Annotated in this window: 81 protein-coding genes and 2 pseudogenes (2 of these 83 running past the window's edge); 32 read left to right on the top strand and 51 right to left on the bottom strand. The window is 70.0% G+C overall.

Going from position 1 to position 115,343, the window contains the following annotated elements; all coding sequences use genetic code 11:
* From OHS16_RS30230 to sbnA, 5 genes are all read left to right on the top strand, one after another.
* Window positions 1-1,437 carry the 3' portion of a Pls/PosA family non-ribosomal peptide synthetase gene (locus OHS16_RS30230; protein ID WP_328540420.1) on the top strand. 1,089 nt of this gene lie to the left of the window's left edge, so only the last 1,437 of its 2,526 coding nucleotides appear in the window; its start codon lies off the left edge, out of view; it ends in the stop codon at window positions 1,435-1,437.
* A complete protein-coding gene (locus OHS16_RS30225; protein WP_328540419.1) occupies window positions 1,434-4,493 on the top strand; it encodes a non-ribosomal peptide synthetase in 3,060 nt (1,019 codons plus the stop codon). The genes OHS16_RS30230 and OHS16_RS30225 overlap by 4 nt, the downstream gene beginning before the upstream one ends.
* A 13-nt stretch (window positions 4,494-4,506) precedes the next feature.
* Window positions 4,507-5,511, top strand: a complete 1,005-nt coding sequence (locus OHS16_RS30220) for a TauD/TfdA family dioxygenase (protein ID WP_328540418.1) — start codon at window positions 4,507-4,509, stop codon at window positions 5,509-5,511.
* Window positions 5,508-6,575 (top strand): 2,3-diaminopropionate biosynthesis protein SbnB, encoded by a 1,068-nt coding sequence (sbnB, locus tag OHS16_RS30215; protein WP_328540417.1) that lies wholly within the window; start codon window positions 5,508-5,510, stop codon window positions 6,573-6,575. The genes OHS16_RS30220 and sbnB overlap by 4 nt, the downstream gene beginning before the upstream one ends.
* A 197-nt stretch (window positions 6,576-6,772) precedes the next feature.
* A complete protein-coding gene (sbnA, locus tag OHS16_RS30210) occupies window positions 6,773-7,828 on the top strand; it encodes a 2,3-diaminopropionate biosynthesis protein SbnA (protein ID WP_328540416.1) in 1,056 nt (351 codons plus the stop codon).
* 35 nt (window positions 7,829-7,863) lie between these two features.
* On the opposite strand, the gene OHS16_RS30205 is transcribed toward sbnA, so the two are convergent.
* On the bottom strand, window positions 7,864-9,177 hold the full coding sequence (locus tag OHS16_RS30205) for an MFS transporter (protein WP_328540415.1): 1,314 nt from the start codon (window positions 9,175-9,177) through the stop codon (window positions 7,864-7,866).
* Window positions 9,178-9,602: 425 nt separating this feature from the next.
* The gene (locus tag OHS16_RS30200; protein ID WP_328541042.1) at window positions 9,603-10,730 is read right to left on the bottom strand and encodes a PP2C family protein-serine/threonine phosphatase; all 1,128 of its coding nucleotides are present in this window, start codon (window positions 10,728-10,730) and stop codon (window positions 9,603-9,605) included.
* A 422-nt stretch (window positions 10,731-11,152) separates the two neighbouring features.
* Between OHS16_RS30200 and OHS16_RS30195 the strand changes: the two genes are divergently transcribed.
* A complete protein-coding gene (locus OHS16_RS30195; RefSeq protein WP_328540414.1) occupies window positions 11,153-12,010 on the top strand; it encodes a hypothetical protein in 858 nt (285 codons plus the stop codon).
* Window positions 12,007-12,774, top strand: coding sequence for a hypothetical protein (locus OHS16_RS30190; protein WP_328540413.1), 768 nt, complete (start codon window positions 12,007-12,009; stop codon window positions 12,772-12,774). Before OHS16_RS30195 ends, OHS16_RS30190 begins: the two co-directional genes overlap by 4 nt.
* Window positions 12,775-12,800: 26 nt before the next feature.
* Here the strand turns inward: OHS16_RS30190 and OHS16_RS30185 are convergent, their stop codons facing one another.
* The gene (locus OHS16_RS30185) at window positions 12,801-13,736 is read right to left on the bottom strand and encodes a 5'-nucleotidase (RefSeq protein WP_328540412.1); all 936 of its coding nucleotides are present in this window, start codon (window positions 13,734-13,736) and stop codon (window positions 12,801-12,803) included.
* A 195-nt stretch (window positions 13,737-13,931) separates the two neighbouring features.
* On the bottom strand, window positions 13,932-15,065 hold the full coding sequence (locus OHS16_RS30180; RefSeq protein WP_328540411.1) for a PP2C family protein-serine/threonine phosphatase: 1,134 nt from the start codon (window positions 15,063-15,065) through the stop codon (window positions 13,932-13,934).
* Window positions 15,066-15,763: 698 nt separating this feature from the next.
* Between OHS16_RS30180 and OHS16_RS30175 the strand changes: the two genes are divergently transcribed.
* Window positions 15,764-16,690 carry an oxidoreductase gene (locus OHS16_RS30175; RefSeq protein ID WP_328540410.1) on the top strand — a complete coding sequence of 309 codons (927 nt, stop codon included), beginning with the start codon at window positions 15,764-15,766 and terminating at the stop codon, window positions 16,688-16,690.
* A 105-nt stretch (window positions 16,691-16,795) separates the two neighbouring features.
* A complete protein-coding gene (locus OHS16_RS30170; RefSeq protein ID WP_328540409.1) occupies window positions 16,796-18,205 on the top strand; it encodes an MFS transporter in 1,410 nt (469 codons plus the stop codon).
* A gap of 54 nt (window positions 18,206-18,259) precedes the next feature.
* Here OHS16_RS30170 and OHS16_RS30165 read toward each other — a convergent pair whose 3' ends face one another.
* Window positions 18,260-19,618 (bottom strand): chloride channel protein, encoded by a 1,359-nt coding sequence (locus OHS16_RS30165; protein WP_328540408.1) that lies wholly within the window; start codon window positions 19,616-19,618, stop codon window positions 18,260-18,262.
* Between the two features lie 163 nt (window positions 19,619-19,781).
* Window positions 19,782-20,735, bottom strand: coding sequence for a DUF389 domain-containing protein (locus OHS16_RS30160; RefSeq protein WP_328540407.1), 954 nt, complete (start codon window positions 20,733-20,735; stop codon window positions 19,782-19,784).
* Between the two features lie 227 nt (window positions 20,736-20,962).
* Between OHS16_RS30160 and OHS16_RS30155 the strand changes: the two genes are divergently transcribed.
* Window positions 20,963-22,783 carry a glycoside hydrolase family 15 protein gene (locus OHS16_RS30155; protein ID WP_328540406.1) on the top strand — a complete coding sequence of 607 codons (1,821 nt, stop codon included), beginning with the start codon at window positions 20,963-20,965 and terminating at the stop codon, window positions 22,781-22,783.
* Between the two features lie 82 nt (window positions 22,784-22,865).
* On the opposite strand, the gene OHS16_RS30150 is transcribed toward OHS16_RS30155, so the two are convergent.
* The 6 genes from OHS16_RS30150 to OHS16_RS30125 all read right to left on the bottom strand — a co-directional run bounded on the left by OHS16_RS30150 (window position 22,866) and on the right by OHS16_RS30125 (window position 30,204).
* Window positions 22,866-24,632, bottom strand: coding sequence for a cation:proton antiporter (locus OHS16_RS30150; protein ID WP_328540405.1), 1,767 nt, complete (start codon window positions 24,630-24,632; stop codon window positions 22,866-22,868).
* A 113-nt stretch (window positions 24,633-24,745) separates the two neighbouring features.
* A complete protein-coding gene (locus OHS16_RS30145) occupies window positions 24,746-25,765 on the bottom strand; it encodes a cytochrome d ubiquinol oxidase subunit II (RefSeq protein ID WP_328540404.1) in 1,020 nt (339 codons plus the stop codon).
* Window positions 25,762-27,225: a cytochrome ubiquinol oxidase subunit I gene (locus OHS16_RS30140; protein WP_328540403.1), complete on the bottom strand. Its 1,464-nt coding sequence runs from the start codon at window positions 27,223-27,225 to the stop codon at window positions 25,762-25,764. Before OHS16_RS30140 ends, OHS16_RS30145 begins: the two co-directional genes overlap by 4 nt.
* Window positions 27,222-28,595, bottom strand: a complete 1,374-nt coding sequence (locus OHS16_RS30135; RefSeq protein ID WP_328540402.1) for an NAD(P)/FAD-dependent oxidoreductase — start codon at window positions 28,593-28,595, stop codon at window positions 27,222-27,224. Before OHS16_RS30135 ends, OHS16_RS30140 begins: the two co-directional genes overlap by 4 nt.
* Before the next feature lie 7 nt (window positions 28,596-28,602).
* The gene (locus tag OHS16_RS30130) at window positions 28,603-29,397 is read right to left on the bottom strand and encodes an SDR family oxidoreductase (RefSeq protein ID WP_328541041.1); all 795 of its coding nucleotides are present in this window, start codon (window positions 29,395-29,397) and stop codon (window positions 28,603-28,605) included.
* Between the two features lie 375 nt (window positions 29,398-29,772).
* Window positions 29,773-30,204 (bottom strand): DUF7144 family membrane protein, encoded by a 432-nt coding sequence (locus tag OHS16_RS30125; protein ID WP_443042719.1) that lies wholly within the window; start codon window positions 30,202-30,204, stop codon window positions 29,773-29,775.
* 317 nt (window positions 30,205-30,521) lie between these two features.
* Between OHS16_RS30125 and OHS16_RS30120 the strand changes: the two genes are divergently transcribed.
* Both OHS16_RS30120 and OHS16_RS30115 read left to right on the top strand, forming a co-directional pair.
* The gene (locus tag OHS16_RS30120; RefSeq protein WP_328540401.1) at window positions 30,522-30,893 is read left to right on the top strand and encodes a DUF4267 domain-containing protein; all 372 of its coding nucleotides are present in this window, start codon (window positions 30,522-30,524) and stop codon (window positions 30,891-30,893) included.
* Window positions 30,894-31,030: 137 nt separating this feature from the next.
* Window positions 31,031-31,488: pseudogene (locus OHS16_RS30115) on the top strand (cupin domain-containing protein).
* Between the two features lie 84 nt (window positions 31,489-31,572).
* Here the strand turns inward: OHS16_RS30115 and OHS16_RS30110 are convergent.
* The 3 genes from OHS16_RS30110 to OHS16_RS30100 all read right to left on the bottom strand — a co-directional run bounded on the left by OHS16_RS30110 (window position 31,573) and on the right by OHS16_RS30100 (window position 35,666).
* On the bottom strand, window positions 31,573-33,321 hold the full coding sequence (locus OHS16_RS30110; RefSeq protein WP_328540400.1) for a thiamine pyrophosphate-dependent enzyme: 1,749 nt from the start codon (window positions 33,319-33,321) through the stop codon (window positions 31,573-31,575).
* 13 nt (window positions 33,322-33,334) lie between these two features.
* Window positions 33,335-34,918, bottom strand: a complete 1,584-nt coding sequence (locus OHS16_RS30105) for an FMN-binding glutamate synthase family protein (RefSeq protein WP_328541039.1) — start codon at window positions 34,916-34,918, stop codon at window positions 33,335-33,337.
* A 169-nt stretch (window positions 34,919-35,087) separates the two neighbouring features.
* The gene (locus OHS16_RS30100; RefSeq protein WP_328540399.1) at window positions 35,088-35,666 is read right to left on the bottom strand and encodes a TetR/AcrR family transcriptional regulator; all 579 of its coding nucleotides are present in this window, start codon (window positions 35,664-35,666) and stop codon (window positions 35,088-35,090) included.
* Window positions 35,667-35,885: 219 nt separating this feature from the next.
* Here OHS16_RS30100 and OHS16_RS30095 point away from each other — a divergent pair, with 219 nt between their 5' ends.
* The 3 genes from OHS16_RS30095 (at window position 35,886) to OHS16_RS30085 (ending at window position 38,448) form a co-directional block, all read left to right on the top strand.
* Window positions 35,886-36,500 carry a nuclear transport factor 2 family protein gene (locus OHS16_RS30095; RefSeq protein WP_328540398.1) on the top strand — a complete coding sequence of 205 codons (615 nt, stop codon included), beginning with the start codon at window positions 35,886-35,888 and terminating at the stop codon, window positions 36,498-36,500.
* A gap of 442 nt (window positions 36,501-36,942) precedes the next feature.
* Entirely contained in the window at window positions 36,943-37,737 is a 795-nt protein-coding gene (locus OHS16_RS30090; protein ID WP_328540397.1) for a DUF899 domain-containing protein, read from the top strand.
* Between the two features lie 153 nt (window positions 37,738-37,890).
* Window positions 37,891-38,448: a GNAT family N-acetyltransferase gene (locus tag OHS16_RS30085; protein WP_328540396.1), complete on the top strand. Its 558-nt coding sequence runs from the start codon at window positions 37,891-37,893 to the stop codon at window positions 38,446-38,448.
* A gap of 111 nt (window positions 38,449-38,559) precedes the next feature.
* On the opposite strand, the gene OHS16_RS30080 is transcribed toward OHS16_RS30085, so the two are convergent.
* On the bottom strand, window positions 38,560-39,801 hold the full coding sequence (locus OHS16_RS30080; RefSeq protein WP_328540395.1) for an MFS transporter: 1,242 nt from the start codon (window positions 39,799-39,801) through the stop codon (window positions 38,560-38,562).
* A 110-nt stretch (window positions 39,802-39,911) separates the two neighbouring features.
* A complete protein-coding gene (locus OHS16_RS30075) occupies window positions 39,912-41,318 on the bottom strand; it encodes an alkyl sulfatase dimerization domain-containing protein (protein ID WP_328540394.1) in 1,407 nt (468 codons plus the stop codon).
* A gap of 176 nt (window positions 41,319-41,494) precedes the next feature.
* On the opposite strand from OHS16_RS30075, the gene OHS16_RS30070 reads away from it, so the two are divergent.
* From OHS16_RS30070 to OHS16_RS30055, 4 genes are all read left to right on the top strand, one after another.
* Window positions 41,495-42,733 (top strand): PucR family transcriptional regulator, encoded by a 1,239-nt coding sequence (locus OHS16_RS30070; protein ID WP_328540393.1) that lies wholly within the window; start codon window positions 41,495-41,497, stop codon window positions 42,731-42,733.
* 247 nt (window positions 42,734-42,980) lie between these two features.
* On the top strand, window positions 42,981-44,021 hold the full coding sequence (locus OHS16_RS30065; protein WP_328540392.1) for a TrmB family transcriptional regulator: 1,041 nt from the start codon (window positions 42,981-42,983) through the stop codon (window positions 44,019-44,021).
* A 239-nt stretch (window positions 44,022-44,260) separates the two neighbouring features.
* The gene (locus OHS16_RS30060; RefSeq protein WP_328540391.1) at window positions 44,261-48,064 is read left to right on the top strand and encodes a S8 family serine peptidase; all 3,804 of its coding nucleotides are present in this window, start codon (window positions 44,261-44,263) and stop codon (window positions 48,062-48,064) included.
* Between the two features lie 212 nt (window positions 48,065-48,276).
* Window positions 48,277-49,275, top strand: a complete 999-nt coding sequence (locus OHS16_RS30055; RefSeq protein WP_328540390.1) for a PAS domain-containing protein — start codon at window positions 48,277-48,279, stop codon at window positions 49,273-49,275.
* Between the two features lie 12 nt (window positions 49,276-49,287).
* Here the strand turns inward: OHS16_RS30055 and OHS16_RS30050 are convergent, their stop codons facing one another.
* The 4 genes from OHS16_RS30050 to OHS16_RS30035 form a co-directional block, all read right to left on the bottom strand.
* Window positions 49,288-50,568 carry an MFS transporter gene (locus OHS16_RS30050; protein WP_328540389.1) on the bottom strand — a complete coding sequence of 427 codons (1,281 nt, stop codon included), beginning with the start codon at window positions 50,566-50,568 and terminating at the stop codon, window positions 49,288-49,290.
* 102 nt (window positions 50,569-50,670) lie between these two features.
* Window positions 50,671-52,677 carry a PEP/pyruvate-binding domain-containing protein gene (locus OHS16_RS30045; protein ID WP_328540388.1) on the bottom strand — a complete coding sequence of 669 codons (2,007 nt, stop codon included), beginning with the start codon at window positions 52,675-52,677 and terminating at the stop codon, window positions 50,671-50,673.
* Complete coding sequence (locus tag OHS16_RS30040; RefSeq protein ID WP_328540387.1) at window positions 52,674-54,038, bottom strand: ATP-grasp domain-containing protein; 1,365 nt, start codon at window positions 54,036-54,038, stop codon at window positions 52,674-52,676. Before OHS16_RS30040 ends, OHS16_RS30045 begins: the two co-directional genes overlap by 4 nt.
* A 386-nt stretch (window positions 54,039-54,424) precedes the next feature.
* The gene (locus OHS16_RS30035; RefSeq protein ID WP_328540386.1) at window positions 54,425-55,255 is read right to left on the bottom strand and encodes a helix-turn-helix transcriptional regulator; all 831 of its coding nucleotides are present in this window, start codon (window positions 55,253-55,255) and stop codon (window positions 54,425-54,427) included.
* Between the two features lie 101 nt (window positions 55,256-55,356).
* Here OHS16_RS30035 and OHS16_RS30030 point away from each other — a divergent pair, with 101 nt between their 5' ends.
* A complete protein-coding gene (locus OHS16_RS30030) occupies window positions 55,357-56,067 on the top strand; it encodes an SDR family NAD(P)-dependent oxidoreductase (RefSeq protein ID WP_328540385.1) in 711 nt (236 codons plus the stop codon).
* 134 nt (window positions 56,068-56,201) lie between these two features.
* Here the strand turns inward: OHS16_RS30030 and OHS16_RS30025 are convergent, their stop codons facing one another.
* Window positions 56,202-57,578 carry a S53 family peptidase gene (locus OHS16_RS30025; protein ID WP_328540384.1) on the bottom strand — a complete coding sequence of 459 codons (1,377 nt, stop codon included), beginning with the start codon at window positions 57,576-57,578 and terminating at the stop codon, window positions 56,202-56,204.
* Window positions 57,579-58,318: 740 nt separating this feature from the next.
* On the opposite strand from OHS16_RS30025, the gene OHS16_RS30020 reads away from it, so the two are divergent.
* Complete coding sequence (locus tag OHS16_RS30020) at window positions 58,319-58,813, top strand: lamin tail domain-containing protein (protein WP_328540383.1); 495 nt, start codon at window positions 58,319-58,321, stop codon at window positions 58,811-58,813.
* Window positions 58,814-59,135: 322 nt separating this feature from the next.
* Here the strand turns inward: OHS16_RS30020 and OHS16_RS30015 are convergent, their stop codons facing one another.
* Both OHS16_RS30015 and OHS16_RS30010 read right to left on the bottom strand, forming a co-directional pair.
* Window positions 59,136-59,798, bottom strand: a complete 663-nt coding sequence (locus OHS16_RS30015) for a response regulator transcription factor (protein ID WP_328540382.1) — start codon at window positions 59,796-59,798, stop codon at window positions 59,136-59,138.
* Entirely contained in the window at window positions 59,795-60,973 is a 1,179-nt protein-coding gene (locus OHS16_RS30010; RefSeq protein WP_328540381.1) for a sensor histidine kinase, read from the bottom strand. The genes OHS16_RS30015 and OHS16_RS30010 overlap by 4 nt, the downstream gene beginning before the upstream one ends.
* Window positions 60,974-61,181: 208 nt before the next feature.
* Here OHS16_RS30010 and OHS16_RS30005 point away from each other — a divergent pair, with 208 nt between their 5' ends.
* From OHS16_RS30005 to OHS16_RS29980, 5 genes are all read left to right on the top strand, one after another.
* The gene (locus OHS16_RS30005; protein ID WP_328540380.1) at window positions 61,182-62,102 is read left to right on the top strand and encodes an ABC transporter ATP-binding protein; all 921 of its coding nucleotides are present in this window, start codon (window positions 61,182-61,184) and stop codon (window positions 62,100-62,102) included.
* The gene (locus OHS16_RS30000) at window positions 62,099-62,953 is read left to right on the top strand and encodes an ABC transporter permease (protein ID WP_328540379.1); all 855 of its coding nucleotides are present in this window, start codon (window positions 62,099-62,101) and stop codon (window positions 62,951-62,953) included. Before OHS16_RS30005 ends, OHS16_RS30000 begins: the two co-directional genes overlap by 4 nt.
* Window positions 62,954-63,298: 345 nt before the next feature.
* Complete coding sequence (locus OHS16_RS29995; RefSeq protein WP_328540378.1) at window positions 63,299-63,565, top strand: hypothetical protein; 267 nt, start codon at window positions 63,299-63,301, stop codon at window positions 63,563-63,565.
* A 205-nt stretch (window positions 63,566-63,770) separates the two neighbouring features.
* Complete coding sequence (locus OHS16_RS29990) at window positions 63,771-64,274, top strand: MarR family winged helix-turn-helix transcriptional regulator (protein WP_328540377.1); 504 nt, start codon at window positions 63,771-63,773, stop codon at window positions 64,272-64,274.
* Between the two features lie 472 nt (window positions 64,275-64,746).
* On the top strand, window positions 64,747-65,265 hold the full coding sequence (locus OHS16_RS29980; RefSeq protein ID WP_328540376.1) for a PPOX class F420-dependent oxidoreductase: 519 nt from the start codon (window positions 64,747-64,749) through the stop codon (window positions 65,263-65,265).
* 94 nt (window positions 65,266-65,359) lie between these two features.
* Here OHS16_RS29980 and OHS16_RS29975 read toward each other — a convergent pair whose 3' ends face one another.
* The 5 genes from OHS16_RS29975 to OHS16_RS29955 all read right to left on the bottom strand — a co-directional run bounded on the left by OHS16_RS29975 (window position 65,360) and on the right by OHS16_RS29955 (window position 70,464).
* Window positions 65,360-66,301, bottom strand: a complete 942-nt coding sequence (locus tag OHS16_RS29975) for a hypothetical protein (RefSeq protein WP_328540375.1) — start codon at window positions 66,299-66,301, stop codon at window positions 65,360-65,362.
* Window positions 66,291-67,493 (bottom strand): hypothetical protein, encoded by a 1,203-nt coding sequence (locus OHS16_RS29970; RefSeq protein WP_328540374.1) that lies wholly within the window; start codon window positions 67,491-67,493, stop codon window positions 66,291-66,293. The genes OHS16_RS29975 and OHS16_RS29970 overlap by 11 nt, the downstream gene beginning before the upstream one ends.
* A gap of 187 nt (window positions 67,494-67,680) precedes the next feature.
* The gene (locus OHS16_RS29965) at window positions 67,681-68,457 is read right to left on the bottom strand and encodes a class I SAM-dependent methyltransferase (RefSeq protein ID WP_328540373.1); all 777 of its coding nucleotides are present in this window, start codon (window positions 68,455-68,457) and stop codon (window positions 67,681-67,683) included.
* A gap of 61 nt (window positions 68,458-68,518) precedes the next feature.
* Window positions 68,519-68,953: a hypothetical protein gene (locus OHS16_RS29960; protein WP_328540372.1), complete on the bottom strand. Its 435-nt coding sequence runs from the start codon at window positions 68,951-68,953 to the stop codon at window positions 68,519-68,521.
* Between the two features lie 311 nt (window positions 68,954-69,264).
* Window positions 69,265-70,464, bottom strand: a complete 1,200-nt coding sequence (locus OHS16_RS29955) for an MFS transporter (RefSeq protein WP_328540371.1) — start codon at window positions 70,462-70,464, stop codon at window positions 69,265-69,267.
* A gap of 297 nt (window positions 70,465-70,761) precedes the next feature.
* Here OHS16_RS29955 and OHS16_RS29950 point away from each other — a divergent pair, with 297 nt between their 5' ends.
* On the top strand, window positions 70,762-71,430 hold the full coding sequence (locus OHS16_RS29950; protein ID WP_328540370.1) for a formylglycine-generating enzyme family protein: 669 nt from the start codon (window positions 70,762-70,764) through the stop codon (window positions 71,428-71,430).
* 167 nt (window positions 71,431-71,597) lie between these two features.
* Here OHS16_RS29950 and OHS16_RS29945 read toward each other — a convergent pair whose 3' ends face one another.
* From OHS16_RS29945 to OHS16_RS29925, 5 genes are all read right to left on the bottom strand, one after another.
* Entirely contained in the window at window positions 71,598-72,674 is a 1,077-nt protein-coding gene (locus OHS16_RS29945; RefSeq protein WP_328540369.1) for an ABC transporter ATP-binding protein, read from the bottom strand.
* 76 nt (window positions 72,675-72,750) lie between these two features.
* Complete coding sequence (gene modB, locus OHS16_RS29940; RefSeq protein WP_328540368.1) at window positions 72,751-73,608, bottom strand: molybdate ABC transporter permease subunit; 858 nt, start codon at window positions 73,606-73,608, stop codon at window positions 72,751-72,753.
* A complete protein-coding gene (gene modA / locus OHS16_RS29935) occupies window positions 73,605-74,435 on the bottom strand; it encodes a molybdate ABC transporter substrate-binding protein (RefSeq protein ID WP_328540367.1) in 831 nt (276 codons plus the stop codon). The genes modB and modA overlap by 4 nt, the downstream gene beginning before the upstream one ends.
* A 47-nt stretch (window positions 74,436-74,482) precedes the next feature.
* Window positions 74,483-74,884 carry a MerR family transcriptional regulator gene (locus OHS16_RS29930; RefSeq protein ID WP_328540366.1) on the bottom strand — a complete coding sequence of 134 codons (402 nt, stop codon included), beginning with the start codon at window positions 74,882-74,884 and terminating at the stop codon, window positions 74,483-74,485.
* A 430-nt stretch (window positions 74,885-75,314) separates the two neighbouring features.
* Window positions 75,315-75,707 carry a TOBE domain-containing protein gene (locus OHS16_RS29925; RefSeq protein ID WP_328540365.1) on the bottom strand — a complete coding sequence of 131 codons (393 nt, stop codon included), beginning with the start codon at window positions 75,705-75,707 and terminating at the stop codon, window positions 75,315-75,317.
* A 143-nt stretch (window positions 75,708-75,850) separates the two neighbouring features.
* Here OHS16_RS29925 and OHS16_RS29920 point away from each other — a divergent pair.
* Together OHS16_RS29920 and OHS16_RS29915 are read left to right on the top strand one after the other, a co-directional pair.
* A pseudogene (locus OHS16_RS29920) lies at window positions 75,851-76,036 on the top strand (tautomerase family protein); the annotation flags it as partial.
* A gap of 635 nt (window positions 76,037-76,671) precedes the next feature.
* Window positions 76,672-79,887, top strand: coding sequence for an alpha-L-rhamnosidase (locus OHS16_RS29915; protein WP_328540364.1), 3,216 nt, complete (start codon window positions 76,672-76,674; stop codon window positions 79,885-79,887).
* Between the two features lie 177 nt (window positions 79,888-80,064).
* Here OHS16_RS29915 and OHS16_RS29910 read toward each other — a convergent pair whose 3' ends face one another.
* Entirely contained in the window at window positions 80,065-81,399 is a 1,335-nt protein-coding gene (locus OHS16_RS29910; protein WP_328540363.1) for an amidohydrolase, read from the bottom strand.
* A 195-nt stretch (window positions 81,400-81,594) separates the two neighbouring features.
* Between OHS16_RS29910 and OHS16_RS29905 the strand changes: the two genes are divergently transcribed.
* Entirely contained in the window at window positions 81,595-81,768 is a 174-nt protein-coding gene (locus OHS16_RS29905; protein ID WP_089228050.1) for a thiazolylpeptide-type bacteriocin, read from the top strand.
* 69 nt (window positions 81,769-81,837) lie between these two features.
* Here OHS16_RS29905 and OHS16_RS29900 read toward each other — a convergent pair whose 3' ends face one another.
* The 10 genes from OHS16_RS29900 to OHS16_RS29855 all read right to left on the bottom strand — a co-directional run bounded on the left by OHS16_RS29900 (window position 81,838) and on the right by OHS16_RS29855 (window position 99,317).
* Complete coding sequence (locus OHS16_RS29900; protein ID WP_443042718.1) at window positions 81,838-83,745, bottom strand: TOMM precursor leader peptide-binding protein; 1,908 nt, start codon at window positions 83,743-83,745, stop codon at window positions 81,838-81,840.
* Window positions 83,742-84,503, bottom strand: a complete 762-nt coding sequence (locus OHS16_RS29895; protein WP_328540362.1) for an ABC transporter permease — start codon at window positions 84,501-84,503, stop codon at window positions 83,742-83,744. The genes OHS16_RS29900 and OHS16_RS29895 overlap by 4 nt, the downstream gene beginning before the upstream one ends.
* Before the next feature lie 2 nt (window positions 84,504-84,505).
* Window positions 84,506-85,420 (bottom strand): ABC transporter ATP-binding protein, encoded by a 915-nt coding sequence (locus OHS16_RS29890; protein ID WP_328541037.1) that lies wholly within the window; start codon window positions 85,418-85,420, stop codon window positions 84,506-84,508.
* A gap of 1,352 nt (window positions 85,421-86,772) precedes the next feature.
* Complete coding sequence (locus tag OHS16_RS29885) at window positions 86,773-87,855, bottom strand: lantibiotic dehydratase C-terminal domain-containing protein (RefSeq protein ID WP_328540361.1); 1,083 nt, start codon at window positions 87,853-87,855, stop codon at window positions 86,773-86,775.
* Window positions 87,852-90,551 (bottom strand): lantibiotic dehydratase, encoded by a 2,700-nt coding sequence (locus OHS16_RS29880; RefSeq protein ID WP_443042808.1) that lies wholly within the window; start codon window positions 90,549-90,551, stop codon window positions 87,852-87,854. The genes OHS16_RS29885 and OHS16_RS29880 overlap by 4 nt, the downstream gene beginning before the upstream one ends.
* Before the next feature lie 71 nt (window positions 90,552-90,622).
* On the bottom strand, window positions 90,623-92,260 hold the full coding sequence (locus OHS16_RS29875) for a nitroreductase family protein (RefSeq protein WP_328540359.1): 1,638 nt from the start codon (window positions 92,258-92,260) through the stop codon (window positions 90,623-90,625).
* A 39-nt stretch (window positions 92,261-92,299) separates the two neighbouring features.
* Entirely contained in the window at window positions 92,300-94,273 is a 1,974-nt protein-coding gene (locus OHS16_RS29870; RefSeq protein ID WP_443042717.1) for a TOMM precursor leader peptide-binding protein, read from the bottom strand.
* Window positions 94,263-96,497 (bottom strand): TOMM precursor leader peptide-binding protein, encoded by a 2,235-nt coding sequence (locus OHS16_RS29865; protein ID WP_328540358.1) that lies wholly within the window; start codon window positions 96,495-96,497, stop codon window positions 94,263-94,265. Before OHS16_RS29865 ends, OHS16_RS29870 begins: the two co-directional genes overlap by 11 nt.
* 104 nt (window positions 96,498-96,601) lie before the next feature.
* Window positions 96,602-97,702, bottom strand: coding sequence for an AfsR/SARP family transcriptional regulator (locus tag OHS16_RS32180; protein ID WP_443042716.1), 1,101 nt, complete (start codon window positions 97,700-97,702; stop codon window positions 96,602-96,604).
* 391 nt (window positions 97,703-98,093) lie between these two features.
* Complete coding sequence (locus OHS16_RS29855; RefSeq protein ID WP_328540357.1) at window positions 98,094-99,317, bottom strand: GDSL-type esterase/lipase family protein; 1,224 nt, start codon at window positions 99,315-99,317, stop codon at window positions 98,094-98,096.
* 847 nt (window positions 99,318-100,164) lie between these two features.
* Here OHS16_RS29855 and OHS16_RS29850 point away from each other — a divergent pair.
* Entirely contained in the window at window positions 100,165-102,795 is a 2,631-nt protein-coding gene (locus OHS16_RS29850; RefSeq protein WP_328540356.1) for a LuxR C-terminal-related transcriptional regulator, read from the top strand.
* A 108-nt stretch (window positions 102,796-102,903) separates the two neighbouring features.
* On the opposite strand, the gene OHS16_RS29845 is transcribed toward OHS16_RS29850, so the two are convergent.
* Window positions 102,904-103,623 carry a FadR/GntR family transcriptional regulator gene (locus tag OHS16_RS29845; RefSeq protein ID WP_328541035.1) on the bottom strand — a complete coding sequence of 240 codons (720 nt, stop codon included), beginning with the start codon at window positions 103,621-103,623 and terminating at the stop codon, window positions 102,904-102,906.
* A 279-nt stretch (window positions 103,624-103,902) separates the two neighbouring features.
* Here OHS16_RS29845 and OHS16_RS29840 point away from each other — a divergent pair, with 279 nt between their 5' ends.
* The gene (locus OHS16_RS29840; protein WP_328540355.1) at window positions 103,903-106,518 is read left to right on the top strand and encodes a LuxR C-terminal-related transcriptional regulator; all 2,616 of its coding nucleotides are present in this window, start codon (window positions 103,903-103,905) and stop codon (window positions 106,516-106,518) included.
* A 48-nt stretch (window positions 106,519-106,566) separates the two neighbouring features.
* Here OHS16_RS29840 and OHS16_RS29835 read toward each other — a convergent pair whose 3' ends face one another.
* From OHS16_RS29835 to OHS16_RS29815, 5 genes are all read right to left on the bottom strand, one after another.
* Window positions 106,567-109,290, bottom strand: a complete 2,724-nt coding sequence (locus OHS16_RS29835; protein ID WP_328540354.1) for a LuxR C-terminal-related transcriptional regulator — start codon at window positions 109,288-109,290, stop codon at window positions 106,567-106,569.
* A gap of 195 nt (window positions 109,291-109,485) precedes the next feature.
* Entirely contained in the window at window positions 109,486-111,354 is a 1,869-nt protein-coding gene (locus OHS16_RS29830) for a GMC family oxidoreductase (protein WP_328540353.1), read from the bottom strand.
* A complete protein-coding gene (locus tag OHS16_RS29825) occupies window positions 111,351-112,742 on the bottom strand; it encodes a hypothetical protein (RefSeq protein WP_328540352.1) in 1,392 nt (463 codons plus the stop codon). Before OHS16_RS29825 ends, OHS16_RS29830 begins: the two co-directional genes overlap by 4 nt.
* Window positions 112,743-113,317: 575 nt before the next feature.
* Window positions 113,318-114,529 carry a saccharopine dehydrogenase family protein gene (locus OHS16_RS29820; protein ID WP_328540351.1) on the bottom strand — a complete coding sequence of 404 codons (1,212 nt, stop codon included), beginning with the start codon at window positions 114,527-114,529 and terminating at the stop codon, window positions 113,318-113,320.
* A gap of 63 nt (window positions 114,530-114,592) precedes the next feature.
* Window positions 114,593-115,343 carry the final stretch of an APC family permease gene (locus tag OHS16_RS29815; RefSeq protein ID WP_328540350.1) on the bottom strand. It continues 830 nt past the right edge of the window, so 751 of the gene's 1,581 nt are visible here — the last part of the coding sequence; its start codon lies off the right edge, out of view — the gene reads right to left on this strand; it ends in the stop codon at window positions 114,593-114,595.

Raw genomic sequence — 115,343 nt, 5'->3', positions numbered from 1 at the left:
CTGACCGTGCTGCTCCTCTACGTGCCGCTGGCAGTCGGCGGCGTGGGCCTGCTGCTGGCCGAGGCCCCCCAGCTCACCACAGTCCTTCAACCGGGCTCTGCGGCCCTCGCGACCTGGAGCTTCTACGCCGACACCCTCGCGGTGTCCCTGCTCTTCCTGGCCGCCGTACCTGTGGGCCTGCTTCTCGTGGCGAGCGTTCCCCGCCTGCTCAGCCGGACCATCGCGCCGGGCAAGGTGTACCCGCTGTACGGCTTCCACCACGGGGTGCACCGGGTGATCGCGCTCGTGACCAACCGCCGTTTCCTGACGCGCCTTTTCGGTGACAGTTCCGGCATCGTCCACTACCTCCGCTGCCTCGGGTACGACCTGTCCCGGATCGAGCAGACCGGATCGAACTTCGGCACCGAGGTGAAACACGAGACCCCGTACCTGAGTTCCGTCGGGAGCGGCACGATGGTCGCCGACGGGCTGTCGGTCATGAACGCCGACTTTTCGAACACGTCGTTTCGCGTGTCCCGGACGTCGATCGGACCCCGCAACTTCCTCGGGAACAGGATCGCCTATCCCTCACGGGGCAGAACGGGTGACAACTGTCTCCTCGCGACGAAGGTCATGGTCCCCGTCGACGGGGCAGTCCGTGAAAACGTCGGGCTCCTGGGCTCACCCAGCTTCGAAATCCCGCGCTCGGTCCTGCGGGACGGCGCCTTCGACCCGCTGAAGAGCGGCGATCAGTTGAGCGGCCACCTCGCAGCCAAGAACAGGCACAACGCGGCAACCGCGGGGCTCTACCTGCTGGTGCGCTGGTTCTACTTCTTCTGGGTCACGCTGCTCATCGCCGTCGCCGCTGACCTCTACGAAACGCTCGGGGCAGGGGCGATCGCGCTGGGCAATGTCCTGGTCGTTGCGACCGGAACCGTGTTCTTCGTACTGGTCGAACGCGGTGTGACCGTGTTCCATCCCCTGACTCCGCTGTTCTGCTCGATCTACGATCCGCGCTTCTGGAGGCGGGAACGCTTCTGGAAGGTGCCTTCGGAGGCATACCTGCGAATCTTCAACGGCACCCCGTTCAAGAGCATCATCTGGCGGCTGCTGGGCGTCCGGATCGGCAGCAGGGTCTTCGACGACGGCTGCTACCTGACCGAGCGGACGCTGGTAGCCATTGGCGACGGCTGCACTCTCAACGCGGGAAGCGTAGTGCAGACCCATTCCCAGGAAGACGGCACCTTCAAGTCCGACCGCACCACGATCGCCGACGGATGCACGCTCGGGGTCGGGGCCTTCGTGCATTACGGCGTCGCCATGGGTGACGGTGCCGTCCTCGCACCGGATTCCTTCCTGATGAAGGGCGAGGTCGTTCCGCCGCACGTGGAGTGGGGTGGGAACCCGGCCCGGCAGACGATGCGCGGAGATGCCCGTGAGGAAAGGAGGCAGCCATGAACACGTCCCTGAAGGCCAATGGCGACAACCGGCACGGCGTACTCGTCGAGAGCGCCTTCACCAGGATCCCGCGCTGGACCCGTGCCCCGGCGCCCGGTACCGCAGAGCACGAGACGGCTCTGCCCGACCGCGTGCTGGTCACCCTTCGCCGGCTGGCGGACTGGCTTCAGGTTCCCCTGAGTTCGATGCTGCTGACTGCTCACGCCAAGGTGCTTGCCGCGCTGTCCGGGGAGAGCGAGGTCACCACCGGCTACGTCCCTGCGCGAGGCGGCGCGCCGTTGCGTTGCCGGCTGGCGACCGCGTCCGGCTCATGGCGGGCCCTGCTGCTGGACGTGCACCGTGCCGAGGCAGAAGTTCTGGCGCGCCAGGATCTGCCCACCGGCGCCCCCGGGCAGGAGCCGGCGGACGAGTCCCCCGAGACCGTGTGCGATATGGCCGATGACGACCATCGCCCGGGGAACCCGGTACTGCGGGTGGCACTTTCCCCCCGCGGTGTACTGCGACTGCGGTACCGGGCGGATGCGCTCGACGCGGAATGCGCCGCGAGAATCGGTGGCTACTACGTCACAGCGCTGACACTCATCGCCGCCGATCCGGATGCCATGCACGGGCAGCAGACCCTGCTCTCCGCCGAGGAGCTCCGGTACCAGCTCGAAGGAATGGCCGGACCGCACCGGGAACTGCCCGACCGCCGGTTCCACGAGCTGTTCGAACAGCGAGTGCGGGCTCACCCGGACGCCGTCGCGGCCGTCCACGGGGACCGGCAGTGGACGTACCGGGAACTCAATATGCGCGCCAACCGGCTGGCACACGCCCTGCTCGCACGAGGGCTGCGCCGCCAGGACGTCGTCGCGGTCGTCACCGAGCGCAACCTGGAGTGGATGGCCGCGGTCATCGCCGTCCTCAAGGCCGGTGGCGTGTACCTGCCCGTCGAGCCGCATTTCCCCGCCGACCGCATCGCCACCATGCTGGCGCGTGCTGCGTGCCGCACTGTGCTGACCGAACCCGGCAGCACCGCCTGCCTCGACCGGGCCCTCGACTCGGTACCGGGAGCCCGGACGCTCTTCATCGACGCCCTCTGCCGGGAGGACCACCATGACGGCGACCCCGGTCTCGGCGTCGCACCCGACCAGATCGCCTACATCTATTTCACCTCCGGTTCCACGGGTGAGCCCAAGGGCGCGATGTGCGAGCACGCGGGCATGCTCAACCACCTCTACGCCAAGATCGACGACCTCGGGATCCAGGAGGGGCAGGTGGTCGCCCAGACCGCTCCCCAATGCTTCGACATCTCGCTGTGGCAGCTGCTGTCCGCACTGCTTACCGGCGGCCGGACCCTGCTGGTCGAACAGGCTGCGGTGCTGGACGTGCGGCGCTTCCTCGACACCATCACCGATGGCCGGGCCGCCGTGCTCCAGCTGGTCCCGTCCTACCTCGAAGTTTTCGTGTCCTGCCTGGAGCAATCCCCCCGCGAACTGCCGGACCTGCGGCGCGTGTCGGTAACCGGCGAGGCACTGAGCACCGAACTGGCCCGGCGCTGGTTCGCGGTCCAGCCCGGGGTCGGGCTGGTCAACGCCTATGGACTGACCGAGACATCGGACGACACCAACCACGAGGTCATGGACCGGGCACCGGACGCCGGACGGGTTCCGCTCGGCCGGCCCGTCAACAATGTGCACGTCTACGTCGTCGACGAACACCTGACACCGGTGCCGCTCGGCGCCCCCGGGACCATTGTCTTCTCGGGGGTCTGCGTCGGGCGCGGCTACATCAACGATCCCGAGCGCACTCGGCAGTCCTTCCTGCCTGATCCGCACCACCCCGGGCAGCGGCTCTTCCGGGGAGGCGACTACGGACGCTGGCGCCCGGAGGGAAAGCTGGAATACCTCGGCCGTCGGGACGGCCAGGTGAAGATCCGGGGATTCCGCATCGAGACCGGCGAGATCGAAAGCGCCCTGGCGCGCCTGCCCGGAGTCCACGACGGTGCCGTGGTGGTCGACCAGCGGGCGGGGCACAGCACACGTCTGGTCGCCTTCTGCTGCGGCCCTGACCTGCTCGACGGCGATGAACTTCGCTCCCAGCTGGGTGAGTCGCTGCCGGAGTACATGGTCCCTTCGGTCGTCGTCCGGCGGGAGGCGCTTCCGCTCACCGCCAACGGCAAGACCGACAGGAAGGCGCTGGGAGCACTGGCGGCGCGACTCGAAGCGACCGAGGAACGCTACCGCGCACCGCGCACACCCACCGAGCGGCGGCTGGCCGCGGCCTGGTCCGGGGTTCTCGGCGTCCCGCAGGACCGGATAGGCCGTCAGGACGACTTCTTCGGCCTGGGTGGCACCTCGCTGTCAGCCGTCAAGCTCGCGATTGACCTGGGGCGTCTGGTCTCTGTCACGGACGTTGCCCGGCACCCGATCCTCTCCGATCTCGCCGGTCTGATCGACGGTGGGTCCGAGCATCGCTCGGGACTGCTCCGTCCGTTGTCGGAGCCGGGCGGCGCGCAGGCAGGTTCCCTGGTGTGCTTCCCCAGCGGCGAAGGAAACACGGATGACTTCGAAACCCTGGCCAGGGCACTGCACGGCAGCGGGCCCGCACTCTACGCGGTAGTGCTTCCCGGCCCCGGCACGGCCGGGGCGGATGAAACGCCCGCACTCGTCGCCGAACAGATCGCAGAGGAGATCATCGGCCTCGGTCTGACCGGGCTCCGGCTGTGGGGCCAGTCCGCGGGGATGCCGTTCGCTGTGGCAACTGCCAGGCGGCTGGAAGAGCGCGGGGTGGATGTCCGGCGGGTGTTCCTGGGCGCACAGCTGCTCGATGACGCGCTGGACACCCCACTGGCCGTGCAGTTGTCGGCCCCGCTCACCGTGGTCGTCTCGGCCGGTGCCCCACACACAGCGGACTTCCCACGACATCACCACGAGCGGCAGGTGGCGGCGAACAGCGTCGACCTCCACGAACTGGCCGGCGGCGGCCGGTCCTTCCTCCGGAACTGCACCCAGGACGTCGCACAGATCGTGCTGTCCGGCTCCCCATCCGGCAGCTGCCACAGCCACCACCACTGAGAGGAAGAGCACGATGTTGGCCTCACTTCACATCGCAGCAACCGAACTCGATACGGACCACGGCAAACCTCCGGTACTGCGGGTCGGCGCCACCGACGACCCGGCGCGCTGGACGGCCGGTAACCGGGACGCGCTGCGCGCGGCCGTCGCCGAGCACGGGTCGGTCCTGGTCCGCGGCCTCGGGGTGCGTGCTCCGGCGGATGTCGCCGCCGTACTCCGGGAGTTGGGTGTCACTCCAGTGGCCGAGCGGGAGGCCTTCGCCCCCCGGGCGGTCTACTCCGACGGCGTGTACTCCTCGTCGAAGTGGCCTCCGAACCAGCCGATGTGTATGCATCACGAGCTGAGTTACGCGCTGGAGTTTCCCGGCCTCATGCTGTTCGCGTGTCTCGGTGCGCCCACCGAGGGCGGGGCTACCGCAGTGGCCGACTCGACGGCCGTACTCGACGCCCTGCCGCCGCCCCTGACCGAACGGTTCGCGCGGGAGGGCTGGTTGCTGACCCGCAGTTACCACGACGAGATCGGTGCGTCGTTGGATCAGGCCTTCGGGACCAGTGATCCGGAAGCCGTTGAGCGCTACTGCCGTGCCAACGCCATCGAATGTACCTGGAATCCGGTCGGCGGCCTGCGCACCGGACAGCGTCGCAGCGCAGTGGTCCACCATCCGGCCAGTGGCCGGCCCTGCTGGTTCAACCAGATCGCCTTTCTCAACGAGTGGACGATGGATCCCGAGGTGCGGGAGTACCTGATCGACGAGTACGGTCCCGACGGCCTGCCGTTCAATACGCGTTACGGAAACGGCGACCCCCTCACCGAGGACGTCGTGCGCCTGATCAATGAGGCATACGAAGCCAACACCACCCGCCACCCTTGGGAGGCCGGTGACCTTCTGCTGGTCGACAACGTCCGTACCGCGCACAGCAGGGAGCCCTTCGCGGGGCCGCGCGACGTGGTCGTGGCCTTGGCGGATCCGGTGCGGCTGACCGACTGCTCACCCACACGTGAGGTGACATTCTCATGACTACCGCCCCCGCCGCAGCGCGGTCGGCACTGCCCGAACCGCCCGCCGTGCCGTCCTTCGCGGTGATCCCGGGAGTCCAGGTCCGGAAAGCCCTGGACGGAAGGGAAAAGGAGATCGTGGAGGTGGTCGAGGCCACCTATCAGCTCCACGGCTCCGGTGAGTCGGTGAACCCGCCGTCCTCCTTCCTGCGCTTCACCGACCGTCCGTCGTCCCGGATCATCGCGCTGCCCGCCTCGATCGGCGGAACGGCGCAGGTGGACGGAGTGAAGTGGATCTCCAGCTTCCCGCCGAACGTGGCATCCGGCATCCCCAGGGCCTCGGCCGTGCTCATCCTCAACGACCACCTCACCGGCTATCCGTTCGCCTGCCTGGAGAGCTCGATCATCAGCGCCACCAGGACGGCCGCGTCAGCGGCCTCGGCGGCCGACCGGCTCAGTCGTGGCCGCCCTCGCCCGACGCGCGTCGGGTTCTTCGGGGCAGGTCTGATCGCCCGCTACATCCACACGTTCCTGGAAGGCACCGGCTGGTCGTTCGACGAGATCGGCGTGCACGACCTGTCCGCCGAAAGCGCGGCCGGCTTCCGGCTGTACCTGGAACAGTCGGGTGCCGCCGGGCAGATCACCGTGCACGACAGCCCTGAGGAGCTGATCCGCTGCAGTGATCTGGTGGTTTTCGCCACGGTCGCCCCGCAGCCGCATGTCAGTGATGTCTCCTGGTTCGACCACCACCCGGTGGTACTGCATGTATCGCTGCGTGACCTCGCGCCGGAGATTCTGCTCGCCTCGACCAACATCGTCGACGACATCGAGCATTGTCTGCGAGCCGCCACCTCCACCCAGCTGACCGAGCAGCTGACGGGCAGCCGGGAGTTCCTGCACGGAACGCTGGACGATGTGATGGCCGACCGGGTGAGCGTGCCGGCGGACCGTACCGCCGTTTTCTCCCCGTTCGGCCTCGGTGTGCTCGACCTTGCGGTCGGCAAGTACGTCTACGACGAGGTGAACCGATCGGGCGATCTGCGGGTCGTCGACAGCTTCTTCCATGAACTGCGCAGGTACGGGTGAGCGGCTGCGGCCACCGGCTCCCTCCGGCAGGGAGCGCCGGTACCGGCGGCCGGCCGCCACAGTTCAGCGCATCACACCGCACGCCACAACAGAGCATCGCATCCCACCAGTTCGGACCGCCGTCGCGCCCGGAGCCGCGGAGGCCACCGCCACCGCCGGCCAGGCAGTCCGAAGGTGCCGCAGATGAGGAGCCCACCGTGTCAGTCATATCCGTGCCCTACGCTTTCAACGAAGAAGATCTCTATGTCGATCTCCGGTCGGTCATCGGGCACTCCCTCTTCCTCAAGTGCGAGGGCTTCAACTTCGCAGGCTCGATCAAGCTGAAGGCCGCGAGGGAGATGGTGGAGTCCGCCGAACGGGACGGAGAGCTGACCAGGGATTCGGTCCTGATCGAGTCGTCGTCCGGAAACCTCGGCGTGGCTCTCAGCATGATCGCGGCGAGCAAAGGCTACCGATTCCTTTGTGTGACCGACTCCCGCTGCAACCTGGCGACCCGACTGATGATGGAGGCGCTGGGCAGCCAGGTGCACATCGTGGCCGATGACAAGATGCATGGCGGCTTCCTCGGCGCACGGCTCGCCTATGTGCGCAGACTCTGTGCCTCCGACCATCGGTACGTATGGCTCAGCCAGTACACCAACCCGTCCAACTGGAAAGCGCACTACCGCAGTACGGCGCCTGCCATCGCCCGCTCCTTCCCGCAGCTGGACCTGCTGTTCGTCGGGGCGGGTACCACCGGCACTCTGATGGGCTGCGCACGCTATTTCCGGCAGTGGCACCGTGAGGTCCGGGTCATAGCTGTCGACAGCGTCGGGTCGGTGTCATTCGGCGGACCACCCGGACGCAGGATGATCCCCGGCCTGGGCATGAACATCCGGCCGCCGCTCCTGGACGAGTCGTATGTCGACGAAGTGATATGCGTGGAGGAGGCGGACACCATCCGGGCCTGCCGGCGGATGGCCGGACAGGGCTTCCTGTTCGGCGGATCGACCGGCACCGTGGTGAGCGGCGCGGCTGGCTGGCTGGCCCGGCACGACACACGGGGGCTCACGGCGGTCGCCATCGCCCCGGACCTCGGCGAGCGCTACCTCGACACCGTCTACCAGACCAACTGGGTGCAGGACCTCTACGGCGAGGACGCACTCGGCCCCGACCCGCCATCGGGCGCTGATCTCGCAGCGGCAGGCCCCGCATCAGCGGCGCGGTCCCCGGGCGGCCGGTCGCCTCGACGGCATCGGCAGCACGAGGTATGAGATCAGGGCGACGTTGCTCCGCAGCGCCGCGGGCTTCAGTCCGTTGCGTGCCGGGGTGCCTTCGGTGGGATGCAGAAGAGCGCGAGCGCGGCGGCCGTCAGGTACGCCGTCGCCCCAATGGCCATGCTGACCCGCAGTCCGCTGGTGAAGCCTGACGCGGCGGCCAGCAACGAGCCTCCCAGCGCGACGCCTGCGGCACTGCCCACCTGGCGGGTGGTGTTGAACAGGGCGGATGCGGTGCCCGAGTAGTGCTCGGGGGCGGCTGACATCGCGGTGGCGGTTGATCCGGTGAGGGCGAAGGATGTGCCGAACCCCGCCGCCATCATCGGCCCCACGAGCAGCAGATACCCGGGATCCGGCCCGGCGGCGGCCCAGCCGGCCAGCCCCGCCGCTCCCAGGAGCATGCCCGTGACCACGAGCGGGCGGTGTCCGGTGACGCCTGCCAGTCGCCCGGACAGGACGGAGGCGAACATCGTCATGGCAACCGCCGGGAAGAGGGCGATCCCGGTGCGCAGCGCGGACAGACCGCGTTCGTGCTGGAAGTACAGACTCGCGGTGAAGATCATGCCGTAGAAGGCGAAGTTGAACAGCAGGCCGATGGCCGCTCCCCCGCTCATCGCCCGGGAGCGCAGCAGCCGCAGCGGCAGCACGGGTCTGCGGGCCAGATGCTCGCGCAGGACGAAGGCGGCGGCTGCCACCAGACAGAGACCTGCCCCGGCGAGGATGAGAGGGTCCGCCCAGCCACGCCGTCCTGCCTCGTTGAGTACGGCGGTCAGCAGCGCCACCGTCACGATCAGCGCGCACTGGGCCGGCCAGTCCACGGGGCGGCCGGGGCGCCGGGCCGAAGCAGCCACATGGCGCAGCGTGAGCAACAGGCAGACGCATCCGACGGGCAGGTTGATGAAGAACACCCAGCGCCAGCCCACGGTGGTGACCAGGAGGCCGCCCAGCAGAGGGCCGGCGCAGGCGGCCGTGCCCGCGACGGAGCCCCATACCCCGAAGGCCCGGGAGCGTTCGGCGGGTGACGGATACGCCTGCTGGAGGAGGGCGAGGGAACCCGGCACGATCAGTGCCGCCCCGAGGCCTTCCAACAGCCGGGCGGCTACCAGCGCCTCGGTATTCGGGGCCAGTCCACAGCCGGCCGATGCGACGGTGAACACCACCACGCCGGCACAGAAGACCCGGCGGTGTCCCAGCCTGTCGCCCAGCGCCCCACCGGTGAGCAACAGGCCGGCGAATACCAAGGTGTAGCCGTCCGTGATCCACTGAATGCCGGTGAGGGAGGCCGACAGTTCCCGTCCGATCGCTGGAACGGCGACGTTGATGACCGTCACGTCCAGAATGACCATGAAATAGCCCGCACAGACCGCGAGAAGCGGGGTCAGGGGCTGTTTCGGAGCAGCGGGCCCATTCGATCGATCGGCTCGGGGGCTACCGGCGCGCACCATGGCGGCACCGTCTTCCGGCGGAGGCCCCGGTCGACGAGGGCGCGGCGGGCGAGGAGGCCCGTCGAGTCGTCACGGCAGCGTCCCGGGCCTTCGACGGACGGCGGTCGGTCGCTACGACGTCAGCACAGACATCCGGCCCGGTGGATTCCCCTGCGCCCCGGACAGCGCTTCGGTCGGCGGGCGCAGTGCTTCGCCTGCTGGGCCGGCTGCCGGCGCACGGTCGTTTCCAGCCCATCGCCCGAAGTCTCGAAGAGCACGCCGGACGCCGTGCCCCCTGCACGATGCCGGCCGTGACTGGCCCGGCAGAGGGTGACACGATCCGTGCCTCACGTTCCGGGGGTCTGCGCGAGGTCGCCCGGGCACCGCACGGTGAGGGCCGCAATGTCGTCGTCCAACTTTCCGCCGCTGTAGTCGAACAGGTCCCGGTGAAGCCGGTCGAGCAGCTCGCGCGGTGGTGCCGGGCCTTGCCGCCGCATCCATTCCGGCAGCGGGAAGAACTCGCCGGCACGGTCCCGGGTCTCCGTCACCCCGTCGGTGTAGAGCAGCAGCTGGTCGCCGGGGACGAAAGCGAAGGTGTCGACGCAGTAGCGGTCTCCGATCAGCGACGCGAGGTTGAGGGGAGGCGAGGGAGCGGTGGGTTCCAGGACACGGATTTCCGCCCGGTGCGCAAGCAGCGGCGGGGGGTGTCCGCAGTTGAGGAGTCTGACGTGGCCGCTGCCGGGCTGGATCTCGGCGAGAACAGTCGTGGCGAAGCGTTCCAGCAGGTCTTGAGCAGGGACCGCGGCACTGTAGCGGGTTATGCTCGCCTCCAGACGCCGGATGACGCCTGTCAGGTCCGGCTCGTCGAACGCGGCCTCCCTGAAGCAGCTGATCACCGCCGCGGCCGCACCCACCGCTGGCAGGCCCTTGCCGCGTACGTCACCGATGAGCAGCCGCACGCCATGGGGCGTGTCGGCCGCCTCGTAGAAGTCGCCGCCGATCCGGGCCTGCTCCTGGGCCGCCAGATACAGCGACTCGATCTCGATGTTCTGGATGCGGCGCGGCAGCGGACGCAGCAGCACCGTCTGTGCCGCGTCGGCGACGAGCCGGACTCGGATGAGCGTGTCCTCCCGCTGGAGCCGGACATGGCTTGCATATGCGGCCGCCAAGGTGACAGCGACGATCGCGGCCGCCGTGTACGGCGTCCCCAGGTCGGTGTAGACGAGCCCGAGGCTGATCATGATCAGCAGGCAGACCGCCCCCAGCAGGATCGTGGGAAGCACGGTCCACATCGCGGCAGCGAGGGCGGGCGCTGCGGGCAGGAGGCGGCTGAAGGCGATCTCCCTCGGTGTGGGCCACGCCAAGGCGGTGATGAGGATGGTGAGGATCACCGGGGACAGCTGGGCAACGCCCCACCGGCCGCCGTAGGGATGACGGCGACTCAGCAACCGTCGAAAACTGATCACAAAACGCATCATAACTGGACAAAGCATTCCGTTATACACCAGGTGATTCGGGCAGTTGAACTTCGGCCCCGACGACGCACTTCCCAGCCATCCGGTTGGCGCGTCCCCCCGGCCGTACCGCAGGCTCCGGCGCTCCCTCGTGAGTGGGCGGACGGGTGCCTGTGTCTCACCGCTTCGGTGACGCGCCACTGGGCGGACAAGCCGGGGCCGATGTGTCGGGCACCCCGCAGCAGCACGGTCAGCATCAGCCGGCGTCGGTCCGGCCCCGGTGGTCACCGGTCCTGCCGCACCGCTCTCCGGCGAGAGCACCGCTCACCCGCAGACTGCGGACCGGAAGCTGAGCCGGTGCGGGCACTTGAAGGCTGTGCTGTACTGGCCAGGTGGAGCGCAAGCACACACTGGCATGGGTCAGGCACACAAAGCTTCCCGGCGTGACGCCTTCCGGCACGCGCGCCCGGCAGGCCGACGAGGCGCGCAACCGGGTCCGGCTCATGATCGAGATCACGGCGCGGGCAGGCGCCTACCGCAAGGGGCTGATCGCGGCGACCCGACGCCTCAGCCCGGAGGAAGCGGTGATCCTTTCCGATCTGGAACGGCACGGGCTCCAGGTGCCGCAGTTGCACGACGTGCTGTGCGGCGGACATGTGCTGGTGGACGACCCACAGTTGTACGAGGACTGGCGGTTCGACGAGGTCAGCCATCCGCGCCTGTCCAGCCACCACCGGGACATCGACAAGTCGCTCTATCCCGACATCGGGATGCGCGGGGACGTGGTGCGGGAGAAGCTGCACGGACGCACCGCCCAGGGCACCTGGGTGCAGCTGGAGAAGACACCGGCTGCCTTCGGCGGTCGCAAGCTGCCCAGCATGAGCGACCTCCGGCATCTCATGGACTATGTGATCTACCGGCTCACCCGCAGCAACGTCGGCCCCTGGGGACTGTCTCGGATGACCGAGCGGTACCCGATGTACCTGGCGCCCGTACTGGCCGTGTCCACGTCTCTGACACCCGCGGTCGCAGGGTTGCTGACCCAGGCTCTGCGCCGGATCGAGGCGGCCGATGATGTCACCTCCGCCTCCCAGGATCTGGCGGCCAGGTTCCCTCCCCCGGACCGGGCCGACCTGACCGAAGAGCTGGGCCGGTCGCTGACCGGCAGAGCGGGACGTGGGTTGTTCGGCAGTTCCGAGGTGTGGATCACCGAGACGCCGTCACGCAGCGCCGCAGCGGTCTTCCGTGAGAGCCGCGTACCACCGGCGGTCGGCTGGTGGCGGACGGGAGGGCCGACGTGAGCGGCGATCAGCGTGACGTGCCCGCCGCGACTCCGTCCGAACCCGGCGCGGCCGCCGTCCCCGCGGGGCTGGTCTCGGCCGTGGTGGAACTGGTGAACACCGGACCGGTGCTGCTCGGTGCGTACACCGTCGCAGAGCTCACCGCCGTGGACGCGATCGTCGACTTCCTCGAGGCCAGGCCGTCGGACGACGTACTCGCCGAGGCCGTCCGCTCGCTCGCGGCACGCCAGCTGATTCTGGCGGGTTCTACGAGCGAGCAGGTTCAGGTGCAGGGTGACCTGGGCATCGCGGTGGCGTTCCAGCAACGGGCCCGCGAGGTGCTCGATGCCCGCACCACCGGCTCGGCGCCGGGTGAGCCATGGCGGATCCTGCTGCTCCCCCAGCCCGAGCGGATCTGCCTCGTGATCCGCATCGACGCGCTCGGCGTCCACCGGATCGGCCTGTACAAGCTCGACGAGTCCCTGAGAATGCTCACCGACTGGCTGCCGCGGGGCCCGGTGGCGGAGCACGATCCGGAGAGGGACGCCGAGGCCGTGCTCGCTGCCGCGGAGCGTTCCGCTCTGGTCACTGTCACGCACTACACCGCACAGGGATCGGCCGAGATCGCGGGCACCAGCAGTGATCTGATCCTCGCCCGCAGTGGAGGGCGGCTGCACGTCCTTGCCCGGGACCCCAGCGACAGGGACACACTGGTGCCGGACCCGGCGGCAGGCAAGGACGACGTCACCAGCAGGCTCCTCGGAATGCTGACGCGCGAGCCATGACGCGGGGGCCGCCGCCCGCGCTGCACTCAGGCGGGAGCCTCATTCACCTTGCCGAAGGGCACATGAACGCTGGGTGTGGTGTGCGAGGTGCCGGTCAGGTGGCCCACCTGGTCGTCGAAGAAGATGTGCGGCTTCAGGATCCGCATGACCGCACCCTTGTCGATGCCGCCGAGGAAGAACGCGTCGTTGACTGTCACACCCCAGTTCTTCAGGCTGCGCACCGCACGTTCGTGGGCCGGTGCGTTGCGGGCGGTGACGAGCGAGACGTGGACGCGGATCTTGTAGTCCGGATCCCTTGTGCGCTGCTCCTCCTCGTGCCGCTGGACGCGGTTCACACTGGCGAGGAAGTCCCGCAGCGGGCCGGGGTCGTGCGGAGTTGCGGCGTTCACGGTCTCGTGCGAGCGGAACTTCTCTATTCCGTCGGCCTGGTAGACCTGTTCCGAGGCGTCGTCGGCGAGGACCCCGTCGAAGTCGAAGGCGATGCGCAGGTCCTGGTCATCGGCATCGTCGGCAAACGCGGACCCGAGTACGTACCCAGCAGGCAGGCCGAGGGCGACGGCCTCACGGACGTCTGTCTCGTTCGCGGAGAGGAACAGCGACATGTTCAGGGCCGGCATGAAGTGGTACGGCGAGCGCCCCTGCATGAAAATGGCCCGGCTGATCGGCAGGCCGTGGGACTGGATGGACCGCATGACCCGCAGGCCGGTGTCGGGGTCGTTGCGGGACAGGACGATGACCTCTACGAGAGGATCGCCGAGTGGGTGCAGGTTGTTCAGGGACAGCAGTCTGCGGATGAAGGAGAAAGCCACGCCACGGCCGAGGGTGTCGGCCAGGTGGGTCTCCTGGTAAGCGCGGTAGGGTTCCTCGCCCTGGTCGCGGAAGACGGCATCCGCCTCCGCCAGGTCGAACAGAGCGCTGGACGCGACACCGATGACCAGGCGGTTGGTGAGTTCGTAGGGCACGGCTCTCCCTGCATCAATCCAAACGCGTGTCCCAATCATGGCATCGGGAGGCGCGGAAACCGATGCCATCCCCCGCACCCGCGTCCTCGGGACGTGACCTTTCCGAGGGCGCTGCGCGCCGGCCCCCGGCGCGAGGAGCCCGCCGCATGCGTTCACGGGAACTGCCCTCACGCCATTCAGTCGCGCGACACGGCCTCAGCTGATCTGCCGCTCAGGGTCTGCTTCTCCTGTCCGCTGGATCGCGACCATAGCCACGTCATCGCTGAGTCGGGAGGCCGCGTAGTGCTCCAGATCCTCCTGGACGGCCCGCAGCAGTTGGGCCGGAGTTCCGCCGCTCAGACCGGCAAGCCGGTCCGCGAGCGGATAAAAGGCGCCCTTCGCGTTACGGGTCTCGATCACTCCGTCGGTGTAGAGGAGCAGGATGTCCCCCCTGCCCAGCGGGCAGGTGCCGGCCTCCTGCGTGGCCTGCCCGAGGTCGCCCAGGCCAAGGGGCAGAGCCGGCACATCCGAAGTCAGCGCGAGGACCCCGTCCTCACGCAGCAGGAGCGGCGGTGGGTGCCCGCAGCTGACGAAACGCAACATCCGGCCGCCGTCCTGCACGTCGACCAGGACGGCGGTGATGAAGCTCTCCGGGCCGAGCGGGCCTGGCGGAGTCGCCGGCGTGCCGGGTGGTACCGGCGTGGACACAGCGAGGTCCGACATGTCCTCGCGGATTGCTCGGTCGAGGTCCCCGGGCAGCTCTCGCAACGGGACGCGGCGCCTGGCGGCGCGTCGGAAGGCTGCCAGCAGGAAGCCCGCCAGTTCCGTGGCCCCCAGCCCCTTGCCCTGCACGTCGCCCACGATCAGCCTGATCTCCCCGTCGTCCAGGCGGGCCACGGCGTACAGGTCTCCGCCGATGGCCGCTTCGTCGTCGGCGGCCAGATACATCGACGCCAGCGTCAGCGAGCCCAGGCGTGCCGGCAACGGCGGCATGAGCGCCCTCTGGGTCACGGCAGCCACCCACCGAGCCTGGGCGAGCTGGCGCTCGCGCCGCGTTCGGGCGGCGGCCGCCCTCACAGAGGCCACACTGATCAGCACCATAGTGATCAGGACAATGGTGAAGTTCTCGTCACCCAGCTGTCCGTTGCTGGCGCCCGCCACCACGGCGGCTGTCATGGATACGACGGCCACCACCAGGACCGCTGCGGGGCCCAGGAACACCGCGGACAAGGCCGGAACCGCCACCAGCAGGCCGGCAATCCGCACACGTGAGCCGCCCAGCTCATCGAACGCCAGCAGAACAACGACGACCAGCAGCGCCGTCACGAACCGGGCCGTGGGGGATCGCATCACTCGCGGTCCTCGCAGCTGACCCGGCCCCTCACTTGGACCCATAGGACAAAGTTACTCAACTCCCGGCGGAACCGCTCGGCTGTCAGACCCCGCCCACGGCCCCACACCACCGGCCGGGGGGCTGTCACGGGCGGCCGCGGAACTCACGGCGCGCAGCGGGTACAGAACGTACGGATTGCCGGGCCTCGGGTGCCAGGGTCCAGCGCATAGTGGAAAAATATCGAGCGGGTGTGCCGCTCGTCGGTGGCGGCAGGCGGCTATGAAGTCTGCCGCTGAGCCGGCCGGCAGCCGCGCGGCGAGCGGGCGGCGGTCCGCAGATGCGGGCCGCACGACCGGCTGACCGCCGGCTTCGACCAGGCCGTCACCGGGCGCGGAACTCGGTGGAACGGGCGATCAACACGTTGAAGCAGTTCGGAGCGGCCGCCACGCGGTGCGATGTGCGCGCGTACGACGTCTTCAGCCGTCTCACGACTGCCACGCGCCTCATCAGGATCCGTTCCTGACAAGGGAGAGCGCGGGGCCGAGGCATCACCAGTTACAACTCGGACTGCGTGTGCGGGGTTCCCGGTCACCCTGTGACATTCCCCCGATGCTCCGTACCTTCCCGCCAGACATGTCACCCGCCCATACTCCAGGACCGCCGCGTCTCAAGTCGTCGACCGGTGGTGGCCGATCGGATGGAGTTGAGGGAAGAGATGACGTCGCACCCGCTCGTTGCGGACGCTGCCGGCACGTGGCTGCTCGGTGACCTGGAGGTCAACCGGATGGGCTTCGGCGCGATGCGCCTGACAGGCAGCGCAGCTTTCCACCAGGGCACACCCAGCGACCGCGGCCAGGCAATCGGTGTCATCCGCCGTGCGGTCGAACTCGGCATCAACCACATCGACACCGCTGCCTTCTACTTCTCCCGGCTGCGCTCCGCCAACGAACTGATCAACTCGGCGCTGGCGCCTTACGCGGACGACCTCGTCATCGTCACCAAGGTCGGCCCGGCGAGGGATGCCGACGGCGAGTGGGGCACCCCGGCGCGGCCCGACCAACTGCGCGGTCAGGTCGAGGAGAATCTGCGTCAACTCGGCCGCGACCACCTCGACGTGGTCAACCTGCGCCTCATGGGCCAGGATTCCATCAGTGAGCACTTCGGTGCTCTTGCCGAGCTGCGCGGCGCCGGGCTCATCCGGCATCTCGGCATCTCCGGCGCCCGACCGGAGCACGTGGCCCAGGCCCAGGAGATCGCCCCCGTGGTATGCGTCCAGAACCGCTTCGGCATCGACGCGCCCGGCGGAGACGAGATGCTCCGGGCATGCGCGGCTCGCGGCATCGCGTTCGTGCCCTTCTTCGCCATCGCCGGGGAGGGACGCGAGGCCGGAGCCGTCAGGGCCGAGCACGACCAGGTTCACACTGTGGCCCGCGCGCACGGCGTCTCACCCGCGCAGGTCCGTCTGGCATGGATCCTGCGGCAGGGCGACCATGTGTTGGCGATCCCCGGGACCGGCAACCCGGAACACCTCGTCGACAACGTGGCAGCGGGCGCACTCGTGCTGACGGATGAAGAACGGCGGCTACTCGATTCGCTCCGGGACCGGCGCCTCCACCCGGACGGGCCCGCGAACACCTGTTGACCTGACGAGGTGGAGATGCGGCTCCAGCGGGAGGCGGTCTCGGCACGATCCTCTGCCGCCGACGATTCGGCCTGCACCGAACGGTATGTGCGTAACGATGGCGACATGTCCTCATCGCCCGGCACTCCCCTCTCGCATCCAGCACGTACGGCCCCCACCGCCCCGCGCTCAGTGGTCCTGACCGTGATGTGTGCGGGCATGTTCCTCGTCCAGCTGGACGTGACCGTTGTCAACGTGGCTCTGCCCCACATCGGCGATGCGCTCCACACCGACCTGGCGGGACTCCAATGGGTGGTCGACTCCTACACGGTGGTTCTGGCCGCGTTCCTGCTCGGCGCGGGGGTTGCCGGTGACCGGTGGGGGCACCGGAACGTGGCTGTGCTGGGATTCGCTCTCTTCGGGGCGGCCTCGCTGATGTGCGGCCTCGCCCCGGACTCCGCCGCCCTGGTGGCCGCACGCGCCGGCCAGGGCCTGTCGGCCGCACTGTTGCTTCCCAGCACTCTCGCCGTAGTCAATCGCACCTTTCCTGAACGAGCCGAGAAGGCAAAGGCATTGGGCATCTGGGCCGGGATCTCGGCACTGGCGCTGCCCGCCGGGCCGCTCCTGGGCGGAGTCCTGGTCACCGCGGCCGGCGGATGGCGCGCCGTCTTCCTGATCAACCTGCCTGTCGTGGTGGCCGCCCTCGCACTGACCCTGCGCGTCGTGCGCAAGGACGAACCCTCCCGCAGCAGCCACTTCGACCTTCCTGGCGTGCTCGCGTCGGCCGTGGTTCTGACGGCGCTGGTCTACTGCGCGATCAGCGTGGGCCGCGCGGGGGCGCCGGCACGGGCTCTGACCGCTGCCGGGGTCGCGGTGGCCGGCGCGGCCGCCCTGGCGGCGTGGGAACGACGTGCGCCGAACCCGATGCTGCCTCCGGCGCTGCTGCGCAGGCTGGACTTCGTGGGCGCCAACACGGTCGCGGCCGCCATGAACTTCGTCGGCATCGGTACGGTGTTCGTGGTGACGCTGTATCTGCAGCAGGTGCGGGGCCACGACGCGCTGTCCGCCGGCGCCTTGCTGCTGCCGCTGTTTGTCCCGCTCGCGGTGTGCGCGCCCTTCGCCGGACGCCTGGCCGCTCGGTTCGGCCCCCGGCCGCCGATGCTCGCCGGTCTGTTGCTCGGCGCCACGGGCGCCGCGAGTCTGCTGTCCATCGGCCCCGGAAGTTCCTCCCTACGGCTCGTTCCCGCTCTGCTCGGACTGGGGCTCGGGATGGGGCTGCTGACACCCTCCGTGGTCGCCGCCTCCCTCCAGGCCGGCCCCCCGGAACTTCCGGGACTGTCCTCCGGGGTCAACAACACCGCTCGTCAGGCGGGTGGCGCCCTGGGCATCGCGGTCTTCGGAGCGATGGTGCAGGACACCGCCGCCGCCGGGCGGTTCACGGACGGCCTGCACCACATCGGCGTACTCGCCGCCGCCCTCTGGCTGGCCGCCGCAGCTCTGACCCTGCTCGCGGTGCCTCGTGCGAACCGGCAGTGAAGAGCGTGCAGGCGTTCCAGGAACCTGCCCGAACCATCGTGCCCACGGTGGTCTTCACGGGGTTGAGCCGGCCCGGTCCTGCGCCGGTCCGGGCACAGGGGTGAGCCGGAGCGACAGGACGTAGGAGACCACGACCGCGACAATGACGAGCGGCATCACGGTGAGGCCTTCTGCGCCCAGGAGCAGCGTGGCCAGCAGCACCGCCGTCATCGGCAGTTTCAGCATCGCCACGCACATCGCTCCGAGGCCCATGGCGAAGCCGGACGTCGTGTCGAGGCCCGGAAGATGCGCCACGGCCAGACCTCCCGCTGCCCCCACGAACATTGAGGGAAATACCGGCCCGCCGCGAAAGCTGCTGAGCGAAAGGCTGTAGGCGAGCGCCTTGCAGATCACGAGTACCACCAGAGCGCCCGCGGTCTGCTTGGCCTGACCGGCCAGCAACGGGCCCAGGGCACTCTGGCCGGAGTAGAGCACTCCGGACGCCTTGTTGCCCGTCCACTCGGCGTACACGAGCGCGATCACTCCCACGAGCGCACCGCTCAGCACGGTGGCCACGATCCGCTGCCGCTCGACCCGTGTCTGCAGGAAGAGGGCGGCCCTGCGTACCCCTGCCCCGGTGAGGGCCGCCGCCACCCCGACGGCGAGTGCCCAGCCGAATGCGACGATGTCGGGGCGGTCGGCGTGCGGCACATGGTGAAGGGTCAGCGAGTAGGTGCCGAGGCCGGTCCATGACCCCAGGCCGGTGAAGATCAGTGCGCCCACTCCGGCAGCGAGAAGGCCCGGCACCAGGACGACTCCCATCATCACTCCACCGAGACCGGCCGCCTCCATCAGGAGGAACGCGCCGAGCAGCGGCGAGCCGAGCAGCGTACTGATGGCCGCGAAGCTCCCGGCGGCTGCCAGCACGGCAATCGCGTTCGGCTGGATGTCACGCTTCACCGCCCTGACGGCGAAGACAGCGAGGCCGCCGCCGAGCGCAATGAGCGGCGCCTCGGGCCCGAGTACCACACCTCCTGCCAGGGAAGCCAGCGCCGCGATCGCGATACCGGGCAGTTCTGCCGACGACGGCGCACCCTTGGCGGCCAGGCCCTCGGCCGGCTTGTGTCCGCCCTCCCCCGGCAGGTAGCGGATGGAAAGGGCCACCAGGAGCCCGGTGACGGCGAGCAGCGGAATCGGCCACCAGGAAGGTGTTCCGTGGAATCCGAGGCCCCGGGGAAGGTCGGTGTAGGTCAGCGACTGGAGTTCGGAGACGAGAGCCAGAAAGCCGAACGCCACCGCGGAAATCGGGATGCCGAGAAGCGCCGCCATCACCAGCAGCACCGCGTAACCGCGCGTACGGACCAGTGCCAGCGGATCCGGGGCTGTGGTCGCGGTCCGGCCGGGGGCGGCGGTCGGTCCTGGGGTGGCCGACATGCTCATCGTCTCCTCAGCATCGGAAGCCATCTGAAACGCGTCGGTCGACAAGCCTCGCGCATGTCCTACCACGGGCGGACGGCGCCACCGGGGCTTTCGGCCCAGCCTGTCCGGCGTTTCACCGATCGTCATTCCCACAGCTCAGCTCGCCGGGAGGGCGCCGCTACCGCCGGGCACTCGGATCACGCCGGGCGCCGACCCGGCGCCAGATCGCCCGCTGGCAGCGGAGTGTCGCGGTGCCCATCACGATGAGCACGACGATGTTGACGAACAGCTGGACGAGCGAGCCCCGGACCTCGCTCCAGCTGGTGAAGGCGACGGAGACCGCAATGTCCGCGGCTGCGGGGATCGTCGTGACCGAGATGAACACCCCCAACAGGGCACTCGTCTTTGCCTCGGTGAGCGAGACGACGCCGATGACGCCGGCCAGCCCCGCGACGGCGAAGGAGAAGAAGTTGGGCGTGTTGATCAGCTGGGAGACCGGTCGCACGCCCAGGCTGAACGCGTCCGATTCGAAGCCGCATGCGCGGATCAGCAAGCTGAAGAGAAACGTGACGACGATGGCCAGGGAGAAGCCCCTCAGCAGCGCGAGAAGCCCTTGGCGGATCCGGTTGCCGTCGTGCTGATCGATGCCCAGAGCGATGCTGACGATGGCTCCGTACTCGGGGCCGACGACCATCGCCGCGACGATCAGAATCTGGGAGTTGGTGACAATCCCGACCGCGCCGATGAGCCCGGCGACAACCAGGTAGAGGTAGAAACTCGGCGCATACGTGCCCAGTGAGCGGATCCGCGCCTCGACTTCCTCCCAGACCGGGGCATGGGTGAGCACACCCATCCTCTGCGCCCCCGCCTTGGCATCCCGGCCGAAGAAGGCCATGTCCACCGGCTCGATGACGATGGAGCCCCGCTCGTCCAGATGCAGTGCACGCAGGGCCCGAAGGACCTCGTTCGCCGCACCGGTCAGCACGTCGCAGGCGATGGCGTCGCCGCCCGGGTGGCGCGCGGCGCCGGGTTGTGTCACGAGGTTGAGGACCGAGGGGTCGCCAGAGAGAAACGCAAGGACCCGCTCGGTGATGTCCGGTGGGCTCACCACGCGGACACGGATCACGTCCAATCCTGAACCTCCACGGCCTCCGGCCGCCAGTGGCGGCTGCCGGCCCTTGCAGGATCCCTCAGAGAGACCGGCCCTCGGCGCCGACGCCACGCGCAGACCGTCCACCAATCCAGAGCGTCCGAAAGAGCTCGGGCAGGCGATCTGCCGGGTCGCCCGCCACGACGGGCGCACCTGCCGGTCCTGGCCGATAGTGAAGCCAAGGGACCTCTCCGATCCGGGGGACACTCATGGACCGCTACCCGCCGATTGCCGAGCACGGCCTCATAGGCGACCTGCAGAGCGCGGCACTGGTGACCTCGCGAGGTGTCGTGGACTGGTTCGCCGCACCCCGCTTCGACTCCCCCAGCATCTTCGCCGCCCTGCTCGACCACGACCGCGGCGGGTACTTCCGCGTCGGAACCGACGATCCGCAGGCGACCTGCAAGCAGCTCTACTACCCGGACACCGCCCTCCTGGTCACCCGGTTCATGTCTCCGGACGGGGTCGGTGAGGTGATCGACTGGATGCCACCGATCACCAGGCGTACCGCGACCGACCGGCACACCCTGGCCCGCACGGTGCGTACCGTGCGCGGAACCGTTCGCTTCAGTCTCGAGTGCCGACCACGATTCGACTACGGCCGGGCCACCCACGAACTCGACCTGAGACCCGGCGCTGCCGTGTTCCGGGCGCCGGGCGTGACCGCGTACCTGCAGAGCACCGTTCCGCTGGAGCGTGACGGCAACGATCTGCGCGGTACGTTCACGTTGCACGTCGGGGAGGCGGCAGCGGTCGTTCTCACCGTCTGCGACGCAGACGGTGAGGCTCCACCGCCGCCCACCGAGGACGGGATCACCCAGCAGCTGTGGGACGCGGCCGACTTCTGGCAGAAGTGGGTCCGTGGCTCCCACTATCGCGGCCGCTGGCGTGACATGGTCAATCGCTCCGCCATCACGCTCAAGCTGCTCACCTACGCACCCACCGGCGCGCCGGTCGCCGCGGCCACCATGGGCCTGCCCGAACAGATCGGCGGTGAACGCAACTGGGACTACCGCTACACCTGGGTACGCGACGGATCGCTCTCCGTCCGGTCGCTGCTCGACCTGGGCTTCGTCGAGGAAGCCACTGCCTTCACGCACTGGCTCGGCGACCGGCTTCGCGAGAGTGCAGGCAAGGACGGCGAGCCGCTCCAGATCATGTACCGGGTCAACGGCGAACCTCTCCTGGGCGAGGAGATACTCGGTCACCTGGAGGGCTATCGCGGCTCCGCCCCGGTGCGGCTGGGCAACGCAGCGGCCGACCAGTTGCAGCTGGACATCTACGGCGAGGCGCTCTACGCCCTCTCGGAGGGCCGTGAGGTCGCCATGCAGACCGGCTACCGGGGCTGGAAGGAGCTGTCCCGCACCCTGGACTGGCTGGCCGATTCGTGGGACCGCCCGGACGAGGGCGTCTGGGAGACCCGTGGCGGGCGACAGGACTTCACGTACAGCCGGGTGATGTGCTGGGCCGCGTTCGACCGCGGCCTGCGGCTGGCCTCGGACTTCAGACGGCCCGCCGACACCGACCGCTGGACGAAGGCCCGTGACGCCATCCTCGAGCAGGTCATGGAGCGCGGCTGGAGCGAGTCGAGCCAGGCCTACGTGCAGCACTACGGAGGCGACGACGTCCTGGACGCCTCGCTGCTCCTGATGCCCCGGGTCGGATTCGTGGCTCCCCGCGACCCGTCCTGGCTGTCCACCCTGGATGCGATGGACCGCACGCTGGTGTCCGACAGCCTGGTCTACCGGTACGACCCGGCCGCATCCCCGGACGGCCTGCGCGGCTCCGAAGGCACCTTCAGCCTCTGCACCTTCCTGTATGTCGACGCACTGGCCCGGGCCGGGCGGCTGCGCCCTGCCCGGTACACCTTCGAGAAGATGCACACCTATGCCAACCATGTGGGACTGTTCGCCGAGGAGGTGGGCCCCAGCGGCGAGCAGCTGGGCAACTTCCCGCAGGCCTTCACTCATCTGTCGCTCATCTCGGCGGCCTGCACCCTGGACGAGGCCCTCGACCGGCAGCGCGGCTGACACCCACCCGAGAAGCGATGTTCGTGGGTACGCAGAACCGGCAGGACCTGCACAAACGCCGGGAGAGGATCCCTGCGGGCACCTACGAAGGGGACACCGCCGGGGGCGAGAGCAGGATGGCGATGTCGCCTCCCGCGGGCACCGGCACAGTGGTCCCGGTGACAGCGGTGAGCTGTCCGTCCGCACGCACCAGGAACAGCATGTCGTGTCCGGCGGGAATGGCCCCGTCGAACGAGTGGGTGATGATCCGAGCGCCTCCCGCGTACCGGCGAACCAGTTCAGGCCGGTTCAGGCCGGGGGCGAACAGCGCCTCACCACCCGTGTAGGGGGCGACCACACCATGGCTGTCCGTGGGCGGCCGCAAGCGGTGGACGGGCCCCTTCACCGTCTCCTCGAGGGTCATGCATGCGAGAGCGTTGAAGTCGTCCTCCCCGGTGAGCAGAAGTACATCGGTGATGCCTTCCAGCTCGGCTCCCGCACCGGTGGCGGCAGCGAGAAGTTCCCCGGGCGCGAGCTCAAGACCGGCATCCGTGATGCTCCGGCGCTGCCGGTCGAGGCCTGCCCACACGAGCACGTCCAGGCCCGCCGTGCGCAGAGCGCCCCCCAGCTCCACGACCCAGGGATCGCCGCCGACCAGCAGCGGCCGCGACCGTGCCGAACGCCGTACGCCAAGAATCCGCGCTGCGGGAAGAGCGGTCAGGCCGTACAGCATGACAGTGGCGACGATCACCAGGAAGGTGGCCGGAAGGATCTTCTCTGCTCCCCCGATGCCGGCCTGCACGAGCGCGACGGAGAAGGTGGAGGCGGTCGCCGCGGCGACGATGCCCCGTGGTGCCATCCACCCGATGAACCACCTTTCCCGGTACGGAACATCGGTGCGGGCAGTGGACACCAACGCCACCAGCGGTCTGACCACGAAAACGAGTGCGCCGACGAGGCCCAGGGCTGGCAGCACCACATGGCGCAGCGACTCCGGGGTGACGGTGGCGGAGATGGCGACGAACAGCAGCCCGATGGTCAGTGAGACCAGCGTCTCGAAGAAGGGCCGGCGTGCCGGGATGTCCAGCCCGGGCAGATTGGCCAGAGCCATGCCCATGACGACGGCGGCGATGAGGCCGGTGTCATCCCGGAACGCGTCACAGAACGCTGCCACCGCGGCCACGGTGGCAAGCTGCACCGTCGTGCCGAGCATCTCGTCCAGGGCGAGATGACGCAGCAGCAGCCAGAGCACAGCGGCGCCGGCAGCGCCGCCGGCCAGTCCGACCGCTGCGCTGCCGCTGAACTTGCCCAGCTGGCTGCTCAGTCCGTGCTGACCGTAGGCCTGGACACCGTGGAAGACGAACGCGCCGAGGATGCCGCCGAGCGGGTCGATCAGGGTGCCCTCCCAGACGAGGATGCGTTGCAGCCGTTCGCTCGGGCGGACGAAGTTGAGCAGCGGCCCGACGACGGTCGGGCCGCTGACCACGAGGATCGCACCCAGCATCACGGCCGCACCAAGCGACATGTCCATGATGGGGACGGCGAGCAGCGCGGCCGATACGCAGGTGGTAAGTGCCCCGAGCCAGATGAGCCTGACCACGACCGTGCGGGTGTGTCCCCTGAAGCGACTCAGATCCAGCCCGAGGCCGGCGTCGTAGAGAATCACAGCGACAGCGAGCGAGACCAGCGGGGAGAACGCGGCGCCCAGCAGCTTCTCGGGATCGACGTCGTCGGTCAGGATGCCGGCGATGAATCCGGCCGGCAGCAGCAGGAGGATCGCCGGTACACGCAGCCGGTTCGCCAGCACCTGGGCGCCGACGGCGAGGGCCACGATCAGTCCGATCCCGATCAGTACCTCACTGGATGTCATTGCAGCTCCTCTTGAACCCCGTATCACCCGGTGAGCCGGTGGATGATCCGGCCGGCCCGGGACCTGGCAGCAGCCGGTCACGGATCCTCGTCACCGTTCGCCGGGGCCAGCTGTCATTCCGCAACGTCCTCGTCGGTGAGCGGTTCCAGGACACCGTGGGTGTCGAGGCGGTACAGCACGACCAGGGCGGGGCCGATCAGCACCAGGGCGACGGCCGCGACGATGAGCATCCACTGGAGCGGGGCGCTCGCTCCGGCGCCTTGCTGAACGGTCAGCGAGGTGGGCACCAGGTAGGGCCGCTGGGAAAGCCCCCAGGCGGCGACCAGCAGCGCCACCGCACCCACCGAGCTGTATCGGGCCCACCCGGCGCCGGCGCCTGCCACCAGCCGGGCGGTGACCGCCACGGCCGCACCGGCGATGAGCACGAGGGCGAGCCCCGGGCCGTGGGTGAGCCCGTGATGGACGTGGGCGGCGTGCGGGTCGGTCACGGTCAGGCCGATCACACCGATGACCGGCAGGGCTGCGCTGCTGATCCATGCCCGGAGCCGGAAGTAGCCGAACAGGTCGGGCGCGTCGAAGCGGCGGGCGTCCACAGCGAGGAACACCGAACCCAGGAAGGCGGTGGCCGTCACCGCGACCAGTCCGGCCATCAACGATGTGGTGTTGGCCCACGCATCGGCCGACGCGGCGGTACCGGGCGCGACGCGTCCGGAGGCCACCGAGCCGACGGCAGTGCCCAGGAAGAAGGGTGTGACCAGTGACGAGATGGCGAACACGGCTCCGTAGATCCGGCGTTCGGCGAGTCGCCGGGTGGGTTTGCGCAGCGCGAACCCGGCACCACGGAGAACCATGCCGACGGCCGCCAGGGCCAGCGGCAGCCAGAGCGCGGTGAACACCGTCTGGAAGAACACCGGGAAGCCGGTCCACATGAGGACGAGCACGAAGATGAGCCAGACGTTGTTGACCTCCCAGACCGGTGCCATGGCGTGGTCGATCAGCCAGCGCGCTCGTTTCCCGCGATCGGCCCCGCCGGCGAGCAGGTCCCAGAAGCCCGCGCCGTAGTCGACGCCCCCGCCGCAGGCGTAGGCGGCGATCACGGCGAGCAGGATGCAGGCAACGACGTTCGCGGTCACCGATCGCCCCCGGGTGTTCGGCGGACACCCGGTGCGCCGACGGCCGGTTCCGGACGGGGGCCGTACGGCGTTGCGGTCTCCGGGATCTCGGCGAGTGCCCGTGCGGAGCCCGAGTCGGCCAGCCGCCAGCGGGTGCGCATCGTGAGCAGCACGCCGAGGAACGCGCCGAAGACCAGTACGTAGACCACGACGACGAGGCCGAACACGACCCAGAGCGAGGATGCGGAGGTGGGGGTGACCGCCTCGGAAACCCGCATGTTCCGGTAGACGATCCAGGGTTGGCGGCCCACCTCGGTCGTGATCCAGCCGCATTCAACGGTCACCACGCTCGCGACTCCGGCGACGGCGGCGCTCCGGAAGAACCACCGGGACTTCGGCAGGTCGCGCCGCCGCCACCAGCACCAGGCGTACCAGAGTGCCAGCGCGATCAGGGCGCTTCCGATGGTCGCCATGATGTCGAAGGCACAGTGCGCGATGGTCGCCTGGGTGACCGTGGGGCGCTCGTCGGCTGCGACCGATGACAGGCCCGTCACCTGCGTGTTCGGGCTGAACCCGGCGAGAATGGAATCCAGTTGGGGAATCTTGATGCCGCCGCTGACGCTGCCGTCCTTCCGCAGCCGGCCGAACAGGTACTCGGGCACCTGCTTGTCCGTGTCCCAGACCAGTTCGGTGGCGGCGAACTTGACCGGCTGCTTCTGGAAGACCTGCCGCGCGATGTTGTCGCCCAGCACGAACTGCACCGGGGTGAGAATCGCCGCGATGGTGAACGGCACGGTGAACCCGAGACGGTGGTAACGATCACGTCGTCCACGCAGCCAGCCGACCGCGTACACACCGGCCACCACGTAGCCGGCGGTGAGGAACATCGCGACGGCGAAGTGCCAGTACTGCGGGCCGAACATCGGTGTGAAGACGGCTTGCTGGACGCTGACGTCGACGGGTCTGCCGCGGTTGTCGAGGGTGAATCCCTGTGGGGTGTTCATCCACGAATTGGCGGCGATGATGCCGAACGCTCCCATCAGAGCGGCGAGCGGCAGCGGTACACCGAGCCAGAAGTGCGTTCTCGGCCTGAGGCGGCGCCAGCCGTACAGGTAGATGGCGATCAGGATCGCCTCGAGGAAGAAGGCCCATGCCTCGACCCCGAATCCGAGGCCGAACACATCCCCCCAGCGGCCCATCATGCCGGGCCACAGGAGCCCGAACTCGAAGGAGAGCACGGTGCCTGTGACAATGCCGACGGCGAACTGGACCGCCATCACCGCGGACCACCGGCGGGCCAGCAGCAGCGCGACCGGGTCGGCCCTGCGCAGGCCCCGGTAGTGCATGACCAGGGTGACGAAGGGCAGGGCCACCCCCAGCGGTACCAGGATGATGTGCGTGGCGAGGCTGAACGCCATCAGTTCCCGCGCGGGCAGGAGCTGGGCGGGGGCGTCCGCCAGCAGGTGTGCCGTGGTGCTCATGCGTGCCTCGGTGGCTCGTGCCGTACGACCGCAGGGTCAGCCGGTGGATGGGGTGGGGTAACGGTCCCGGCAGCGGAGATCTGCGGAGCCGCCGGGGTGAAAGCACGCTCGCGGCGCGCGCCGGAGGCGAAGACCACCGCCCAGCTGAGCAGTGCGCCGGCCCGGCTGCGGAATCCGGTGAGGAACACGATGTGGATGAACAGCCAGATCAGCCAGCCGATCAGCCCGGAGGCGTGGAACCGGCCCCTCTTCACGACGGCTCTGCCGCGCGAGATGTAGGCCGCGCTTCCCATGTCCAGATAGCGGAACGGACGCGGCCTGCGGGTCCTTCCCTCGATGGCGTGGCGGATCCTGCGGCCGGCGTACGCACCACTCTGCATCGCGACTTCCGCGAGGCCGGGCAGCTTGTCCAGGCTCATCAGGTCGCCGACCACCCGGATCTCCGGATGTCCAGCGATGGTCAGGTCGGGCTGAACCCGGATGCGTCCCGCCCTGTCCTGCTCAGCACCGGTCGCCCGGGCCAGCGCCGTCGCCAGCGGTGGTGCTTCGATCCCGGCCGTCCAGAACACCGTGCGGGCCTCCACCCGCTGAACTCCGCCACTTTTATGACGCGCTGTCAGCCCCCGGTCGTCCACCTGCGTGACGATCGACTCCAGGTGGACTTCGACACCGAGAGTGTCCAGGGTCCGAGCGGCCCTGCGTGAGAGCACCGGCCCGAAAGCACCGAGCACTCCGTCCGAGCCGTCGAACAGCAGCACCCGGGCCTGGCCGGGGTCGATGGTGGAGAACTCCCTCTCGAGCGTGTGGCCGGCGATCTCCCGGATCTGGCCCGCCAGTTCGACCCCGGTGGGGCCGCCGCCCACCAGAGCGAAGGTGAGCCACTGCGCGCGTTCCTGCGGATCCGTGCTCGCCTCGGCCATCTCGAACGCCTGGTAGAGCTTGGTCCGCACCGCCAGCGCGTCCTCCAGGGTCTTCATGCCGGGGGCGAACGGAGCGAACTCATCGTGTCCGAAGTAGGACTGGCGCACGCCGATCCCCACGATCAGATCGTCGTAGGGCAGCTCGAGGGCGCCGCCGTCCGGGCGCGTCGCCCGGACCGTTCGCCCGGCAGCGTCCACATCGGTGGCCGTCGCCAGCAGGCACCGCACCTGGGGGTGGCGGCGAAGGACGGCCCGGAGCGGCTGGGCGATCTGGCCCTCGGAGAGGATGCCGGAGGCGCACTGGTAGAGGAGCGGCTGAAAGAGGTGGTGGGCGCAGCTGTCGACCAGGGTGACCTCCACGGGGGCGCTGCGCAGGGCCCGTACGGCGAAGAGGCCGGCGAAGCCACCGCCGAGGATGACCACCCGGCGGTGGGTGACGTGGTCTTCCACTGTGTGGTCAGCCTCCGGTGGCGAAGCCGGGGAAGAGCGTCATTCCGCCGTCGACGTAGAGGGTGGTGCCGACGATGTAGTCCATCAGGTCGGATGCCAGGACGGTCACGGCGTTGGCGATGTCCTCGGGGTCGCCGACCCGCCGGTAGGGGATCAACCTCAGGAGGTCCGCCTCGGCCTCGGCGGTGTCCCAGGCACTGCGGTTGATGGGAGTGCGGATCGCGCCGGGCGCGACCGCGTTGACCCGGATGTTCTTCGGTGCGAGTTCCTGGGCCAACGTCTGCATCAGCATCAGGACGCCCCCCTTGGAGGCTGCGTAGTTCACATGGCCGGACCACGGAATGATCTGATGGACCGAGCTCATACAGACGATCTTTCCGGCCGACCGGGAAACCTCCGGTACGACGCCCCGGCGGAGGAACTCCTTGGCGGCCTCACGGGCGCAGAGGAACTGCCCGGTGAGGTTGACGTCGAGCACCTTCTGCCATTGGGCGGCGGTCATCTCCGTGATGGCGGCGTCGCGCTGCAGCCCTGCGTTGGCCACCATGATGTCGATGGTGCCGAACTCCCCCACCATGCGGTCGACCATCCCGACGACCTGGTCCTCCTGGGAGACGTCCGCCTCGTGCGCGTAGGCCCGTACACCGGAGGACTTGATCTCCTCGACCACTTCCTCAGCCGCCTCGCGCCCGGACACGTAGTTCACGACGACATCGGCGCCCGCCCGGCCCAGACCGATCGCGGTAGCTCTGCCGATGCCGGAGTTGGCCCCGGTCACCAGTGCCTTCTGTCCCCGGAGAATCGGCGGCACCGGCCGCTGCCGCTCGCCCACAGCTGAGGTCACTGATCTCTCCTGTCATCGGCCGGACACCCGCAGCGGGATACAACCCTCCTCGGCGGCACCCCGGCCATGGCCAGTGGCTCGCCCCCCTCGCCCATCCGGGGCAGCGGTCTCCCTCCAACGGCGCAACACGGGAACGACCCGTCAGGTGTGAGCCGGCCCTGACATAGCATCAGCTCTGATCCAGACTTATCGGCCCCGTGTCCGGCGGGTGCGCTCCGGCCCGCTCACCGGAGTCCGCAGTACATCTGCCGTCCGTCCACTACGTCGGCCGCCGCCTCGTGAGCACGAGACGGCGGCCGAGGGTGGAAGCACGAGGAAGGGTGCGCTGCTCCCCTAGCTCCGGGCCTTATGGCCGGGTCCGGTACAGAGGGCCCAGATCACGAAGGCGTTGATGGCGATCAGCACGAGGGCCCAGAGCGGATAGTGCGGCAGCCACATGAAGTTGGCGACCATCAACAGCGAGGCGAGCACCACACCGATGATGCGGGCCCACAGCGCTCCGCGGAACAGGGCGAGGCCCGCCAGAAAGACCAGGACACCGAGGGCGAGGTGGATCCACCCCCAGCTGGTGAGGTCGAACGAGTAAGCGTAGTTGCGGGTCGTGACGAAGACGTCGTCCTTGGCGATGGCGGCGATTCCCTGGAATATCGCCATCACGCCACCGAAGATCATCATGACCGCGGCGAACGTGATCCAGCCGGACACCGCCGTCATTGATCCGCTGTGCTTGTCCGAGTCGTTCCGTGTGACGTGAGCTGTGGTCATGTCGGGGATCCTCCCGTACGGGCGGCACCTCACTGACCGGTGGCCAGCCGTCGGCGCACTCCTCCAGATTGGCACGGAAGTCGAAGGTCAGCAGATCTCCGGCGAAACGCCAGGCGCGCCGGGCAGTGCGGCGGATGTCCCGGACGGCTCCACCGGAGATCCCACCCGTGCGGAATCCTCCGGCCGGAAAGCCACTTGTCCGGCCGGCGTCGCCTCACTCTCCCTGACATGAAGAGAATTCTAGCATCGCTAGAATTATTGCCCGCGCTCTGTTAGCTTCACTGTTGTTCCTAGCGGCGCTAGCAAGGAGTTCCGGCATGCTCACCACCACCGCTTCAGGCCTCGCCATCGTGCTCGACCTCTTCGTGCTGTTCATCGGTGTGCGATTTCTGCTCCAGCCGGGGCCGGCCGCGGCTGGATACGGCGTTCCCGCACAGGAGAACGGCGACCCCGCCTACCTGACGGTCAAAGGTCTCCGCGATACCACGTTCGCGGTGATGGGTCTTGTCCTGCTGGCCTTCGCCGGCGTTCACGCCGAAGCATGGTTCATGCTTGTCGTTGCCGTGGCGCCGCTGGGCGACACACTGATAGTGCTGCGTCACGGCGGCACCAGAAGCGTCGCGTTCGGCATCCACTTCGCGACAGCTGTGGTGGTCCTGATCAGCGCGGTCCTGCTCTTCGCGGCGTGAACCGTGGCCGAGCGACCGTGGGGGCCACGCCTGCGCCCCCGGGAGCCACCGCGAACTGCAGGAGTCATCGGCTTCACCGGAGCATGCACACCCAGGGAGTCATCAGGTGTCGCTGACCGCCCGGCTTCGACGAATCCGTGAGGGTCCGCTCCGCCGACGCCGAAGCGGTCGCCGGGTGCCCACCACCGTCCGGCTGCTGGCCTACAGCAGTACGACCGGCGGCGCGCTGCCCACCCGGCGGGTGACCCTCACGGGCGGGGCAGACGGTGCGAAACCGCACCGTCATGCCGGTTCCGCCGAACTGTTCTGCATGCTCGGCGGAACCGCACAGATCCTTTCCGGTGAGCAGGTCGTCACCGTGGAGCGCGGCGACCCGGTCGTCGTACCGCCCGGGCTCCCGCACGCGTTCGCCGCCGCCCCCGGCGAGGACGCCGACATCCTCATCGTCATCGCCCCCGGCGTCGAACGGTTCGAGTACTTCCGCCACTTGGAGCGCATCACCTACGGCAAGGTTCCGCCCCAGAGCCTGCGGGAGGTACAGGAGTTGCACGACACGTACGTCGAGCGGATCCCGCCCTGGGACGAGGGGCTCTGAACCCTCGCCGGCCCGGCGGTCCGGGCCGGGCCGCGAGGGACGAAGACCGGCAGTGGCGCCCCTGCGGATCAAGGCCGGCCGGAATCAGCGCGCGTCCGAGTCACCGCGGCCTCGCACGATCTCTTTCACCTTCGCGACCGCGAAGCCCCAGCCCTGCCCGACGGTCGGTTCGGCGGGAACAGCGATCTCATCGGGGTTCGTGAGGACGTCGAGCAGAACAGGCCCCGGCGTACTGAAGGCACGCTGCACGGACTCCTCTAGATCGACGGGATCGGTCACCCGGATTCCGGTGATGCCCATGGCGGTGGCCACTGCCGCGAAGTCGGGGTTGTCCAGCACGGTGCCGAACTCCGGCAGGCCCGCCTGTTCCTGCTCCAGTTTGACCATGCCGAGGCGGCGGTTGTCGAAGACGACGAGCTTGACGGGGAGTTCGCCCGTCCTGAGCGTCATGAGGTCGCCGAGGAGCATGCTCAGGCCACCATCACCGCAGAACGCCACCACCTGACGCTGCCGGTCCAGACACTGGGCGCCGAGCGCATGCGGCATGGCGTTCGCCATGGAGCCGAGGTTGTACGAGCCGAGCAACCGCCGGGCGCCGCGCATCTCGACGAAGCGCGAGAGCCACACGGTGGCCATCCCGGTGTCCGAGGTGAATACGGCGTCTTCGGCCGCAATCCGGTCGACGACGGCCGCCAGTGCCTCGGGCCGGATCCCGTGCTCGGGGTTGTCCAGCGCCGAACGGATCCGTCCCACCGACTCCTTGTCGTGCGCCGGGTCGGCCAGACGTGCCTGGCCCTCCCGCCACGACACGAAACGCTTTCGCGCGTGGTCCAGATGTCCCCGATCACGGGCGCCGCCCTCGGGCAGCTGCTCGAGCAGATCCCGCACAGTGGCGCCCACGTCACCGACCAGGCCCACCTCGACCGGGACGCGTCGTCCGATGTGCGTGGGTTCCGTGTCCACCTGGATGACGGTCGGGCCGTCCGGATACCACTCGCGGTAGGGGAAGTCCGTGCCCAGCAACAGAAGCGTGTCCGCGTCCTGCATGGCCGAAGCGGCCGCCGGGTTGCCGATCAGCCCGGTCTGTCCGACCTGGAACTGGTTGTCGGCACCCTCGAAACCCTCCTTCGCCTTCAGGGTGAGCACCATCGGGGCGGCCAGTCGGTCGGCCAGGGTCATGACATCGTCCCGGGAGGCACGGGCGCCCTGGCCGACGAGCAGGGTGATGCGTTCGGAGCTTTCGAGCAGCCTGGCCGCACTGCGCACGGCGGCCGCCTCGGGCCGTGTCACCGTGGAGCTGAGGGAGAACCGGGCCCTGCGGTCGCCGCTCACCTCCTGGCCCCCGATGTCTGCGGGCACGGTGAGGACGGCAACGCCCTTGTGGCCCAGCGCGTTGCGCACGGCCGTCTCCAGCAGCTGCGGCAGCTGATCGGGCGAGGTCACAGTCGCACGGAACACAGCCACATCGCCGAAGAGAGCATCGTTGTCCACCTCCTGGAAGGAGTCGCTGCCCATTTCCGTCGTGGGCACCTGGCCGGCGATCGCCAGGACCGGGGTACGGCTCTTCGCGGCGTCGTAGAGACCGTTGAGCAGGTGGACGGATCCGGGGCCGACCGTTCCCATGCACACACCCAGACGACCGGAGAGCTGGGACTGGGCGCTCGCGGCGAAGGCGGCCGCCTCCTCGTGGCGGCACCCGACCCACTCCACGTCCTCGGTGGTGCGGATTGCGTCGGTCAGGGGGTTGAGCGCGTCCCCGACGACGCCGAACACCTGGCGTACGCCGAGTTCGTTCAGCGCGTCCACGATGAGACGGGCGACGGTACGGGCCACAGGATCCTCCAGGTCAGACAGTGAAGTGGTCAGGGTCGGCGGCTTGCCAGTCAGCAGCCCACGAACTCGGCGGCTCGGCGAGCAACTGGCCGGGAGCGAGCCATTCGTGCATCTCCGCGAAGGAGCGCACGGTGTAAGGGTCAATGCGCCGTTGCAGCATGTGCGGACGCAGTTCCGAAGAGTCCGCGACGCCCATCGAGGCCATGATCTGCTGGGCGCTCGCCACGGTCGCCTCCTGGAAGCGCTGAACCCGCAGCGACTTGTCTCCCACGTCCAGGGCCCGTGCGCGACGAGGGTCCTGCGTGGTGACCCCGGTCGGACAGGTGTTGGTGTGACAGCGCTGAGCCTGGATGCAGCCCACGGCGAACATCATTGCGCGCGCCGCGTTTGCGTAGTCGGCGCCCTGCAGCAACCGCTTGACCAGGTCGGCGCCGGTTGCGATCCTGCCGCTGGCGCCGATTTTGATCCGACTCCGCAGCCCCGCGCCGACGAGTGCGCTGTGCACGGTGAGCAGCCCGTCGGTGAGCGGGGTGCCCACATGATCGGCGAATTCCAGCGGAGCTGCTCCCGTTCCGCCCTCGGCGCCGTCCACGATGATGAAGTCGGGCGTCGTGCCCTCCTCCAGCATGGCCTTGCACACCGCCAGGAACTGCCGTCGCGAACCGGGGCACAGCTTGAAGCCGGTGGGCTTGCCGCCGGAGAGTTCCCGCATCCGCGCAACGAAACGAACCAGTTCACGGGGTGTGGAGAACACCCGGTGGTACGGAGGCGAGACAACGGTCTGCCCCTGCGGCACGCCCCGCACCCGGGCAATCTCCGCATTGACCTTCGCTCCCGGCAGCACGCCTCCGATCCCCGGCTTGGCACCCTGCGACAGCTTCAGGGAAACGCACTTCACGTGGGAGTGGGCAGCCTTGTCGGCGAACTTGCCGGCATCGAATTCGCCTTCCTCGGTACGGCATCCGAAGTACCCGGTACCGATTTCCCAGACCAGGTCACCGCCGTGCCGCAGGTGATATTCGGACATGCCGCCCTCCCCCGTGTCGTGGGCGAAACCTCCGGCAGCGGCCCCCCGGTTGAGCGCCAGGATCGCGTTCGCGGACAACGAGCCGAAGCTCATGGCCGAAACGTTGAGCAGCGACATGTCGTACGGCTGAGCGCAGTCGGGCCCGCCGACCCGTACTTTCGGGGGCGTCTGCGGTACCGGGCAGGGCGACATCGACGGCACCAGGAACTCATGGCCCGGCTGATAGACATCGCGCTCGGTTCCGTACGGCTCCTCGGCGTCGGTGCCCTTCGCGCGTTCGTACACGATGCTGCGCACATCACGGTCGAAAGGGCGGCCGTCGAAGTTCCGCTCCACGAAGTACTGCTGCAGTTCGGGCCGGATGCGTTCCAGCAGGAACCGGGCATGCCCGATGACCGGGTAGTTGCGCAGCACCGAATGCCGGCGCTGCACCAGGTCGTAGATACCCAACACGGCCGGCAGGGCCAGCAGGGCACCCGCGACCCACCACCACGGCGAAATCCATACGGCGGCGCCCAGCGCAGCAAGAGCTGCGACCGTCAGCAGACCGACCCATCCGATTCTTATCACCATGGCCGCGTTGCCGGACTGCGTCCTTCCATGCCTGTGAGCAGCCCAAGAGTCTTCAAAGGATCAGCCGGTACGTCCGCTCCCCTTGCGGTGCCCGCCGTGTGGCCACGCTTCCGCCGGAACACCCCGGCGGAACGGCCCCGGCCCTGGCCCCGCGGCGTGCCGCGGATCAGTGCGGAAGAGGTCCTCCGGACGGTGCCGGCGCCGCGATGAGGGGCATCAGAATCTCGTCGACGATGGCGCGTACCTCGTGGTCCGGCACCGTTCCCTGTTCCATGGACTCGGCGACGATCATGCGGGGGCCAACCGAGGCGATGCGCCGAGTCACCCGCCGCGGATCGGCCTGGCCCCGCTCGGCGGCCACATGCAAGCGGTCGAGCAGGACGTCGCGGTGCGGCCGGATGACCAGCTCCATCACACGGTCGAAGACTTCGCGGTGGCGGCCCCGCTGAGTGAGCAACGGCCGCAGCGCCCGGCCGCGCGGTTCGTCCAGCACCTGGGCGAAAGCGGTGAGCAGGGCAAGGAGGTCTCCCCTCAGGGTCCCGGTATCGGGGACGTGCAGGTTCCCGAGGCCGACGACCGGATCCCGCAATGCGGCGAGAACCAGTTCCGCGGGAGTGCTCCAGCGGCGGTAGAGCACTGACTTCCCGGTCCCCGCCCTTGGGGCGATCTTGTCGAAGCTCAGCTCCTCGAGACTGCCTGCGGCCAGTTCCTCCAACGTCGCCTCGAAGATCGCTCGGGTCAGCACGGCGCCCCGGCGACGCGTGGGCGCAGCAGCGGAGCGCGCTGCCCCGGTGCCTCCCGCACTTGCGCCGTCACAGGTGGCAGGGGTCGGCGGGACGGACGGTCGGGGGGATGCGGTCACGCCTTCCGTTATATCCGCAGGCCCGGAATCGCGTCGAACGGTAGGGACACGTACTCTTATTTAGAGTACAAATTTGTCTCCTAATTGAAAGAGGCGCCTCTCGTGGACACACGCATCGAGGACCGCGCAGCCATCGCCGGCCTGATGACCGGCTGGATACATCGAGACCTGGGTGAGTGGGACCTGCTGAGGGGCCTCTTCCACGCTGATGCCACCATCGCGATCACCTGGTTCGAAGGGCCGGCCCACGACTTCGTGGACGGATCCGCGCGCATGGGCGCATCCGACCTGCGCACCAAGCACCTGGTGGCAAGCCCCTCGATCACCTTCCGCGACGACCGGGCTCTGGTGGAGACCAACGCCATGATCATGGCCGAGAACACCGCCCTGGATCTCGGCTGCACCGCTCACAATCGCTTCTGGGACCGCGTGGAGAAGCGCGACGGCGTATGGCGGATCGTTCACCGCCAGAGCGTCTACGACATGAGCTCGTTCACCTTCCTGGCCCGCGTCCAGGACATCGACGAGAAGGCCGTGCGCCGCCATCCGCGCGAATACGCCGCCCTGGCCTACCTGCTCGAAGCGTCCGGCTTTCCGCTCGGCCGCACCTTCCCCACCCGGGGCAGTGAGCTGGAGGCCGACATGAAGGCCGCCGGCGCCACCTGGCTGCACGGCGCCCGACCCGCCGGGCCGGCCCGGGGACACTCCGGCCTCTGACACCGTCAAGGACTGCGAGTCGCGCGAACCGCGCCCGCCCTCCTCCACAGCCGACACGGCATCAGGCGCACCATCGCGAACCGACCAGGTCCGCCGGGGAGCGGCGTTCCCGCGCGGTCGGCGGACTCCCGGTCGCGAGGCCGCTGCGGTGTCGCGCGACCGGCAGTGTCACAGGGCAGCGATGCTCCACCAGCTGCCGGATGCGGCGGTCTGCGTCAGGCGGAGACAGCGGGCGCCGGCATGCGGTGTACACCTTGCACGTGGAACCGGCCACTCAGCTCGCGGTGCGGGACCCGACCGGGCCGGCGCCCCGCTGACCCTTCTGGGGCATCGGAACGAGACCCGCATGTCCTTCTGCACAGCTCCACTGCGGAAATGGTTGCATTCTTCCACCAGTCTCTGCTGCAACCAGGTGCGGCGAAGATCAGTTCTGGAGGCGCACATGTCGATGGGGAATCTGCCCGAGGTGGTGTCGCGCGAGGAGTGGCTGGCCGCGCGCAAGAGGCTGCTGGCCGAGGAGAAAGAGCTCACCCGGGCGCGAGACAGGGTCAATGCCGACCGCCGGCGGTTGCCGATGGTTCGGATCGACAAGCCGTACACGTTCGGAGGACCGGACGGAGAGGTGAGCCTGCTCGATCTGTTCGAGGGGCGGCCGCAGCTGGTGATGCATCACTTCATGTGGGCCCACGACGTCGACGCCGACGGTACCGAACACCCCCGCGACACCGGCTGCTCCAGCTGCTCGTCCGCCGCCGACGGCATCGGCAGGCTGAGGCAGCTGCACGTCCGCAACACCACGCTCGTCGCGGTCACCCGGGCGCCGTACGAGAAGCTCGCCGCGTTCCGCGAGCGGATGGGCTGGACGTTCCCCTGGTACTCCTCGGCCGGCAGCGACTTCAACTACGACTTCCATGCGACCGTCGACGAACGGGTCGCACCGGTCCAGATCTTCCACCGCACCGAGGCCGAACTCGACGGGTCCGGAACGCCGTTCACTGCGAGCATGCGCGGCGACTGGCCGGGCATCAGTGCCTTCCTCCGGGTCGGCGACGAGGTGTTCCACACCTACTCCACGTTCGGCCGTGGCATCGAAGAGTTCCACAACGGCTACCACTATCTCGACCTTTGCGCGCTCGGCCGCCAGGAGGCCTGGGAAGAGCCGAAGGGACGCGCTGTCCCACTCGGTCTGCAAGTCGGCGGCCCCAACATGCGCTTCCCCGACGAATACGACATCTGACGAGGCAGCCGGGGCGGGCACCCGCGACCACCTCCGGAAGCGCCGGACGACGCGCTCCGCACGGCGCCGACGGCCTCGAAGTGCCGGGTCACAGACGCTCTCACGGGTCTGCGAAGTCCGGATCTCGCACGTTGCCGCGTGATCTGATGGGGGATGACATCGTTCTGGACCGGCAAACGGGTACGCCTGCGCGGAATCGAGCCCTACGACTGGACAGCGTTCATGCGCTTCGCCGGTGAAGAGGAGCGGTTGGGAGTTCTGCTGCACCCGCCCCGTTCCGCCGAAGGCTACCGCTCCTGGGCGAAGGAACAGGCGGCCGCCAGACCCGAAGGCGACTGCTTCCAGCTGGCGGTCGAAGCCATCAGCACGGGCGAAACCGTCGGTGCTGTCGGTTCGCACCACGCCGATCCACGTGCGGGCTGGTTCGAGTACGGCGTCACGATCGGCGCTGATCACCGGCGGAAGGGATATGCGGCGGAAGCCGCGGAGCTGCTGCTGCGCTTCATGTTCGACGAGCGCCGCTTTCACAAATGCGAAGCGCGGATCTTCGCGCACAACGAGGCATCGCTGACACTTCAGCGCCGGCTCGGTTTCATCGAGGAGGGCCGCCTCCGGGATCGTGTGTTCTCCGCCGGTCGGCACCAGGATCTCGTCGTGATGGGCGTACTCGCCGCCGAGTTCGCCCAGTTGCACGCGCCGAGCGAACGGTGAGCTCGTCGTGGTCCGGGCCCGGTCAGGGCCACCCTTCCCGGGGTGCATTGTGTCCGTGGGCGGCGGCAGCTCGTCCCAGCCAGGCTCGGGGCACGGTGAGAATGACGGCTCTCAGTGCGGGCCAGGCACGACGGAGTCCTGGCCCAGCGGCACTCCCAGGCGTTGGGCGTCGCGCTCCGGGCGCATGAAAAGCGCTGCGAGGATGCCGGTGGCCAGCAGCAGAGCTGCCGTCACCAGCCAGCCGCTTCGATAGCCGGCCGTGACAGAAGGGGCGCTGTCCACGATCCACCCCAGGACCAGGGGCGACACGGTGCCGCCCAGAGCGAAGACGGCCACCAGGGCGCCGAGGACGACACCACGCTGGGAGGGCAGCGTGATCCGGGCGGCGGCCGTCTGCGCAGCGGTGATCATCACCAGCCCGGCCGCCATCGGGCCGAACATCATCGGGATCCTTATCCAGGGGACGTCGACGGTGGCGAACACGGTCACGGCGCCCGCCGAGACCATCAGCAGCAGCCCGGCACCGGCCCCGGCCGGCAGACGGCCCCTGGTCCCACGCCGCGATGAGCGGCGCGCCAGCAGCCCGTGCGCCAGCAGCACCACACCGTTGGCCACGGCGCCCCCACCGACGGCGGCACTCGCCTGGCTGAGGTCCCACCCCAGCACCGCTTGCAGATAGTCGGGCAGCCAGGTCAGTTTGGCGCTCATCACCCAATAGGCCGCGAACGCGCCCAGCGCCGCCGTGCCGAAGGTGCCCGAGAGGAAGACGGCACGCAGCGTCGCCCCCGCCATGCCGTCGCTTTCCGTGCTCCGCGCGACGCCCACCGGCGGGGCCAGCGGCCCCTCCGTGCCCTTCGCCGACCAGGCCGCCGTCCACAGCAGGCCGGCGATGCCCACCACGCCGAACGCCCAACGCCATCCGAAATGGGAGATCACCGCGCCCAGGGCCGGCGCTGCCACCGCGACACCCGCCGCAGCGCCGACCATGAGGACGGCGGTCGGCAGGGTGCGCTCCCGCTGTCCGAACCAGCCGTGGACATGGTGCACCGCCACGGGCGCAGCTGGACCCTCGGCGATACCCAGCAGCGCCCTGGTCGCGATCAGCACTCCGAAACCCGCCGCACCCCAGAGCATGGGCAACTGCGCAGCCGACCACAGCAGCGCCATCACCGCGAGCAGCACCGAGGTACGCATCGTGCGGGTCAGGAACGACACACCCAGCGCGGACAGCGAGAACAGACTGAAGAACGCGGCCTGGGCCGTGCCGAACTCCTGTCGGGTGAGACCGAACTCCTGCATGATCTCGGGTCCGGCCAACCCGACGACTGCCTTGTCGGCAAAGTTCACCAGCATGAAAACCAGTAGCAGCCAGGTCGTCCCCCACGCCTGCGGGCCGCCCGACGATGCGTGGGCCACGCCGGTGCGCCGTGATGCGGCAGCCGTTGCCCGCGCGGTCACATCCCTCACGGCGCGTTCACCGGGCTGTCGTCCGGCGCTCCGCATCCACAGTCGTCGTCGACGACACCCACGCTGATGGCGCCCGCAGCCCGGCGGCGCCCCTCGGTACTGCGTGTCAGCTCCGTCGCGACGTCCGTCCCTTCCGCCACGGCGGCGGACTCGGCGGCTGCCCAGTTGAACACGCCGCGTGCCATGGTCGACGGCTCCTCCTCGGCCCGGCGCGTGTACACCTGGGCCCGGATCCGGGCGACCTCGGGGTCGGCCGGCGCGGCGAGGGCGGCGATCTCGGCCAGATGTGCCGCCAGCCTCAGCTCCCCACGGCCCAGGAGCTCCACGGCCCGGCCTGACAGTGTCCGCGCGCCGCCCGCCGCATCGGCGAGTTCGGTGGCGAGCGCGGCTTCGGATGCCGGTTTGAGGTTCGCCGGGTTCTGGTCGTACCAGCCGCCCCACAGCCGCCACAGATTCCGCACGACGAACTCCGGCTCGTCGTAGGCAGGGTGCAGATACGGCTTCTCCAAGAGGCCGGCCGGCGCCTTCACGGCGTGCAGCACCTCGTCCAGGCGCGCACCGCTGTTCATCAACTCGCGGGTCTGGGCGCACAGCGACTCCAGCAGTTCAGCGGTGTCCCCCAGTGCCTGTCGGACGCGATCGGCGCCGCGGATCGGCACCCCGTGACCGGGAAGCAGCACCTCGGCGCCCAACGCCCGCATGGCACGCAGCGCCTGGGCCCACTGCACCGGATAGCGCTGCACCTTCTGCGGATTGCCGGCGTTGGGGGAGTTCCAGATGAACAGATCGCCGGTGCACAGGGTGCGCAGTTCCGGAATCCACACGTAGGTGTGGTCGTCCGTCTCACCGCGCGCGTGGAACAACTCGAAGGTCAGTACTCCCCTGCGTACGCTCAGCCGGTCACGGTAGGTCGTGTCGGGGTAGCGGTATTCCGTGGGCCATTCCAGGGAGGGGACGCCGAACTGCCGCCGGTTGATCCAGGTGTTGTAGCCGGCCGTCTGCCGGTAACGGTCGAACCGGTCCCGCACCGCCTCGTGCGCGATGACCTCGGGGCGTCCCGCGCCGTCGTCCTCGGCCTCCTTGTCGAAGGGGCCGACGCCGAAGACGTGGTCCACGTGGCCATGCGTGAACACGACCGAGCGCACTGGATCTGCCGAGAAGCGACGCACGGCCAGGTGCAGTTGTGAGGCCGTACGGATATCCCCGGAGTCCACCAGTACCAGCCCGTCCCCGGTGTCGAACACCGCCACGTTGGCGAAGGCGGGGAAGAATCCGGTCCGCTCACCGAGCGGCACGAGACCGTCTCCGGCGTGCTCTCCGGTGAAGTGGGCCAGCAGTGTCTCCTCACCCGCCCAGACCCGGTCCGCGTAAGACAAGTAGGCACTGGCACTGTGTTCCGTCATAGCCGATGGCTCCTCGAACGTCTTCCATGACGGCCCGTCCCGTTCTTGTCGGGCGGCCGCTGATCTCCGTAGAGTCTGCTGGGAAGCCCGGTCAGGAGACACCCGTCCCCCTCACAGCACAATCCGGTGGATCCTGTGATCTGTCACAATCCATTGTTCGAGAGAGGAGAGGTCCGGTGCCGACCCGTCTGCCGTCCCAGCCCAGCCCGGCGTATCCGCCGCCTTCGCCCGCTGCCCAGGCACTCGCCGCCCGGTGCGAGAGCCGGGTCAACGAACTCGCCCGCCACATGGCCCGCGACACGTTCGAACGGCTTCCCGGATATCCGGAACTGCCCGCCGATGTGAAGGACGTGGAAATCGCCGCGACGGTGCGCAACGGTCTGCGCCTCTTCCTGCGCCGCGTACGTGAACCACAGGCGCAGCCCGGCGATTACAGCCTCTTTCGCGAACGTGCCGCACAACGCGCCGAAGAGGGCATGCCTCTGCACACCCTGCTGCGCAGCCACTCGCTGGGCGTCTACGTCCTGTGGCAGGCGCTCAGAGAGGAGGCCGCGAGCGGGGAGGAGGGAGCCCTCATTGAACTGGTCGACCTCCTCCTGCACGGCCACCAGGCCATCATCGGCGCAGTGGCCGAGACGTACCTCGACGAGCAGGCGGCGATCTCCGCCGAACGCCGCGAGCACCACCGCTCCCTGATGCGCGGACTGCTGGACGGTGCGCTACCGCCCGCGGACGCCTTCGAACAACTCGGCCTCAAAGCTCCCTGCCTCGTCGTCCACCTGTATCTGCCGCCGGGACGCTCTGCGCCCTCGGCCGTCGCCGACCGCCGGATGGTCCGCCGCGTACAGACCGTCCTCGACCACGCCTTCGGCACCGATGCGATGTCTCTGCTCGACGCCGGCGGAGGCCATGTGATCGCCTCGCCCCACCCCGGCGACCCGGACGGCGAGCGCGCCTGCGAAGAGCTGTGCGCACGTCTCCGGCACGCCTGCGGAGACGGCATCCGGCTGGCGGCAGTCGTCGCCGGCTCACCCCAGGACGTGCCCGCCGGCGCCCGCACCGCCACCGATGTCGTGCAGGTCGCACGTGCCTGCGGGCGACCTGCTGGGCTGCACCGCATGGAAGATGTGCTGCTGGAATTCCACCTGTCCCGCCGTGACGAGAGCAGCGCTCGCATCGCCGCGCTGCTCGACCCCGTCGGCGACCGGCCGGAACTCATCGACACCCTGCGCGCGTACCTCGAACACCGCCAGGATCGCCGCGGCACCGCCCACCACCTCGGGCTGCACCCCAACACAGTGGACAACCGACTGGCGAAATTGACCGAGCTCACCGGTCTCGACGTCGCCTCTCCACGCGGCAACGCCCTCGCGCTCGCCGCCCTGCTGCTGCGCGGCGGCGCGCACACGCGATGAGCACGATCAGCCGGGATCGACCGTTCAGCTCATGAACGAGCCTGCGGCGGGGAATTGTTCGCGGGTGGGGGACGGCCCCTTGTTCACGTGAGCGCCGACAGCATCACCTCATCCCGGGGCACGGCGATCGCCGGCCCGGTGCCGCAGGCGGCGGCCGCGCCCGCGGCGAGGTCCCGGTCTTGACAGCAGATGTACCAGCCATGAAAATTCCGGCACATACGCGGCCGATCAAGTTCGGGAGCCCCTGATGCTGGCGCAGCTCGGCATCCCGCCGGAGCAGGAGCGGTTGTACGAACTGCTGATCAACCGGCCGGGCAGTTCGGCCGCCGACATTGCCGAGGCGGCCGGCATCACAGCCGAGCGGGCCGGGGTCCAGCTGGAGGAGATGGCCGCACGCGGACTCGTGGTCGGCGAGCCACCGCTGCCCTTCGACGGTGCCGCTCCGCAGGACGCGGCCCTGCGGACCTACCGGGCCAGCTCCCCGTCCATCGCACTCACGCCGCTGCTGGTGCGCCAGCGGACCTCGCTCGACCATGCCGATGCCACCGTCACCGCGCTCACCGAGCAGTTCCGCAGCGCCTCATCGCGGGCGGCGGGCGGTGTCGTGGAAGTCGTCTCGGGACCGGTCGCGGTCCGTCACCGACTGGAACAGCTGCTCGGCGGCTCCCGGCGCGAAGTACTGATGTTCCTGGCCAAGTCGGTGATCGCGGTGGAGCGCGGCGGCGTTCACTCGATGGAATACGACGCCTTGCTGCGCGGGGTGGACTTCCGTGCCGTCATCACCCGCAGCCACCTGGAGGTCCCCGGCATGTGGGACGACGTGCGGGAGGTCACCGGGCTGGGTATGAAGATGCGGGTGGCGGACGAGATCCCGATGCGTCTGATCGTCTCGGACCGTGCCAACGCGATGGTGCCCCTGTCGCTTGCCGATGAGCCCGGCCTTGCCGAAACCCTCGTCGTGCACGGCACCGGACTCGTGCATGCGCTGGTGCTGCTCTTCGAGCACTACTGGGAGCGGGCTCAGCCGATGTCCAGGTCCGGCGAGGGCCCGGGCCCGCCCGGAACACGGCATGGTGAGGAATCGGCCGCCCCCCGGCCCAGCGAGCAGGACCGGCAGATCCTCGCGCTGCTCGCCCTCGACCTGTCCGACCGGACCATCGCCGCCCAGCTGGACCTGTCGCTGCGCACCGTCGAGCGGAAGATCCGCGCCCTCATGGACCTTGCATCCGCCGGATCGCGTTTCCAGCTCGGTGTCGAGGCAGTGACCAGGGGATGGCTGAAGCGCTGACCCTTCGCTTCTCGCGGCGCCCAGCCGCACCACCGGCTCCGTGAACCGGCCGGGCGCGACCACATGATCCTGGCGCTCCATCGGTAGCGGCAGGTTTCCGTCATGGCGGTGAACCGTCACCCCAAAGAGTTCACCTGTGCCGCAGGTCGCGCAAAGAATGTGCTGCGTCCGCGTTCAACGCAGCTTACGGAGGGCACCACTTGAGATCCTCAGTCAGGCGTCGGCGTGCTCTGGTCGCCGTGGGTACAGTCCTCGCCGCGATAGCCGCCACCCCGTCGATCGCACAGGCCACCGCCTCTCAGGGCACCCCCGCCCCACCGTCCGGGACGATCTCCGCCGGCGCGTCCTTTGGCGCCCCCAGGACCGTCACGCTCGTCACAGGTGACCGGGTCACCGTCACCGCCCTGGCCGACGGCCGCTCGACGGCCACCGTCGAACGCCCCGCGAACCTCACGGGCGGCGTACAGACCCAGACCGTCGGCAAGGATCTGTACGTCTACCCGACCGAGGTCCTGCCCTACCTCGCAGCGGGCGTGCTCGACCGGCGTCTTTTCGATGTCACGGCCCTGATCAAGGACGGCTACGACGACGCCCGTTCGAGCAAGCTACCGCTGATCGTCCAGTACGGCGACGCGAAGGCGCGCACTGCGGACGCCATTCCCAAGGGGCTGTCCGACCGCCTCGATCTGCCGGCCGTGCACGGCCGGGCGGTCAGCGAAAACCGTGCCGGAGCGGCGGCGTTCTGGCAGGAGGTCGCTCCCGCCGATGCCCTCGGCCGGGCCAAGGCGCGTGCCGCGCTGCGACAGACAGGGGCCGGCCTTCCGGCGCAGGTGAAGGGCGCCGGTGGCGGGGCGGCCGTCTTCGGCGCGAACATCAGCCACATCTGGCTCGACGGCAAGGTCACGTCGGCCCTCGCCGACAGCACCTCCCAGATCGGCGCCCCCGGCGTGTGGCAGTCCGGCACCGACGGCAAGGGGGTGGACGTTGCCATCCTCGACCCGGGCATCGACGCGGAACACCCCGACCTCAACGGCCAGATGGCCGCGTCGCAGAGCTTCGTGCCGGGTCAGGACGTCACCGACCGCAACGGCCACGGCACCCACACCGCCTCCACGATCGCCGGCACCGGCGCCGCATCCGACGGCAAGGAGAAGGGTGTCGCCCCGGGCGCCCGTCTCCTGGTCGGCAAGGTGCTGGGCAACGACGGCTACGGCGACGAGTCCTGGATCATCGCCGGCATGCAGTGGGCAGCCCAGACCAGGCATGCCAAGGTCGTCAACATGAGTCTGGGCTCGACCGGGCCCAGCGACGGTTCCGACCCGATGAGCCAGGCCGTCAACGAACTCAGCGACGCCACCGGCGCCCTGTTCGTCATCGCAGCCGGCAACTCAGGCCCGGGCGGCATCGGCGCCCCCGGTGCGGCCACCTCGGCGCTCACCGTGGGCGCGGTCGACTCCACCGACCAGCTCGCCGACTTCTCGAGCTGGGGCCCGCGCTACCTCGACGGCGGCCTCAAGCCCGAGATCACCGCGCCCGGCGTGGACATCCTCGCTGCCCGCTCGCAGTACTCCACCGAAGGCTCGGGCCCTTACCTCACGCTCAGCGGCACCTCGATGGCTACGCCGCACGTTGCCGGCGCGGCCGCCCTCCTCGCTGAGCGACACACGGACTGGACCGGCCAGCAGATCAAGGACGCCCTGGTCAGCACCGCGCACGAGACCCCCGGCATCCCGGTGACCAAGGGCGGCAGCGGCAGGCTGGACGCCAAGGCCGCAGTCCTGGGCACCGTGCACGCCTCAGCCACCGCCTGGGCCGGTTTCTACCCGTGGCCGCACACCGCTGACCAGCCCACGGTCAAGACCGTCACCTACTCCAATACCGGCGGCTCCGACGTCAGGCTGCGGCTGAGGGCCACGGCCACCGGCACCGACGGCTCCGACGCCTCGGGAGCGTTCGCACTGTCCATGTCGGGCGTCACCGTGCCGGCCGGCGGCGCCGCATCGGTGACCGTCACCGCAGACCCGGCCAAGGCGCCGTACGGTGCCACCGACGGCCAGGTGGAGGCGACCGCCACCGACGGCACCGTCCTCTCCCACACTCTCATCGGTCTGGACCGCGAGGACGAGCGGTACAACCTCACCATCACCACAGGCGACCGCACCGGCGCGGGGATTCCGGGCACAGCGGTGATCTACCGAACCGGAGACGCGGATCCCTCTCCGGTGGAGATCCCTGCCGGCGGCAGGCTCACCCTGCGCCTGCCCAAGGGTGAGTACTCGGTGCTGATGTACGCCGACCTGCCGGGTGCGGCCGGACCCGACGACCTCGGGCTCGGTGTGCTGTCCGTGCCCCAGGTGCGGTTGGACCGCGACCGCACGGCGGCGCTCGACGCCCGCAACGCTCACCGCGTTTCCTCCGTCGCCCCGCACCGGGCTGAGGACCGGCTGACCCGGGTCGAATGGAACCGGGTTGCGGGCGGCGGCACCTTCAACGCGAACTTCCTCCTGCCGGCCGCCTACACCAGCGTCTGGGCACAGTCCACCGCCAAGGTGACCAGCGGCAGCTTCGCTTTCGACACACGCTGGCGCAAGAGCGCTCCGACACTGACCGCAACCGCCCTTCGCCCGCACCTTCCGGCGGTGGACATGTCGAGCCTGCTCGTCCAGGCCGGTTCCGCCCTCCTGCCGGCCGGACGCCGCAAGCTCCCCGTCGTGTACGCCGGCGCCGGTACCACTGCCGACTACGCGGGCCTGGACGCCAAGGGCAAAGCCGTGGTGGTCCGTTACGACCGGCAGGCCGACCCGGCCGCCCAGTCGGCCACGGACACCGCCCAGGCTGCCGCCGCGGCCGCTGCCGGGGCCAAGCTGCTGCTGGTCGTCAACGACACCGTCGGCCGGCTTTCCAGCTGGTACGGCGCCGACGATTTCGAGACCACCGGTCCCATCGAGGTGGCCGGCCTGCAGGCTGCCCAGGGCACCTCACTGATCGCGGCCGCCGGTCACCCCGGTCTGGTCCTCGACCTGGCCTCGACGCCCACGTCACCGTACGCCTACGACCTCGTCGAACGACACGACGGCGCCATCCCCGATGCCGACCTGACCTATACCCCGAAGACCGCCGACCTGGCCAGGATCGACTCCCGGTTCGCCGGCAAGGCCACCGACTCCGGTGACAACGGACGCTACGACATGCAGGACTTCGACCGGTACGGCGTCGGCTACCAGACGGCCCAGACGCTCGGTACCACCCGTACCGACTGGGTCACCCCGGGCGGCACGAAGTTCGGCTGGTACGAGGAATCCGACAACCCCGCCGTGCAGGAGCGGTCGCTGGTCACCACACCGGCGAAGGGCTCCAGGACCAGGAGCGACTGGTTCCTGTCCGTCTTCCATCCCCGGCTGAACGAGAGCCAGTCGCTGCCCGACCGGCAGGGCGACTTCTTCGTCCTCAACGTCCCGGGCTGGGGCGACTCAGGTTCCGGGCACAACGGCTTCGACCAGAACCTGTGGGGGGACGAGGACATGCTGCACGAGAAGGTCTCACTCCGTCAGGGCAGCACCGAGCTCGGCTCGACGCTCTATCAGCAACTCACGGCCACCGCACCCGGTCCGGCGCCGCTGCGTTACCAGTTGGTCGCCGAGACCAGCCAGAGCGGCGTCCTGCCGTACTCGCCGGCCACCCGCACCGAATGGGGCTTCACCTCCGGCAACGGATACGTCGACCTGCCGCTCATCCAGCTCGACTACGGCGTCGCCACCAGCCTCTCCGGCAAGGCGAAGCGCACCACCCCGCTGTCGCTGACCGCCTCGCACCTCGCCGGGGTCACCGGCGCCGGCCGGATCAGCGCGGCCACCCTCAAGGTGTCCTTCGACGACGGATCGAGCTGGGTTCCCCTCACTCTCAGACGCCAGGCGAACGGCTCCTGGACCTCCACGGTGAAGGCACCGAAGTCCGCTGCTTACGTATCACTGCGCGCCACCGCAAAGGACAGCGCGGGCAACACCGTCACCCAGACGGTGCTGAACGCCTACGGCCTCGAGTAACGCCGTGCCACCGGTGGAGGCGCGCAGATGCCCCCACCGGTGGGCCCCGTCCCAGGGCCGCCATGCCCGAAATGCCGTGCGACCGCAGCGGGTTCGGCCCGTCGGCCGATGCCCGGTATCCGCGGCCGGGGGTGACGGCGCGGCCCTGCTGCGTAACCATGGCACCCTGGCCGGTCGCGGGCCGGCGATGGGCATGGGAGAAGGGAAGCCGAGTGGACGGCGAAAGCGGTGAGGCAGCGCAGTGGTTCGAGGCGTTGGCCTCCTTCTCACCCGCCGCAGCATTCATACGGGACACCCACGGCCGCTATCTCTGGGTCAACGCCGCCTACGCGCATCTCTATCACCGGTCGCCGCGCGAGATGATGGGCCGCGTCGTCGAGGAGGTCGACCCGTCCGCCGACGCCACTACTGCGCGGGCGCTGGACCGGGAGGTACTCGAGTCGAGGAAGCCCGTCCGGCATGTGATCACGTTCGTGCAGGCCGACGGCTCTCAGGGGAAGGCCATAGGCCACCGGTTCGCGCTGGACGGCCATCGGGGCCCGCGGGTCGGCGGCATCTACGTCGACGTGACCGGACACGCCCGTGCGCAGGCGGAAAACGACGCCGCGCAGGAGGAGTTGCACGCGCTGCGGGAGCGGGCCGGGCTCGCGGTCGTGACACTGGACCTGGACGGCCGCGTGCGGCGCGCCAACACGGGCGCGGCGGAGTTGGTCGGATGGAGCCCGCCGGCGCTGGAGGGCAGCGAGGCGGTGGCGCATCTGGGCGAAGGGCTGGACGCGGCCGCGCTGGTCGGGTCGTGGGGGTCGCTCGTCGCGGGCCGGGTCGCGCGCCGTGCCGGGATGGTGGCGGTACGCACGGCGCTCGGCACCACCCGGATCGTGCGCACCGACCTGGCGTTGGTGCAGCGTTCGGGCGTGCCGGACCGGGTGCTGGCCGTCCTGAAGCCGATAGGCGCGGAAACACCGGCCCGTCCGCGGATCACGCCGACGCAGCTCCGGGTGCTGACGCTGATGGCGGGCGGCGAGCCGAACACAGCCGTCGCCAAGGCACTCGGTCTTTCGCGACAGGCGCTGGACTACCACCTGCGACGTCTGCGGACCGTGCTGGACGCCGACTCACGGCCCGCGATGGTCGCGCGCGCCTATGCCACGGGAATTCTGGACCCCACGACGTGGCCGCCGCGGGCGACCGCCGTGCCCTTCGACCGGTGATGCCCTGCTCCGTCAGAGGCCGGCCTCGGCCGATGTGGGTCCACGGCGCAGCAGGCGCAGAGCCAGACTGACGATACCGAGCAGCAGGCAGGTTCCCAGGGCCGCGCTGATGAGCAGCGTGTCCAACCGGTTGGCGGCAAGACATGCGCCGACGGCAAGCGCGACCAGGGCGCAGACCCCGCGGTCGATGATGGACTCCAGTGACAGCAGCGTGGTGCGGTACGGGGTCGTCGGTATCGCCGCGTTGATGAGGTGTCGCTGGACGGGGAAAGCCAGGCCGGTCGCGGCGGCGAACACGCACAGCCAGCCGATCGTTCCCGCGCCGCCGCTCGCGGTGGTCGCGGCCAGCGAGAAGGCCATGACGAGGCTGAGCACAGTGACGGCGGCGGTGTCGGAGAGCCGGGAGCGCACCCAGGAGGGGCGGGAGGAGCCGACCGCCTCCGCGACCGTCATCGCGGAGAGCACGGCGCCGTGTTCGGCGACCGGGACGGCCTTGGCGAGCAGAAGCGGCTGGAACAGGTTGACCTGGCAGATGCGGGCGAGGGTGAAGAGCGCCACGCCCTGCACCATCAGCGGGCCGAGCGGTTTGGATGTGCGCAGCACCGACGCGGTCTGCTTCAGGGACGTCCACAGCCCGGCGCGTTCGGCTGCGGGCACCCGGGACGCCGGGGCCAGATGGGGCGGGACGGGCGGCAGCGCCATGGCGCAGACCAGCGAGCCGGCGGCGCTGACGGCAGTCAGCACGTACGGCGCCGAGTGCGCGAGCTGCATGAGGACACCGACCAGCGGCCAGCAGGCGATCTTCGCCCACAGTCCGAGAGCCCGCGCGGTGCCTTCGGCCTGCACGTAGTGGTCGCCGGCGTCGTGCGCGTGCAGTGACTCGTACAGGTAGGCGCTTGAGGCGCCGGAAACGAGTGAGCGGGCCGTGGCGATGGCGAGGAAGTGGAGGAGGAAGCCGGTGGCGGTGGGGGCTGCTACGGGGACGAGGTTGGCTGCCGTCATGACGGCAGCGCCCAGCTGCATGCAGCGGCGCTGCCCGATCCGGTCGGCGACGAGGCCGGTGGGTATCTCCAGCAGGCAGAACGCCACGTAGTAGACGCTCTGGATGCCGAAGATCTGGCTGTCGCTGAGCCCGGCCTGCCGCTGGTACTCGTAGAAGACGGGCATCCACCACAGCAGGTTGAACAGCAGCTGGAAGCCGTTGTTGAGCCGGACGATACGGCGGGCGAGCGGGGGGAGCACGGTGCGGCGCTTGGGCTGTGAGCGCCTGAGCAGGGACAGGGGTGTGGGCATGGTGCGCCTTCGTCAAAGCGGGCGGAGGGCAGGGTTGGGTGGGGCCCCGGCAGCGCACGGGGGTGCGGGTGCCGGGGCCTCCCCGGGTCGCGGGTGGAGGTGTCAGGCCGAGTAGGGCCGGAGCTGCAGGATGTGCAGGTTGCCGTCGGCGGTGAGCAGCCACTCGATGTCGAGCGGCGCGGCGAAGGTGTAGTCCGTCGCGAAATGTGACTGCAGCAGTCGTCCCGCGAGGGCGAGTCGCGCGAGCCGGGCCCGGGTGTCAGCGTCGAGGTCGTGCTCGGCGGCGCCCAGGGACAGCGTGCGGCCCCCGCCCTCGACCGTGTTGTACAGGTACTGCATGGGCAGCGTGGTGCCGTCGACCACGGCTGCCGTCGAGCCGTGGGCGCAGTTCAGATAGACGTTGCGGAAGTCGGCCCGGTTGGTCGGGTTGCACGTGACCATCACACCGCCGAGCGGGGAGGGTTCGAAGCGCTGCACGATGACGCCCATGTAGGTGTCGTCCAGCGAGATGCCGGCCTGGTGGCGCAGCCGTACGCTGCGCGGGGAGCAGAGCGACGCCCACACCTGCCGTACGGCGTCCAGCACGCCGGGCAGGTCGGTGACCTGCGTGTGCGACTCGTAGATCCCGGCGGCGGAGAAGCCGGCCAGATCCTCCGCGTTGGAGGAGGAGCGGACCGCGAACCTGGTGGCACCCGCGAGGTGTTTGACGAGGTGGGTGTCGATGGTGCGGGCGATGTCGTCGGGCACGGGCGTGGTGCGCACCAGATGCTGGAGCTGCACGCAGACGGTGTCGATGACGTCCATCGCGTCGAGTTCCAGAGCCATCTTCAGCTTGCCGATGCTCTGCTGGATGGCGGGCGAGCCGTTCAGGAAGCGCTGCTGCAGGGCGAAGGGCAGCGCGATGCCGTCGGGGCCCGTGACGTGACGGGTGAGGAAGTCGCCTGCGGCTTCGGCTGCTTCGGTGCCCTCGGGCACCTCGAGCCGGGCTGCCAGGTGGCCGAGGAGGTTGCGGCGGGGCGGGCGTGGTACGGCGTAGTAGCCGGGCAGCCGCGGAGAGCCGTGCCGCAGCACGTGGTGCAGTTCGCCCAGGTTGGCCGCCTTGGTGCCGTAACCGTGCCGGTCGCCGGCACGCAGCTCCGGCAGCGGCAGTATCGGCAGATCCTTCACCCTGGGGGCGTCGAGGCGTATGCGCTGGGTGTGCCAGACAGGTTCGGCCAGGTCGTCAGGCTGCTCGGCGCGCTCCAGCCTCGCGCCCTCGGTGGTCACCTCGTAGCGGACCCAGGAGCCGTTCAGCTCATCGGCGGTGATCCGTTCGAGGACACCGCGCACGATGGCGTTCGGTACGCCCCAGCCTGCGGCGAGCATGTTGGTGTGTGAAAGCGGAGTGGTCGGTAGGGCGTTGACCAGGCCGGCCAGGCGCGGGATGTCGTCGGGGACGACGGGCATCGCGACGATGTCGTACCAGGCCAGATCCTCGCGGGCGGCGCGGTACTCCTCATCGCTCGCGAAACAGCGCAGCCGGCCGTCGGCCGAACCGAGGGTCAGCGGTACGAACGGGGCGGTGGACAGCAGCTCGTGGCCCTGCGCCCGCGGCATGACGGATTCCGGGATCGCCGCGACAGCCTGCTCCTGCCCGTGGTTGGCCGGCTTGACCACCAGGGCGAGGGAGGAGTCCAGATGGGCACGGACGAAGGCGTGGAACTCGGTGAGCACCGCGCCGTTCATCGTGTCGGCCTCGGTGGTCTCCAGCACCATGAACGGCTGCGGGGCGTCCTGCGGTGTGGCCGTGCCGGAGTGCAGGGAGAGCACACCGAGCAGGAAGCGGCGGTCCGGGGCGTGGTAGACGCTGTGGTTGAAGCCGTCGAGGTCGGCATCGAGCTCTTCGAGAGTGAGGCCCTCGATGCACGTGGCCACGTAGTTGACATGGAAGGAGTGCACCGAGCTGTCCAGCACGTGCCAGGTGCGCTCTTGGCGGTCCACGACGACCTTGACGTAGGGATGGCCACCGAGGACGCCGCTCAGCTGCTCGAACAGCGGAAGGGTGAGCAGGCCGCCGACGACCGCACCGTGCCGGTGCTCACCGGCCGGAGTCTGTGCCGGGGCGGTCATGCGCGCTTCCCCGTGAGGTGCTGCGGCAGAGCGGCGACGACGTTCTCGCAGTCTGCGATCAGCTCCTGCTCCGAGGCGGCCGTCACGAAGCAGAGCGCGGCCATCGCGTTGGCGCCGCCTGCCTCCTCGTAGGCGGGCATCGGGGTGCCGGGCGGCAGGCTGGCCTCGCGGACCAGCTCGATGTGCGAGCCGTCACCGAGGAGCGCCGGCCAGTCGACGGCGTCGAAGTCCCACGGCGGCAGTTCACTCCACGGGCGGCCCTCGGCATCGGCGGCAAGGATCACGAGAGAGCCTGCGGCGCCCTCGCCCCGGGTGAGCATCCGTTCCGGGTAGTCGACCTTCTCCCCGAGCAGTTGGCGCACCAGCATGCCGAGCATGTCCAGACCGTAGACCGTCTCGACCTGACGGGTCGTCATGACACCGCCGAAGCGGGCCGCCGTCTCGATCACCCACATCTCGCCGTCCGCGCCGAGCTTGATCTCGGTGTGTGTGGCGCAGTTCTCCAGCTGCAGCGCGTCGACGGCCTGCCGGGAGACCTCCTCGATGCGGCGCTGGGCCTCCGCGGGCAGGGCGACCGGGGCGAGGCCAGCCCTCTCCGTGAACGGAGGGATCGTGGGCATGCGGCCGTTGATGCACAGGGGGTGGTAGACACCGTCCGCGACGATGCCCTCGACACTCACGTAGTCACCCCAGCCCTCGCCCTCGAACCAGGCTGACGCGTCGCCGGTGACGATCTCCTCGAGCAGGAAGTCACTCACACCACCGTGGACGGAGTGCAGTTCGGCGTACCCCTGGGCGGCGGAGTCGGCCATCACGCTGCGGCCGAGCTGCCAGGCACGTTCGGCCTGCGCTTCGTCGCGCACGCGGACGTGCGCGGTGGAACCGGCGCTCCACGCCGCCTTCAGCAGCAGTGGCGGCCGCAGTCGGGCGAAGGCCTCGGTGATGTCGGCGGCGCGGTCCACCGGCGCGAAGCCCGGGACCGGTACGCCGGCCTCGTGCCAGCGGCTGCGCATCTGGCGCTTGTCGCGCGCCGCCTCGACATTGGGGCCGACACCCGCCAGGCCGAGGCGGCGGCCGGCGTGGGCGACGGCGACGACGGCGTACTCCGACAGCGTCATCACGGCGCGGGCCCCCACGATGCGCGCGTGACGGCAGATCAGGTCCACCAGGTCGTCCCCCTCCACCGGCTGCGCCTCGGTGACCGTCTCGCAGCGCGGCCACCACGTGTCCGCCGTCGCCTCCGGCAGTGGCGCGAGCGCCAGCACGTGCACCTGGGCGTGCGCGGCGATCCGGGGTATCGCATACGCCAGCGGCGGGCCGCCCTTGGCGTAGACGAAGAGAATGGGGGCGAAGGCTGTCACGGCTCTCCTAGGTCAGGCCTGGGCTGATGTCGGGCCCGGCACGTGGCCCGCAGGTTCGGGACCGTGTGCTACTCCATCACGGCACAGAGTGACGCACGCACGTTTGTGCGTACATTCGCCTTGGCGTTCGCCAAACATGCATGGAGATTCCGTGAATACTCAACGAGTCTTGTGGGTAGGGATGTTGACTCGCCGCTGTTCGCGCACTCCCGCCTGCCGGCGGGTCAGCCTTCCGGATCGTCGCCGAGTCGCACACCGGATCAGGCCTGTTCCAGCCGCCCATCGGCAGCCACGGCCGGTGGAGCGCGGCGGCGGGCACGACGTGTGCATTCAGGTGCTTACCGGGCCCCGGAACCCGATGGCCGCTGCGCCCGGCCGGTCCGCTGCTACCCGACGAGTGTCTGGGTGCCGATGACGGAGAGGAGCGCAAGCCGTTCGGCGTCATCGGTTCCGGGCTCGGCCGTGTAGATCATGATGCGCAGGTCGCTGCCGGCGACGCTGAGCACGTCACAGTCCAGCGTCAGAGGACCCACCTGCGGGTGATCGACGGTCTTGAGCGACGCCTCGTGCCCGCCCACCGCTCTGGATTCCCACAGTTGGGCGAACCGGTCGCTGTTGGCGCGCAGCTCCGCGACCAGGCGCAGCAACCGCTGGTCGGCCGGATACCGGCTCGTCGTCGCACGCAGAGTGGCGACCTGCGCGGCCTCCAGGGCGCGCTGGGACTGCGGTGTGTGGCGGACGCGGCTGCCCGAGCCCAGAAAGTTGCGCCACACCGCGTTGCGCTCCTTGCCGCGCCGCTCCCCCATCAGTGCCGTGTACAGCGGGTTGGCCAGCAGCAATGTCCACGCCGCGTCGGAGACCGCGACCGGCGTCCCGGTCAGCCGGTCCAGCATCCGCTGCACGCTCGGCGTGATGTAGGCGGGCACGGTGCCCTGCCCCGGCGGCACCAGCCCTGCGGCGTTGAACAGATGCTCGCGCTCGGCGCCGGAAAGGCGGAGAGCCCGTCCCAGAGCTTCCACGACCTGTTCCGACGGGTTGGTCGCCCGGCCCTGTTCAAGGCGGGTGACGTAGTCCACCGAGATCCCGGCCAGCAGCGCGAGCTCCTCACGGCGCAACCCGGTCGCGCGCCGGTGGCCGCCGACGGGCAGCCCGGCCGCCGCGGGGGAAGCCCGGTCGCGCCAGCGCCGCACCGTGTGCCCGAACTCAGTGATCGCCATGACACCACTGTGCACCGCGTTGCCCGGCTCTTCCTGGTACTGACAGTCCCAGGAAGACGGGACGACTGGCTGACCGGGCGGTTTCACCGGACCGTGGAGGCATGACAGCAACACTGATCACCGGAGCGAACAAGGGTCTCGGTTTCGAGACCGCCCGGCGGCTCATGGCCGCGGGCCACACCGTCTACATCGGGAGCCGGGATACAGAACGCGGCCGCCGGGCCGCCGGGCAACTGGGCGCACGGGTGGTCCAGCTCGACGTCACCGACGACGCTTCCGTGGCTGCGGCGGTGAAGACGATCGAGGCCGGTGGAGGGCTTGACGTACTGATCAACAACGCGGGCATCGAAACGGAGAGGAGCGACGACAACGGGGTGATCGGCCCGGCGGACGTGACCGCCGATCTGATGCGGAGGACCTTCGAGACGAACGTCTTCGGCATGGTGCGCGTCACGCGCGCGTTTCTCCCGCTACTGCAGCGGTCCAGCGCCCCGGTCGTGGTCAACGTCAGCAGCGGCCTGGCTTCGCTGACCCGCGTCAGCACCCCGGACACCCCGGCGTACGCCTACCCCGGCGTCGCCTACCCCGCCTCCAAGGCCGCGGTCAACATGATCACCGTGCAGTACGCGAAGGCGTTCCCGAGCATGCGGATCAACGCGGTGGAGCCCGGCTTCACCAAGACGGACCTGAACGGGAACACCGGCATCCAGACCGTCGAGCAGGGCGCCGAGATCATCGTCCGCATGGCGCGGGCCGGCTCCGACGGCCCCACCGGGGGCTACTTCGACGCCGAAGGCACCCTCCCCTGGTAGACGGACCTGGCGGCGTCGCCATCGCGCCCGGACGTGCACAGCACCGAGCGTGCTCCCTGTCACCGGGCGGGCTCGGCAGCCGAGCCCGCCCGGTGATGTGGAGGGGTGCGCCGGGATCCGGCGCGGTGCGGTGGTCAGCCGCGGCGGCTCGCGCGGGCGAGGGCAGGCACGAACCGTGCCGCGTCCACGGTGCCGACGCCTGTGGCCATGTCGTAGCCGTCGACGGCGGTGTAGCCGGTCACACCCTGATAGCTGTTGTTCGTACCGTCGTTGACATCAACGACGCCGGACGACCGGTGACGGAACAGGGTGTACAACGCCTTGTTGATGTTCCCCACCCGGTGACCGGCGGCCTGGTCGGCGAGGGCGACGACGCCGGAGAACAGCGGCCCGGCCTCGCTCGTGCCACCGGAGACGTCCCAGCCGACCGACGTCGGATCGTAGCTGGAGTACACCCACGCGCCGCCGTTGACCGCTGCGGCCATCGACACATCCGGGGTGCCGCGGCGCGCGCCGACGAGGTTCTTCACGCCGTTCTGGAACGCGGGACGGCCGAAGACGTGCGACTGGCCGCCACCACCGGAGCCGTAATCGTTGTACACGCTCTCCGGCGCGGTGCGATTGCCCTTGTCGTCGAGGTGCAGTTGGGTTCCGCCGATCGACGTCACCAACGGGTCGGAAGAGGGCCATGAGTTGACGCGCTTCTTGTAGTAACCCTTGCCGTCCGCGGTGCTGTCGGTGGCACCGCCGTCACCGGAGGAGGCAAGGACGGTCACCCCGTGCCTGGCGGCGTCCTTGAACGCGTAACGGAGCTTGCCGATGCTCGAGAAGTCACCCTTGCCGAAGCCGGGGAACGTGTTCTCCGTCGCGCCGAAGCTCTGCGAGATCACGTCACCGACGCCGTGGTCGATGAGAGACTTCTCAGCGGACATCATCTCCGGCAGACCGGTCACACCTTCGGTCTCCGCGACCGCGGTCTCCACGAGCACGATCTTCGCATCGGGGGCGACCGCGTGAGCCATCTCCACATCGAGCGTCGACTCGCCGGCCCAGCCGGTCATGTCGGCGTTCTTCGGGTCGAACTTGGGGACGTGGCCCCACTTCTTGACCTGTACCTTGCTGCTCTTCAACCCGAACTGCCTGCTGTAGACGTCGAGATCGTGCTGGATGGTCGGCGAGCCGTACGAGTCGACGATGACGATCGTGCGGCCCTTGCCCGTGATCCCGGACTTGTACAGCGGGTTGAGGTTGTACGCCTGCCGGTACTGGATCGGGCTGTAGCAGGCGATCTTCCACTTCGTCCGGCACTGCTCGATGGACAGGGGACTGCTCACACCACTGACCAGCAGATGACCCGCGGCAGCCGGTACCGCCTTGGTCTGCGGTACGGCATGGGCGGGTGCTGCGATGGCACTGCTGCTCAGGGGGGTGGCTATCACCGCAGCGGCGACGAGGGCGGTGGCCCCTGCCGTTGCGGCCCCAGCACGGGGCCGGGGACGGGCTATGCGCATGAATTCTCCTTGTATGGAGCGGAGCCGCACGAAGCGGCTGCCGTGATCTCATCGGGGAGGCATGCGCGGAACAAGAGCGTTTGTCCATTGATATCGAACGCTTTGCCTAAGGGTGAATACTTGGGGCACTCATGGCCGTTTCATGAACAACCAGGAGAGCCCGGAACCGAGACCGAGGGCCCGCTGTGTCTCCCGGGGCTGACTCGCTTCCGGACGGGCACCCCGCACACCTCGGTCAGCTGTGGTGCCGGTGCAGTGGGGCCGCAGAACATCTCGCAACGGCAAACGGTCTCGTGTCGCAACGCCCGCTGACGACGTCCGGCGCCACTATGGGTCATGGACAACACGCCATCGGTCTGGAACCGTACGAACATCCCTGGGCTCGAGGTCCGCAGCTACGCGACCACGACGGTGGGGCTGCGACTGTGGGGCTGGGAAAGCATCCTCCCCCTGACCGTCCTGTGCGCAACAGCCCCGGTGACGTCCGCCGCAGAGCCCGCGGCACCTGAGGAACCTTCCGTTCCGCACTGGATGCCCGCGCCCGAATTCGGTGTTCGGCCGCAAGGATCTGATACCTGAACCACCGGTCGGTCGCCTTCCCCCACAGGCCGTCCGGCCGAACCGGGCGCGAGGGAAAGTCCCAAAATCCCGCCATGGATTCGGACTTGATACGGCAACGGGCTGCCTGCGACGTCTGTAGGCTTCTGCCACTCATCAGCACCACCGAGGGGGGACCTCACATGCACAAGACCCTTGTCACCGCGGCGGCCATCGCGGCCGGCACCCTGACTGCGATAGCCGCGTTCCCGGCCCAGGCCACCGAATACTCCTCGGCACTCAAGATCCGCGGAATCCAGTACGACGCACCCGGCCGGGACTCCAACAGCTGTTCCTCCGGAAACAGCCGCGAGGAATACCTGACGCTCGAGAACTACTCGTCATCGACGACCATCAATCTCAAGGGCTACGTCGTCAAGGACGCCACCGGCAACCATTTCACGTTCACCGCCAACCACTATCTGCAGCCCGGCGACTACATCAAGCTCCGCGGCGGCCACGGCACCGACTCCGACACCAACAACGTCGTCTACCGCAACAACTGCAACTTCATGTGGAACAACGACAAGGACACGGTCTACCTCTACAAGCCCGGCGGCAGCCGCTCGGACGTCCACGCCTACACCAGGAGCGCCAACGACCGCGATGGCAACGGCTACATCACCTATCACGGCTGAGCCGAGCTCGCCCGTAGGTGACAAGGAGTGGGCACAACCGCGGACGTGTCGGAGAAGCTGGTGGACGCGTGGCGGGCGCGGGCGTCGAAGGAGTACCCGGCGAACCTGGGGCGGATGAAGCCGCCGCGGCGCCTGACGCTGCTGGCCGCGCTGTGCCATGTGCGGCGGGACCCATGTGAATCCGTACGGCCGGTTCGAACTGGACATGAACAGCGTCGATCTGGACCTGTCCATCCGGGCGGCGGTGCCCGTCCCGCGCACTCCGCAGGGGGGAGGCAGCAGGCACCACGGCTCCGGGACTGACCGAAGCCGCGGTGCCTGCTCAGCCGGGCAGCGTGACGAGCCCCACCTCATAGGCGGTGATCACGAGCTGGACCCGGTCCCGGGCGCCCAGTTTGGTGAGCAGGCGTGACACGTGCGACTTGGCGGTGGCCACCGTGATGAAGAGGTCCTCCGCGATCTCGGTGTTCGTCCGGCCGCGCCCGATGAGGGTCAGGACTTCCCGTTCCCGCTCGGTGATGCCCTCGACCGGCCGCGGGGAGCGCTGCGGGGGGCGCCCGGCGAAGTCGGCGATCAGTCGGCGCGTGATCCCCGGCGCGATCAGTGCATCGCCGACGGCGACCACGCGGATCGCCGCGAGGATCTCGTTCAGCGCCATGTCCTTGACCACGAAGCCGCTCGCTCCGGCCCGCAGCGCGCCGTAGACGTAGTCGTCCTCGTCGAACGTGGTCAGGACGAGGACGCGCGTTGCGGTCGGGCCGGCAGTGATCAGGCGAGTGGCCTCGATCCCGTCCATGCCGGGCATCCGGATGTCCATCACCACGACGTCGGGGCCGATGTCCCTGACCAGTTGGACCGCCTCGGCACCGGTTGCGGCTTCGCCGACGACCTCCAGGTCGGGGTGATCGGCCATGACCAGGCGCAGGCCGGACCGCACCAGTGGCTGGTCGTCGGCGAGTACGACGCGTACGGGAGCGGCGGTCATCGGGCTTCCACCGGAACTCCGGCGAGGTCCGGCAGCGGCAGCCGGGCCGTCACCCGGAAACCGCCCTCGGGACGCGTCCCGGCGCTGAGGTCGCCGTACAACAGGGCGACCCGCTCCCGCATGCCCACGAGACCGAAGCCGTGGGCCGAGCTGTTCCCGGTGGCACCGCGCCCATCGTCGACGACCTCCACGGACAGCTCCTCGTCCCCGTAGTCGATGAGCACCCGACAGCGTCCGGTGCCCGCGTGGCGGACCACGTTGGTCAGCGCCTCCTGGACGATACGGAAGGCGGACAGGTCGATGTCGGCCGGCAGGGGGCGCTCTTCCCCACTGCGGCGCACATCCACATGCACCCCCGCGTCGGCCGTGGCCGCCGCCAGCCGGTCGATGTCCGCCAGACCCGGCGAGGGTGCGAGGGCTGCCTGTCCTCCCGAGGCCGCTGTACCCGGATCTGCCTGCCGGAGTGCCACCAGTGTGCGCCGAAGGCCCGACAGAGTCTCCCTGCTGGTGGTCTCGATGGCCCGCAGTGCCTCACCGGCCTCCGTGGGCCGGCTCCGGATGACTTGGCTCGCCGCCCCGGCCTGTATGGCGATGATACCGATGCTGTGCGCAACCATGTCGTGCAACTCCCGTGCGATTCGCAGCCGTTCGGCCATCACCGCCTCGGCGACCTCCTGTGACCGCAGCGCCACCGCGTGCTCGCTGCGTTCGCGGCTCAACAATGCCCCCGTGCAGGCCGCGGCCATCGCCAGGAGGCCGATCACGACGTTGACAATCAGGTTGTTCCCGTGTGAGAAGCCGCCGATGACCACGAGCTGGACGATGAGGGATCCGGCCACGGCGACGGTCGAAGCGCGCCGCGCGCAAGTGGCAACGATGAAGCCCAGAACGAGGTCTACCGCCAGATAGGACAGGAACTGGCCCTGATACCAAGTCGACAGGTTGGAGTGGGCGGGGCCAGGAGCGCCCAGCACCACGGCGGTGGACCCGAAGAGCGCCAGGGACAGAGCCAGGAGCGGCATGCGCCGTACCACCCCGACCAGCAGACTCGCGGCGAGCAGTGCCCCGAAACCGTGGGCCGTGCCCGAAGCCCGCGGCGCGCCTCCCACGAGCAGTACCACCACGAGGAGATACAGGGCACCTCCCGCCCAGGCCATGATCTTCGTTCTCGTCATCGCTGGTGTGGCCTCTCAAGAGGGAGACCGCGCTGTGCGACGCGCACGGGCATCGGGGTGGTCGGTATGGCGTCCATCCCGCGAGACTAACCAGCCCGCCGCCCCTGCGGGATCGGCCCACGGACGTACGCCCACGGGCGAAGGGGGCCTCGCGATTGCCACCCACGGCCTCATGACCGGACGGGACCCTCCCGGCAGGGTTGTCCCTGTGATCGAAGTCAACGAACTCACCAAGCGCTACAGCGGCAAGACCGCCGTCGACCGGCTGTCCTTCACCGTGCGACCGGGCCAGGTCACCGGTTTCCTCGGCCCCAACGGAGCCGGTAAGACCACCACCCTGCGGATGATCCTCGGCCTGGACGCGCCCACCGGCGGCGCCGCCACAGTCAGCGGCGTCCCCTTCCGCAGCCACCCGCGCGGCCTGCGGCACGTCGGCGCCCTCCTTGACGCGGGCCAGGTCCACGGCGGACGCACTGCCGAGGCTCACCTGTCTGCCCTGGCCCACGGCAACGGGATCTCCCCGCGCCGAGTGGACGAAGTGCTGCACGAGGTGGGGCTGGCCGAGGCAGCGCCCCGCCGCATCGGCGGCTTCTCGCTCGGCATGAAACAGCGGCTCGGGATCGCCACCGCGCTGCTCGGCGACCCGCCGGTGCTGATGTTCGACGAACCGGTCAACGGCATGGACCCGGAGGGCGTGCTCTGGATGCGCCGCCTCTTCCGGCGCCTCGCGGCCGAGGGCCGTACGGTCTTCCTCTCCAGCCACCTCATGTCGGAGATGGAGAACACCGCCGACCAGCTCGTCGTCATCGGCCGGGGCCGGCTCATCGCCGCCGAGTCGGTACGGGACTTCGCGGCACGCGGCACCCGCCTCGGCGTCCTGGTGAGCACGCGGCAGGCCGCCGAGCTGACGGCGGTGCTGACCGCCGCGGGGGCGTCGGTCGAGCCGGAGGGATCGGCGGACGCCGAGAGGTTCGCCGTGACCGGGCTGCCGGCGGACCGGATCGCAGCGCTCGCCTTCGAGAACCGGATCGTGCTGAACGAGCTGACCACCCGAACTGCCTCACTGGAGGAGGCCTTCATGGAACTCACCGCCAGCAGCGTCGAATACCAGGCAGGACAACCCCGATGACCACACTCTCCTCGGCCACCCCGACCATCTCGGCCGTGACTGCCGCCGAGCCGGCCGCCCGTTTCCGCGACCTGCTCGTCTCCGAATGGATCAAGATACGGTCCCTGCGCTCCACCCCATGGACCCTCGCACTCACCACCCTGTTCGTCATCGGGTCCGCTGCTGTAGCGGCACTGGCGGAAATCAACGACCTTCGGACGATGAGCCCGGCGGCGAGGGCCGATCAGGGATTCCATGTGTTCGTCGCGTTTCCCGCGGCCGGTTACATGACGCTGATGCTCGTCGCCGGCAGCGTCGGTGCCCTCACCGTCGTGAGCGAGTACAGCAGCGGCCTGATCCGCACCACCACCGTGGCCGTCCCCGCCCGTGGTGCGGTGGTGCTGGCCAAGGCGGTCGTCACCGCCGCGCTCTGGACCGCAGTCGGCACGGTCATCTCCCCCGGTTGCTTCCTGGTCTCCCAAGCCATCCTGAACGGGCAACAGGCCGGGGTTCCGCTCACCCATCCCGGAGTCCTCCGGGCCTTGGTGGCGTCCGCCCTGCTGGCCCCGGTCTGCGCACTGATCGGCCTCGGCTTCGGGGCTCTGATCAGGCACAGCGCCACCACCATGGTCACCAGCGCCTTTACCCTGGTGATGCTGCCGCCGATCTTCTCGCAGAGCGCCCGCTGGTCCGCCGCTGTGAGCCACGCGATGCCGGTCACGGCATGGAAGCGCCTGGTCCAGAACTGGGCACCGGATTCCCATTCGCTCGCCTACAGCGCCACAGTCCCCGGCTCGTGGGCCGTGTACGCGCTCTGGCCGTTGGTCGCTGTTGCACTCGCTGTGGTCATCGTGCGGCACCGCGACGTGTGAACGTGCCTCCGAGACGCGCATATCGCGCGCCGGAGGCACACAGGGGCAAGGTCCTCGAAGCTTGTCGCAGCCTCGATGAAACGTCTCTCATGAACGACCCTTTCCCGGAGCAAGATCAAGAGCGGTCGGCGGAAGCGGTCCGGAGCGCGGTTTCACTGTGACAACTCGCTCTCACTCAGGAGTGAGCGGGGCCCGGGCCCGGCAGCAACTGGAAGGGGGCTGCGGACGAAGCTCCGGTTGTGCGGCGCTCCGCGCAGGCGCCGATGGTGGAACAGCGCCCCCATACGAGTGATTTGGGCGGCGGCCTGCTCCCCCGGGGCCGGCCGGGCCACCATCCTGCAGCGTGTGATCAAGAACCTGACGCGTGCCGCCATGACGGTCGCCCTCACTGCGGCCCCCTTCACCATGACCGGCCCCGCGCACGCCGGAGGAACCCTCGACGTACCGCAGGCGAACCCCTGTGCGACCGTTGTCGCGTATCCGGGCTACGCCTGCGTGCCGACACCCAAACAATGCTTCACGCAGCCGTGCCCCCAGTACGACATCGTGCCGATGGCGTCGGCCCCACTGGAGGGCGGTGTCCCCGTGGAGGGCACAGCAGGCACCTTCTGACGCTCGCCCGGGGACGCGTTGGACGTCGCTTCTCATCGCCGCGGGCAGTCCTGGATCTTCGCAGAACGGGTTCGACCGGACTCCCGCCGGTTTCATGAACTGCGCACCTCCGCAGGCACGCGGGTGGTCATATCCGGGGCATCGCGGTGTCCGCAAAGTTCCCTTCCGGATAATCCGCCACGGATCACATTGTTACCCTGCGGCCATGACAGCCATGACACCCACCCGCACCGAGCCGGACCTGTCGTTCCTGCTGGACCACGCGAGTCACGTCCTGCGGACCCGTATGTCCGCGGCGCTCGCCGAGATCGGCCTCACGGCACGCATGCACTGCGTACTGGTTCACGCCATGGAAGAGGAACGCACTCAGATCCAGCTCGCCGAGATCGGCGACATGGACAAGACGACCATGGTGGTGACGGTGGACGCCCTCGAAGACGCCGGTCTCGCCGAGCGCCGCCCCTCGAGCACGGACCGGCGGGCCCGGATCATCGCGGTCACACCGAAGGGCGCCCGGATCGCCGGGCGGAGCCAGGAGATCGTCGACGGCGTCCACAAGGAAGCACTCTCCGATCTCACCAAGGAGGACAGGAGGGTCTTCCTGAGCATCTTGCACAGCCTGGTCGAGGGGCCGTTGGCAACTCCCGTCGAGAATCCGCGACCGGTCCGGAGGGCGCGTCAGCACGGAAAGCAAGGCCGAAACAAATAGTCTGCAACAAAACCATCTGCTACCTTCTCTCTTGTCGCCTCAACTGACAGGAGAGACAGGCATGTTCGCCGCACCCGCTCATTCCTCCGCCGCTCCGCGATCACTCAGGCTCGCTCTCGGGGTACTCGCCACCGGGATGCTCATGGTCGTTCTCGACGGGAGCATCGTGACCGTGGCAATGCCGGTCATCCAGAGCGATCCGGGGTTCTCCCCGCGGGTCTCACCTGGGTCGTCAACACCTACCCGGGCACTCGTCGCCTCAGTCTCCTCGCGGACGGCAGAAGCCGGGCCGCGGCGCTGACCGGCGGCCACCATCCGGCGTTCGGCGCCGGCCTCCTCGTCACACCCTTCCTCGTCGCGTCCACCGTGCTGGGCCGCACCGCGCCCCGCCGTACCGGCCGAAGGGCCCCGCACCCGCCGAGCACATCACCGCCGTCTGATCTCCGACACATCACTGCGAGGGGAAAGATCCATGAACACGAACGCGCCCGAGACCGCAAGCGTCACGACCGGAGAGGAGCAGGAGCCGGGTGGTGGACCGGCACCCCGGATTCTCTCGGAGAAACAGCTGTCCCGGTTGTTGCGGGAGCAGCAGTTCGGAGTGCTCGCGAGCGTTCGGCGTAGCGGCCACCCCCATCTGACGACCGTGCTCTATCACTGGAATCCCGACGAACGCGTCGTACGGATCTCCACAACAGCCGACCGCCTCAAGGTTCGCCAGTTGCGGCACGATCCGCACGCCGCTCTGCATGTCACCGGGCCGGATGTCTGGTCGTTCGCCGTCGCCGAGGGGCTGGCGGAGGTGTCGGATGTGACCACGGAGCCGGGTGACGCGATCGGCCGGGAACTACTCGCTCTGACCCCTGGGTTCGAGGATCCGGCGCAGGAGACGGCGTTCCTCGCGCAACTGGTCGCGGAACGGCGTGTGGTCATCAGGATCAGGGTGTCCCGCCTGTACGGAACAGCCCTGGACATCCCCACCACGGACTGATCCATGGGTCCACAGAATCCCGCACAACGCCACCACTGTGCACGGCTATTGACTGAGTGTCAGCTGTGCTGGAGCAGGCATCGCATCCGCCAGGTCAGTCCTTCGGGCAGGGAAGCGACTTGCCCCTGCCCGGACCTCGGGCGAACCACTGTCCGTCGGCGGTGCGCCACCCGGGCTGAAACTCCTTGGAGTTGGGACACAGGAAGGTGGGCAGATAGACGGCCCGGTAGTCGCCGGCATCCGGCAGCTCGCCGGTGATCTCGAACGGGTGGCCGTGCGGAGCGCTCAGCACGGCCTCCGCCGTCTTGCCCCCCACCTGGTAGTGAACCCGGTAGTGCCAGCGGCAGTGGCCCCGCTGCACCGACGCACGAAGCAGGAACGCGGTGCTCTGGTTCTGCTTCAGGACGATCTGCCGGGCCTCGGGGCCCGTGAAGTACGGCCCTTTGGCGCCGTCCTTGTGCAGCCTCGGCACCGGGGCGTCGACGGTGACGTCCAGCGGGAGGACCTCCTCACCGCCCTGTCCCGGCGCGTACACCAGGCTGCCACCGAGGGGCTTCCCGCACCGGCCGCCCTCGATCACGGGGACGATGTCGGTGACGCGTACCTCCTGACTGGCGCCGCTGCGCAAGGTGACGAGCCACTGCGAGTTGTTGACGTCCAGGAGATCGGCGCGCGCTGCCAGCGAGGCCGTTTCCAGACTGTTGACGAAGTGTGGGTCCACCGGGCCACGGGCCAGGAATGTTCCGCTGTCCTTGACGTCACGGACCTCCACGACCTGGAGTGCGTCCCGCGTGGAGAGCCGGTCGTGCAGGCCGTCCAACGGCAGTACGGCCTTCACCGCGGTCGTCAGCGCGTCCTGGAAGGTGACGGTGGCCACCCCTAGGACGATCGTGGCAAGCCAGGCCACCGGACTGCTGAGATACCGCAGGCGGCCACCGGCCGCTCCGGTCTCCGGACGGGCAGGGCGCTCCCCCCGTCGTACGCTCTTGCGGGTGAGTGCGCCCGCACCGCGGACCCTCGGTCGGCTACCCGGCATGACTCAGCCCTCCCTCACCGCGGGGTACGGGCGCCCCGGCCCGGTCGCGTTCCGCCTTCCACAGTGCGCAGACGACACATGCACCGACCGCCCAGCCCCACACCGTGCCGAAGCGGACGGCATCGGGGAACGAGACGCCGAGCAGGTCGAAGAATCGGGCATCGGCGGACGGCGACACCTGCCACCACGCCACCCTGAGTCCTGCCGCCTCCGAAACCCCGGCAAGTGCCGCTGCGAACACCGTCGCGCACCAGCACTCCGTCACCACCCGGAGCGGCCGTTTGCCCGCCGTGCTTCCCGCCACGGCATACAACGCCGCACCGAGCACTGCCAGAAGCACCAGACAGGCCCCGGCCGTGGCAAGCCACCCCGCCGTCGTCTCCGTCCGCAACGGGCGCAGACGCAGGGCCGGGTAGAGGAGACTGCGGAACGCGTCGAGGATCTGCGGGGGTCGGTAGGGCATCCACAGATCCCGGTCGAAGGTGACGGAGGCCGGGTCGCGGGAGAGCACCAGGGTGTGGCGCAACACCGGCCCTCCGGCGGCGGCCAGCAATACCACGGGGACGAGTCCTGCCGCAGCCGTGTTCCACCGGTGCCGGGCCGCGGCCGGCGATGCTGAAGCGGCCCGGGCCGCACCGGCGTCGCCGTCATCGCTGTTGCCACCCAGCGAAAGGAGGAGCCGGATCGGCTCGGAGTCGCGCGCCAGCCGGACCGCAACGCCGAGAAGCACCGGTGGCTCCCAGCCGCACCAGAGCGCGTATGCGGTGGGCGCCGGTGCGGGACGCGGCAGTGTGTACTGGATGTACCAGTGGAACCAGCCCATTCCGGGAGGCTGTGCGTCCATCGTCAGTGCCTGCAGCACCAGTTCGGCCGATCCCGCGGACAGCAGCGCGGCGCCGATGAGGAGCAGGACAAAGCCCGGTCGCGGTCCGGAGCCCGCCGCACCGCACAGCACACGGTGGACCAGCACGGTGCTCACCACCACGAAGACCAGTTGCGGAAGGTACCCGGCGGCGTGTCCGGTGTCCGCCACCACGAACCCGCCCGGCGTGGGAGAGGAGGCGTCGGTGGCGGTACGGGTGCACACGCTCTCCGTGGTCAGCAGCGGGCACACCGAACGGAAGGAGAACAGAACGACCGTCTGGGCCAGCGCATTGCCCGCGGCCAGGAACCCGGACAGGAACCTGTTCACTGCTCTCCTCCCCCGAGGTCAGCCGCCCGAGGCGGCATACGGGGCACGAGTCTGCCCCACCGGGAGGCTCGGTGTGAAATGTGTTCCCCTCAACACCCCCTGGCCGTAGCCGGATTGCCCCTTTCCATGGGCGGCCGGACCGGGTCGGCGCACGGGGTGCTGCCAGCCCGGCGGGACCGCCGGCCCGTCAGCCCCGCAGCTCCAGCCGCACCGCGACGGCCGTTCCTTCCTGGTGGGAGTCGCACAGAGCCCATGGGGAGTCCCGCACAAGCTCCCGCACCTCGTCGACCGAGGCGTAGAGGTATTCGAACCAGGGGGTCGCTGTCGCCCGGGAGCGGATGCGTACCCGGTACTCGCCGGGGAGCCGCCCCAGAGCGCGGTTCCTGGCACGGTAGGCCAGGGTCTCCGGAACCTGACTGTTACGCATGTCGCGGGTGGAGGCGAGGAGTTGTGATCCCGGGCGGGCAAGTGCCGCCAGTTGGGCGAGCACCGCCGGACTTGACTCCCTGCTGCCGAGGAAGCCGAGGTTGTTGCCGAGGAGCAGCAGGGTGTCGAACGCACCGAGCGCTTCGGCCTCGCCGAGTTCTCCGAGAACCACGGAGAGCCCGCGTTCCTCGGCCACGGCCACCGCGCCGGGCGACGAGTCCAGGCCGAGGACGTGGTGGCCGGCCTCGGTGAGAGCGAGGGCGTGCCGTCCCGGCCCGCATCCGATGTCGAGGATCCGGCCACGGGCCTGCTCACAGGCCCAGGTCTCGGCGCCGTTCCACTGCGCGGGGCCGCTGAACCAGTGCGACGTGTCGGTGGCGAAGACGGCGCCGTCGGCCCGCTCCAGTACCTCGAAGACAGACCCGGGCCGTGCCCCGGCAGCCCAGCAGCGGGTGACGAGCTCCCCGAACGCGTCTCCGACCCGGGGCTGGTCCACCTGCTCCAGCAATCCGGGAGCAACATCGGCTTGTATGGTCACGTTTCTTCTCCACAAGAAGGGTTCCGGGTTGGCCCGGCGAGGGGCGACTGCCGAACGTGTCTCAGACTTCGTCTGCTGCCACGTTCGGGTTGGCGATGCGCATCGTCAGCTCGTCGCCCACCTTGACGTCGTGCACGACGAGGGGGCAGCGCCGGCAGGCATCGATCCCGGTCTGCTGCCACCACTTGCAGCGCGGCCGCAGGTGGCACTTCGGCAGGCTCGACTCCTCCACCGACGGCGCATGCCTGGCGACCTTGGTGACCAGTCCGCAGTCGTCCCCCACGCGTTGCGCGCACTCGGCGTAGCAGTGCGCCGCGAAGCGGATGGCCTTGGTGGGGAGCACATCAACCGGGAGGAAAACGGTCGCCTCCGCCGCGGGGACCGGTGTGTCGAGGTAGGAGAGTCCGTCGGAATCGGCATGGACGCCCAGGACGACGGCTTCCGGTCGGTCGGGCTTGGAGCTCGGACACCACGCGACGTTCTCCTGCTCATCCATGCCGATTTCCTTCCTTCGGTGCGGTCAGTGGGTGGTGAGCGGGACTCAGCCGCCCGACTCGTAGACGTAGCTCGCCGTGCGGGGGGCCGCCTGGATGCGTACGGCGGCGGCGCGGACCGCCGCGGCGAGGGCGCTGATCTGGATCGTCTTGGCCATGACTGTTCTCCTTCTCTGTTCTCAACTGCGGGTGTTCCAGCGGGTGCTGTGCTTCGATTCTGGGTGCCGCGCCGGGTCAGGTGAAGGCGGTGCGGACCGGGAGAACGGGCCGTGGCCTGTAGAGGCCAGGGGGCGCGGCTGCGGATACCGTCCCGTCAGGACGGCCCGGTACCGGCTCTCAGGCCGCCGGACAGCGCCAGCGTCACGGCCACGGAGAGGGCCGCCAGCAGAGCCATCGAGGTGGCGGGTGAGCTGTGCTGGGCGACGAAGCCGGCCAGCGCCGCGCCCAGGCCCTGCACGGTCAGCATTCCGGAGGTGTGCAGACCTAGCGCGTGCCCGTGCATCTCGGGCGGAGTGATGGCCAGCAGACGCTCTTGGAGCAGCAGGCTCGCCGCGTACCCCGCCGACGCCAGCACCACGGCCACCACCACGATCGGGAAGTCCGGCCGCAGGGCGAGAACCAGGTACGGGACGGCCAGCAGCAGCCGCAGCGGGGCCGCGAGCCGATTGCGCCATCCGGCGGGGACGAACCTGCCGACCGCCGCGTCCCCGAGCAGCATGCCGAGTGCGGCGAACGCGAAGAGCAGGCCGGCCTGTTGGGGCCGGTAGGAGATGAAGAGGGATTCGCAGCCGACGATCAGACCGTTGGGAACCCACAGGGCCAGATAGATGTACCGGCGAGGGGATGACGACCACAGCACTCTGTTGTTGCCCCACGTTGCTGCGACGGAAGGCCGTCCGGCAGCGCGTGGCGCCCGCCTGCTGAGCCCGAACCGGCCGACGACCGCAGCCGTGAGCTGCAGAACCGCTCCGACCAGCAGGGTGCCGCGTGGCGAGAACGCGGTGAGCAGCACACCGCCCACAGCGAAGCCGCAGATCTGGACGATGCCGGCCGCCATGTTGAAGACGGCCCGTCCCGGCAGGTAACTCTCCTTGCTGAGAATCTCGTTGAGCAGTCCGAAGCGCACTCCGCCGCCCACCGAGGTCAGCGTGCCGGCGGACAGGAGCACGGCGAAGACGGCCCAGACAGGCAGCCCGGGGATGGCCTGCGCACAGGTGCTCACAGCCAGGACCAGCGCCAGACCTGACGTAGCGGCGCGCGGGGGCAGCCGGTCGGCGGCGGACATCAGCAGCGTCGCACCGATCACCTGGGCGAGCGAAGGACCGAACATGGCAAGAGCGGACAGCAGCGGCGAACCTGTGCGGGCGTAGACCATCGAGCCGAGCGCCAGACCGCTCACCGCCCGGGCGGTCGCCTGGAGCACGGTGGCCAGGAAGAGGGGTGTGAATTCCGGGGTCCGGAAGAGCGAGCCGTAGCGCGTCGCTGCTGCCGCCTGTGCATCCGTCGTCGTCATCGGCGTGACCTTCCCCGTCGTCGTCCCGGCCCGCGGAGCGGCCGGCACGTCTCCCGGATTCCCTGCGCGTGTGTATCCGGCTGTCATGGCTCCCCGGCGTCCGCCGTCTGCCACGCTGCCGATGGGCTCACGAGTCTGGTCGCACGACGGGCGCCGGTGAAGGGGCTGCGGGCTGAGAGAACAGGCCATGTCCTAGTCAGGACATGGCCCCGTACTCGGCGGGGCGCAGGGCGAGTTCCGTGAGCGGAGCCCCCCTGTCCGACTCGCGCGCAGGGGTGTCGGTAGGATCGCCTGTTCATGGATACGGCTGCGGTACACAAGATGATGACGATCCCGCCGGGCCGGGTGACCCTGTCGGACCGGCGAACGCAGCGCAGTTGGCCGGTCGACCTCGCGCCGTACCAGCTCGCGGCCTTCCCTGTCACCCAGGCGCAGTACGCAGCGGTCACCGGCCTGCGGCCCGGCAGCTCGCGGGGCGACCGGTTGCCCGTCGAGGGCGTTTCCTGGCTGGACGCGGTGCGGCTGTGCAACGCCCTGTCCCGGCGTGAGGCGTTGGCCCCCGCATATCACGTCCGTTCCGACGGCGAGGACGTCGACTGGGACAGATCCGCTGACGGGTACCGGCTGCCGACCGAGGCGGAATGGGAGCATGCGTGTCGTGCCGGTACGGACGGCGCGCGGTACGGGCGTCTCGACGAGATCGCCTGGCACCGCGGCAACTCCGGGGAACGGATCCACGACGTGGGCGGCAGACAGCCCAACGCCTGGGGCCTGTACGACATGCTGGGCAATGTCTGGGAATGGTGCTGGGACATCTACGATGCGGAGGTCTACGCCGGCTATCGGGTACTGCGTGGCGGTGGTTGGTTCGACGAGCGCTGGAGCTGCCGTGCCTCGGTGCGGCGGCGCAGTCACCCCACTTTCCGAATCGACGACGTGGGCTTCCGCGTCGCGCGTTCCGGCTGAGCGAGGTGGCGTGATCTCAGGTGCCGGGCGAGGGCGGAGTGGACAGGACCGACACATACGGTGCCCCGATGCGCGGGCCGGCACCGCCGGGGGAGCCTGCCCCGAGGCGACGCCGAGGGTGCCGATGGCGACCGCGAAGGACTGCTCGATCGGCGGGCCCGTCCCCCTCAGGCCGGGTACGCATGCGTTTGTGTGGCCTTGACCGTCGCCCACACCGGAGCGCCCGGGTGCAGGTCGAGCTCGGCAGCGGCGACCGTGGTCAGGTCCGCGGTGAGGGAGAGTTCGCCGGTGAGGTCCACGCGGATCTGGTCTCCGTGCGTCTCCAGTCCGGTGACCTCACAATGCCACACGTTACGGGCGCTGGAGCCGGTGGGGCGGTCGCGGTGCAGGGTGACCGCCCCGGGCGGGAACGCGACGAAGACGGGGCCGACGAACTCCTCGGTGGTGGTGATTCCGGGACCCGCTTCGAGTCGTACGGCGTGCCCGTCGGCGTGCCCCTGGTAGAGGTTGAGCCCGACGAGTTGGGCGATGTAGTCCGTACGCGGATGGCGGGCGATGTCAGCCGGGGCGCCCTGCTGGACGACCCGGCCGTGCTCGATCACCACCAGTCGGTCCGCCAGCACCATGGCATCCAGCGGCTCGTGGGTGACAAGGACGGCGACGGCCTCGAAGTCGGCGAGATGGCGCCGGAGTTGGGCGCGTACGTCGAGGCGGGTGCGGGCGTCGAGCGCAGCGAGCGGTTCGTCGAGGAGCAGCAGCCGGGGGCGGGTGGCAAGAGCGCGGGCGAGGGCGACACGCTGGGCCTGGCCCCCGGAGAGCCGGCGGGGCTTTGCGGCTGCGTGGTCGGCGAGGCCCATGCGGTCCAGCCACTCTGCGGCCCGTGCGTGGGCATCGGCCTTCGACGCGCCCTGGCAGCGGGGGCCGAAGGCGACGTTCTCGAGGGCGGTCAGGTGCGGGAACAGGAGGTAGTCCTGGAAGACGACGCCGACCGGGCGGGACTCGGGCGGGGTGTGGTCCAAGGCAGTGCCGTCGAGGCGCAGGTGGCCACCGGTGAGCGGGGTGAGCCCGGCCAGCGTACGCAGGGCGGTGGTCTTGCCCGCACCGTTGGGCCCCAGGAGCGCGACGACCTCGCCGGGGGCTGCGTTCAGTGCCACGTCGAGGTGGAAGCTGCCGCGGTCCACGACGATGTGAGCGTCGAGACCCCCGGCGGGGGCGCCGTCGGTGGCCGGGTCGATGTGCTTCATGAGGCGCTCATTCGATGGCCGGACCTTCGAAGGCCGGACGGTCGGGCAGAGACCGTGAGTGGTGGGGCAACACCCGTCATGACGCCGTCATCCAGCGATCCCGCAGCCCCGCCAGCACCGCGACCGACACGGCCAGCAGTACCAGGCTCAGGGCGATCGCGGCGGCCGGGTCGCTCTGCAGGGCGAGGTACACGGCAAGCGGCATCGTCTGCGTACGGCCGGGGAAGTTGCCCGCGAAGGTGATGGTCGCGCCGAACTCGCCGAGCGCGCGGGCCCAGGCCAGTACCGAACCCGCGGCGATCCCGGGCGCTATCAGCGGCAGGGTGACCCGGCGGAACGCGGTGAAGCGGGAGGCGCCCAGGGTGGTGGCGGCCTCCTCGTAGCGCGGGTCGGCGGCGCGCAGCGTGCCCTCGACACTGATCACGAGGAAGGGCATCGCCACGAACGACTCCGCGATGACCACCCCCGTAGTGGTGAAGGGCAGGGTGATCCCGAACCACGAGTCGAGCCACTGCCCCACGACGCCGTTGCGACCGAGTGCCAGGAGCAGCGCCACACCGCCCACGACGGGTGGCAGCACGAGCGGCAGTGTCACCAGGGCTCGCACGATGCCGCGTCCCGGGAATCGCGTACGCGCGAGGACCCACGCCAGCGGCACGCCCAGCACCAGGCTCACGGCCGTGGCCGAGGTCGCGCAGACCAGGGACAGCTGCAGGGCCTGCCACACCTCCGAACTGGTCAGCTGGTCCGGCAGGCTGTGCCAGGGAGCCCGTACGAGCAGGGCGACCATCGGCAGCACCAGGAACGCCAGTCCGGCCAGGGCGGGCAGCAACAGAGGCAGAGGCACCCCGGCAACACCCGCCCGGACACGCCGGCGCCGCGGCCCACCCCTGAGGGTGTCGGTCGCGGCACCGGACGTGGGCGGCTCGGTCACGGCTTGAGGAACCCGGCCGCCGTCAGCACGCGCCGGCCCTCGGCGGAGCGCACCAGCGCGATGAACGACTTCGCGGCAGCGGCGTTGGGCGCGTCCTTGAGCAGTGCGATCGGGTAATCGTTGATGGCCTTGGCCGACTCGGGGAACTCCACGCCGTCCACCTTGCCACCCGCCGCCTTCACGTCGGTCTTGTAGACGACTGCGGCATCGGCCTCTTTCAGCTCGACCTTCGTCAGGGCGCTCTTGACGTCCTGCTCGTAGGAGACCGGAGTGAGCTTCAGGTTGCTGGCGGCCAGGGCCTTCTGCGCGGCGGCGCCGCACGGCACCGTCTTGTCGCACAGGACAACCTTCGGACCCGGCTTGGTCAGGTCCTTGAGGGAGGTGATCTTGTCCGGGTTTCCGGGCAGGGTGGCGATCTCCAGCTGGTTGCGCACAAAGGTGGCGGGCGGGCCGGCCGCGTCCTTCTTGTCCGTCACGATCGCCATCGTCTTGGGACTGGCAGCGGCGAAGACATCAGCCGGGGCTCCCCCCGTGATGCTCGCGGCGAGTGTGTCGCTGCCGCCGAAACTGAAGGTGACCTTCGTACCCGGGTGGGCCTTCTCGAACTCCTTGCCGAGGGCTGTGAAGCTCTCCTTCAGCGAGGCGGCTGCGAAGACTGTCACGGTGCCGGAGAGCTTCTTCGACGAGCCCGTGGACGCCGAGGCGGACGAGCCCGGCGAGGCCGACGAGTCGTCGGACGAGGAGCAGGCGCTCAGTGCCAGCAGCGCGACGGCTGCTGTGCCGGCCACCTGCAGGGTCCGGCGGGTCCGGCGCGCGGAACGGGTCATCACGGGTGTACTCCCTTTGGTCTCCTCAGAAGAGACCGTCTGATTCTTCACAGAGACGTCCGGGTGGACCTCTGCGACCTCTCGACGACCGCATCGGTCGACTTGATCATGGCAACCACCGGAACGCCGGGCTCCGGCCTCAGTCCTCGGCCTGTTCCCGGCCGGCTGTGGGCACTGCCCGGAACGTCCGGAGCGATCTCCGACTGCGCCGTCACGCCACCGAAGTTCAGCCCGGTGACGAAGTCGGAGCAGTTGCGCGCCGAGCGTCCATTGTTCGTCCGCTCGGTGCGGCGCAACTCCCGCTCGAACAAAGGGGTTCCGGCCCGGTTCGATCCGGAGACCGGCTCGTCCCGCTCGGCGTGCGGTTTCCCGCCGTGGAACCAGTGCCGGAATGTGTCGGCAATGCGGCCCGATAGGGCCACTGCCTCTCTGATCCGGTAGCTGGGCATGCGCTGATCATACTGCCGCAGATGCGAGGCGTAAGTCTCCTGTTGCATCGCATGAGCCGGATTGCAAGCGGAAGGGGTAGGCATGTGCGTTTGTACAGGAGCACCCGCCGGGACAGGTACCGCGGCCGGGCCGGAAGTCGGCGCCCGCGACCGCTCGTGCCGACCGGGCGAGGGGACGGGCCCCGGCCGCGTACCGCGGCCGGAAGGACGGCCGGAGCCTGGGCTGAGACTCGGCGACAGCGCGGCGCCGCTGCGAACTCCCCGTCCGCAGATCTCCCGCGTAGCGGAATACGAGATCCACGCCGGGCGGCATCCGATCCAGGACGGACATCGGCGTTCCGACAGCGGCACGCCGGCGTGGGCGGAGGCGCTCTGTTGACGGAGGCGCTCTACTCCTCGGGAGCGAAAGCGCGGCAAGCCGTCCGTTCGCTCACGTGCGATCGATGTGCACGTTGGTGGACTTCACACGGGCAGTGGCCTCCATGCCGACCTCAAGCCCAAGTTCCTCGACGGCCTCCCGGGTCAGCAGGGAGACCAGCCTGTGCGGACCGGCCTGGATCTCCACCTGCGCCGCTACATCACCGAGCTTGACGGCAGTGACGATGCCCGGGAACGCATTGCGCACGGAAGTGACAGAGACGTCCTCCTGCCCACCGGTCTTCGCAAGCTCCACCGAGAACGCGGCCAGGTCCCGACCGTCGATGAGCCGCCGCCCACCCTCGTCCCGGTGTGTGGACACCCGCCCGGCGTCCGCCCATCGCCGCGCGGTATCGGGGCTCACGCCGAGGAGTCGAGCGGCCTGGCCGATAGTGTAGGACTGCATATGCGCCATAATAGATGCATTTTCATGGCATTTGCAAGCAAATTACCACTCTGGCATGGCAGATGCCGCACAACACCGGAAGGCCGGGGCATCCGGTCTGCGCCGGAATGCACCCGAAGCCTAGCGCAACCATGATCCAATTCGTGTACGTCGCGATCACCCTGCGCTCCGGGCGCCCGCCCGCACAGAAGCGGGCACTGTACCGGCGTATCGCCGAACTCGCCCACGCGTACGCGGGCACGGAAATGCGGAACATGGCCGTCACCCTGACCGAGAACGAGTCGGTCGACTGGTCGCTCGGCAACGGGGTCGCGCAGTACGCCGATTCGGCCGAGGGCGCCGATGCAACCGATCCGGTCCGCTCTCAGTCCGCTGCCACCGGGAATCGCCCGTTTCCTGGAGGCGTGGTGAACGCAGACCCCGCGCGACGAGTCTCCGCCGACATCGGCGTGCGAGGTTGTCGAGAGCTGTGTGACCGCGATTTCGCCGGTCACCCCGTGGCTCGCCCCATGGGAGGCGGAGGGGCCCGATCGCTCGCCGGCACCTGACCGAGAGCGTCGAGCGGTGGCGAGAGGATCTGATGTCCGACGACTCACCCTTCACCTGGTGGCGAGGCATCGAGGCGGAAGAAGCAGCCGCCTGGCACGAGGTGAAGCTCTGGCTGAACGGTCAGCTGTGGCGTCTCAGGCACCACCGCCCAACAGCCGGCGATGCACGCCTGCGCAGTCGTACCCAGGCGGGATCTCCCCCGGGTACGGGGAGTCGACGCCTCCCGACTTGCCCCAACATACTGAAACGTTCAACCCACAATCAACACCCTCGGAACTCGACCAACACCGGAGCCAAGCGCGTCGTACGCGTGAATGCGGCCGAAAAATGCACCGCATGCGCATTGACGCATGTCTCGGGCGCCCTCTACGTTCGCCTCTGTGAATCGATTCACCTTCTCCCGCTAGGGGCCGCTGTGATCAGTAGAAGGAACATCCTCGCGGGCGCCGCAGCCACGGTGGGTGCCGTGGCCGCCGGAGCCGGACCGGCCGTGGCCGCACCCGCATCCGCGCCCGCCGAGGGACGCGCGGGCAAGAGCGCTCTGCGCATCACCTCTCCGACCGTCGAGTACGTTCAGCAACCACTGGGCCTGGACACGGCCCGTCCTCGCCTGAGCTGGCCGATGGACTCGGCCGGACAAGGACAAGGACAAAGGCAGAGCGCGTACCAGGTGCGGGTCGCATCGAGCGCCGGAGATCTTTCCCGGCCGGACGTGTGGGACAGCGGCAAGGTCGTCTCGGGCGAGTCCGTCCTCGTCCCGTACACCGGACCCGAACTCAAGCCGCGTACACGCTACTTCTGGGCGGTGCGGGTGTGGGACGCCGACGACGGCGTCTCGGAGTGGAGCGCGCCTTCGTGGTGGGAGACCGGCCTGATGGACGCGTCCCAGTGGTCCGCGAAGTGGATCTCCGCTCCGGCCGCCCTCACCGACGCCCCCTCCCTGGAGGGCGGTTCGTGGATCTGGTTCCCCGAGGGCGAACCCGCGAACAGCGCTCCGGCGGCCACCCGCTGGTTCCGCCGCACCGTCGACCTGCCGGACGGCGTCATCGCGGCCACACTGGCCATCAGTGCGGACAACGTCTATGCCGTCTCCCTCAACGGCACCGAGATAGCGCACACCGACCTGAAGACGGACAACGAGGGCTGGAGTCACCCGGCCGTGCTCGATGTCCTCGACCACGTGCGTTCGGGCTCGAACACTCTGGCGGTCTCGGCGGTCAACGCCACGGTGGGGCCCGCCGGCCTGATCGGCGTGCTGGTCCTCACCACGTCCTCCGGCGAGAAGAAGGTCTTCACCGACGGCTCGTGGAAGTCCACGGACCAGGAGCCGGCCGACGGCTGGCGCGAGCCCGGCTTCGACGACAGCGAGTGGCGGGCGGCGAAGGTGGCCGCCGCGTGGGGGGCGGGGCCGTGGGGCCGGGTCGTACCGGTCGTCTCCGCTGCCAACCAACTGCGGCACGAATTCCGGCTGCCGGGCAGGAAGGTGGCCCGGGCCCGCCTGTACGCCACGGCTCTCGGCCTGTACGAGGCCCATCTCAACGGCCGGCGGCTGGGACGCGACCAACTGGCCCCGGGCTGGACCGACTACCGCAAGCGCGTGCAGTACCAGACCTACGACGTGACGAGCGCCGTGCGCGCGGGCACCAACGCGCTCGCCGCGTACGTCGCCCCCGGCTGGTACGCGGGCAACGTCGGCATGTTCGGTCCGCATCAGTACGGTGAACACCCTGCGCTGCTGGTTCAGTTGGAGGTCGAGTACGCGGACGGGACCAGCGAACGCATCACATCGGGGCCGGACTGGCGCGCCGCCGGCGGGCCGATCCTCTCCGCCGACCTGTTGTCGGGCGAGACCTACGACGCGAGGAAGGAGACAGCCGGGTGGACCTCGGCCGGCTTCGACGACCGCTCGTGGCTTGCGGTACGCGAGGCTGACAACGATGTCCCGGGGCAGATCGTCGCACAGGTGGACGGTCCGGTGCGCATCGCGAAGGAACTCCCCGCCAAGGATGTCACCGAGCCCGTGCCCGGCGTCTTCGTCTTCGACCTGGGCCAGAACATGGTCGGCTCGGTTCGGCTGCGCGTCTCGGGCGCTGCGGGAACCACCGTCCGCCTGCGCCACGCCGAGGTGCTGAACCCCGACGGCACGGTCTACACCGAGAACCTCAGGACGGCCGCCGCCACGGACCTCTACACCCTCAAAGGGGGAGGTGAGGAAACGTACGAGCCGCGTTTCACCTTCCACGGGTTCCGCTATGTCGAGGTGACCGGGTTCCCCGGCACGCCGGCCGCGCAGGCCGTAACCGGGCGGGTGATGCACACATCGGCGCCGTTCACGTTCGAGTTCGAGACCAATGTGCCGATGCTCAACAAGCTGCACAGCAACATCACTTGGGGGCAGCGCGGCAACTTCCTGTCCGTCCCGACGGACACGCCGGCCCGCGACGAGCGGCTGGGCTGGACCGGTGACATCAACGTCTTCGCTCCCACGGCCTGTTACACCATGGAGTCCGCCCGCTTCCTGACCAAGTGGCTGGTCGACCTCCGTGACGCGCAGACGCCGGAGGGCGCGTTCACGGACGTGGCACCCATGGTCGGCACCGTCGGCAACGGAGTCGCGGGCTGGGGAGACGCGGGGGTCACAGTCCCCTGGGCGCTGTACCAGGCATACGGCGACCGGAAGGTCCTCACCGACGCCTGGCCCTCGGTCCAGGCGTGGCTGCGCTATCTGGAGAAGAACAGCGACGGACTGCTCCGGCCGGACAGTGGATACGGTGACTGGCTGAACGTGTCGGACGAGACACCCAAGGACGTCATCGCGACCGCCTACTTCGCCCACAGCGCGGACCTGGGAGCGCGTATCGCCACGGAACTGGGCAAGGACACCGAGCCCTGGACCGACCTCTCCGCGCGCGTACGCACGGCATTCCGGGCGGCGTACGTGGCGTCCGACGGCAGGGTGAAGGGCGACACGCAGACCTCCTACGTCCTCGCACTGTCCATGAACCTGATGCCGGACGCCCTGCGCAAAGCGGCAGCCGACCGCCTCGTCGCCCTCATCGAGGCGAAGGACTGGCATCTGTCCACCGGCTTCCTCGGTACCCCGCGGCTGCTGCCCGTCCTCACCGACACCGGTCACACCGATGTCGCCTACCGGCTGCTGCAACAGCGCACGTTCCCCAGCTGGGGCTACCAGATCGACAAGGGTTCGACGACCATGTGGGAGCGCTGGGACTCCATCCAGCCCGACGGCAGCTTCCAGAGCCCGGCGATGAACTCCTTCAACCACTACGCCTACGGATCGGTGGGCGAGTGGATGTACGCCAACATCGCCGGTATCGCCGCGGGCCGTGCGGGCTACCGACAGGTCGTCATCCGCCCCCGCCCGGGTGGGGGCGTCACGTCCGCCACGGCACGGTTCGCCTCCCCGTACGGACCGGTGTCCACCCAATGGCAGCAGCGGGCCGGCGGCTTTGTGCTGTCGTGCAGCGTGCCGGCCAACACCACCGCGGAGGTGTGGATTCCGGCGGACGAGCCCAGCAGTGTCCAGCGCACCCACGGAACGTTCGTGCGTGTGGAGGACGGCTGCGCGGTGTTCGAGGTCGGCTCGGGCAGCCACCGCTTCACCGTGTGACGGACGCAGGCGCCCCGAGGTCCGTGGCCCCGGACCTCGGGGCGCTGACGCCCGCACCGCCGCTCAGCGGCTGCGGGCGCCGTTGCGCACCACTCTCCTCCGTGCCCCGCCGCCGGAAATCGCGTGGCCCGCTGTCGCGCACGATGCCCGGGAGCCCGCGCAGGCGGAACGGGACCGTCACCCGGAGGGCGCCGGCCGAGGTGCGGGCACCGCGGCCGGGCCTGCCAGATGGGAGAGGGCGGCAGTAGCCAGCGCGGTGATGCCGGCGGGGACGGCCAGCCTGGGATCCGGGCGGAAGAACGGCGAGTGGTTGGGCGGAAGTGACGCCATCTTCGCCGCGGCGGATTCCCCCGGGGTCTCGGCCCACTGGCGGGGCCCGACACAGCCCAGCATCCAGTACGCGACACGGACGCCGACAGCACCGTGGAGCCGGGATCCGGCGGACCCGAAGAGAGGGAAGTCCTCGGTGGCCGTCGACGGCAGCCACCCGGCGACGCGCTCGGGGCCCAGCACGTGTTCGTGGATGTCGCGGACGGCGGTGGCGGCCGAGGCATCCGAAACAGTGGGATGGGACCTCGAAACAGTGCGCACGGTCGGTGCGCGGGGGCATCCCGATGCCGCGCACTCCGCGGCGACGATGCGCCGCACCGCCGCTGTGACGCGGTCAAGTGCCTCCTCGGAGAACGCCCGCGCCGATATCTCCAGGGTGGCGGCGTCCGGTACCACGTTGCCCCGCGTCCCGGCGTGCAGGGAACCGACGGTGAGGACGACCTGTTCCGCGGGAGAGCTCTCCCGGGACACCACTGTCTGCAGCCGCAGCACGATCGCCGCGGCTGCGACCACGGGATCCACGGTCAGATGAGGGCTTGCGGCGTGGCCGCCCGTTCCGTGGACGACCACCTCGATCATCCTGCTGCCCGCGAGGATGGGGCCGTGCGCGTGGGCGACCATACCGGCGGGCAGCGGCGCGGTGTGCTGGGCGAGGACAACTCCGGGAGGGGCGAAGCGGGAGTACAGTCCGTCCTCGAGCATGGCCCGGGCCCCGCAAAGCGTCTCCTCCGCGGGCTGACCGACAATCATCAGCGTCCCGCGCCAGTGGCCTGCCATGGCGGACAGCAGGGACGCCGTCCCGGTCAGACAGGCCAGATGCAGGTCATGACCACAGGCGTGCATGACGGGTACGGGCCGCCCCGCGCTGTCGGGGACGACAGCCTCGCTGGCGTAGGGCAGACCGGTGGCCTCGCGTACCGGCAGGGCGTCGAGTTCGGCGCGGAGCATGACGACGGGACCGGGTCCGTTGCGCAGCAGACCGACCACACCGTGTCCGCCGACTCCGGTGGTGACCTGGAACCCCGCGGTGGTCAGACGCCGGGCGGCGAGCGCGGCGGTGCGCTCCTCGGCACCGGAGAGTTCGGGGTGCCGGTGGATGTCGAGATAGACCTCGACAGCGGGGCGCAGGACTTTCGGCAGGCCGTCGAGGACCGCGGCGGTGTCGGTCGTGACAGGGAGCATTCCTGAACTCCTTCGGGTGGGGCGGAGGGTGGCCGCAGCCGCCTGACAGTCAGGTGACTGCGGGACGTGCGTCGATCTGCCAGCAGGGCTCGCTAGAAAGGACTTCGGACAGCTGCACGGGTGTTCGCACGCATGGGTGCTCCCGGCCGCTGGGCCATGTGTTGCCGGGTTTGAACCGTCAAGGAGGAACAGCCGATGCCGCAGAACTCTCTGGAATCGCTCGCCCAGGAAATCCTGGAGCTCGAGTCCGAGACCTTCGAGATCACCGACTACTCGGACGCCAGCGAGGTCATGCTGGGCTCGTCCACCAGTTGCAGCAGCACCAGCACATGCAGCAGCACGACCAGCACCACCAGCTGCACCGCCTGATTGCCGGCGCTGTCCTCTGCCCGGCGGCTCACACCACCGCGCAGAGGACTTCGCCATGTGCGCTGCCGTTCAGGGGAACGGGTGCGGAACCCGGCGTAGTTCGGATTCACCGAGATCACTCCCCCGCAGTCCGGCGCGCCGGAACGCCGTGCGCAACCGGGGCATGTGCAGGGCGCGCTGACGGGCCCAGCCGAAGTCGATCGGCAGCAGACCGGGCACCACGGTGGCCACCGTTCGCAGCCCCATCCGCTTCTGTTCCGGTGTGGTCTGGTCGACGACGATCACGTCGTATCCCGCGGTCGTCAGTGCGTCGCGGCACAGCAGCAGGTCGTCGAGGAGATCGCTGGTACGCGGGCGTCGCTGCTCCCACTCCCCGTAGAGCTCGGCCAGCGGCCGTACGGCGGTGGGCCGGAGGTAGCCCGACGCGTGGTGGGCCATCCGGGGCAGCCCGAAGAGGGCCGCGTGGTCGGGCAGGCGGCGTACCAGGTCGAAGTCGTCAGCCATGGCTGCCAGTTCCTCCGGCCGTTCGCGGACCTGGCCCGGCAGATGCGGCAGGTACGTGAGGATCTCGGCCACCGCGGACTCCACTGCCGTTTCCGGGTCGAAGGCGGCACCGGCGGCGAAGGCGAGCGTGCCGGGGCCCCCGTCACGGCGTAACGCGAGCCCGGTGGCGACCGGCACCGGCAGGTCGACGCGGTTGTCGAAGACGTGGACGTCGTAACCCTGCAGTGCCGCGCGATCGACCATGGCGCGCGTCGCCCCTCGGGTGCAGGAGCCGAGGTCGATCTCGGTCAGCCGGGCATTGCCGTACCAGCCGAGCAGAAAGGCGTCACGCTCGATGAGTTCCAGCAGCCCGAACAGGACCGCCTCCTCCAGACAGCTTCCGGTCGCGCAGCCGTTGGAGCACTCGAAGACAAAGTTGTCCGACGCCAGACCGGCGCTGTAGTGGACAAGCCGGGCCGGAACGAGGACAGGGCGTTCATCGCGCAGGGAGTAGCCGCCCACCCACGGGATCGGGCGGTCGGGATCGAAGGGGCTGAGCAGGGGGTCGTCCCGATAGGTCTGCGGGACGTAGAGGCCGCAGTCGCGCGGGTCGAGTGCACGGTCGCCCAGCACCTGGTAGGCCTCGGTGAGCAGCACCGCGCGGTTTCTGCGGTGGGTGCCCGCATAGCGTTCCAGCCCTTCCAGGAAGGCGAGGTCGCGGCTGGCGCGGAAGGAGTTGGCCTGGCCGCTGAAGGTGACGTCGGTCAGCCCCGCGTAGCCGCGCATGAACACGCTGCCGGCCACCGGAGCGGTCGTGGGCGATGTGACGTCGGTCCAGGTCGCGGCGGCGAGCAGGCCGCAGACCTGGTTGGCCAGTGCGTCGGCCGGCAAGGCGTACGAACCGGGCGAGCGCAGCCGGTAGGTGTCCGGGGACGGCTTCGGCCGCGACACCGGCATCGTCGGCGTGTCCTGCGCGGCCGGCACGGCCGTGCAGTGCGGGCACAATGGTTCGCCGATCAAGGGCACGCTGATGACCTGCAGCGTGGCCAGGTCGAGCCGGGTGACCTGCGGCCAGGGCCGGTTTCCGTCCCGGGTCATGATGCTCTCGTACAGCGCCGCGACGGCGTCGACGACGTGCGCGGGAAGAGCCGGCCACACGCCTGCCGCCCGGGTGGCCGTGCCCGTTTCCCAGGCCTCGCGCTCGGAGCGGGTGCGCAGCCGCTGCCAGCGCATGGCCAGGCACTGCCCGCATGCGGGATGCGCCGGGTCCGATGCGCCCCAGGGACCTATGAGCACGGCGTCCCAGGTGAGATGCACGGTCGCGGCGGGGCGTGCAGCGGCGTGTGGATCGCGGCCCGCGGTCAGGGTGTCGGCCGCTCCGAGCGGCACGACGAGCGGTGGCGCCGAGCGGTGGCGCGCTGCCAGGGCGTCGCGCAGGGTGGCCGACGCGGTGTCCATGAGCGTCACCGGCGGCGCGGCGAGGTCGGTGGTCATCCGTGGTTGCTCCAGCGGAAGGTCTTGGCCGCGATCAGCGCGAACAGCACGGCGAAGCCGATCAGCCCCGCGCAGGCGAGGCCGATGTCGGCCGCACTGCCGTGGTGGGTCCGGGACAGAACACCCAGGACGCCGTCGTTGAAGTAGCGCAGTGGCAGGGCCAGAGACACGTCACGCAACCAGCCGGGCATCAGGTCGCCGGGGTAGAACGAACCCGAGAGGAAGGCCATCGGCACCATGATGCAGTTGGCGATCGCGGCCACCGCTTCGGGTGTGTTCGCGAGGCTTCCGATGACCAGTCCGAGGGCCATGAAGGTGGTGATTCCGAGGATGAGCACGGGGATGACGAGCGGCCAGCTCGCCGCGAGGCGCAGCCCGAACAGCGGCAGCAGTGCGACGCCGGTGAACAGGACGGCCTGCACCAGCCCCACCCCCACCGCGATCGCGTAGCGAGAGGCCAGCACGGACGGCAGAGACGTGGGGGTGCGCCAGATCAGGCGCAGAATGTCATCGCGACGCCAGTGCATCATGGTGAAGGCCACACCGAACATGGCGGCGTTGCCGACCCCCCAGGACAGCACACCGGGAGCGATGTAGTTGATGTACGGCGGGCCGCCGTCCTGGACGGCCTGGCCCTTGAAGATCAGGCCGAACACGACGAGGAACAGCAGGGGGAAGGCGAAAGTGAAGAAGACCGTGGTCACATCCCGTACGTAGGCATGGTAGTTGGCCCGGGTCAGTGCGGCGTACGCGCTCACGGTCAGTGCTCCGATCCGGTCAGGGCGAGGTAGGCGTCCTCGAGGGTCGCCGTGCGGGTCTGTACCGCGTCGGGGCCTGCGATGCCGTTCACGGCGACGATCACCTGGCCGGCCACCCTGGTCTCCATGACGACCTCGCCATTGGCCACCTCGGCGTGGTCCACGCCCTCGATGGCACGGGCGTGTTCCACGCTGATCCGGTCGGCCGGCACCAGCACGCGGGTGGGCGCCTTGAGGGCCCGGACCAGGTTGGCGGGGGTGTCCAGTGCTACGGCCCTCCCCTGCGCCATGATCATGACGCGGTCGCAGAGAGCCTCGGCCTCGTCCAGGTGGTGCGTGGTGTGGACAATGGTGCGTCCCTCGCTCTTGAGGTTCCGCAGCACGCCCCACAGGGAGCGCCGGGCCTCGGGGTCGAGGGCCGCGGTGGGCTCGTCCAGCAGGATCAGTTCGGGGTCGTGGACCAGCGCCGTGGCGATGGCCAGCCGCTGGCGCTGGCCCCCGGAGAGGTTGTCGACGCGGACGTCGGGACGCTGCGACAGACCGACCAGGTCCAGCGCGCGGTCCGCTGCTCCGTGCCCCAGGCCGTACAGGGCGGCGACGGTCCGCAGGTGTTCGAGGGCGGTCAGCCGGGTGAAGAACGCCGAGGTCTGCGTCTGGACTCCCAGCCTCCGCAGCAGAGCGGTGTTGCGGGGCCAGGGCGCGGCGCCGAGTACGGCGACGGTCCCGCTGTCGGCCCGCCGCAGTCCCTCGACCATCTCGATCAGGGTCGTCTTGCCGGCACCGTTCGGCCCGATGATGCCGAAGAACTCACCTCGGCGAACAGTGAGCGACACTCCGGCTACGGCCAAGACCGGCCCGTAGCGTTTGTGCACGTCGTCGATCACCACGGCCTCGGGGGCCGTGTCCACTGACGTCATCTCGGGTTCCCTTGCTGAGTGTTGGTCGTCGCCGGCCGGATTGTGCGCCGTGGGGGCGGCTGGTACGGACTCCGCACCGGATGGCGGGGCGGCCCGCGCCGTGTCTGCTTCGCCGTCTCCCGCGGTGTCGGGGGTTCGCCTGGCCCGCGCGGCCAGGCCCAGCCGCCACAGCACCAGGGCGGCCACCAGAAGGACCGCCGGCGCCGCGCCCGTCACGGTGCCGTACCGTTCGGCCAGTTGACGGCTCACGGCGGTGAGAACGACGGCGGATGCGCCGGCCGTCAGGGTGAGGGAGAGCAGTCCGTATCCGCCATAGAGGAGCCGAGCCCGCCGGGGGTAGGCTCCCGCGCCTTCGCCGCGGCCGATCACGCCGGCGGTGGCCCGTCGCAGGAACGTCCGGCTGCCGGTGGCCAGTCCGCTGACACCGACGGCGTAGCCGAGCAGCTTGTAGCCGTCGAGTGGCGGCAGCGGGACGAGGTTGCCGGCGGCGATCGCGACACCGAGCAGGAGCAGCCCGCCCAGCGCGTGACGGGCGGTGTCCTGCCGGGGGAGCCAGGCCCACAAGGGCCAGAAGGGAAGCAGGAAGACCAGGTTCATCAGGGGTCCCGCGGCGACGGTCGCGACCTGGTGACGGCGCCGGGCGAAGAACGGTACGTCCTGCACGAGGCAGTAGAGGTAGGTCACCGGCAGCCGCCAGCGCAGGCCGATCTCCGAGACCGTGCCGCCGAAGGCACGGCCGGCCAGTCCGTGCGCGAGTTCGTGGAAGGCCAGGCTCACCCAGAGCACGACACCGACGGCCAGCAGAAGCACCGGCCGGTGCGTGAGCTCCGTGAAGTCGTTCCTCAGGGCGCCGAGTTCCATGCTCAGATGGGTCAGCATCGCGGCAGTCAGGAGCAGCACGGTGCCGAGGAACGCCGGGGTCCGGGCGAAGGCGGTGCGCCGGTGGAGGATTTCGATGAGCGCGCCGGCATCGGCCACCATGCGGGTGTGCCCGTTCAGCAGTGTCGGCCTGCCGAGCTGTACGAGCAGACCGGGATGCGCCACACCCTCGCCGGCAGGGGGCGGGCCTCCGGCGAGCAGATGCCGTGCGCCGAGCAGTCCCAGCAACTGCCGCCAGTGCGCGTCACCGAGGCGGACGCCGAACCGCTGGGCGTAGGCGTCACCGATGTCGGCAAGGGTACGCCGGCCGTCGAGCCGCGACAGGACGAAGAACTCCTTGGCCCGCAGCTCGAAACGGCGTCCGCTGACGGGGTCCTTGATGGGATGGATCCGGGTCGCCCCGCGTAATACTGCGGGGCCGACGAGCAGGTCGGGCCGTCGCTGCGGGCTCAGCCCGAGGAGCCCCTGCGCGCTCACCGCGACACCTCAGGGCCGCCGCCGCACTCGCGCAGGGCGCGGGCGAGGACGTACGCCAGGAAGGCCTCGTCCCGGATGGTCACCGAGAGCCTGTTGTTGGTCATGTGCATGTAGGGGGACATCAGCATCGGGAGTGCCTGAGCCGGGTCGGTGACCCGGAATTCACCGTCGTCGCTCCAGGAGCGGAACACCAGGCTACCGTCCGCCGCAAGCGCCCTTACCCGTTCGGCCAGTTCGCGACAGTGCGCGGCCCAGCCGCGCAGGAAGTCCGGCAGCTCCCGCTCCGCCGCGCCGCCGACCGAAGCCCGGATCCCGGCGAACCGGCGCCCCAGTTCCGCACCCATGTCGTCATAGGCTCGGTCGTAGCCCTTGCGCGCGGTGAAGTCGGTCTGCGCGAACGCCCCGTCCCAGAAGGCGTGGTAGCGCTCGAGGAAGTGCGCCAGATGTGCGTCGTCCGCGAGGAAGGACGCGGACATCACCATCATCAGCTGGGCGGCGACCCCGAGCAGCACGGTACGTACATGGAGGTTCATCGACCGGAGGGACTCCATGACCAGATCGCTGGAGCGCTGGAAGTGCCACTCGGCGAGCGCGACACCGGCAGGGCCCCCGTACTTCCCGTACTCCGGCTCGTAGGGTTCGAAGCTGACCGAGTTGTTGTCCCGCAGCAGCATGCGGCCGTCCGGCCCCAGCAGCTTCTCGCGTTGTTCCCGCGGGTATTCGAGCTCGAACAGGGCGTTGTAGAGGTCCGCGAGAAAGCCCGCCTTGACCTCGTAGAGTGCCGGGCGGGCAGCCAGGAAGGCTTGCACCGCCGCGTGTGCCCGGTCACGGACCTGCCCCGTCACGGCGGCCGACGACGGCTTCAGGCGCAGCCGCACATGCGGTCCCTGCAACCAGTAGTTGATGAAGAAGTGGCCCGACAGCAGTCCCTGTGCGGTGAGTTCGTCGACGAGCGGCCGCACGCAGTCCAGCAGGAGCGGCCGCGGGCTCGCCGCGTAGAAGATGTGCAGTGCCTGCCATTCGCCGGTCTCCGGCGCTCCGCCGGCTGCGGCGGGGCCGGTCCGCATGGGTGAGGTCATGCCCGCTCACCGTTTCCTTCCTCGTCAGGTACCGGATGGGTGCACCGGGCGGGCAGCAGCTCCACGGCGAGTTCCGCGACGTGCCGGCCCCGGGCCGTACGGACATGGAGGTCGTCCTCGGCCGGCAGCATCTCCTCCAGGCGGACGCCCGCGGTCCGGTCCTTGATCAGGCCCTCCAGAGCGACCAGGGACAGTGGGCTGCCGAAGTCGACGTAGTGCGGCTTGGAGCCGCCGTCCCAGATGCCGCCGGAGGCGCCGTCGCCGGGCAGCACGGTGACGAAGACCTGTGCGGGGATGCGGTGTTCGCGCTGCCATCGAAGCCAGTGCAGATACCAGTCGGCGTCCTGCTGTCCGGGAGAGCGCCGAGGCAGTGCGGCCGCTTCCGCGAACCAGCTGCGGCGGCTCAGCACGACGGAGCCGTGGCGCACCCGGGGCCGCGATGTCACCCCGTGCACGGCTGGGGCCTGCGGAACTCCCGTCCACACATCGAGGGCGATTTTGGAGGTCGGGGAGAGAAGCAGCAGGGTGCGCGGGATCTCGGGAAGCACCATGGGCACCAGATAGCCGAGATAGAGGGGGACGACTTCCTTTCGGAGCCGCCGGGACCGGACGACGAGGCGGTCCTCCGCCGCATGGTGTTCCACCCACAGGTCGTCCAGATGGAGGCGGCCTTCCGGCGGGGCGGAGCCGGTCTCACCGGGGCACAGGATCTGGAAATCCGTCAGCCGGCCGTGCAGGTTGAGATTCGTGGTGGCCGACCCGGCGGTGATCTCGGCGAACACCGCCCCTTCCGGCTGAATCCCGCGGAGATCCTTGAGCAACTGCCGTGACAGACCCGGCCTGTCGTCGGGGGTGTCGAAGCAGTGGGTGAAGCGCGTGAAAGGGAAGCACAGACCTCCGTAGGAGCCGTTCAGCACGACCAGTGGGTCCTGGTCGCGGTCGGCGAGCTGCAGGAAGTGGCTGTGGGGGGCGAAGCCGGTTGCCAGCGGTGCGAGTTCCGCGGCGACAGCGTCCATGAACGTCTCGTCCAGCCGGATCTCATCGGTGTCACCGGTCCACGTATGCCAGGCCCCGCGCATGCGCTCGACGAACACGGCGCGGGCCCGGTCCAGGGCGGTGATTCCGGGCAGCCCGAGCCAGTTCTCCTCGGGCCGGTGGCCGTCGCCTGCGTCGTGGGGGGCTTGCTGGGAGGTGAAGAGCAGATACTGCTCGAAGAGGTCCTCGTGGAAGTCGTGGACGAGCTTCAGCAGATCGTCGCAGCGCCCTCCGTGCCCGAAGCGGGCCAGGAAGAAGCCCTTGAAGGTGAGCCGCTGGGCGAGTGCGACGTCGAAGGCGGGCAGGATGCGGGACAGGGACTCCAGCGGGCCCCCGGCCAGCTCGGCCCACGTCCGCAGATCGCCGGTCACCGGCTCCCGGGAGGCCCGGGCGTCCTCGTAGAGGAGGGTCTGCGGCAGTGATGTGCCCGGCGCCCCCAGGGACTCGGTGAGCGCGGGTAGTTCACTGCGGAGGGCGTTCAGCAGCTCCCTCCGCCGTGCGAGCGGCTCTCCGGCGTACGCCTCGACACCGGCCGCGACGCTCTCCAGGTGTGCGGCGGTCTCCACCGCCCATGGCCGGCCGATGTCCCGCAGCGCCGCCTGGAAGTCACGCAGCGGATCACGGCTGTGGACATCCGGGTACAGGCCGTCGAACTGCACCATGCCGAGCTGCAGCAGTGCCGACAGATAGCGTTCGGCATCCTCCGCGCTCGCTCCGCGCTCGGTGCACAGCCAGGCCGCCAGGTCCCGGTGGCGCAGCCGGGGAGAACGTCGGAACAGTTCGAGCAATCCCTCGAGCGCTCCACTGCGGCGCAGGAAGAACAGCCGGTCACGAGCCGCGTCGAAGCTGACCGGGGCGGTGTCGTCGCCCGCGGTCACCGAGCGGCGTACGAAACGGACTCGCTCGGCGTCGGCCTCCCAGCCCGAGGCGAGCGCGACGGGCAGATCGCCGCGGCGGAGGGGGTCCTCGGCTATGGCCTCGGCCAGCCGCCGCAGCACGACGACGTTCAGCCGCGGATGGCCCGACCATTCCTCGGCGACGTCGATGGCGCCGCCCGGTGCCGCGTCCGTGCGGAACTCCCCTACGGCGACGCCCGTGAACGTACTGAACGGGCTGGTCTTGCAGGCCGTCCGGTACAGGTAGGCGAGCAGCGAGCGCTCGATCTTGCGGCCGCGTTTGCCGCCGGCGGGTTCGTCGCCGCGGATGTACGCGTCCAGCCGGCCGTCCAGCGTCGGCGAAGCGAGCAGCAGCGCCAGACGTACCTGCTCCTCGGCCGCCAGCTCCCGAAGCGCCGTCCGTCCCCGTGCGAAGGCGTCTGCCAGCAGCTCCGGCCCCAGCGAGTGCAGATGCCCCAGCCGTTCCCTGTCGCGCAGCCAGGCCGCCAGAGCGGCCTCGGACGGACCGTCGAGCCCGGCGGGCAGCACCAGGGCCCTGTCCTGGGGCAGCCGGTTGTTGAAGACCGCGCGGCGCAGGCGCAGTACCTCACGGCGCCTGCGCTGGTCGTCCTCGTCCGCGACGAGCGCGGCGAGGGGGTCGCTCAGCATCGCGCCGAGCTCACGCAGTCGTTCCTCCTCGTCGATGATCCGGTCGGCCCACTGCCGGGCGGCCGGGCTGCGCAGCCTTTGCACCGTCTCGGACGGCAGGCCTGCCAGGCGCATCATGAAGCGCGGGGACAACTCCTGGCGCCGGTCCGCGACGGCATCGGGCGAGGGGGCGTGCCCGAGGGAGGTGTTCACCGGTCCTCCTGTCCGCCGCGCACCTGCGGGGCCGGCACGAGGTCGTAGTGGAAGTCCGCGGGGCGCCCCCGCTCGTTGCCGACGAGCATGAGCAGCAGGGGCAGCTCCCCGGTGCCGGTCAGTCCCAGCTCGTCGGCGAAGGCCACACTGTCGAAGCCGAGCGCGACACCGCAGGCGGTGCCGCAGGCGGCTGCTGCCGTGTACACCGCTTGCGCGGCGGCTCCGATTCCCGCGCTGACGAGCCGGTATCCCCGGTCGCCCACGGCGTCGAGCACCGCGTGGGTACGGACGGCCGGGACGATGACGGCCGCCGCCTGTTCCAGGTTGTAGTTGTCGAGGAAGTAGTGGGCCTGCAGGAAGGCTCCCGGCGATCCCGTCTTCAGCAGCCGCAGTTCCCCGGCATCGTGGTCATAGGCGTACGTGCCCTGTGCCACACCCTGCACATGGTTGACGAAGACGTAAAAGGACGCGAGCGGGGGGCTGCCGGCCGGTGTGACGTCGGTTGTCAGCCCGGTACCCGCGACGGCGGCCAGCAGAGCAGCAGTGAGGTGACCGGCCGGCAGCGGCCGGTCGCCGGTGAAGCGCCCGAAGCTGCTGCGCCGCGTGCGCAGCGCCCTGCGTACGCTCATCGGCATCGGTGCGGCAGTCGGCAGCAACTGCCGTGTCCCGCCGGGTGGGACGGCCGGGGCCACGGCCGGGCGCAGTGCGCCGGGCGCGGGGCGGACGGCAGCGTCGCGCACGGTGGCGCTGTGCACCTGCCGCACGGTTTCGAAGGCGATGACCCGGCGGGAGCGCTCCTGCTCGGCCCGGCGCACCGCCGATGGCCTGGTGGGGAGGGGCCGCGCGGCACCGGGCGCGGCAGGGTTCCCGGTGTCCTCCCAGCGCAGGGGGACGACGGCGAAGACCCCTTCCTCGTCCTCACGCGCACTCAGCAGCCCGCCGAGCTGCGGCTCGTCGAACCACAGGACGGGGTCCAGGCGCAGCCCGCGGGCCTGCGCCCACATGCGCCAGGTCTGGAGCAGCGCTCCGACATCCATCGTCACCACGTGGTAGGCGAAGCTGTTGTACTTGAACGCGTTCTGCCAGAACTTGACGCTGAGGACCAGGAACTGGTCGGTGTCCCGGTGCAGCCCGGGGTCGCCCACCGCGGCGCGCACCTGGCCGGAGACGTCCCCCGTCAGCAGTCGTCGCACCGCGTGGTGCGAGGGCGAGTAGTGGTACACACCGGGCGTCATGGGTCCCGCCGCACCGGACACCCAGTGGACGGCGACAGGGTAGAGGCCGCCGCCGGATGCGGTGCCGCGGGACCAGTTGGCCTGGGTGTACATCGGCAGTGTCCCCAGGTCTGTGTTGGCCTGCACGGCGAGCCTGCGGCCCACCAGGCCGTAGGAGTCGCGCAGCATTCCCCCCAGCAGCGGCAGGCTGAAGGAGGCGTCGCCGTGCGGCCCGGACAGTCCGCGCGCAACGGCGGCGTCATCGGGGAAGCCACCGTCGGGCAGAGGGAACTGCTCCGCGCCCGGGTAGTACTTCTCCTTCCTCGGCCGGTCCGCCCAGTCGGGTACGAAGTCGGCGGGCTCCATCGCGACCCGGCCGCGCCGCATTACCGCGGTCGCGTAGTCATGGGTGTCCCCCATGTCCGTCCTTTCTGTCACTGCTGTGCACGGGCTGCGGTTTCAGGGGAAGGGGTGCGGAGCGAGGTTGAGTTCGGCCCTCCGCAGATCGTGGTCGCGATGGCCGCGGGCGCGCGGGGCCGTGCGCAGACGGGGCATGTGCAGGGCTCGCTGGCGCCGCCATCCGAAGTCGATGGGGATCAGTCCCGGCACGATGACCGCCGCCGTGTGCAGCCCGGCGTCGCGCTGTTCGGGCATCGTCTGGTCCACGACGACGATGTCGAAGCCCTCGCCGGTGACGGCCGCCACGGCGGCGTCGAGGTCTTCCCAGAGGTCGTCCGAGGGTCCGTGGCCGGGGCTCAGACCCGCGACGGGGCCCGGCGGAGTGCCCGAACGGCCCGGGCGCAGAAGGAAACCGGCGTGCCGGGCCATCTCGGGCAGTCCGTAGAGCAGGGGGTGGTCGTGGAGGACCTGCACCCGGTCGAAGTCGGCTGCCAGCGCGGTGAGACGGGCCTTCTCCCGTTCGGTGCGGGACCGGAGCTTGACGGCGTCGGTTGCGATCTCGGACAGTCCCGCGCTCAAGGCCGCCTCCGGGTCCCAGCCGGCTCCGGCGCCGAAGCAGAGTGTCCCCATGCCGCCGTCGACGCGTTCCGCGACCGCGGTCACGACGGGTATGGGGAAGGTGATCCGGGTGTCGAAGAAACGTGCCCGGTAGCCGTACAGCTCGAGGCGGCCGACCATGTGACGGGTCTCGGGGCGGACGCTGGTGGCGGGGTCGATCTCAGACAGGGGCAGACCCGCGTACCAGGCGATCAGGAAGGCGTCCCGTTCGACGGCTTCCATCAGCCCGAAGAGCACGGCCTCCTCCAGACACCCGCCCGACGCACAGCCGTTGGAGCTCTCCTGGACGAAGCGGTTCTCCAGTCCGCCGGGAGCGTGGTAGTAGGCCAGGACCTCCGGCACGAGCAGCGGCCGGTGGTCACGCAGCGAATACCCCCACACCCAGGGGATCGGCAGCTCCGGCCGGAAGGGCCTCACCAAGTGCTGGTCACGGTAGAAGGCGTCGGAGTAGACACCGCAGGTCCGTGGGTCGAGGGCATCATCACCGAGCGCGGTCCACGGCGCGACGAGTGCGGTCCGCTTACCGCGGGGCCGCATCCCGGCGAAGCGTTCCATGCCCTCCAGAACACCGACCCGAACGCTGCGCGCGTAACTGCCGGTGTGGCCTCCCCAGTACGACTCCCGCAGGTACGCGCCGGAGCGCAGGGTGAAGGAGCCCACCGTCGATGCGGTCGATGTGGAAGTGAGGTCGGGTGCGACCGACGGCCCGAGCATGCCCGTCACCGGGTTGACGAACGCCTCCAGCGGCAGGTCGTAACTCTCGATGGGGCGGCTGCGGAACCCCATCGGATCCGCTTTGGGAACGATGCGCGGCTCGATCCTCGCCCCATCGGGGGTATCGGGGACGCGGCGGTCGCAGTGCGGGCACTCGCCGTCCGTGACAAGAAGCGCACGGTTGACCTCAAGGCTCTCGAGGTCGAGGAGATGCACGGTGGCGTGACCCGGGCGGCCGGCAGGGACGACGCGTTCAGTGGCGGCGATCAGGGCGGCGACGGCATCGATCGCGAAGGCCGTGACGAAGGGCCACTCCCCCGTCGTCCGCGTGCCGGCACCGAGTTCGAGTGCGTCCCGGAGGGCGCCGGGCCGCACGGCCTGCCAGCGCCGCGCGAGACAGCGCGGACACGGCGTGGCCGCCTCCGCCGGCCCTGGCGGTGGGCCGACGATCGCCTGGTGACCGTACAGGTGGACGGGTATGGCGCCCGCGGCCCCGGGGTCCGTGCTCGCGGGGGCGGACAGCTCGTCGCGGTGACCGAGCAGCGCGACCGTCGCCATCGGGCCTGAGCCCGCGCCGGCGGCACGGTGGCTGCGCAGGCTGCGGGCCAGGAGAGCCTCAACGGCTTGCCCTGCGGCGGGCTTCCCGGGCAGCGAGCCCATCGCCGTGGGGGCAGTGGGGCTCGCGGTGGCGTCAGAGAGCATCTACGGCCCCGTACGTCAGCAGGACCCGGACTACGTGGATGCCGCCGGTCCGCAGATCTGCGGAACCGGTGGGAACGGCCAAGGCGTCGAGGCTGCGGTCGCGCAGCCGGGCGAGCATCGCAGCGGTGCCGACAGGCGGCCGGTCCGGATCCCCCGCAGCGCCGGTGACGGCCAGGCTCATCGGGGCGAGGTCGCCGAGTACCGGATCGCCGGTGTCGACGGGTGCGGACGCAGCGGATTCCCGCGCGATCTGGACGCGTCCGAGCAGATCGCGCAGCGCGCCGACCGCCGCGCGGCGCCGGGTGGGGGCCGCGGTGATCGTCCAGGGCGTGTGCCCGGTGTGCGGGTCCTCGGCGCGGGCGAGCACGACCGGGGCGATCCCGTCGGCGCCGCCGAGGTCGAGCAGTTCGACCGTCAGACCCAGATTCGCTGCCGAGCGGCGCAGGAATACCGCTTCACGGTCGTCGGCCTCGTCAGCGGTCTGCGACATCGCGAGGATGTCGCACTGGGCCCGCAGCGCCCGATTGAGCGAGTGGAACGCCACCGCGGAGTACAGAGCGCGTGCGGCCGCACGCGACGGTGACGAGCCCGCTGCCGAGCCCGCGGTGGTCGGCACGAAGCTCCGGTCGTGGTTCCCGGCTCCGAAGGTCCGTACCGCGCCGGCCGGAACGAGAGCGATTCGCGCCCCGGCCAGGGAGGTCGCCTGCACCCAGGAGCGCACCGTACCTGCCGCCGCGCCGTTGCCCGACGCGATGTCGAAGGTGTCGGGTGCCAGCAGCGGCCATTTCTCTCGGGCGGCCTCCAGCGCGGCGCCCTCCACAGCTGCGTGCTGCGGGACGACCCGCTCGGTATAGACCTCCGCGGCTCTGTGCAGGGCCCGGAGTCTGGCCCCTGCCACATGGTGCACGTCGAACGCCGAGATGTCCCGTGGGCCGCCATGGCCGACCGCGAGTCGCACCGTGCCCACCTTCAGCGGAGTCTGCTCCCAGGTGTCGTCCGCGAAGGCGGTGAAGACGCCCGCGCGAGGATGGATCAGCACCGATCGGGTGTCGAGCACGGACAGCGCCGCACCACCGTCCGCCTCGGGTGTCAACGCCCCTTCCTGTGCGTCGAACTGACGAGGCATCAACTCCGATACGGTCAGGACGGACGCCGCATTCATGTCCTCGTCGTCCCGGCAGAAGGGGCAACGCGGGTGCGGCATGAGGGGCTCCGTGACGACATCGAGGGAGTCCAGGTCCTGTATCACGATGCGGCCTTCGGTCTCGGCGCTGAGCGCACCGGTGAGCAGACGGAACACCTCGTACGCCAGCAGGTTGCCGACCATGGCCGCGACCGGGCCCGCCGCCCCTCCCGCTGAACGCTCCCCCGGCTCTCCCAGAATGGCGCCGCTCCACAGGTCGGCTGCCGCGCCGGGGTCACCATTCGCGCCCAGGCGCAACGCCGCGCACGCCCAGCAGCCCACCGCCCCGGAGGTCATGACCGGCCCGATGACCGCCTGAGAGGCGAACTCCCAGGCGGGCAGCAGCCGTACGCCGCCCGGTACGCCTGCCTCCAGCAGGCCGAGCAGCGTCCGGTGGCCGCCGGTCGCCAGCACCACGTCGTACCCGGCCAGGCCATCCCATCCGTCGCCGTCACCGGGGTCCAGCCGGACGAGTTCGACGGGGCATCCGGCCTCGCCCAGAAGCCGCGCTTCCTGGAGGACCGCGGCGAACGGATCGTCGCCGGCCTGTGCCGGGAACGCGACGGCGGCGCTGCCGTTGCGTACCAGGCTCAGCGCACACCACTGCGCCACGGGCCCGTCCCCGAGCACCGCCACCCGCGTCTCGCGGAATCGCCGGAACCTGGAGCCCGCCTCACCCGCGTAGTGGTCTATGTAGTCGATCTGGGGCGCGAAACGACGCGCCACCTCATCCGTCAGCTCGTCCAGGCCGTCACTGCCGGGCTGCACATCCCGGGCGAAGCCCCGACCGTAGAGCGCACCGACCAACTCGGCCACCATGGCGCGCTGCTTGTCGCCCAGGCCCGCACATATCTCTCCGACACGGCTCGCCCCGTTCAGGTGGGGAACGATGAGGGAGGCGAACCGGTAGGCCGATCTGCCCTGCAGAGTAAATCCTCCGTGCGCGCTATGAAAAACAACTCCGGAAGGCGTCTCCGTATAGAGAACATCTCGCCTGATCCGGGGATGGGAATGCGCGACTTCCTCATATGCAGTGGTCATGCCTTCAGTTACTCCCGTTCAGGCGCAGTCGTGGGGACAACGGGTACCACAGAATTCGGAAAGTGATATCCGGAGACCGAACCGACACTTCTCCGACTAACTTCTCAGACCTTCGGCGACACATCGGGCCAGGCGGCATCCGTCCGCAACTCCATCGCGCCACGGGCGACGATTCGGAGCAGATCGTGCATTCGATAGTGGCCCTCCGGGCCTTCCTCGATCAACCCGGCGCCGATGAGGGTTTCGAGAACCTGGGCGGCACCACCGGATGGAAAGGACTTGTCCGCTGAACCCTCGACGGGCGGAATTGAGGAACGCGCCGATGACGGGTCTCCGCCGCGAAGGGCGAAGGCCGGGAGCACCCGCCCTCCGGGCGGGGCCGAGAGATCATCGCCGCGCAGCACGGCGATCTCCAGGCGCTGCAGTGCGGGGCCGGGGTCCACCCCCAGCTCGGTGCGCAGATACTGCTTCACCCTGCGGTATTCACTCAGCGCCTCGGCGCGCCGGTCGGTGCGGTGGAGGGCCTGCACCAGCTGGGCCCAGAACGGTTCGTGTGCGGGATGCGATCGCGCCACCGGCCATAGCTCGGCGAGCACTTGGCGACATCGGCCGAGGGCGAGCTCGATGTCGAAGACCCGCTCCATCGCCCGTAATCGCTCCTCGGTCAGGCGTGGCACGACCTCGCGCTGAAGGATGTCGGAGTGGATGTTGGCCAGCAACGGCCCCTGCCACAGAGACAGCGCGGCCCGCAGGATACTGAGTTCCACCGCGGGGTCCCGCTCACTGTCGGCGCTGCGCAGCAGGTCCCTGAAGGCGATCAGATCCAGCGATCCGGAGTCCGCGGTGATCCGGTATCCGCCGGGGACCGCCTCAATGAGGTTGCCCGCGATCCCGTACTTGATGAACACCTGGCGCAGACGTTGGACACAGGTGTGCAGCGCAGATTTCGCGGTCGCCGGTCGCCCTTCTCCCCATACCACTCTCTGCAGAAATTCAGCAGACACCGTGGAATTCGGATGCAAGAGAAGCGCCGCAAGGAGATTCGCTGGTTTCGACGGTTGCAGCGCAACGAGATCAGCGCCGTCCGCTATTCTTACCGGCCCAAGTGTGAGGAACTTGGGATTGAATTCATCGGAATCGAATGAAGAGCCCGGTCCTGACTCTTCAGACTCTTCTTCACCATGGTCGAATTGCCTTTTATGCATTTCCGCCCACACTCCCCGTTGCCGCCGTGAACGTAGCACGCACACGTACCCCTCACAAGAGGGACCGTACGAAGAGAACAGGACTGAGCGGGAAGCCGTATGCACCATTTACCCTAAAACATCTACGCGTGTCGACTACTCACTCGTTTCCCCTGCCATTCCCGTGCCTCTCTCCTTCGGGCGGGGTCCGGCCCGTCGCTCGCTCCGGCTCCAAGTCCTCCGTGGCGACCGGACACGCTCCGCCGCCCTTTGCCGGCCCGCGTATTTCAGGACCGCCAAAGGCGCCGCAAATGATCAAGAAGCGGGAAGCCGGTGGACCGGGTCCCGCGGGTCAGCCCGGGGCAGGGAACGCAGCGGTGAGGACAGGGGCCGGGCGCCGGATGCGAGCGGCTCAGGGGCGCCTGGCGGCGAAGGGTCCGCCGCTGTGGAAGGCCAGTTCGGCGAAGCGTTCGCCGATGCGTTGATGTGCGGCGGCGTCCGGGTGGATCTGGTCCGGCAGCGGCAGTTCGTCGAAGTCCGCCTCGCCGTAGAGGTCGCGGCCGTCGAGGTGATGCAGATGGGCGTCATCGGCTGCCCGCTGCTCCACGATGCGGGACAGCTCGTTCCGGATGACGTTGAGCGTCAGTTTCCCCGCGGCGCGCTCCGCGGGGTCCCCCAGCGCCGTGAACTGCAGCTTCCCCTGGCCGATATCCGTGAAGTCCGGGGCGCTGGGGCCGGGGACATGCTCGTGGATGGGGCAGAGGATGGGCGAGACGACCAGCAGCGGAGTGGCGGGGTGTCCCTCGCGGATGGTGTCGAGGAAACCGTGCACGGCCGGGGTGAACGCGCGCAGCCTCATCACGTCGGCGTTGACGAGGTTGATGCCGATCTTGATGCTGATCAGGTCCGCAGGCGTGTCCCGCATGGTCCTGGCGGTGAACGCATCGAGCAGGGCGCTGCCACTCAGGCCGAGGTTGATCAGTTCCGCGCCGCCGAGGGAAGCGGCCAGGGCCGGCCAGGTCGTGGTGGGGCTTGCGGCGTCGGAGCCGTGACTGATCGAACTGCCGTGGTGCAACCACACCCTGCGGCCCCCCGACGGCACAGCCTCGACAGGGGCATCGGTGCGCAGGGCGACCAGCTGGGTGATCTCGTTGTGCGGCAGCCAGATCTCGACGTCCTTCACACGGTCGGGGAGGCCGGTGAACCGGACGGTGCCGACCGGACCGGGCAGGGTCGCCGCGGACCCGGTGGTCATGTCGAGCATCAGCACGTTGCCGCCGGTCACACTGGCCCGGCCGGCGGGCTTGCCGTCAACGAGCAGGTCGTACACGCCGTCCGGGCGGGACGGGGCGCCCTGATAGGCCATCTTGGTACGGAGCGTGTCCAGCTCGATGGCGGCGGCGCGGGTACGGAACACCAGCCGCACACCCGAGGGTTGGGCCTCCGCCATGGCCAGCTGCCCGTCGGCGCACTGTGCGCGGACCCACGCGGGGAGCCGGTGCGGCAGCACACCGTGCTGAGTGCGCTCCAGGTCGAGCGCCCCGCGCAGGAGGCCGGCCGTCACGGGCGTGGTGATCCAGTCCGTGTCCGAGGGCGACGTGGACGACCGGGGGACGGCATCATGCTGGCTGTTCATGATCTCAGCCTCTCAACCGGACGACTCATCCGCACGTCGGTTTTCGGCCCCTCCCCCTCGCTCGACCAGCGGCGCCGCACACGGCCGCACGGAATCGGACGAAGCGCGCGGGTACAGGAATCAGCCATGTCCTCGCCTCCGCAGCCGGATGCGGATGCCCGCTGCCGGCGCAGAATCAGTCGCACAAAGGGGTAGCCAATACTCATCCGCTGTCCGGACGGGTGCGCATCCTGGTCGTGGCGGTCCTTCCGGACCACCCGAGCACGGCCTGGTGGAGTCGCTGCCGGCGGCGGCGCCCTGCACAGTCGGCCACCCCGGGAGCGAGAGGTGCTGTCGGACATGGCGGCAGAGCTCAACAACACAGCGATAGCGCGGGCCCTGTCGCTGACCGTTCAGGCCGTCGAACGGCACATCTCGGCGCCGTCAACCACAAACTCGGAACGGACGCGGGCAGCGAGGACCATCGTCGCGTCAGGGCCGTGCCCCCTGTTCCTCGCCGCACGACGGGGCTGACACGTCCCGCAGTGTGACGGCCGGTCCTTTGCCCGCCTGTGTATGCACCGGGAGTTGAGTAGCCACTCCCCTGGTCCGCGACGAACCGCCCACGGAGACTGAACGCGACCAGTGATCACCTTCCGCCGCCGTGCTCCGTCCCGTCCCGCTCACAAGGTCCGGGCGTGCCCGGCCATACCACGCCCCCTCGTTCGTCGCGCCGGGCCGCAAGAGACATGTCCGGTGCGGCCTGCCACGGCCGGTACGTCTGTCTGCTCCGAGCACGACAGCGGGTGCCGGAAGCACGGCGCCGCACCGTTTCAGGACCGGGCACGATCCATCAGCACAGGAACCCATGGAACCCCTTTCGCTCTCTCCTCATCTCCCGGTGACGGGCCCCTGGCCCGTTCTCGCCACCGGTTCACCGTTCGCCGGCCGGGTCGGCGAACTGGAGCAGATCCGCCGGGTGCTGCTGTCCCGGCGTGGCCCGCGTGGCGTGTTGGTCGCCGGCCCGGCAGGCATCGGCAGGACCCGCCTGCTGCAGGAGGCGTGGGCGCTCGCCCCACGCCGCCGCCTGATCAGCCTTCAGCCGCGCGCCGAGTGCGGCACACCCGGTGATGGCAGAGGCTCACTCCGCTTGCCCGTCACCGCACGGGCTCTGGCCGAAGTCGCCCGACTCGCCGGGCGGGACCGGGCGCAGGCCTGGCTGCTGAGCGTCGACGACGCACATCTGCTCGGCCCCGAACTGTGGCCGCTGCTGCACGAGGCCGCAGGGTACCCGGCGGTCAAACTGGTGGTCTCGGTGACCAGCGACGGGCACCGGCTGCCGCCCGAAATCCAGGCCCTGTGGAGTGACCGGGCTCTCGTCCGCATGGACCTGCAGCCGCTGGACGCGGCCGGCGTCAGGGAGCTGACGGACTCCCTTCTGGAGGGCGGGCTGGGGCAGAGCAGCGCGGCCCGGCTGGCCCAGTTGTGCGGCGGGAGCCCGCGTCTGCTCCGGGAGGTGGCCCGTGCGGCTGTCGATCAGCGTCTTCTGGCCCGGTCGGAGGGCAGTTGGCATTTCGTCGGTGAGCAGCTTCCGGTCCCGCCCTCGGTCCTGGAGCTGGTCGATCCGCAGTTGCGGAGCCTCGGCGAGGCGGGCCGCGAGATCCTGGAGCTGGTCGCGCTGGCCGGACTGCCGCGTCTGACGTCCGTCGAGCGGTTCTGCGGAGCCGAACTGCTCGAGGAGCTGGAACGGCAGAACCTGCTGCGGATCGTCGACGGCGGCACCGATCCGGCCGGCGGACCACGAGTACGCATCGCCCACCCGCTGGCCTCCTACGCGCTGTCCTGCGGGCTGCCACCGCTGCGCCGTCGCCGTCGGCTGCGGGACTGGCTCGCCGCCCATCACGGTCTGTCCGCTCTGATGGCCGACGACGACTGCCTGCGCCTCGCCGAGTGGCATCTGGACGCCCACGAGACCCCGCCACGAGCCCTGTTGGACCGGGCGGTCGAGCAGAGCCTGCGTGAGCTGACGCTGCCGAGTGCGGTACGGCTGACGCGGGCCGGCTGGCGGCACTATCCGGGCGAGGACACCGCCGAACTGCACGCGCGGGCGCTGACCGCCAGTGCCGACTTCCCCCGGCTGGCGGGGTTCATCACGGCGGTGCGCGAGCGAGGTCCCGGATACGCCAGGTCCCTGGAGCGTGCCGAGGCACACGGCATGCTGCTCCAGGCCCGGTACAAGGATCTGGAAGGGCTGCTGCCGCGGCTGCCTTCCGGCGAACAGGCCTACTACCGGATGGTCGCCCGTTACTTCCAGGGCGGGTTCGCCGACGCCCTTCACCAGGCGGAAGTGCTGCGCCGGAACGGACCGTCCCGGCACGCCCTGGAGGCGGGGCTGATCATGATGGGGGCGCTGTGCCACATGGGCCTGCCCGATCAGGCTCTGCGCCTGTACGCCACGCTCCGCGAGGAGGTCGACGGGGCGCCGGGCGGGCCTGCGAAGTTCCACGCGGACTCACTGGAGGAACTGCACGCATCGGCGCTCCACTACTGCGGCCGGTTCGACGAGGCGGAACGGATCTACTGGCGGGAGTACTCGCAGGCGGTGCAGAACCACCATGTCCGCGTCGACGCGCAGCGCGGTCTGGCCCTCGGCCATCTGCTGCACGACCGGGGGATCATCGAGGCCGCCCTGAAGTGCTTCACGTTCACTTCCAGTTACCGCGTGGGATGGCGGCAGTGGCAGGTCAAGGCCGGGATCCACGCGGCGCTCGCGGTCACCTGTCTGCCGGCGGACCGACGGCCGGACGACCCGTTGCCCGACGGGCTGACGGCGGGCGAGGCCGGACACTGCGCGGTGTTCCTGGCGGTGGTGGAGGCCCGGCGCCATCACGAGAGAGGCGCTACCGGCGCGGCCGTGCGGGTGCTGCACGACGCGGTGGCGGGGGCCCTGGCGAACGGAGCGCATGCCGACGTCGCCATCGGGCTGCACGAGTGCGCCAGGCTGTCCCTGCCGGCCCCGGAGCCGGCCGTCGCCGAGATGCGCCTGGAGGGCGCGTTCCTGCGGGCCCGGGTGGCGTACGCGGAGGCGTACCGGTCCCGCGAGCCCAAGCTCATGGGGCGGGTGGCACGGGCGTTCGCCGACATGGGTGCCGCGTTGTTCGCGGCCGAGGCGTACGCCGAACTCGCGCGCTTCCACCAGCGAGCCGGCGGTGTCAAGGCCGCCACGGCAGCCACTGCACAGGCCCGGGAGCTGCTGCGCGGATGCGGACCTGTGGACACTCCGCCGCTGCGATTCCTGGGCCAGTCGTCACTCCTCTCGGACCGGGAAAGGCTGATCGCGAGCCTGGCGGCGGGCGGTCTTTCGGACAAGGAGATCGCCGAGCGGTTGTCCGTGTCGGTGCGCACGGTCAGCAACACCCTGTATCGCGTCTACCGGAAGCTCGGCGCCGAGAACCGCCGTGACCTGCGCACACTGATGGCCCGGCGGAACGGCCTATGACGGAGCGCCGCCGGGGTACCGGGCCGACCGGACGGGTGGCGGGCCGAGCCCCCGGCGTCAGAAGGCCGAAGTGCCGGACGAACCGTTCCTCCGCCGGGCGACGCGGTCTCAGCGGCGCCGTCTCAGCGCCGGGGGCCGCTGTGTGCCGGTGAAACGCATCAGGGCCTCGGTGTCCGTCATATACGCATCGACGGCCTGTCGGGCCGCGGCCTCGTCGCCCGCGGCCACCGCCTCCGCCACCGGGTGGAGGCGGCCCGCGGCGGCGACGGCGTCCTGGAAGGGCTGGGCGAGCGCCTGACGCACCGGAAGGTAACCGCCGAACAGGGTGTTCATCATGAGCAGATACACACGGTTGCCCGTGGCGCGGGCCAGCGTCCGGTGGAACTCCGCGTCCGCAAGCTGCACCTGACTGCTGTCGGCGCCCGCGCGTACCGCAAGGACCTGCTTCCGCAGCGCCGCGATGTCCTCCGCAGTGGCCCGGCGCGCGGCCAACTCCCCGATCAGGGTGCCGACTTGCCTCCGCACCTCGAAGATCTCCCCCAGCCAGGCGTCGTCGCGCAGCACCAGCACCGGCAGCAGCTCCGCCGTTCCCAGACGCCAGAAGTCCCGGACGCGCGTACCCACACCGTGGCGGGTCTCGACCAGACCGGACTTCATGAGACGGACAAACGCATGCTTGAGTGTGGTGCGGTTGACCCCGTAGGAGGCGGCGAGTTCACGCTCCGGCGGCAACAGCGCGCCCACCGCGTGCCGGCCGTCGATGATCGCGTCCCGCAGCCGGCGCTCCAGGGCGTCGACCGTCGTGTCACGGATGATCGGGTCCTCCATCGGCGCCACTACCGCTCTCCCCAGTCAAGCGCCGCCCGAGCGGCCGTCCGCCCTTGCCGTGCGCACACCGTACAAGGCCGCTGAGCGGGCCCGCCGGCCGGTCACGCCACCCCGTCCGGTCGTGCTCATGCGTTGACGGACGGCGCTCATGGAAGGTAACTCTACACATGGCCGGTCCACTGGCTCAGCCACTGAGTCTCCTCCTCGGAGGATCCGTGGCAAGCCGCCGGCCGGTCGCCGTACGGCGTCATGACACCGCTGACGCGCAGGAAGTACCCGATGAACACGACAGGCCCAGCCGGTCTTGCCCGGCCCGAACGACACTGGCCCCTGCTCGGGCGCGACGCGGAACTGGACGAGGCAGCCCGCGCACTCGTTGATCCGCGCGGCAGCGGTGTGCTGGTGTCCGGGCCGTTCGGCACCGGCCGCAGCAGACTGGCGCACGAGTGCTGGCAGCTGGTCGGGCGCCGGGGCCACCCCCTGTTGCGCGTCACGGCCACCGCCGCGGCCCACTCGGTGCCGCTGGGTGCCCTGGCCCCTCTGCTGCGGCCCGGTCCCGACGGATCCCCGCCGACGCTCCGCGGCGGCCAGGTCTCCGCACGGCGGCGGCCCGTACTGCTCCTGGACGACGCCCGTCACCTGGACGGCGCGTCGGTCCGGCTGCTCGCTTCCTGGCTGCACAGCGGCCGGGTGTCCCTGATCGCCACCGCAGGCGTCACGGCTCCTCCCGTGTGGCCGGACCTCGCGCTGCACCCCGTCCGCCTGCGGGCCCTGCCCCGGTCCGTGGTGCTTGCGCTAGTGGAACTGGCCCTGGACGGCGCGGTCGAGCGCAGAGCGGTCCGGCTGCTGAACGAGGCCAGCGGCGGACGCCCAGGCGACCTGCGGGAACTCGTCGACGGCGCGGTGCGGCGGCGGGACTTGGTGTCCGAGGGTGATCTGTGGCGTCTGGCCGGCCCGCTCACGGCGACCCCGCGGCTGCGCAGCCTGATCGAGAGCAGGCTGCGTCGCCTCGATCCCCAGCACCTGGACCTCCTGCAACGGCTGGCGGTGTGCGGGCGGCTCCCCCTGGACCCCGCGCACCGAGGACCGGCGGAACTCCTCGCGGACGAGGGCTGGGTGCGCGTCGTCGAGGAGGGGACGCACACCTGCGCCGAACTGGCCGGTCCGCTCTGCGGGCCCGTGCTGCGCGAGAGCCTTCCCGTCCAGCGGATCCGCCGTATTCTCCGGGACCAGGCCGCCCGCTCAGGGGGCAGGGACACCGGCCCCGCAGGTCTGCTGCGGCAGGTGTGCTGGCGCCTCGAAGCAGCCGACCGCGTGGACCCGGACGAGCTGGAGCACGCCGTCGTGCTGGCCCGCCGGGCCCAGGACCACGCAGTCGCGCTGCGGCTGGCCCGGGAACTGGTACGGGTGCGCCCCCGTCCCCGCTCACTGCTGCTGCTCGCCGAGGAGCTGTACGAAGGCGGTCACCGGCAAGAGGCGGGGCAGACGGTACGGCGGGCACTGTGCGAGTCCACCAGTGACGACGAGAGGCTGGCGGCGGTGGTCCTGCACACCCAGAGCCTTGCGTTCGGTCTGCTGCGAGTGGACGAGGCCTTGACGGTCAACACAGCGGCCCGGCAAGCCTTCGCCGGGCACCCGGACGTGGCGGTTCTGGGCGCGAACGAGATCGCGTTGTGCAGTCTGGCGGGAGACGTACGGCGCGCGGAGCAGGTATGGAGGACGGTCGCGCCGGCGCCGGGATCCCGGGCCGGCGTGGTCGCGGCGGCCCCCCGCGTGTACTGCCTGACCGAGACGGGACGCACCGGTGAAGCGGTGCGAGCCGCCCGGCGTTCGCGGTCCGGGGACCGGCCGTGCACCAACGCCGACACCGTTGCACACCCGGCGCTGCTGGTCGGCGCCGAGGCCCGCGCACTGGCCGAGGCCGGATCGCTCGCGGCGGCGGATGAGCTGGCGCGTGAGGGATACGACCTCGCGGTGGACGCCCATGCCGGCAGCGCCCAGATCTGGCTCGCGGAGCACATCGGCTGGATCGGCTATCTGCGGGGCCGGCTGCACGAGTCCCGGATCTGGTACGGCAGTGTGCTCAGGCATGCCCGTGAGGCGGGACTGCGCGCCGGGGAGTGGGCGGGCCTGTGCGGGCAGGCTCTGACCGCAGCGGTACTCGGTGACATCGGCCCTGCGGAACAGTGCTGGCAGGAGGCAAGGAGCTTGCGTTCCGGCCACTGGTGGCGTCCGGAGGCGGCACTGGTCAGCACCTGGCTGGCGGCGGCGACCGGCCGCACGGTGCAGGCCCGGGCCCTGGCTCTGGACGCCGCGGAGGCGGCGGGCCGGCGTGGGCTGCTGACCACACAGTCACACCTGCTGTGCGACGCGGCACGGCTCGGCGCCGCCGAGGAAGCTGCGGGGCCGCTGCGGGACCTGGCTGCCGGATCCGACAGTGCGCTCGTCGCCGCCCGCGCCGAACTGGCGCAGACGCTTGCCGCAGGACAGCCCGGTCAACTGGAGCGATGCGCCGGCCGGCTGGCCGCCCTGGGCGCGGTGCTCCTCGCGGCGGAGGCCTGGAACGCCGCCGCCACCGCCTACGTCCGCAAGGGGGCCGGGGGTCTTGGGCAGGCTGCCCTGGGACGTGCCCTGACGCTCATCGGTCCGGGCCCCGGCGCTCGCACGCCGGGGCTGGTGCCGCCGTCGGTGCGCTGCCGGCTGACCGCGCGTGAACTGCAGGTGGCCCTGGCCGCGGCGAGCGGCCTCGGCAGTGGTGAGATCGCCGTGCGGTTGTCCGTCGCGGAACGCACCGTCGGCAACCATCTGCAACGGATCCGCACGAAGCTCGACGTCCCGGACCGGACCGAGCTGAGCACGGTGGTCCACTGCCGCGCGGAGTCCGACGCGCGGTGAACGGTGACGCCGAACGGGGCTCCGGAGCGCCACGGGCGGCGGGGGCCCTCAGCCGAGAGCGGCGCTCAGTTCATGGCGGGAGGCGACGCCGAGCTTGCGGTAGATCCGCTGCAGATGGTTGTCGACGGTGCGCACCGAGAGCACCAGCCGGTCAGCGATCTGCCGGCTGGTCAGGCCGTCCGCCGCGAGCAGCGCGACGTCCTGCTCACGGCTCGTGAGCGGGCGCACCTCGGCAGGCGCCGGACGCGGAGCGGTGACACGGTCCTCCCCGCACCGGGCCAGCAGCCGCCGCGCCAGCACGGTGGCTGCCGCGGCGGCGCGCGTCTCACCGGCCCGTGCTGCGGCGGCGGCCGCATCGGTGGCGGCTTCCGCTCCCGCCATGTCGGCGCCCAGCCGCCCGCACCGTTCGGCCGCCTCGCGCAGCCTCAGGTGGTCGTCGTCGGCGAGCGCCGCAGCCAGGCGCGCCCTGGCGTCGGCCAGCGGACTGTCGCCCGCCGCGGCGAGTTCGGCCAGTCTGGCACGGACCTCGGAGGCGCGGCCGAGCCGCGCCGCGTCCGTCAGGAGCCAGCCCTCGTAGGAGGACATCCCCGCCTCGCGTGCCTGTCCGGCCGCGTCGGCGAGTGTCCGGTGCGCCTCTTCGGTTGCGCCGCGCGCCGCGCTCCGCCAGGCGACGGCGAGCTGCCGCATCAGCCGGGAGGCGTGCTGCTGTTCCGTCTCCGGGTTGTACAGCGCCTCCAGTTCGCTGCCTGCCCTTTCGACCCTGCCCGCCATGGCATGCACCACGGCCAGTCCGGCGCCAGCGAAGACCGCCGCACGTCCGGCCCGGTGCCCGTGCGCCAGGCCCAGTGCCTCGGTGAACCAGTCGTGGGCCGGTCCGAGGTGACCGGCGATGAGTTCGCAGCGGCCCAAGTGCGCGGCGAGCCAGATCTGTGGCGCCTGCGCCCGGGCACCGACGGCCTGGGCGAAGGCGGCCCGGCCGACCTCGCGCGCCTCCTGTGTGCGGCCGGCGTCGGTCAGCGCCGCGACACGGTAGATGGCCGGTCCGCTGCCGTGCGAGGAGGGACTGCCCGGCCGCTGTTCGCTCTCGGCGGCGATCAGTGCTTCGTGCACGGTGCGCGCCAGTTCCACTGCCTCGGCGGTGCGGCCGGAGTAGGACAGTCCCAGGGACCGCTGCAATTGCGCCCACATCCGCAGACGCGGTACGGCGATCTCTTCGGCGTCGGCCAGCAGGCGCAGCGCGTCGGGCACTCGGCCGCCGTAGAGCCGGTACGCGGCCTCGTTGACGCGCAGCACTCGCCGTCCGTTCTCGTCCAGCCGTGCTGCGGCCCGGGTGTTGGCCTCCAGCGTGCGTGTGGTGTCGCCGAGACCCCAGTAGAGGTTCTGGGTGCGCTCCATGGCAGCGGTGAGCACGTCCTCGTCCCGCTCCGCCAGGCGCTCCGCTGCACTCAGGCACTCCTCGGCGGCCTCCCACCGGCCGGTGTGGTGGAGCGCCTCGCCGCGCAGCAGCCGGACCTCCGCTGTCGCGTCGCGTTCCCGGACCCCGGCCAGCAGGGAGACGACCGCCGGATAGTCGCGTACATGCCGTGCCATACGGGCCGCGGAAAGCAGTGCGCCGAGTCCGACCGGCAGCCCGGCCGCCCGTTGCCAGGAAGCCAGGCGCAGTGCGTCCTCGCGGCGTCGGGCGCCCAGTGCGGTGAGGCGGGCGGCCTGTTCGCGATAGATCTCGCGTCGGCGCACGGCCGGAATCCCGCGGCGGATCACCTGACCGTGGAGGGGATGGTCCAGCGCGCACACGACGCGTCGTCCGTCCATGCGTACGCGCACGAGTCCTTGCTCCTCCAGCGTCTCGAGGTCGTCGGCCCGGCCATCGCCGTGCTCCAGGGCATCGAGCGGCAACGGCTCACACAGGGCGAGGAGTTCGAGCAGCCGGCGCTGGCTTGCGGTGCGGTTGTCCAAGCTGCGACGGATGATGCCGGTCAGGCGCCGGGTGCCGGTCAGCCTGCCGGTCAGCCGCCACAGTCCGTCCTGGCGCGCCAGGGAGCCGGAGTCGAGGGCGCCGACGGTCAGTTCGCGCAGGATCAGCGCGTTGCCGCGCGATGCCTGAAGCAGGGTGCTCAGTGAGGCGTGCTCCACCGGACCCCTGAGGAAACCACGAACGAGATCGGCTACCTCGCTCTCGCCGAATGCGGCAAGGTCCAGGCGTCGGGTGCTGTCCTCGTACTCGAAGGACTCCACCACGTCAGTCAGCGGCGCCGGGGTGCGTACGGTGCCCATCAGGAAGACCGAGCCGGTCCGTGCGAGGTGACCGAGCAGCACGGCGGAGGAGTTGTCCAGCAGGGGGAGGTCATCCACCAGCACCACGCTGCGACGGGGCCGCCCGTCGCCACGGTGCGGGGTGAAGGCCGTCACCGCGGCGTGGAACGTCTGCACCGGGTCGTGCACGGGAGCGTCCGGCGGCAGCAGGTGACCGATGGCGCCGAGCGGCAGCGCGGCGCTTGCCGTGGTGGCGACGACATGTTCGGTGCGGTACCCGCGTCGCTCGGCACGGCGTACGCATTCCTCTGCGAGACGGCTCTTGCCCACACCGGCCGGACCGTGCACCAGCAGAACGGAGACGGCGTCGGCTCCGAGATGCGCCTCGAAGGCGGCCAGTTCCTCTTCCCGGGCAGCGAACGGCCATCGGTACCGTTGGCCGGCTCCGGTCGGGCGCACCCGGCCGTGGCCGTCGGCGCGGTGGCCGTTCCCTGCCGAAGTCGGCCGGGCGGACGTCACGTGTTGCTCCTTCCTGTCATGCCGCTGTGAACGGCACCGATGTACCGGCGGGGCCGGCCCGGCCCCGCCCTCTGCTCAGTCTGGTCCTCCCCGCCGGCCCGCACATGAGCAGCCGTTGCTCATGTGCGACGGTGCTCATCGGTACCGGCCGCCGTGCCCCGCCACACCAGGACGGGGCGTGTCCGCTCCCGCCACTCAGACCGGATCGTGGTCGCTGTCCGGCCGGAGGGCCGCTTCCGACACGGCGAGCGCCATCGCCATGATGGTGAGCTGCGGGTTGACCTCCGGGCAGCTGGGCAATGCGGAGCCGTCCGCGATGACGACCCCCCGCACCCCGCGCAGCCTGCCCGCCCGATCCGCGGGAGCCCGTTGAGGGTCGGCACCCAGAGCGACGGTACCGGTCGGATGGAAGGCCGACAGGTGGAGCTGCCGGGGGGTCACCGGTGCCAGGACGGTATCGAGCTCGGCGGTGCTGCGGACGGCCGGGGAGCCGGGCACTCCGGTGAGGACCTCCTCGGCACCCGCTGCCAGCAGCAGTTCGCCCATGGCCCGTATCGCATGCAGCAGCTTCTGCCCGTCCTGCGGATCGAGGCGGTACAGGGGCACCGCCCGCTCCCGCCCCAGGACCCGGCCGCGAGGCCGGTCGGCGATCATCGCACCGATCGTGGCGAGATGTCCGGCGCGGTCGAGGCCGGTGCGCAGTGCCCGGCCCGCGCCGGGCAGCACGAACGAACTCAGGCCCGGCGGCGGCGCGGTGGCCTCCAGCAGGATGCCCCGGTCGTGCAGTTGTTCCACACCGGCGCTCTGCAGCACCGCCGGTGTCCCGGCGACCGGCTCCGCGAAACGGCCCGCGACGCTGGTGGCGGGGTGGACCGCGAGATTACGTCCGGTCATCGGGTGGCCCCCGAGCCCGGAACGGCGCAGCAGCAGCGGCGACTGGAGCGCACCCGCGGCCACCACCACCAGCGGGGCGAGGATCTCGAAGGAGCTGCCGTCGGGCCGCCGGGCTGCGACTCCGGCCGCCCGCGGGCCGCCCGGGCGGTCCCGGTCGACCAGCAGCCGCCGCACCCTGGCCGACGTGATGATGCGGGCGCCGTGCGCGCAGGCATCGGGCAGCACTGACAGCTGCACACTCTGCTTGGCACCCGTCGGGCACCCGACGACGCATTCGCAGGAGCCCCGGCAGCCCGGTGCGTTGCGGCGCAGGGCGTCGGCCCGCCAGCCCAGCCGTTCGGCGCCGAGCAAGGTGAGACGGCCGTTGGTCCCGAGGACATCGATCGGCTGCCGGGCCACCGTCAGCGTGCGCTCGACCTCGTCGAGCCGCTCTCCGAACGCGGTGACCTCGGCGAGCGGCAGTCCGAAGGCTCGCCGCCAGCGCTCCAGCACCCGGTCCGGAGTGCGGTAGCAGGTACCGGAGTTGACGATCGTGGTGCCGCCGACCGCCCGTCCGGTGGGCAACAGCACACTGGGCGCGCCCAGCATCACGCTCGCTCCTCCGTCGCGATACAGCTCACCGAACCGGTCGAGCGGCGTACGGCGGGCGAATTCCTCGGTGCCGTGGTGACGGCCTTCCTCCAGTACGAGCACCCGGAGCCCGGCCCGGGCCAGGGTGCGGGCTGCCATGGCACCACCGGCGCCCGAGCCGATGACGACTGCGTCGGCGGTACGCCGGTCGGGCCACTGTGCCGACGGCACACAGTCCAGTGGCGGGTCGGGGGGCGCCACCGGCCGGGCCCCCTGGGTGCCGCGGCGGGCGTGGTACTCGGTACCGGCCGCGAGCAACACCGGGGTCTTGACCAGATCCATCAGGTGCGCCATCGCCGGCCGGGCAACCAGCGCGGTGACGGCGCGTTCCCGCTCGGCCGGGGTGCCAAGCATCAGTGACCGGCCGGTGCGGGCGCGGGCGTACGTGTCCGCCGCGGCCGCCGCCGCGCTTATCGCCGCCCGGACGGCGCGGGGCATGGCGGCGAGAGCCGAGTCCAGGCGGACTGTCACCGCACGGACCGTGGCCGCATCGTCCTCGGCCAGCAGCGCGGCCACCAGACCCTGAGTCGCGGCGTTCATCGCTCTCCCACCTCCGCGTGCGCGGTGCCGCGCAGGGTCCATTCGGACTCCGGACGCCAGCTGCCCCACCACCGCTCCAGGACCACGTGGGCGTCGGCGCCCACACTGTTGCGGCACACCGCTCGACTGCCGTCCGGGTCGGTGTACTCCAGTGCCAGGGTGCGTTCTTCGGGTTGATGCACGGTGACCCGGATCCTGCGTGGGCCGGCCCGTCCGGTCACGCTCCAGGTGGGCAGGCCGACCTCAGCGCGGAAGCGGCCCAGGCCGAACCAGCCGACGGCTGACCGGGTACCGCGCCGGGGCCAGTCACGCCCCGAACGGCGCAGCCGGAGGAACACCAGCGGGGGCAGACGGTTGAGGCCGGGGCGCCGGGCGACCGCCGCCACGACTTCCAGAACGTCCCCGCCGCCGAGATCGGCGTGCAGCCAGGCCCAGCGCCGGGCGTTGCCATGGCCGTAGATCCGTCCGGTGGCTCCGGGGGCGTCGGCGAGGGTGAGATCCGCGCATGGGCCGCGGACCGTGCCGGTGTAGCGGGCCCGGCCGCCCGGCACGATCTGTGCGGCCGGCAACAGGCCGTAGCGCCACGCCCAGGCGGGGAAGGTGTGAAGGGTGCCACCCTCCTGATGTTCCGTCAAGTCCCAGGTGTAGGGACCGCAGCTGCCGCGCAGCCTGCCGGGACCTGCCGCGACGTCCGCGGTACGGAAGCCCGCGGGGTCGGGGGTGGCGGGTTCCGGGCCGAACCTGGTGTGGGCGACCGGCCCTTCGGGCGGGCACAGGGCCAACCAGCCGTGCGCATGGGCCGCGCCTCCGTCGTCCGGGGCGGTCACCTCGTGGTGCAGCCACAGCCCGGTGCCGGTCGCCGGGTCCGTGATGGTCGTGTACCACACCTCCGTCCGGCCCGGCCGGCCGTTCCACCGCGGAGCGAGCTGCTTGTCGCCGTCCTCCACCACGGGAAAACGGAAGCCGGCGAGGAACGGCAGCAGGGCGCCGGTGAGCGAGAAGCGCACCGTGCCCCGGCCCGCCACCCGCTGCTGTTCGTCGTGGAGCGTGAAGGGCATCACGGTCATGGAGGTCAAGGGGTGGCGCGGCGAGACGGACTTCCAGCCGTCCAGCCGGTAGATCTGTCCGTCCATCCGAAAGGAGAGGCGGTAGCGGATACGGCGCCTGGCGATCGGCGAGATCTCCATCTCGCCCTCCACGGAGCCGTCTTCACCCCAGCCACGCACCCGCAGCTTCCCGCTCACCCGGGCCTGAGTGGTGCGCCAGGGCAGCAGGAGGGTGCCGGTCCTGACCGCCAGGTCCAGCCGGACAGGCCGGGTCTCACGCTCCCCCGCCAGGAGGACCGTGCCGGTCATGGTCTCGGTGAACTCGGTACGGCGTTTCGTCATCGGGCGGCCCCTCCCCGGTCGGTGACGGCGCATCGGCCTGCAGCGGCCGGGATTCCGCTCGTCACGGTGGCGGACGACGCACCTCCGGAACACGTCGCCGTGGGCGGGCTCTTCATCCGACAGCTCCCTCATCAGGCCCCTTCGCCGGTCGATACCGACAACAGTGGCTCAGTGGATGAGCCACTCAACCAATGGGAAGGAAGAACGTCAAGAGTCTTCACGGCGGACCAGCGCGAAGCGGCACCCTTCCGAGCCTCCGCGGCACGCGGTTCCACGCCGCCCACCCAGGCCTTTCACCTGGCTCGCACGGCCACCTGTCCGGCCGCCAGAACCCCCTGGCCCGCAGCCAAGTGCCGACACCGCCGCACTCCTGCCGGGCCGGCCTGCCGCCTCGCTCACGTGCGGCCTTCCGGCGCGATGCCGCATGCTGGACCGTACGACTGCGGGACCGACACCGAGCGGTGCTTCCGGGCGCCCCGCACCGGCCCACGGATCGGGCGCCGCACGGCGGCACGACGGCACGACGGCACGACGGCACGACGGCACGACGGCAGGCGAGGAGACGGCGCGGACCATCAGCCGCAGGCGTGCTCCCGAAGGTGCCAGGGAGAGCCGTATGCGTTCAGACGGTCGAGGAACGGCCGGGCCGGAAAGGCCTCCGGGCCGAACACCCCCGCACCGGTCCAGACATTTTCCGCGATGAGCTCCATGGCGATCACGGGATTGACTGCCGTCTGCCAGACCACGGCCTGTGCGCCGTATTCCTGCATGGACCACTGGTTGTCGACCACGTGGTACAGATAGACCTCCCGCGCGACACCGTCCTTCCGGCCCTTCACCCACGTCCCGGCGCACGTACGGCCGCGCATCTGCGGACCGATGGCCGCAGGATCCGGAAGGCAGGCGGCGACCACGTCGCGTGGCGACACCTCGACACCGCCGGCCCGCACCTTGTCGGTGCTGTCCAGGCCGAGTCGCTGAAGGGTCTTGAGGGTCTCGATCACCTCGCTGCCCAGCCCGTACTTGAAAGTGACCCGGCCGGCTTCGACCTGCCGGGGAATCAGCACCACTTCCTCGTGCTCCACGTTGACACACTCCAACGCACCGATGCCTTCCGGGAATTCGAAGACCTCCGGTCCGCTGAACGGTTCGGTGGTGTACCACTTGCGATGCGACTCATAGACGACCGGCGGGTTCAGGCACTCCTCGATCATCGTCCAGGTGGAGAAGGACGGCGCGAACGCGAGCCCTTCCACGACCAGGTCCGCTCCGTCCCGTACCCCGATCTCCTCGATGTCGTCGAAGAGTTCATCGGCCGCGTGACGGGCGAAGACGTCGGACATCCCCGGCTCCACACCCATGCCGAGCAGAGCCAGGGTCCCTCTGTCCTGCCACCGGTCGGCCAGGGCGAACTGTTCGTCACCGAGCTTGACTCCGCACTCCTCGAAGGGCCGGTCCGGGTGGGGGCGCGAAAGCGACATGGCCATGTCCAGGTAATGACATCCGGCGTCCAGAGCGGCCCGGAACAGTGACATGACGAACCGGGGGTCGGTTGCGTTCAGGAGCAGGTCGCAGTGGTGCTCCCGGAGCAGCGCAGCGACGGCAGCCTGGTCTGATGCATCGGCCTGTACCGGGACGAAGCGCGGGTCACCGACGCCCTGGGCGGCGGAACGGGCCCGCTCGACGTCGTAGTCAGCCACCACCATGCGCGAGAAGAAGCCGTGCCGGGCAGCGATCTTGACCACCGCGCCCCCGACGCCTCCGGCACCGACCAGCAGAATCCGCATACCACACACTCCCTGGGTAAGGCCCTTCCGGACGGCGCCTCGTGACGTTCCCGCAGCACCGGATCAGCGCCGACCGGACCGGCGGCCGGGGTCCGGTTCCTGTGCGGAGACCGGGATGATCTCCTTTCGGAAGAACGCGGGGCTGATCACCCGGTACACCAGCATCAGGATCGCGCCGAGGATCAGGGCGCCGATACCGGTGACGAAGACGCCTCCCAGGTGCCAGTGCGGCGGAATGGGGAGGGTCCACGACGTGCTGCCGTAGTCGGGCGCCGCATAGACGATGCACGCGTCGATGAAAAAGTAGAACAGCAGGATGCCGCCGAGAGCCGGCATGACACCCTTGGTCCACAGTGTGCGAGGGCTGTCCAGGAGGACTTTGCGGAAGTACCAGACGCAGGCGAATCCGGTGAGCCCGTAGTAGAAGGCGATCATCAGGCCGATGGAGCCGATGGAATCCTCCAGCAGGTTTCCGCTCAGCCGGGTCAGCAGCACATAGAACCCGATCGATGCCAGGCCCATGCCCACGGTGGACCACGTGGGGGTGAGGAATCTGGGGTGGATGCGGGCGAACTTCGCCGGTATGGCCTTGAAGGCAGCCATCGACAGGGTGGTGCGCGCGGTCGGGAGAATGGTGGTCTGGGTGGACGCCGCAGCGGAGGTGAGCACCATCAGGATCAGCAGTTTGGTGAGAACCTGCCCCAGCGCTCCGTTGCCGAAGATCTCGCTGCCGAGGTTCGACAGGACATCCCCGGAGTTGTCCGGGTTGGCCAGGCCGATGCCGTGGCTCCCCACGCCGGCGAAGCTCTGCGCG

Origin of the sequence: Streptomyces sp. NBC_00344 (genome assembly GCF_036088315.1) — a bacterium.
GTDB lineage: Bacteria > Actinomycetota > Actinomycetes > Streptomycetales > Streptomycetaceae > Streptomyces.
This window is presented reverse-complemented; position numbering and strand designations above follow the sequence as displayed.

Coding starts and splice junctions, on each gene's coding strand:
- OHS16_RS30225 (WP_328540419.1), top strand. CDS start 1,434: ATGAACACGTCCCTGAAGGCCAATGGCGACAACCGGCACGGCGTACTC.
- OHS16_RS30220 (WP_328540418.1), top strand. CDS start 4,507: ATGTTGGCCTCACTTCACATCGCAGCAACCGAACTCGATACGGACCAC.
- sbnB (WP_328540417.1), top strand. CDS start 5,508: ATGACTACCGCCCCCGCCGCAGCGCGGTCGGCACTGCCCGAACCGCCC.
- OHS16_RS30205 (WP_328540415.1), bottom strand. CDS start 9,177: ATGGTCATTCTGGACGTGACGGTCATCAACGTCGCCGTTCCAGCGATC.
- OHS16_RS30200 (WP_328541042.1), bottom strand. CDS start 10,730: ATGCGTTTTGTGATCAGTTTTCGACGGTTGCTGAGTCGCCGTCATCCC.
- OHS16_RS30180 (WP_328540411.1), bottom strand. CDS start 15,065: ATGCGATCCCCCACGGCCCGGTTCGTGACGGCGCTGCTGGTCGTCGTT.
- OHS16_RS30175 (WP_328540410.1), top strand. CDS start 15,764: ATGACGTCGCACCCGCTCGTTGCGGACGCTGCCGGCACGTGGCTGCTC.
- OHS16_RS30170 (WP_328540409.1), top strand. CDS start 16,796: ATGTCCTCATCGCCCGGCACTCCCCTCTCGCATCCAGCACGTACGGCC.
- OHS16_RS30165 (WP_328540408.1), bottom strand. CDS start 19,618: ATGTCGGCCACCCCAGGACCGACCGCCGCCCCCGGCCGGACCGCGACC.
- OHS16_RS30155 (WP_328540406.1), top strand. CDS start 20,963: ATGGACCGCTACCCGCCGATTGCCGAGCACGGCCTCATAGGCGACCTG.
- OHS16_RS30150 (WP_328540405.1), bottom strand. CDS start 24,632: ATGACATCCAGTGAGGTACTGATCGGGATCGGACTGATCGTGGCCCTC.
- OHS16_RS30140 (WP_328540403.1), bottom strand. CDS start 27,225: ATGAGCACCACGGCACACCTGCTGGCGGACGCCCCCGCCCAGCTCCTG.
- OHS16_RS30125 (WP_443042719.1), bottom strand. CDS start 30,204: ATGACCACAGCTCACGTCACACGGAACGACTCGGACAAGCACAGCGGA.
- OHS16_RS30120 (WP_328540401.1), top strand. CDS start 30,522: ATGCTCACCACCACCGCTTCAGGCCTCGCCATCGTGCTCGACCTCTTC.
- OHS16_RS30090 (WP_328540397.1), top strand. CDS start 36,943: ATGTCGATGGGGAATCTGCCCGAGGTGGTGTCGCGCGAGGAGTGGCTG.
- OHS16_RS30085 (WP_328540396.1), top strand. CDS start 37,891: ATGACATCGTTCTGGACCGGCAAACGGGTACGCCTGCGCGGAATCGAG.
- OHS16_RS30080 (WP_328540395.1), bottom strand. CDS start 39,801: ATGCTGGTGAACTTTGCCGACAAGGCAGTCGTCGGGTTGGCCGGACCC.
- OHS16_RS30075 (WP_328540394.1), bottom strand. CDS start 41,318: ATGACGGAACACAGTGCCAGTGCCTACTTGTCTTACGCGGACCGGGTC.
- OHS16_RS30065 (WP_328540392.1), top strand. CDS start 42,981: ATGCTGGCGCAGCTCGGCATCCCGCCGGAGCAGGAGCGGTTGTACGAA.
- OHS16_RS30050 (WP_328540389.1), bottom strand. CDS start 50,568: ATGCCCACACCCCTGTCCCTGCTCAGGCGCTCACAGCCCAAGCGCCGC.
- OHS16_RS30045 (WP_328540388.1), bottom strand. CDS start 52,677: ATGACCGCCCCGGCACAGACTCCGGCCGGTGAGCACCGGCACGGTGCG.
- OHS16_RS30035 (WP_328540386.1), bottom strand. CDS start 55,255: ATGGCGATCACTGAGTTCGGGCACACGGTGCGGCGCTGGCGCGACCGG.
- OHS16_RS30030 (WP_328540385.1), top strand. CDS start 55,357: ATGACAGCAACACTGATCACCGGAGCGAACAAGGGTCTCGGTTTCGAG.
- OHS16_RS30025 (WP_328540384.1), bottom strand. CDS start 57,578: ATGCGCATAGCCCGTCCCCGGCCCCGTGCTGGGGCCGCAACGGCAGGG.
- OHS16_RS30020 (WP_328540383.1), top strand. CDS start 58,319: ATGCACAAGACCCTTGTCACCGCGGCGGCCATCGCGGCCGGCACCCTG.
- OHS16_RS30015 (WP_328540382.1), bottom strand. CDS start 59,798: ATGACCGCCGCTCCCGTACGCGTCGTACTCGCCGACGACCAGCCACTG.
- OHS16_RS30010 (WP_328540381.1), bottom strand. CDS start 60,973: ATGACGAGAACGAAGATCATGGCCTGGGCGGGAGGTGCCCTGTATCTC.
- OHS16_RS30000 (WP_328540379.1), top strand. CDS start 62,099: ATGACCACACTCTCCTCGGCCACCCCGACCATCTCGGCCGTGACTGCC.
- OHS16_RS29990 (WP_328540377.1), top strand. CDS start 63,771: ATGACAGCCATGACACCCACCCGCACCGAGCCGGACCTGTCGTTCCTG.
- OHS16_RS29980 (WP_328540376.1), top strand. CDS start 64,747: ATGAACACGAACGCGCCCGAGACCGCAAGCGTCACGACCGGAGAGGAG.
- OHS16_RS29975 (WP_328540375.1), bottom strand. CDS start 66,301: ATGCCGGGTAGCCGACCGAGGGTCCGCGGTGCGGGCGCACTCACCCGC.
- OHS16_RS29960 (WP_328540372.1), bottom strand. CDS start 68,953: ATGGATGAGCAGGAGAACGTCGCGTGGTGTCCGAGCTCCAAGCCCGAC.
- OHS16_RS29955 (WP_328540371.1), bottom strand. CDS start 70,464: ATGACGACGACGGATGCACAGGCGGCAGCAGCGACGCGCTACGGCTCG.
- OHS16_RS29950 (WP_328540370.1), top strand. CDS start 70,762: ATGGATACGGCTGCGGTACACAAGATGATGACGATCCCGCCGGGCCGG.
- OHS16_RS29945 (WP_328540369.1), bottom strand. CDS start 72,674: ATGAAGCACATCGACCCGGCCACCGACGGCGCCCCCGCCGGGGGTCTC.
- modA (WP_328540367.1), bottom strand. CDS start 74,435: ATGACCCGTTCCGCGCGCCGGACCCGCCGGACCCTGCAGGTGGCCGGC.
- OHS16_RS29930 (WP_328540366.1), bottom strand. CDS start 74,884: ATGCCCAGCTACCGGATCAGAGAGGCAGTGGCCCTATCGGGCCGCATT.
- OHS16_RS29925 (WP_328540365.1), bottom strand. CDS start 75,707: ATGCAGTCCTACACTATCGGCCAGGCCGCTCGACTCCTCGGCGTGAGC.
- OHS16_RS29910 (WP_328540363.1), bottom strand. CDS start 81,399: ATGCTCCCTGTCACGACCGACACCGCCGCGGTCCTCGACGGCCTGCCG.
- OHS16_RS29905 (WP_089228050.1), top strand. CDS start 81,595: ATGCCGCAGAACTCTCTGGAATCGCTCGCCCAGGAAATCCTGGAGCTC.
- OHS16_RS29900 (WP_443042718.1), bottom strand. CDS start 83,745: ATGACCACCGACCTCGCCGCGCCGCCGGTGACGCTCATGGACACCGCG.
- OHS16_RS29890 (WP_328541037.1), bottom strand. CDS start 85,420: ATGACGTCAGTGGACACGGCCCCCGAGGCCGTGGTGATCGACGACGTG.
- OHS16_RS29885 (WP_328540361.1), bottom strand. CDS start 87,855: ATGACCTCACCCATGCGGACCGGCCCCGCCGCAGCCGGCGGAGCGCCG.
- OHS16_RS29880 (WP_443042808.1), bottom strand. CDS start 90,551: ATGATGCGCCTGGCAGGCCTGCCGTCCGAGACGGTGCAAAGGCTGCGC.
- OHS16_RS29875 (WP_328540359.1), bottom strand. CDS start 92,260: ATGGGGGACACCCATGACTACGCGACCGCGGTAATGCGGCGCGGCCGG.
- OHS16_RS29870 (WP_443042717.1), bottom strand. CDS start 94,273: ATGCTCTCTGACGCCACCGCGAGCCCCACTGCCCCCACGGCGATGGGC.
- OHS16_RS29865 (WP_328540358.1), bottom strand. CDS start 96,497: ATGACCACTGCATATGAGGAAGTCGCGCATTCCCATCCCCGGATCAGG.
- OHS16_RS32180 (WP_443042716.1), bottom strand. CDS start 97,702: ATGCATAAAAGGCAATTCGACCATGGTGAAGAAGAGTCTGAAGAGTCA.
- OHS16_RS29855 (WP_328540357.1), bottom strand. CDS start 99,317: ATGAACAGCCAGCATGATGCCGTCCCCCGGTCGTCCACGTCGCCCTCG.
- OHS16_RS29850 (WP_328540356.1), top strand. CDS start 100,165: ATGGAACCCCTTTCGCTCTCTCCTCATCTCCCGGTGACGGGCCCCTGG.
- OHS16_RS29845 (WP_328541035.1), bottom strand. CDS start 103,623: ATGGAGGACCCGATCATCCGTGACACGACGGTCGACGCCCTGGAGCGC.
- OHS16_RS29840 (WP_328540355.1), top strand. CDS start 103,903: ATGAACACGACAGGCCCAGCCGGTCTTGCCCGGCCCGAACGACACTGG.
- OHS16_RS29830 (WP_328540353.1), bottom strand. CDS start 111,354: ATGAACGCCGCGACTCAGGGTCTGGTGGCCGCGCTGCTGGCCGAGGAC.
- OHS16_RS29825 (WP_328540352.1), bottom strand. CDS start 112,742: ATGACGAAACGCCGTACCGAGTTCACCGAGACCATGACCGGCACGGTC.
- OHS16_RS29820 (WP_328540351.1), bottom strand. CDS start 114,529: ATGCGGATTCTGCTGGTCGGTGCCGGAGGCGTCGGGGGCGCGGTGGTC.